This window comes from Helicobacter pametensis ATCC 51478 (assembly GCF_000518225.1).
GTDB classification, from domain to species: domain Bacteria; phylum Campylobacterota; class Campylobacteria; order Campylobacterales; family Helicobacteraceae; genus Helicobacter_G; species Helicobacter_G pametensis.
The window spans coordinates 1-115,343 of record NZ_JADE01000009.1 but is presented as its reverse complement, the minus strand read 5'-3'; the positions used below and the strand labels follow the sequence as shown (position 1 = coordinate 115,343).

The following is a 115,343-nucleotide window of genomic DNA, read 5'->3' as shown; positions in this document are numbered from 1 at the left end:
CATCATTGCTTTACTCATCACTCATATCTATATGTCTGTGTTTGCAATTGAGGGAGCATTGGGAGCGATGATTGATGGAAATATGGGGGAGGAAGAGCTAGCGATCTTGCATTCTTACTATTACAAAGAATTACAAGAGAAGGGGAAATTGGAGGGGATGAGGGTTCAATGCACTCACTAATCAGCCACATCCCCATTCTCAAGCTCTATAGGCATCACTCTCCAAAAAGTGAGGAGGATGCCATCATCAAGGAGGAGAGAGTATCGTTTTTTCTCAATCGCAAAAAGATTCTCTCTTCCATGTGTATTCCTTCTCATCAGGATGCACATATCGTGGGATTTTTGCTTAGTGAAGGAGTTTTGGAACATATTGATGAAGTCCAAAATATCTCAATTTCTTCTGATGGATTAAGCGTCTATCTTGAAGCAAAAATCTCAGAAGAAAATCTTGCCAATCTCCACAAGGAAAAAACACTTACATCAGGATGCTGTGTGGGAGTAACAGCCAATTTTGAAGGCAAGATTGTTGAAAAATTTCTTGAATCTCAAAACAAACTTCGCACACAAATCCTCTGGGATACTCTTGATTATTTTGAAACAAACAATGTTTTATTTAAGCAGACAGGCTGTGTCCATCGTGCGATTTTATGCAGTCTTGAAGGGAAAATCATCTTTGATATTTTAGATATTGGAAGACATAATGCTGTTGATAAGGTCATGGGTTTGGCAGCAATCAATAGACTCAATCCACATGATCATTTTTTATTTGTCAGTGGAAGATTATCTCTTGAAATGATTATCAAAACCGTTATGCATGAGATTCCAATCGTGATTTCCAAAGCCTCCACAACCAAGACAGCTATCCAAGCTGCGCAAAAACTAGGTGTTACCCTCATTGGATTTGCACGAGATGAGAAATGCAATATCTACACTCACCCCTCAAGAATCCTGCTTTGATTTGATAAAATAACGCATTTTTTTGAAGGTTTCCCATGGATATTCTCACTCGTTTAGAAAATGGTGAAGAGCTTGATGCAAGCACACTTGCCAAGCTTTATCAATATGATCTTTTTACACTTGGCGAGATTGCAGATCAAAGACGCAAATCTCTCTATGGTGATAAAGTTTTTTTCAATATCAACCGCCATATCAATCCAAGCAATATTTGTGCAGATGTGTGCAAGTTTTGTGCATTTTCAGCAAGTCGCAAAAACCCCAACGCATATGAAATGAATCTTGATGAGATTCTTAAAATCGCACAAAATGCGCACAACAAAGGTGCAAAAGAAGTGCATATCGTAAGTGCTCATAGTCCCAACTATACTTATCAATGGTATATGGGAATGTTTAAGGAAATCAAAGCAGCATTCCCCTCTCTCCACATCAAAGCGATGACAGCTGCAGAGGTAGATTATTTTTCACGCCGTTTTGGCAAAAGCTATGAAGAAGTGCTAGCTGATATGGCAGAACATGGGGTAGATTCTATGCCAGGAGGTGGAGCGGAGATCTTTGATGAATCTGTGAGAAAAATCATCTGTCATGGCAAAGTCAAATCCAATGAGTGGCTAGAAATCCACTCACTTTGGCACAAAATGGGAAAATATAGCAATGCTACGATGCTCTTTGGACATATCGAAAACCATGAGCATAGAATCGATCATATATTGCGCCTCAAAAAAGCCCAAGAATCTAATCTCCAAGGGGGATTTAATGCTTTTATTCCCCTTCTTTACCAAAGAGAGAATAACTATCTCAATGTCAAATCTTTCCCAAGTGCCCAAGAGATTCTCAAAACCATTGCAATTGCCAGAATCTTGCTGACAAACATCTCCCATATCAAAGCCTATTGGGCGACCTTGGGACTAAATCTTGCCTTAGTAGCGCAAGAATTTGGGGCTGATGATATTGATGGAACCATTGAAGTGGAGAGCATCCAATCTCGTGCTGGAGCCAAGAGTGCCTCAGGAGTGGAGCTTGCTGAATTGGTTTATAAAATCAAAGATGCTGGATTTAGGGCGATTGAGAGAGATAGCCTTTATCATGAACTTAAGGAATACTAAGAAAGGAAAGACATGCAATACTACTCATATCAAGAATTTTTAAAAGATGCTCGGACACTATTTGATAAGGTCGATTCTCGTGTAGGCAAACCTGATGCGATCATTGCAATCGCACGAGGGGGATTGACACTTGCACATATGCTCTCATTAAGATGGGATCTGCGTGAAGTCTATTCTCTCAATGCAATCTCTTATGATGGCAATAAACAAAAAGAGCTCATCATCAAAAATATCCCCACAATCGATAAAAGTTTCAAAAAGATTCTGATTGTAGATGAGATTGTTGATAGTGGTAAAAGTCTTCATAAGATTGTAGAGATTTTAAAAGATCAAAATCCTTCAGTGCACTTCCATACAGCTGTGATTTTTCAAAAACAATCTGCTGAAATCAAGGCTGATTTTTCGATTCGTGAACCATTGGATTGGATTGATTTCTTCTGGGAAAGGGATATGTTTTGATTCCTAGCAAAAATCAAATGCCTCATTCTCAGAGCATGATCCCATTTCTCACCATCATTCTCCCCACATACAATCGTGCTAAGCTCATCAAAAGAAGCATTGACTCGATTCTGTCTCAAGATTTTAAAGATTTTGAGCTTTTGATCATTGATGATGGCAGTACTGATCATACACCTGAGCTTTTGCAAGAATATGAGGATGAGCGTATTAAAATTTTTACAAAGTCAAATGGCGGAGTGTCTTCTGCGAGGAATCTTGACTTAAAGCATGCCAAAGGAGAATATATCACTTTTATTGATAGTGATGATTATATTTTGCAAGGATTTTTTCAAGATGCATGGAAATTATTGAGGGGGGGGGGGGATAGATGTTTTGATTTATGGGGGGAAGATATTGCCACAAATCCAGATTGCAGAATTATTCTCAAATCCCAAACATAAAATAATCAATGATTTTGAGTTGATTTGTGATAAAAATTTCATTTATGAGTATTGCTCATTTCTGGGCAATCCTTGGGCTTGTGCCAAATTTATCAAAAAAGAATTGATTACCAAAAATCAGATTTGTTTTGATGAGAGCATCCACTATGATGAGGATTTATTATTTAATCTCAATTTTCTTTATCATGCTCAATCTGTTGGATTATGCAAAAAATTATTTTATATGTGCGATACCTCCACTCAAAGTCTATGCAGAGGAGTTTCAAAGAATACAAAAATACAGAATCTTTTGATGGGATATGAGAAAGTATGTCTTTCCATACAAAATCAACAAGTTTTAAAATATTGTGCTTTTATGTATTTTTCTCATCTGCTTATGTATTTTGGACCATTAGACTTTCTTAGAAAAACAAATCAGCAAAAATTTTTAAATCTTTTGAAGCAGATTCCAATCAATCTCTTAGAAACAAATAAAATTTATAGACTAATAAAAACTAAAAAATACAATGCTAATTTTTACACTAGACTCATCATCATGCTAGCCATCAATAGCAGCTTGAGAAAAATAAGTCGGCTTTTTGATCTCCCACTTCTAAAGGCTCTCAAACCAAAACTTAAACTATTTTTACAAACTTAACTCTTTCTATTTTTTGCTTTAAATTTCATCACGATCAAAATCAAACCAACAATACAAGCGAAACCTAGCGGCATCACATAAGGGTAGTCTTTGATTCTTTCAAATATACGAATTGCTAAATTTGAAGCAAAAAATCCACCAAACCCCATCGCAACCCCCCATATCACACTAGCCAATGTATTCCAAATAGAAAACTTTACAAAAGGATATTTACTCACTCCTACAACCAAAGGTAATAATGTCTTGAATCCATAAATGTATTTATTGACAAAAATGAGCAAGATTCCATAACGCTTAAGCCAAATATGGACAAGCGCGACTTTACGCCGATGCTTTTGGAGATATTTTTGAAAATCTTTCTTCTGATAGCGTCCAAGATAAACTAGCAATGTGCTTCCAGCGATATTCCCAAGTGAAGCGATCACTATACTCAAGGTCAGATCCATTTTTCCCAATGCCGAGATCACTCCAGCAGCGACGATCCCTACAAATCCCCCACCAAAAGAATAAAAAAATAAAAAAATATAGCCATAAGTTTCAAGATTGCTAATCATTTCTTGCATTTTGTTCTCCCACAATGACTCTTGAGGATGTATTCTACCTTTTCAAATTGTCCATTGAGAAAATGTTATTTTTTGTTACATCTATTCAAATTACTCCCTCAAATCCCGCTTGCTTCTGTGCCCTGCGATCAAAAATCCAATTATGATTCCAATCTGAATCACCAAGGAGAGAAACATGGAAGAAATCATCGCCCAACGCCTACAAGCCCTCAAACACACCTATGCAAACCCAAGAGAGTTTAGCGATCAGGAGAAAGAATGGATCAAAAATGCTATCAATCTTTTGGGTTTACCCAAAGAGCTTTTGGAGAGCTATTATGAGATCCTAAGCTATTCTCATCTCAAAGTCATTTGGCTTCATATGGAAGAATGCTCTGGATGTAGCGAGAGTGTTCTTATGAGCTCTGATTTTAGTTTCGAGCGCTTTGTGGTGGATTTTATGCAGATTCAATACCATGATATGCTTATGGCCAATAGTGGGCATCAAACCAAACAAACACTTAAAGAGTGCATCGGACACGATCCTTATGTGTTGATCGTGGAGGGCAGCATCTCAGAGGAAGGCGATCTGTTTTTGACCCTTGGAGCAGAAGCTCATAGTGGGGCTCATGAGTGTAGAGAGTTGGCTAAAAATGCCAAATTTATCGTAGCTGTAGGATCTTGCTCTTCTTTTGGAGGGATCCAAGTCGCCCACCCCAATCCAACCAAAGCCAAACCTCTCTCAGAAATCATCCATAAACCCACGATCAATATCGCTGGATGCCCTCCAAGCGATACCAACATCTGCGCTACTTTACTCTATCTAGCCATCACTGGGCAAACTCCTCCATTAGATGAATTCAATCGTCCATTATGGTCTTATGGCAAAAGTGTCCATGATTTGTGTGAGAGGAAAGGGGCATTTGGAGCGGGGGAATTTGTCCAAGAGTTTGGAGATGAGGGATCAAAACTAGGATATTGCCTCTACAAAGTCGGGTGTCGTGGTCCTTATGTCTATAATAATTGTGCAAAAGTGAAATTCAACTCCAAAATGAGCTGGCCTATCCAAGCAGGACATGGATGCATCGGCTGTAGTGAGCCAAATTTCTGGGACAATATGGGAAAATTTGAAGATCCGATGGGAAATGATATCCCCAAACTCAAAGAGGGCAAAGAATATCTTCCCAAGCTTGCAAGCTATACTCATATCCCCAAAATAAAAGACTTGAAAGAGTTTGAAGATTATTGCAAAGAAGAAAATCTCAACCATACTCTCATGATCGGACTAAATTATGAGCAAGATTCGTTGCTATATTCTTACATAGAGGGAGAATGCAAGGATATCAGTGGCTTTAGCTTTGAATCAAGTCCTAGAGTGCTTTTTGACACACTAGCGACCAAAACCAAAATCGGTGGAAAACTCGCACAAAACTATTTCAAAGCTTTTCCTAGCAAAGAAAGCTTCATTCAAACTCTAAGCCAAGAGGGCAAAATGAGTGGAAATCTGTGTGATATGTTTGGCGTGGTTTGCACACTTTTGGGAGAAGATAGACTCTATTCAAATGCCGAACTTACACCAATCGCTGAGGCATTCATCCACAACTATGCAAGCAAATATGCGATGAAATTTAAGGCAGATTCTGAAGGAAAATACAATGTGGATTTCTCCAAATTCTTAAATCCTGTGTTTTCCTATGCTGTGGGTGGATTGGATCTCTATGGAGTCTGTTATGGAGTGCTTGATAGTTATGCTGAGAGCTTTGGGGAAATCGCGGGTGGATATGAGCACATTATTTTGTGTGGGGATGTGTTTGCAAAAGAGATCAATCTCTTCACACAAAAATTCCTCCAATATGGAAGAAATAAGCGATTTTATTTGGCCTTGGGGGAATAACAATCTAAAAACTCATAGATTTGATACTTAGCCTTTTGGCTAAGTGTGCAAAATGTTTAATTGCAAAGCATCAAGATTGAATCAAACTAGACACTTGATCCAAAAAATTTCTAGAGAGGATTTGTGAAGGAGGGGATACAAAAATCAAAACCTATCAAAAAAGCTATAAGCATCAGCAATTTCAAAAATCCCATTTTCATCACAAGCAATAGGGATAAGATGCAGCTTATCACCTTTATTGTTTTTTGGTGTTATGCTATTTTTCTGCGAAATTGCTGAATAATAAAACATCACCTTTTTTACCTCGCAATTATCCAAATCAAAAATTTTAGATTCCTTGCAATGATTATAATTTTTGAAAACAAAATCAAGAAAATATGTTGAGCTTTGGATCTGTCTCATTGCTTTTGAACGATTAAGCTCAGTATTAGAGCTTTTAATCTCACAAAAGTACACATAAAGATTAGTTTTTTTACAAATCAAAACAATAAAATCACAAGATTCTAGTCTCTTGCCCTCAAAGAGATCATCAATAACTTTACAAGTTTCAATATCTTGTTGGATTACCAAAACATCATCTCTATTTTGAAAACAAAGATTGATCTCTTTGATAATGCTCCGGCTATCATTTTCTTTGATGATGAAATTTTTGCCTTTTAGTTTTGGTTTTAGATGAGCAATGGCTGCATCTCTAAGTTTTCTTAGATCGCTGTTTGTCATGAAAGATTCCTCAAAACCTCTTCAAAGATTTCTCCTTGATTTTCATTTTGTATATCAATAGGATCATCAAATGTATCTATGTAGATTCCCTGCTTGGGATTGATGCTCATTCTTTGCAAAACATTTTCTTTGCTTTTTTTATCTTTTATGGCTAAATAAGCTCTTATGCTATCAGGATTAAGCTTGTGATGCAAGCTATAATTTTTACTAGAAAGGCCTTGAATCTGTTCATCACTCAAATTATTTAACATAATACAGTTATTAATTTCTCGCACAATGTAATCACTGTGAGTTGTAATAAAAATCTTGATCCCTGCATTTGCTAAAAGTGCAAAAAGTCTAGCTAAAAGAATCTGATTTTTGGGATGAAGGTTGAGCTCTGGCTCATCAATCATGAGGATATCTCCTCTTTGGGCTTGATGTAAAAGATAAAAATTAAGCATAAGCAATGATCTAACTGAACTTGAAGCACTTTGAACTAGAATTTTTCCTTTTGTCGCTCTATGTCTAGCCTCTGGTGCAAAATAAATCCCCTCTTGAGTAACAATATACTTTCCACCTACAACACAATGAAGCAAATCCAAAATCTCTTTATACAAAGCGACTTTCTTTTCTTCTTTTTTAATAAAACTTGTTTTTTTGACAACCTCATCTAATTCACGAATAAAGTAAATATTATCCTTTACTGGTTCAGGATATCTTGATGCACGATTTAGTAAAATGTCATAAACATCTATGTTTCTACCATTGCTTTTTTGAATCTTCTCAACAATTTCGTTTTTATTAACATCAAGCTCTTTTTGAAACATCGAAGCTCCAGTTCTCTCAGCACTAAGAATAAAAATGTTTGGAAATTTTTTAAAATAAATTGCTTGAAGAATACGAATAAAAGTTCTCTCAATAATCTCTACTTCAAAGTTTTCAACTAGCGTAATTACCACTTTTTTCTCAGAAACCTCTTCAATAATTTCCACTCTGAAATTAAAAAAACTACTTTGGTTTATTATTGTAAAAATTTTTTCTAATTCTTTATTGTTTGCCTGTAAATCAGTTTTAAATTCACTCGTTTGAAAATCTTCTTCTTTTCCCGCAAAAACATCAGATAAATTTTTTAGATAATCTTCTGATAACATCTGGATCGTTTTATTGACAATTACTAAAAATTTTTCTAAATCAAAAACAATTTTTGGCTCATCAATCTTAATAATTTTTTCAAATTCATTAAATACTTTCCTAAAATGAAAAAAACCTGCTTTTCTCATAAAATCCAAATAGCCATACAAACTATAAGTCGCATAAGTTTTTCCCGTGTTGTTTTCCCCACAAATAAGCGTAATATTTCCCACTTCAAACTCGGCTTTATCAAGCATTCCGATTTTTTTAAGTTCAATTTTCATTATAAATTTCCAAGATCTGATTTTTAATCAAAACTCTAGCATTTTTTATTCCCTCAAGAACCCATACTCATAAATCTTTGGTTCTAGCTTTTTGGCTAGAGCATTGAGGGATTCTGTGAGAGTGGCGATGAGGATTTTGTAGTGGGGATCTTCTGCCTTGCTTGGAGGATTCATTTTGCCTTGCGAGTTTCTGCCTTGGAAAAACTCTTTGATGTCATAGAGTGAGGCATTGACATTATATGGTTAGATACAATATCAAATAATCTATAAAAAATACATAAAAACTAGACTCTAGGACACTCTAAGAGGATTCTCTCTTACTTATATTTTGAAGCAAAACAATTTTATATGCTTTGAATTTTTTCTTTCAATCTCTTAATAAACATAAAAAATTCTTCTTTCATATGCTCTTTTTTAGCCTTGTGAGCAAGTTTTTGCTTTACTTCTTTTTCTAATTCTTCTTTTTTTTCTTGTATATTTTTTTTCTGATTTTCTTTAACTTCATCAATTATTCTTTTTGCTAATTCCTGATTGTCTTTATATTGTTTAATATATTCCAATATCTTTTCTATTTCTTCTTGAGCAAAACCACACTCATCTTTGGTATTGAGAGAAATACATGTCCTAATATTGGTAATTGCTGATTTTCTAGGATTATATTTATCCACACTAAACCCCATCTCTTCTAGCGTTTTTTTAATATATTCATTTTTAAAAAAATCTTCAAGACTCTCACATTGCTTGTCTACCTCTGAATAATCCAACCAACAATTAGCAAAACTTACAAAATCTTTTTTAAATTTTTCTCTCTCTTGCCTTGAAACTTGATCAGAATCTGCTACAACCAAAAATTTTTGACCTGTTAGTTGAATATCGTTCACGCATCTATCTACCTTTTTTATACCTCCAAGGTAAATCATGCCGTATTTGTTGCAAAACTCTTTTTCCAAGAATTTTTCAAAGAGCATTTTGTCTAGATAACCTTCAAATAAAATATTAATTGGCTTAACTCTCTCAAAAATATTTGAACCTATTGCTCTCATAATCAATTCATCTTCCATAAAATCTACGCCTTCAATTGCCATAGAATCTTTTTTATTGATTTGAGTAATGCCATCTTCCCTTTCTACAATCAGATGCCTTGAATTCTCTCCAACGGCATTTATATCAATCATATATGGAGAATGTGTTGAATAAAAAATAATGTTATTCTCTCCCATTTTAATCAGAACATCCCTTAACTGCTTGGCACTTGAAGGATATAAAAAAGCATCAGGTTCATCAAGTAAAATAATTTTTAGAGAATCACTATTGCCAACACTTAAGGTCAAAAGAATTGTAACGAAACGTTTAAACCCTTCACTTCTCTCCTCCATAGCATATTCAATTTCAGAATTCGAATCTCTTATAGAGATCTCAAGGTTATTTCCGTCCTTGTTAAGAACAAAATCTATTTTTTCAAAATCCTTCCAAATTTCTCTAAATTTTTCTGTTGCTTTGTTTTGAACTCTTTTTAAAAGAGTTCTTACCTGTTTTGAATCCCCATTAGTTTGATTATATGTTTCTACAATATTCTTTACACCTCCAAGATGAAATAAGTTTTTTAAGGGAATACAAGTATTTGGATCACTAAAAAAACGATCAAGCTCAACATTGGGAGGAAGCAGATATTCTTTTTTATAACTCCACATTTGACAATCAATTTTTGGAAAATCTGGAATATAGCTCCGCAAGATTTGATCAACTAGTTTTTGAACTTCCAATAAATTTTCTCTATCGCCTTGAGTTGAAAAAACCTTATCAACTAAAAAGACATCTTGCTCCAATTCATATTGTTTAATTTTCTCATCACAATTCCACCATCGTTTGGTCGAATCCTGATCTCCTATTATGTAATCCAACAATACTTCTTTGTAAGCAACATTCAACAAGTCAAGAAGAGTTAATCCGTTTTTAAACTTGACAAGATTAATATTTATATATTCTTCATCAATTTTTTTTAAAATTGTTTCTTTTTCTACATCGGTTAGGGTGTATTCAGCACAAACAAAATATTCCTCTTGCTTAATGTCATACTCCGTTGTTCTTCTTCTGTCTTTCAAGCCTTCTTCCTTGCTTGGTTTTTGTTCCTGAAAAAGTGTGTTGATAGCCTTTAAAATATTGCTTTTTCCCGCCTCATTTTTTCCAACCAAAACTGTACAATAGCTGCCATTGATTGCTTTAATAGGTAATTCTATATCCTCTATTGAACGAAAGTTTGAAATCAATATTCTTTTTAATTTCATTTTTTGCTCCTTTGTTTTAATTTATTCTTTCAAAAACCCATACTCATAAATCTTTGGTTCTAGCTTTTTGGCTAGAGCATTGAGGGATTCTGTGAGAGTGGCGATGAGGATTTTGTAGTGGGGATCTTCTGCCTTGCTTGGAGGATTCATTTTGCCTTGCGAGTTTCTGCCTTGGAAAAACTCTTTGATGTCATAGAGTGAGGCATTGACATTATAAGGCTTGGCTCTAAAGTCTTGGGCGTGATAGTAGGCATAGATCTCTCTCCCTGCTTCAAACACTGCTTTGGCTTCATGGCTAAACTCTAGCTTCTTGCTCATTTGTTTGCCCCCAAGAAGAGAATTAATCTCAATCTTACCGTGCATAAAACGAGTCATAAAATTGCTTGTAAATGCACTCTTTGCCCCTACTTCGGATTCTGTAAAAGGGATAAAGTGGTTTGTCCCCTCTGTGCTTGTAATGCGATTTTGCCCATGAAAAAGGGTAAAAGCCAAACAATCGCTTTGGAACTCTTTATCCTCCTCCCATAGTGAATTTGGAGCGTAAAACTGATCTCTATCATTGATCCAAGTTGCTTGTATTGCGTGGCGAATCGCAAGATAAACACAAGATTCAATCAAGTTTTTTGGTGTTATGATATTTGTGTGATTGAAATTATTCTCACTACTAATGCGAATATAGTTTTGATTTAGAAAATCATTCCCTCGTGTATTCATAACCCCTATTTCTTCTCCCTCTTTATCGTAACAAAGGCGATACCAATCATTGATATAGTTTTTTTCTTTACCATTTTCTGTATAAAAACTCTTTTGCCCCAAATAACAATTTTTTGAATCAAAAATATCTAGCTTAATTTCATCAAATTTTTCCTTATGGCATGTATTCCAAATTAAAAATCCTATGGGAAATTGCCCCTTAACATTGTCAAAAGTGTTTGCTGGACTTATAAAACCATTAAGAAATCTAGCCCTAAAGTTGGAGCGAAATACAACAAAATTTTTTGCATTTATATATTTTAACTTTGAAAAACATGCCAAAATACTCCCATTTATCTCGCAAATGACACGCATAAAGAATTGTGTAAAAAGCTCATTTTTTGCTCCACCCAATTCATTAGAATATTCTCTTCCAATAGAGCTTTCTGCAACTAGGGCTTTGTTTGAACCTGTTTCTGTAATCTGTGTTGCACTCGCCGCCTCGGCATAAGGAGGATTGATATAGATCACGAGTTTTTGACGCTTTTTTTCATCTTTTAAAATCTCTTGAAGTTTTTTGGGGACTTTTGATTCTGCTAGCACATTGCCCTTTTCATCGACTTTGTCAAAAAACTCATCATTGAGAAAATCAAACTGAAAGATATGGTTTTCAAAGAGATTTGCTCCATTTTTGATTCTCTCTTTGATGATATCCACATCAGGCTTATCGAGCGTGGAGCAAAAGATATTTCTAGGGTTGCTTAGCCCTGAGAGCAGATTTCCCGTCCCTCCTGCACAATCCCATACATAATACTCCTCTTGCCAATCCTCTCCCAAAGCTTTAGCAAGATATTCTTGGGATTTTTGCACCCAAATTTTGGGAGTGAAAAACGCTCCTTTTCGCTCTCTCACATCTTGGGCGACTAGCAGATCACGGCGAGCGATGATGTATTCCCAAAACTCCTCTCTTGGAGGGCGTTTATACACACTCCAAAAAATTTGATGAGCCTTTTGATGATCTTTGAAATTTGCGATTTCATTGCTTTGAGTGCCTAGAAGTGTGAGCTTTTTGTTGAACTCATAGTGCGAGCCTTTGAGGATGGCATAGAGTTTGTCGGTGATTGTTGTATTTTCAATAGAGAGCAAATCAGCTAGATAAAAATCAGCATCCAAGATTCCCACTTCCTTGGCTCTCTCCCAATCGATGCTAATGCTATCTTTGACCACTTCTACCCACTTGAAATACACGCTGACAAAGTTGTTTTTGTCTATTTCATATTTGTTGATTTCATCTGTAGTGAGGTTTTGAGAGATGAAGTTTGAGAGTTCCTTGCTTTGGTTTTCATAGGAGAAGAGAATCATCTCTTTTTCTAAGATAGGTTTGAGCTGAGAGAGAAGGGAGAGGAATTGAGGGGTTTTGTGATTGCTTGGCGTAACACTCCAATCAATATCATTTTGATAAAACACCTCTTGGATACTTGCAAAGGAGAGAAAAGCAAACTTTTGAGCATCAAATGCTCCTAGGAATTTTGGAGTTTGCTGTGTGTTGTAGCGGTATTTTCCGATTGTGAGGATAAGCTGGATAAAAGATTCGTAGATACAAGAATCTTTGCCATTTTTAGCTTCTGCCCACAAAAGATTGATTTCTCCTAAGATTCCAAGATTTTGTGTGATAGAGAAGTCGATTTTGTCTCCAAAATAATTGAATTTTTTGAAGTAGAGATCTTTTATCTTGCTTTTGAGCTTTTCTTCTGTGAGGTTTAAGAGCTGATTCATCTATTCTCCCTATTAGATCAAATATTTTTTACTAATTCCTTTGCTAAATCTTCTAGTTCTTTTTCTACTCTAAGCTCTGCGGATTCTAAGAAAACATTGACTAAGCGATTAAGGCTATCAAGTTCATCAAAATAATCCGTGCGTCCATTGGGATTTTTCAATCTTTCTGTATCGACTAAAAACCCTTTTTGGAGATAGGTTTGGAGATTTTCATTTGCCCATTTGCGAAATTGCAAACCTCTTTTGCTTCTGACACGAAATCCAATCGCTAGAATCATTTCCAAAGAATAAAATTTGACTTTATATTGTTTTCCATCTTTGGCAGTATGTAAATTTTCCTTACATACTTCTTCTTCCCTTAATTCCGCATCTTCAAAGATATTTTTGATGTGGATAGTGATGTTTTCTCTTGAGGTGTCAAAAAGTTTGGTAATCAGTTCTTGTGTGAGCCAAACACTCTGCCCAAACTCATAAAGTTCGACTTTGACCTTACCATCTTGAGTGTGATAAATAAGAATATTATCCATTCTTATTTCTCTTCACTTTTCACTACTCATCACCCCTTCAAACAAAAACTTATGCTCCTCTGGTAATGCCTCAAAAAGAGCAAAAGCTAGTTTTCTAATCTCCCATAATGCTGCTTTTGAACTCCTAAGAGAGAGAAAATTTTGTAACGCTCTTGCATTCACACTCCAGGCTAGAGCAGTTTTATAAGATTCTGGCATTGCATATTTGGCTAGATCATTAGAAATCCCATCAAGCAAAAGCATTTGGAGATTTTTAAGAGCTTGGATAGAGGAGCGATCCACTCTCTCATCTCCACTCATCACAAGATATTTTTCTGCCACAGATTCGATGTTTTCTTCACTTTTGAGTTCTTTGAGAGTATAGCGAGAAGATTTGACAGAAAGTGAAGCGTGACGATGGCGTGCGAGCTCTTGAAGACAAGCTCTACTGATCCCATCAATTGCAAAATTATAAGTGAGGTGTTCAGCCACAGAGCCATGTTTGTGTTTATTCAAAATCCGATCCAAAAACTCTCGATCAGCTTGGATGATCTCATCAGTAGGAAGAGGATAACATCCTCCTCTCTCTTGAGATTGCCAACAAGTGCGTCCTGCACTTACACAAAGTGAAAGTGGGGTGTGAAAAAGTAGCTTGACTTCCATTTTATCTCCTTATTTTGATTCGTTGGATATGTGTGATCCCCACAGCGATCGCATCTGTGATATCTAGTGGTTTGATCTCTTGTGTGATTCCCAAAAGCTTTTTGACCATAAAAGCTACTTGAGTTTTATCTGCTTTGGCTTTACCTGTGAGAGCTTTTTTGATTTGCAATGGAGTGTATTCATAAAAATATCCAATCTCTTGCAAAATTTTTAGACTGAGTGCTCCACGAAATTGAGCAAGTTTGATCACGGTCTGAGGATTATAAGCATAAAACATACTTTCAATCGCCACTTCATCAATCTTTTGATGTTTCAACACCAAATCAATCCCTTCAACAAATTCTAAAATCTGAGTTTGTAATTCTCTTTCTTTGATTTTGATAAAACCTGCTTCAACCAAACGCATCTTTTGATTCTCAAAACTCAAAATCGCATATCCACAGTTTCGACTTCCAGGATCAATCCCTAAGATATTCATCCTATTTTTATCCCTATTTTTGTGCTTTTTGCTAATATTTTTGCCAAAGAATTCACAATTTTTTTCACATTGTGAAAACTTCAAAATGGAGCAAATATGATTGGAAATGATATATTAAAAATCCTCAGAGAACGCATAAGTATTGAGGAATATGATCACTATATTTCCAAGCTTAGATTCGATGAAAATGCCTCAAAATCGGATCTTAAAGTCTTCACAGTTCCAAACATTTTCTTAGCAAATTGGATTCAAAATAAGTTTTCACAAGAGATTTCCTCACTCTTTGAAGAACTCACTCAAATCAAGCCAGAGATAAAAATCATTGTCGAATCTAAAAAACAAAATGTGAAAAACTCACAACCTCAACAAATCCAAAAAAAAATAATCACCAAAACCTTCCTCAATCCTTCTTACACATTCTCTTCATTTGTCGTAGGAGATAGCAACAAACTTGCCTTTGAAGTCTCAAAAATCATTGCTCAAACTCAAGCCAAGAAATATAATCCTGTGCTTTTATATGGTGGGACTGGTCTTGGCAAAACACATCTTCTCAATGCAATTGGCAATGAAGTGGCCAACAATGGAAAAAATGTGATTTATGTCACAGCTGAGCAGTTTCTCAATGACTACATGGTCAGAATCAACAACAATACAATGGATCGATTCCGAGAAAAATATCGAAATTGTGATTATCTTTTGATCGATGATGTGCAGTTTTTTGGGGGCAAAGAAAAGATCCAAGAAGAATTTTTTCACACCTTCAATGAGCTCCACAATAATTTCAAACAAATCGTGATGACAAGTGATAAAGCACCCAAAAAAATTCTAGGACTTGAAGAAAGACTCAAAAGTCGCTTTGAATGGGGATTTTGTGCAGATATTATCCCTCCTGAATTTGAGACAAAAATCGCCATCATTCATCAAAAATGTCAAATCAATGGAATCCACTTAGATGAAGAAACGATTCACTTTCTAGCCTCTCACATCAATGACAATATCCGCCAAATTGAAGGGATCTTAATCAAACTCAATGCACAAGCTTCAATCCTAGGACAAGATATCACCCTAAAAATGGCAAAAAATGCGATCAAAGAATCTTTGGAAGAAAACAACGAAAACATCACTCTTGAAAATATCATCAAAATGGTTTCAAAAGCCCTCAATATCAAACCCTCAGAGATCAAAAGCAAAAGTCGCACAAAAAATGTCGCAAACGCAAGACGCTATGTGATCTATCTAGCAAGAAGTCTCACACCAAATTCTATGCCAGTCCTAGCCAAAGAACTCAATATGAAAGATCACAGCGCAATCTCAAAGGCATATAAAAAAATGCAAGAAGAGATCGATGAAAATCTCCACACAAAAGCAATCATTGATGAAATCAAAACAAAAATCCAAGAAGAGCAGACTAAGAAAGATTTGTGATTTAAGATACAATTATGGGTTTATAGTGAAGTAAATCAGTGAAACAATGTGAAAACATTACAGAAACTTTTCACAATCAAAAGCGTGAGAACTAGCAAGATCAAAAGAGTTTTTCAACTTTTCACTGATCACTACTATTTACTACTACAATTCTTAAAATTACAAAGGAGAGTTTATGAGAATCACAATATTTAAAAATGCTCTTGAGATTGTTCTGAATAATTTTCAACCTTTTTTAGACAAAAGAGATTTTTCTCAAATCACATCACACATCTTTTTCAAAACAATTGATAATCAACTCCTTTTAAGAGCAACAGATTATGAGATCAGCATCCAAGCTCAAATTGATGTTTCTGGCATAGAAGAAGAGGGACAAGGCACAGTCAGTGGGAAACAAATCCTAGAAATCATCAAACGCTTAAGAGATGACAAAGAAATCTCTCTAATCTCAGATGATGAATCTTTGATCATCAAACAAGGAAGAAGTCAATTCAAACTTCCTATGTTTAATGCTGAAGAATTTCCAAAATTTCCTAACTACACCACAGAAACAAAAATTCAAATCCCCTCTAGCCAATTTATCAATGCCATCAAAAAAATCAATCCTGCCGTTGGAACAAACAACCCCAAGATAGAGTTAAATGGAGCCTTACTCAATATCAAAGAATATATGATTGATTTTGTTGCAACAGATACAAGACGCTTGGCACTGATGAAATATGACACCCAATCCATAGCCACTCTCTCAATCATCATCCCCAAAAAAGCTCTTAATGAAATCCAAAAACTTTGCATTGATGAACTTGATCTCTATCATAATGAGAATCAACTCATCATCAAAACAGGGATTTATACATTCTCAACAAAACTCACAAATGGAAGATTCCCAGATTATGAGAGAATCATCCCCAAGGCTTTCACTCATACTCTAGAGTTACCCAAAAATGATTTCATCAGTGCTATTAGAATCATCAATTCTGTTTCACAAGAGATCAAAATGACTTTTAGACAAAATGAGATTCTTTTTGAGAGTATGAGCAGTGAAAATTCTCAAGGAAGCACACAATGTGAAATCCAAACAAATTTTGAGAATGAGTTTAGTATCGGAATCAATTCCAAAAGTTTGCTTGATTTTCTCGCTCAAGTGGGAGAAGATCGCTTCACACTTTGCCTCAATGAAGCAAACAATCCTTTTATGGTCAAAAGTGAAAATTTTTCAACAATTATCATGCCAATCATTCTATAAAAGATAAAAATCGGAGCAATAATGAGCGAAGAAATCAAAGATTATGGTGCGGGGAATATCAAGGTTCTCAAAGGATTAGAAGCTGTTAGAAAACGCCCTGGAATGTATATCGGGGATACAAATGTCAATGGTCTTCATCATATGGTTTATGAGGTGGTGGATAATAGCATTGATGAGGCTATGGCTGGGTATTGCAATAAGATCTCTATCCGTTTGACAAGTGAGGGGAGCGCTATTATTGAAGATAATGGGCGTGGGATCCCTGTAGATATGCACCCAACTGAGAATCTTCCCGCAGCCACGGTGGTTTTGACAGTGCTTCATGCTGGTGGAAAGTTTGATAAAGATACTTATAAGGTCAGTGGGGGATTGCATGGAGTAGGGGTGAGTGTGGTCAATGCCCTATCACGCCATTTGATTATGACAATCAAACGAGATGGGAATATTTATCGCCAAGAATTCAAACAAGGGATTCCTACAAGCAATCTAGAAATCATTGGTCAAACTAAAGAGCATGGGACAACCATCGAATTTTTCCCTGATGGGGAAGTGATGGAGGTTTTGGAATTTGATGCAGAGATTCTCATCAAGCGTTTCAAGGAGATGGCTTATCTCAACCATAACATCACAATTTCTTTCACAGATGAAAAAACAGGAAAAAGAGAAAAATATCATTTTGAAGGAGGTCTTAAACAATTTGTTGAAGATATCAACAAAAAACCTCTGATCTCTGAAATCATTAGTTTTGATATCAATGATGAAGAACTTGAGGCAGAAATTGCTCTAGCTTATAATGAAGGCTATGATGAGAAACTTTTAAGCTTTGTCAATAATATCCGCACACCAGAGGGTGGGACACATGAGGCTGGATTTAGAGCAGGACTTAGTCGAGCAATTTTGAATTATATTGAGGCCAATGCCAATGCGCGTGAGAAAGATGCTAAAGTCACTGGAGATGATGTGCGTGAGGGACTTGTAGCGATTATTTCTACAAAAGTCATGGAACCTCAATTTGAAGGTCAAACCAAAGGCAAACTTGGAAGTTCTTTTGTCAAACCTATTGTGCAAAAACTCACTTATGAAAAACTCACAAAGTTTTTTGAAGAGAATCCTATCCAAGCCAAAGCCATTATGCAAAAAGCACTTTTAGCAGCACGCGGAAGAGAAGCAGCTAAAAAAGCAAGAGAGCTTACACGCAAAAAAGAAACACTCTCAGTAGGGACTTTGCCTGGAAAATTAGCAGATTGTCAAAGCAAGGATCCAAGCGAATCAGAAATCTATCTAGTTGAGGGAGATAGTGCAGGTGGAAGTGCAAAGCAGGGGAGAGATCGTGCGTATCAAGCGATTTTGCCTTTGAGAGGAAAAATCCTAAATGTCGAAAAATCACGCCTTGATAAGATTCTTAAAAGTGAAGAAATCAAAAATATGATCACAGCCTTTGGGTGTGGGATTGGAGAAGAATTTAGCCTAGAAAAGCTTCGCTATCACAAAATTATCATTATGACGGATGCTGATGTGGATGGCTCACATATTCAAACACTTTTGATGACTTTCTTTTATCGTTATCTTAGACCTTTAATTGAAAATGGACATATTTATATTGCTCAGCCTCCACTTTATCGATTTAAAAAAGGCAAAAAAGAGATTTATCTCAAAGATGAGAAAGCTTTGAGTGAGTATTTGATCGAAAATGGGATTGAAAATTTTAGCTTTGAGGGGATTGGGACAAGGGAATTGCTTGAGATTCTCAAATACATCTCAGCTTATCGCAGTGTTTTAAAAGAGCTTGAAAAACGCTATGCGATGATTGAAGTGGTAAGATTTCTGATCGAAAATCGTGATTATATTGGACTTGACTTTGTCCAGATGAGTGAAAAGATCGAAGAATTTTTAGGAAAAATTGAGTGTAATATCCTCAATAAAATCATCAGTCAAGATGAGATTTTGTTCTATGTCCAGACCAAAAGTGGGCTTGTCGAGCTTGTGTTAAATGAAGAACTTTTCACAGACAAATATTTTGAAGAGGCTTATTATATCTACAACAAGATTCAAGAGAGAGATTTAGGCTTTTTAAATGGCAAGGATCTTTTGGAAGTTTTGGAAGAAATTGAAGAGAGTGCGAAAAAAGGAGCATATATCCAACGCTATAAAGGATTGGGTGAGATGAATCCTGAGCAACTTTGGGAGACGACGATGACACCCCAAAACCGCACACTTTTGCGTGTCAAACTTGAAGATATTGAATCAGCTGATGAAATCTTTACACTCTTTATGGGAGATGAGGTTGAGCCAAGAAGGGCTTATATCCAAGAGAATGCTAAGAATGTCAAGCATTTGGATGTGTGAATGGAATATTTTTATGCCTTTTATTCTCCGACATTGGCTTGGATTTTTGGGATTTTTTATTTTATCCCCTGTGTGATTGCTTTTGTTCGAGGTCATAGTAGTCGCTATGGAATCTTAGTGCTCAATTTTTTCTTGGGTTGGACTTTTATTTTTTGGGTTGTATCTCTAGCTTGGGCATTGAGCAAAAAGGATTAGAGGAGAGAGGAAATGTTTGAGATTTTAAGTAATATCAATGTGATTTTTTATCTTTTGGCTTATGCATTGGGGGGGATTCCCTTTGGATTATTGCTATGTAAAAGTGTCTATGGAATCAATTTGAGAGAAGTTGGATCAGGAAGTATTGGAGCGACAAATGTCTATCGCGCGATCAAAGAAATCGATCCAAGTAAGGCTAAATTTTACTCAATTCTCACTATTTTCTTGGATGCGACAAAGGGACTTTTTGTCGTAGCTTTGGCAAAGATTTTTGGGCTAAGTTATGAGACACAGTGGATGATTGCTCTTTTATCTGTGATTGGACATTGTTATAGTCCATATTTGAATTTCACAGGGGGTAAAGGGGTGGCGACTGCGATTGGCTCTGTGTTTTTACTTATCCCAATTGAAGGGAGTTTGGGGCTTTTGGTGTGGTTTATTGTAGGAAAGATGTTCAAAATCTCATCTCTCTCTTCTCTTGCTGGAGTTATAAGCGGACTTGTTTTGACCTTTATTGTTCCTTATGTTTTACCATTGTCTCAAAGCATCAATATTCTTTCACAGATCAACTCTCATGCACCTGTGATTTTGATTGGTGTGTTGATTCTCTATACTCATATCCCCAATATCATTCGACTTTTTAAAAAACAAGAACAAAAGATCTTTTGATGATTCTTCTCATCGAAAGATTAGAACTAGAAGTGATTATCGGAATCTTATCTTTTGAGCGAGAAAAGCGACAAAAAATTATTATCGATGCAGAATTAGAATATGACTATTGTGGAGAGTATTTAAATTATGTAGAGATTGTAGATTTTCTCTCTTTGGAGTTTGAGAAAAATCGATATGGACTTTTGGAGGAGGCATTGCAAGATTTGAACTCTAAGCTTAGACAAAATTTCCCCACTCTTACAAAAATTTCTCTCTCAATCAAAAAGCCAGACATTCTTCCAAATTGTGTTGTAGGGGTGAAAGTTGAAATGACTAAATAGCCACTTTGTTATTTGTAAATTCTTCAAGAGGATTGGTTTTGTTTTAAGAGATCAACCAAATAAATACCAGATAAATATTTGGAACAATCAATGAAAATTTTAAAATTTTTGAGTTTAAGTTTAGGATTTTTAATTTTGACAATTTTATTTTTTTGGGAATCGTTGTTTGAAGGTTATGCCAGAAATTTTGAAAAAGAGATGCTTAAAGATAATGGGGCACCATATGAAGCAGTGTTTATTCTTGGGGGAAATCCTATTGCTCGTTTGAATGAGGCAATTAAGCTTTATAAGGAAGGAAAGGTTAAGAAGATTCTATTTACTCAAATCAAAGACTACAATCGCAGTTTTCATACAATTTTGCAAGATGAAAGCACAAAACTTTCACGCGTTTTGTCAAAATTTCAAATCCCATTTGAGATGATTAAAACTTTGAGTCAAAATGGTGCAAGCAGTACACTTGAGGAAGCCATAGATTTTGCTTATTATGTCCAGAATCATCAGATTAAGGAAGTCTTACTTCTTACAGATTCTTTTCATACCAAACGCACTTATGGAACTTTTTCTAAGGTCTTGGCTAAGCAAAATATCAAGCTTTATGTTTTGGGTATTTCAAATCCTTATTATAATGAGAAAAATTGGTGGAAAAGTGAGCTTGGACTTCGCACCTATATCACAGAAAGCGGAATCTATTTGGCTCAATTTTTAGGGATCACTCAATCTATTAAAGCTCATTAGAGTTTGGGAGAGTATTTGTATCTAAATATTTTCTTTTGCAACAGATTGTTTGAGTTTTTGGATCTGGCGGTTTGCACTCTCTTGAGCAACCTGATCAAGAGAAATCAGAAACTTATCCAAGCAACAAATCGCAATGTTATAAAATACCTGATTACCTATTTTTTCATCAGAGATGATTCCGATGTTTTTGAGAGTAGAGAGAGCTTTAGAGACGCTTGATTGGCTTTCTTGACAAGATTGCATAATCTCACTGACATTTTTTCGACCTTCACAAAGGCATTCTAAAACTTTCAATCTCAAAGGATTGCTCATGGCTTTTAAGATGTCAATTTTGATATTCATATTTTTCCTTATACAAAAAGCCAATTCTATCTATTTTTGATTCTATTGATTCTAAAGAGAGTTTATAATAATATTCCAATATTAGAATATATATCTAAAGGAATACTTATGAATCTTACATTTTCCTCTTATTTTGTAGAGTTTTTCAAGCTCTTTTTTGAAATCTCATTTTTGTTTTTTGCTGTGGGGATGCTGATGAAATTCTTACAACATCGCTATGCGAACACTTTCCAGAAATATCTTGCAAGAGATTCTCTTTTTTCTTATTGGAGGGGGATTTTACTGGGAGTCATGACACCATTTTGCTCTTGTTCGACGATCCCTGTTTTTCGCTCTCTTTTGCAGACTAAATGTAGCTTTGGAGCAAGTATGGCTTATCTTTTGACTTCTCCATTACTCAATCCGATCACTTTTGTTTTGCTTTTGAAGATTTTGGATTGGAAAATTGCTGTGTTTTATACATTATTTATTATGTTTTCTATTTTTATGATTTCTGTTTTTGTGGCAAAGATAGATTCCAAATCGCTTTTAAGTGATGAGTTTGCCAGATCACTGTCTCCAAGATTTTCACTTACCCCAACTCAAGGCAAATGCTGTGCGACTTCTTGTTGTTCTGCTTCTAACAAATTGACATTGAAAGGCTTATTTATCTCAGAATTTCAGGACTATAAAAAGATTTTTCCCTATCTTTTGATTGGGATGGCATTGGGAGCGGGGATTCATAATTTTTTGCCCACAGATTTTTTGAGCTCTTATGTGAGAGGGAATATATGGGAGCTTATACTTTTGGCATTTGTAGCTGTATTTTTATATATTCGGATTGATTTGGCACTTCCGCTAGGATTAGCACTTGTCCAAGCAGGGATGCCTGTAGGCTCGATGATGTGTTTTCTTATCGCTGGAGGAGGGGCGAGTTTGCCTGAGTTTATCTTGCTTAGATCGATGTTTAAATGGCGATTTTTGATGTTATTTATTGGAATCGTGATGGGGATAGCCATCTCTTTTGGATGGATTCTTAATCATTTCTTTTCTTTGTGATCCACAAAATCCTCTTCTCTATCAATGTCTAGTGAATCTTCTTTACTCATCACATAGCCGATTGCATTGTCATTAAAGCTTGTTTGAGGAGTAAGAGTGGAGATGAGATTGAGATAGATCGCTCCATTGAGGCGGTAATAAGGAGGCAAATCTTGGCGACGCACAGAACTTTGAGTTTTGAGCAAAGGAGAGAGAAGATTGTCTTCAAGTGTTCGCATAAAAAGTGGATGTTCATCCACTTCACACACGCTTGCTAGACTTTGGCAATGACAAGAGAGAAAAAGCTCATAAGCCTCTTTGATATGAGTAGCATTTCTTAGAGGGGAGGTGGGTTGAAGTAAGAGAAGCACATCAAACTCTTTTCCCAAGATTTTGTATTTTTCTAGAGATTCTATGATGCACTCAATACTTTTGCTCTCATCTCTTGCGCTTTCTTTGCTTCTCAAAAATGGCACACTTGCTCCATATTCTCTAGCAATAGAGGCATAATCCTCACTATCTGTACAGACAAACACTTCATCACAGATTCCACTCTCAATCGTGCTTTGGATACTATGAGCTAAGAGGGGTAATCCTCTAAAGGGGCGGATATTTTTGTCTCTCACACCTTTGCTTCCACTGCGAGCAGGAATGAGTGCTAAAACTTTCATAACACATCCACAAAGTTTTTTTGCAAAGGAAGATCCCAGACTTGACTATCTCGCAGGATTTGGATAAATCTCTCAGCACTTTTTCCATCCCCAAACTCTTCTTTTCTTACACTTTTAAGTGTAGGAATGGTATTGATGGCTTTGAGAATCTCATTTTTGTTTTCAGTGCAGGAGAGGATGGAAGGATTTTCTTCATAGCGTCCATTTTGACGGGAGCCAAGGTTGATGCAAGGGATTCCAAAAAATGGAGCTTCCCTCACCCCAGCAGAGCTATTGCCAAGGATGAATTGTGCATTTTTGAGGAGGGTGAGAAAGGATTCAAATTTGATTGATTTAAAGATCGCAAAGCGTGCATTATTTTCAAGAGTTTGAATTTGTTTGATGATGAGATCAGAACCAAGATCGTTGTTGGGGTAGATGATGATGAAATTTTGATTGGATTCTTTAAGTGCTTGAAAGATTTGTGTAAGTTTTGAGGGCAAATCTTTGTGTTCTGTGGTGGTTGGATGGTAGGCAAAAATCGCATACTCTCCATCAAATGCCTTGATTTGATGATAATGCTCACATACTTCTGTAAGACTTGGCAGAGCACTTGAGTTCATCACATCAAGATCTGGTGAGCCAATCACAAAGATATGATCTTGTTTTTCTCCGAGTTGGACTAGGCGAGATGAGGCTTTTTGGTTGGCTACGAAGTGAAGATGAGCAAGTTTGGAGATGCTATGGCGGATTGATTCATCAATCGTTCCACTGACTTCTCCCCCCTCAATATGAGCCACTAAAATATTATTAAATGCTCCAACAATCGCTCCTGCGAGGGCTTCTAGTCGATCTCCATGCACTACAATCATATCAGGGCGTTCATCTTGGATAAATGCCGAAAATTGAGCGATGCACTCACTTAGAGCCAAATCCATTCTCTCTTGTGCCTGATAAGGCTTGGCTAAAAAAACTTGATCAAAACCATCTTTGTAGATTTCCATGTAGGTTGAGCCATAAAGTTCAAGAAGATGCATCCCACAAGCAAAAATTTTATATTGCAAATTTTTAGATTCTTTGATCTTTTGAATGAGGGGTTTGATCTTGCCCCAATCCGCCCTCGTCCCACTTAAAAAGATGATTTTTTTCATTTTTCGATCATATCCCATGTGATATGTGTATCAGGAGTGATGTCACACATGGCTTTTTTGCCCAAGATTTCTTCATAAAATTCTGCTTTGATCTCTCCAATCCCTGGGCGCTTGACCCATAGGTTTTGAGCACTAAATCTTTCCCCCTTTTGGATAGAGGCAATGCTTACGCAAGTAGAAAATGCAAAATCCATCGTGACTTGCTCTTCTTTTGTTGGTTTTTTCTCTCCCCCACGCATAGCAAAAATTTCATGAGAGCTTTGGATGAGCTCTTGGCACTCCTGCTCATCCATCGAGCAGATAATGTCAGGGCCGATTCTGTTTTTGTGATCTGTGAAATGTCTCTCAATGATGCTTGCACCTAGAGCCATAGCACTTTTGCAAGCATTGTTGTTGAGTGTGTGATCACTTAATCCAATAGGAATATCAGGAAATTCACGCATCAGCTCTTGCATCGCTCCAAGTCTCACAAGGTGAGGAGGTGTGGGATAGAGATTGGTTGTATGAAGGAGTGCAAAGGGGACTTGATACTCTTTGAGAATCTTGACAGTCTTTCGCACACTCTCTAAGTCATTCATTCCTGTGGAGATGATCATGGGTTTTCCAAAACTTGCGATATGTTTGATGAGAGGGAGGTTGTTCATCTCCCCAGAGCCGATCTTATAGGCACTCACTCCCATTCTCTCAAGTCGATTAGCTCCAGCTCTTGAAAATGGTGTGGAGAGAAAAATCATTCCCTTATTCTCTACATAATCTTTGAGCTCGATCTCTTCTTCCTCGCTTAAAGCACATTCGCTCATAATCTCATAAATGCTTTTTTTGCTATTTCCGGGGATTGTTTTTTGAGCTAGTGTGCTCATCTCATCTTCTATGATGTGGGTTTGGTGCTTGAGGATTTCAACTCCTGCACGGTTAGCACTATCCACCATTTCTTTGGCGATCTTAAGACTTCCATTGTGATTGATTCCAAGCTCAGCAATCACCAATGGTTCAAAATCAGGGCCGATTTTGCGATGTTGGATTTGGATATAATTTCCCATTACACTCTCTCTCAATAATTTTTATGGAAATGAAATTTTACAAAGAAATATAAGGATCATCAATGAAACCCATCATCATCGCAGGAAATGGCCCAAGCTTAGCTCAAATTGATTATTCTCGTTTACCCAAAGATTTTGATGTATTTCGCTGTAATCAATTTTATTTTGAAGATCGATATTTCTTGGGCAAGAAGATCAAGGGAGTGTTTTTCAATCCAGAAATTTTTAAGGAACAGTGCTTTACTTTGCGTCATCTTAAGGAGAGGGGGGAGTATGAGGTTGAGGATGTGTATTGTGCAAGAGCATTTGATGATCGATATTATGAAATGGATTTTTTCTTTCCCTTTGTCAAAAATACTTTTGAAGCTTTGCAGTCTTTGCCAGATTTTCTAGAGCTTGATCGTTTTTATCGTTGTTATTATCGTAAGTGGCCAACAGCTGGGATTGTGATGCTTTATACTGCATTGGCTCAAGGTTACAAAGAAATCTATCTAGTAGGGATTGATTTTTATGAAAGTGGACAAACGGACTATGCTTTTGAGATAAAAAATAAAAATATAGGAAAAATTATTCCTAATTTTAATAAGGAAGAAATTTCTCAACCCCATACAAAAGAAGTTGATCTAAGCTTCATCCAACTCGCTCAAAAAATGGATGGAATCACCCTCTATTCTCTCTCTCCCTCTAGTCCGATGAGCAAATTTATCCCTCTAGCCCCCCCCCCTATAGAGAAAACTTCATTTGATGTCTTGGAAAAACCTCAGGGTTACATCTGCGATTTGGTCGAATTGCCACAACTAGAAACTGATTCTAAGTCGATCCGCGTGCGTATCAAAAATATTTTGCATCAAAATCATATTGAAAGTATAAGAGAAAATATTTTCTACATCTTTGCTAGGGATTTTTGGTTTTGTTGTAGGGCAAGCTTCGTTCTCCTAAAAAATATTTTCAAGATTCTAAAATAAGCACAAAATCCAGCTTGATTTATTTTATTTGTAAAGAATTTTTTTACTTATTTTGCAATAGAGCTTTGTATTTTCCTATGAGATTGGCTAAACTAAAAGGGCTAATGAAGCGAAACTATATTTGACATTAAAAAAGGAGAAAAGATGGAGCAAATGGTTGAACTATTGGGATCTGTGAATAGTTTTGCTTATGGTTATTTTCTTGTGGGATTATTGATCCTTGCAAGTGTGTTTTATAGCTTTAAGCTCAAATTCGTGCAGCTCACAATGCTTAAGGAAGGATTCCGTGTCATTACAGAGAAGCCTGATGGCAAGAATGATGCGTTGAGCTCTTTTCAGGCTTTGGCTATTTCTGTGGCTTCTCGTGTGGGGATTGGGAATATTGCAGGGATTGCTGTAGCTGTTGCTTTGGGTGGATCTGGTGCTGTATTTTGGATGTGGGTGATGGCATTTTTTGGAGGAGCAAGTGCATTTGCTGAGAGCACTTTGGCTCAGATCTATAAAAGTCATGATGGAGATGGATTTAAGGGTGGCCCTGCATACTATATGCAAAAAGCACTCAATCAGCGATGGCTTGGGATTCTCTTCGCGATTGCTTTGATCTTGACATACGCATTTGGATTTAATGGATTGCAATCCTATACGATGACTTCAGCTTTTGCGATGTATTATCATAGTCCTCTTGAATTTGAGCAAAGTCATTGGACTGTTGTGATTGGAATCTCATCTTCTTTGGTTGCAGCTCTTTTATTTTTTGGTAAGAGTTCATGGATTGGAAAGGTCAATGCCTATGTTGTGCCAGCGATGGCTTTGTTTTATATTGCATTGACTTTGATTGTGACTTTGATGAATATTCATATGCTTCCTGCAGTTTTGTCTGATATTTTTGCCAAAGCCTTTGATTTTGAGGCGATTTTTGGTGGATTTGCAGGGAGTGCAGTGGTGATTGGAATCAAGCGAGGTCTTTTTGCGACAGAGGCAGGGATGGGATCTGCTCCAAATGCCGCAGCATCTGCTCATACAAGCCATCCTGTCAAGCAAGGATTGGTTCAAGCGATCAGTGTTTTGATCGGTGTATTGATCTGTTCAAGTACAGCATTTTTGGTTCTTTTTTCTCAAGCTTATGTTGAGGGTGGAAGCACAGCCTTACCATTAGTCCAAAAGGCGATGGGAGAATATTTTGGTCCTTTGGGATTGCATTTTGTTAGTATCGCTGTTGTGTGCTTTGCTGTGACTTCTCTTTTGGGGAATTATTACTACGCTCAAGCCAATATCAAGTATCTCACAGATTCTAAGCTTGTGATGTGGATATTTAATGCATGTGCTGTAGCTATGGTTTTCATCGGATCACAGATGAATCTCAAGCTTGCTTGGGAATTGGCTGATGTGTTGATGGCTGTTATGGCGACATTGAATATCATTGCTATTTTATTCCTCACACGCATTGTAAAAATCACACTTGATGATTATCTGATGCAGAGAAAGAGTGGAATTGAGCCTAAATTTGATCCAAAAAAGTTAGGGATCAAAAATGCAGAGTGCTGGGAATGATAGATTGATTTCCAATCAGCCTCCTTACCTTTACTAGATCGCGTGGCTTTTGCCACGCATCCCTCTTCTCCTTTTGACATTTATTGATTTTTAGCAATCGTATCAATATAATTTTGATTTGATTCAAAGGAGATCAATGAAACCCATCATCATCGCAGGAAATGGCCCAAGCTTAGCTCAAATCGATTATTCTCGTTTACCCAAAGATTTTGATGTATTTCGCTGTAATCAATTTTATTTTGAAGATCGATATTTCTTGGGCAAGAAGATCAAGGGAGTGTTTTTCAATCATCGTTTGATTTGGGAATTTTTTTTCACTATGAATCAGATTAGACAAAGGTATGAATATGAAATCCAGGATTTGTATTCTTGTCTATCTCCTTTTGATTGTGAAAAAGAGAGTTTTGAGTATTTTAAAACATTGAAACATTATTTCCCTACGGTTATTGATTTCTACCCCTATTTAAGGGAATATAAAATGATTTATGAGCAAATTTTGCATTGGTATCTATATGAAAAAAAATTTTTAAATATGGGAACCTATATGCTTATCACTGCATTGGCTCAAGGTTACAAAGAAATCTATCTAGTAGGGATTGATTTTTATGAGGGGAGGGATTATGCATTCAATATGAGTGGAAAGAAAAATTTATATCTCAAAATCCCTGCTTTTGAAGAGGGATATACAAAGATTAGTGCTCATAATCAGAGCTTTGATCGTGCGATAATTCAAATGATTCAAAATCTAAATCTTTGCACCCTCTATTCCCTCTCTCCCTCTAGTCCGATGAGCCAATTTATCCCTCTAGCCCCCATTCAATCTAGTGTCTTTAGTGTTTTGCAAAAACCAAAAAATTATATTGATGATTTGCTTATCCCTGATTTGTATCCACTGTATAAAAAGGATAAAGTCAAAAATCAATCGATTCTGTCTAAAATCAAGTCTTTATTTTCTAAGGATCATCAATGAAACCCATCATTATCGCAGGAAATGGCCCAAGCTTAGCTCAAATTGATTATTCTCGTTTACCCAAAGATTTTGATGTATTTCGCTGTAATCAATTTTATTTTGAAGATCGATATTTCTTGGGCAAGAAGATCAAGGGAGTGTTTTTCAATCCACTTGTACTCAAAGACCAATACTTCACATTGCATCATCTTAAGAAGAGGGGGGAGTATGAGGTAGAAGATGTGTATTGCAATATTATGATGGGAAAATGGGATCGAGAGTGGGGCAATGGTAGTTCTAAAAATTTAGAATCTGAGCTCAAATATGATTATCCTAGTGTAAAGAGCACATATCCATATTTAGAAAAAATGAAAGAATTTGATGCATTATTGAAGTTTTATGCGCTTTATTATAATTTGCGCTTTACAAGCGGGATCATGATGCTTATCACTGCACTAGCTCAAGGATATAAACAAATTTATCTGACTGGACTTGATTTTTATGAGGGAGAGAGATATGCCTTTGAAATCAAGGGAGACAAAAGGATCAACCAAAGGATCCCAGCCTTTAATCAAGAGGGATTCAAAGATAGTGTTCATACCAAAAATGTCGATGTGGAGGCTTTGAAACTTGCGTTGAGTTTGGAGGGAGTAGAGATGCTAGCACTCTCACCAGATTCTCCTTTGTGTGAGATTGTTCCCTTGGCTCCAAAGGTGGGAGGAGAGTTTGAGGTTTTGAGTAAGCCGGAGGGTTATATTTGTGATTTTGTAGAGCTACCTGTTTTAAAAATTGATGATTCTTCATCTGCTGTTTCTACCCCTACTCCTATCCCCCCCCCCCATAGTCATGATGAATTATCTGATCAAACAATCCAAGAAGAGGGAGATTGCTCCAAGCAACTTGATTGTCAGGCTGATCATCGATTCTGTTGTTTTTATCAAAGGTTGTTTCAAAAGTTTGTTTCGATTATAAAATCTTCAAATAAAAGCTAAAACAAGACATCAAAATCGCTCCCAGTTTGGCTGATGCTTTGAGGGCGAGTTTATTTCAATACTTTTTCATTTGGCAAGATAAGATTAAGTATGATGGCACAAACTCCTCCAGCAGCGATTCCTGAAGAAAATAGGGTTTTGATCCAAGTGGGCATAAATTGCAAAATCTCTGGATGATTGCTGATCCCAAGTCCTACTCCAAGTGAGAGAGCGATGATGAGAATTGATCGTCGTGATAGATTGTCTTTGGAGATGATTCTCACACCTGTCGCAGCGATTGTTCCAAACATCACAAGAGTCGCTCCTCCTAGGATTGGTTCAGGGATTTGGAGAGTGAGGTTGGCAATCAGAGGAAAACTCCCCAAGATCATCAATAAAAAAGCGACAAAATAGCCCACATATCGACTTGCAACACCAGTTAAGGCAATCACTCCATTATTTTGCCCAAAGCATGAATTGGGAAAAGTATTGAAAAAAGCTGAAAGACAAGAGTTGATCCCATTGGCAAGCACTCCTCCCTTTAGGCGCTTGAGGTATTTCTCTCCTTTGATGGGTTGGTTGCTTACCTCAGAAGTGGCTGTGATATCTCCAATTGTCTCAAGTGAGGTGACTGCATACACAAGGATGAAAGGCAGGATCAATGTATATTCGATGCTGAATCCATAATGAAGGGGAGAGGGCACAAAAAAGGTCGTTTCACCCAAAGAGAGATCAAAGCTAAAATTTTCAAAACTATAAGCCAAAAGTACTCCAATTAGGATGGCGATAAAGATTGATGAGATGCGAATATAGGGATTTTTGAAGAGATTGAGAAGAATGATGAGGATGATTACACTGCAAGCGAGGAAAAGATTCTCAAAGTTGCCAAAATTTCCTTGCTCTATTGCTCCATATCCTCCCCCAGCACTGATCAATCCGACATTGATCAAGCTCAATCCAATGATCAAAACAACGATACCAGAAACTAGAGGAGAGATGATTTTTTTGACAAAGGGAAGGATTTGAGAGATGAGCATCTCTGTGATGGAGCAGAGCATAAGTGTCCCAAAGATCGCTCCAAGCATCGCTTCATTGCTCATTCCTTCATTTTTCAACACCAAACCACCTAGGATGATGGGAGAGACGAAATTGAAGCTTGTTCCTTGGATGGAGAGAAGCCCTGATCCAATGGGGCCTATTGTGTGGATTTGCAAAAGTGAGGCAATCCCTGAGGCAAAAAGTGACATAGAAATAATGCGCGCTGTTTCTTGCTCACTGATCCCAAGTCCTTTGCAAATCAAAAGGGCTGGGGTGATGACGGCCACAAACATTGCTGCTAGATGCACGAGGGCACAAAAGAGGGATTTGAGAAATGGAGGCTTGTCCTCTAGATTATAGATCAGTTCATGTTGCATGGATTTCCTTTAGTAGCGATAGGCGAATTTTATCCCAATATTGATCGGGTTGCCAGCACTATAGGCTTTCCCATTGCCATCCCAAAGCACGCTTGTGGCATAACGAGAGTTTGTAAGATTTTGTGCAAAAAGTGTGAGTTCATAGTGTTTGAAAAACTCATAGATAAGGCTGAGATTCCAGATAGCAAAGGCTTTTTGGATGAGATCAGTTTCTCTATTGAAATCATCAAGAAAATAAGAAGTGGAAAATGTGAGCAAATTTGCCAAGGTCAATCTATGATCCTGCTTTTTGAGCAAATAAAGATCAAGCCCAGCACTAAAGCTAAATAATGGGGAGAATCGTGTACGAAGTCCCCTCACATCATAATGGCTTGCATTCCCGCCAATGATCAGCTCTCCTTTATTTTTAGCATCATTAGCAAAGCCTGAATATCCGAGATTTGCATTGATAAATGAAGACAAAAATACATTGCTATAGCCAATCTCTGCATCCAACCCAAAGGCATAGGATTTTCCGATATTTGTGATGCTTTTGTTGTATCCCTCACCCACATAGGCTTGCGTATTGGTGCGTAAAATTCCATAAAAAGAGGTATGAAAACTGAGCGTATTAAAAAACATCGATCGATTCCCAAGCTCTAGAGAGTAGATTTGCTCCTGTTTATAGGGAATCGTATCTGTATCAGCAAAGGGGAATTTTGAGAATCCTCCTGGCTTGGAAGAATTGGAGAGTTGCAAAAAAATCTGATGATTTTGAGTGAAATGATAGGCGATATTGATCCTAGGGTTGATTGCATGGAAAAATGCAGAATCTTTATAGGGTTGCATCAATGGCATCATGGGAGGAAGTGGGGTATCAATAGAGGAGTGAAAGAATTGATAGCGTAAGCCTAGATTGAAGCTCCAGTTTTGATAGGGGATGAAAACATCTGCATAGAGTGCTGCCGTATTGACTGTCTCAATCGCCCTCCAAGTGCCATTGTAATAAAGAGGAGGTTCTCCTGTTCCATCAGCGCCTCCAGAGGCACTTCCTGTGGGAACATTGTCCATCCCATTATCAAGAGAGAAAAATTTGTAATAAGCTCCAAAGATACTTTCAATCCCATGAGAATATGTGGTGTGGAGCTTGAGTTCTTGGATGAATTGCAAAGTGTTGTAGTAGTTTCCATCTTTGCTTTCATTTTGGACAAAGATTCCAGGATAGCTATTGCCTAGAGTGTCTGTTTTTTGAAAGGCGCTGATTGAGGTGAGTGTGGAATCAGGGAGGAAGTATTCCATCTTGAGATGAGCATTGTGAGCCTCTAAACGATTGAAGGGATTTTTGTTGAAGATTTTGTTTTGAATACCACTTTGATACTCTTCATAGCCACTGATTTGCTCACCGGTTTCAAATTTGAGAGAATCAAATTGTGATTTTGAGAGGAAAAAGTCCTTATGAGTGAGGGTAAAGTAATAGCCATAGTGTGCAGAGATAAGGAAGGATTCTGTGGGGAGATAGTAGAGGGTCGCACCTGCTAAGACACTATCTCCATCATTGAGCATTTTTTGAGTTTGAGGATCTTTGAGATATCCATTGTCGTGGATGTAGCGCACATTGGCCTTTCCCCATAAGCGATTTGGGATTAGATTCCATCCGATATGGCCTTCCAAATCTTCTTGCAAAAATGAGACCATCGTAGAGACATATACATAGTTTCCAGAGAGCGGGCTTTTGGTCTCAATCTCAATCAATCCTAGAGGCGCGTTTTCGCCATAGAAGAGTCCTTCTGCTCCATTGACTAGGCGGATAGATTCTACATCTCCTAGGGTTTGAATCATAATATTTGGGCTTTGGGGAACACCATCGACATATAATCCCAAAACATAGGAATAATAATCTGGTCCTGTGACGCCCCTTAGAGTGATCATCGGAAATGTATCGCTCCCTTGGGGATAGATTTTGAGATTGGGGAAAAAGTTTCCTAGCGATGAGGTGGAATTCCATGAGTTTTTTTCGATCACAAAACTTTTAAGCGTTTGAGAACTTTGTGATGCTTGTGCTTTAGATTTGTATTGTGGAGCTTTGATTTCTATCATCTCCAATGTATCGCTAGCTATAAGCGAGCTAACTAATAATGAGAAATTGCATAGTTTTTTCATAACTTGTCCTTTTGTAAAAATGACAAGTGAGGGGGGTGAAAAAGAGGTTCTAGCGTTCCCGACGCTGGCATTACCCAGATCCGGTTCGGTCTAAGCTCACAGCTTACTCTCAGCCTATTTATAGGCTCCCGTCACTTGAGGGGAAGATTTTACAAAAATTTTAAGGTCAAAAAAATTTTATTTTTCTCATTTTTGTAATATAATTGAGAAAATATCAAAGGAGGAAACAATGCTGTCTAGAGAAGTTATTGAAAAATTGAACCAACAAATCAACAAGGAAATGTTTTCAGCACACTTGTATCTCAGTATGAGTTCTTGGTGCTATGCTCAAGGTTTTGATGGGGCTGGAGCATTTTTGTTTGCACATGCTGATGAAGAAAGTGCTCATGCCAAAAAACTCATCACCTATCTTAATGAGACAGATTCCAAAGTGGAGCTTGAGGCGATTGAAAAACCATCGGGGGAATTTGCTTCATTGATTGATGTGTTTGAAAAAACATATGCACATGAACTCACAATCACACAATCTATCAATGAGCTTGTGGATTTCACACTCTCTTGCAAAGATTATCCGACATTTAACTTTTTGCAATGGTATGTGAGCGAACAACATGAAGAGGAAGCTCTCTTTAGAGGAATTGTCGATAAGCTTAAGATGGTCAGTGATAGCGGAAATGGCTTATATCTAGCTGACCAATACATCAAAGGATTGATTAAATAGATCCTAAAAAGGGGGAGGGATTTTATCCATAAGGCAATCTTTGCCCCCCCCCCTTTTTACTCTCTTTGCTTTCTTGTTTATTTTCTTATTTTTTACTTGGATTTGATGTCCTATGGAATCCACACCACAAACATAAATGTCCTGTCTCATATCGCATCTCCCAGATTCCTTAATCAGCCAATGATTGACTGATTTTTTTGATCGATTTTGAAATCAAGACTAGATCTCAACCTTTCTGTGGCATTCAAACAATTGATCAAAAATTCACAGACACACCTAGGCAAGGTGTAGAGAGAGGGGTTATCCAAAATATCCTACTGCTCCCTCAAAGATTCTCATCTCAAAATTACCTGTGATATTTTTGTAGAGATTTTTTCCTACGCGTTCTGTGTGCCCCATTTTGCCAAACACTCTTCCATCCTTTGATGTGATACCCTCAATTGCATAGATTGATCCATTGGGATTGAAATCAATATGACCAGAGGGATTGCCCTCAAAATCAACATATTGGGTAGCGATTTGTCCGTTTTGGATGAGCTCTTCAAGTATTTCTTGTTGAGCATAAAATCTTCCCTCACCATGAGAGATAGGCACAGAATAGATCTCTCCAATTTGGGTTTGAGAAAGCCAAGGAGAGGAGTTAGAGCAAACTTTGATATTCACAATTTTGGATTGATGTCTCAAAATCGCATTGTGCAAGAGAGTGGGGTGTGAAGGGAGAGAGGGAGTGACTTGCCCAAAGGGAAGGAGTCCGAGTTTGATCAAAGCTTGGAATCCATTGCAAATCCCACCTATCAAGCCATCTTGATGATGCAAAAATGTGCTCAGTGTATCTTGTATCAAGGGATTGGAGAAAAAGGTCTTGATCATTTTGGCTGATCCATCAGGCTCATCACCTCCAGAAAATCCTCCAGCAAGAAAAAGGATTTGAGCATTTTTGAGAGCTTGTTGCATATTGTGAAGAGATTCTTTAAATCCACTATCAGTAGCAATCACCAGAGTCTCTACTTCAGCCCCCGCTTTTTCAAAGGCTCTTTGTGTGTCATATTCGCAATTCGTCCCAAAAAACACAGGGATCACAACGCGTGGCTTGGCATATTTCAAATTTGCCTGCAAGATTGGGTGTGAGTGTGGTGGGATGGGAGGGCATTGGATGGGTTGTGAGATTTGAGTTTTATACACAGATTCCAAAGGTTGCTCATAAAGTCTCAATAATTCCATTAAGGAGAGTTTTTGAGATCCCAAAGCAATCTGTGAGATCATAGTCGTGCATCCAAGTTTGATCCCTATATCTAGCTCTTGAGTTGCCTCAACGATAAAGGATCCATAACATTGAGTAAAGATCTCTTCATTCTTGATGTGATCTGCAAACTCAAAGCCGATGCGATTGCCTAGGCACATTTTCATCACTGCCTCTGCCACTCCCCCATAAGTGGGCGTGTAGGCTGAGATAATCTTTTTTTGCTCGATAAGTTTGGAGAGAGGATGAAAAATCTCCTCTAAATCACAAGGGAGTCCAAACTCATCAAGTCTAGGTTTGATCCAATATACAAAGTGATTAGGAGCTTTGAATTCTGGTGAGATAAGAAGAGAGCTATCAGAGGAGCTAAAAGCAAAAGACACAAAAGTGGGTGGAACACTTAGTTCTTCAAAACTTCCACTCATCGAATCTTTTCCTCCAATGGCGCAAATACCCAAGCGTTTTTGAGCCAAAAATGCACCAAGCAAGGCTGCTAGAGGTTTCCCCCATTTGCCCTCATCTTGCTTTAGGCTTTCAAAATATTCTTGAAAACTTAGATAAATCTCTTCAAACTTTGCCCCACTTGCGATGAGCTTGCATACGGATTCGACCACTGCAAGATAGCCTCCCCTGCATGGATCTTGCTCGCACAAAAAGGGATTCATTCCATAAGAGGCGATAGAGCAAGTTGTCGTCTCTTCAAAAGGAATTTTATGAGCCATAGCCTGAATAGGTGTAGCCTGATATTTCCCACCTAGAGGCATAAAAATCGTATTTCCTCCAATGGTCGAATCAAATTTTTCTACAAGCCCTTTTTGAGAGCAAACATTGAGATCTTGAGCTAGGTTTTGATAGTCTTGGATGAAATCAAAAGATCTAGATTTGGGAGTTTTGGGCTTAGCAATATGAGCCTTGGCAAATTTTGTGGCTCCATTACTTGCAAGAAGCTCTCTAGAAATACAGACAACCACTTCATCAAAATATTTCATCCTCACATATCCATCATCACTCACTCTTGCAATGGGGGTGCTTTGAAGTTTCTCTGCATCAGCAAGAGTTTGAAATCGCTCTAAATGCTCAGGAGCAATCAAAACCGCCATTCTCTCTTGAGATTCACTGAGTGCAAGATCAAAGACACTCAATCCTTCATATTTGCATGGGATCTTATCTAGGTCAATCTCCACACTTTCTGCAAGTTCTGGGATGGCGATACTCACTCCGCCTGCACCAAAATCATTGCAACGCTTGATTAGGCGTGTGACTTCTTTGTTTCTAAAAAAGCGTTGGATTTTTCTCTCTTGTGGAGCATTGCCCTTTTGCACTTCTGCTCCACAAAGCTTTAGAGAATCAATATGATGAGATTGGGATGAGCCCGTCGCCCCTCCACAGCCATCTCTCCCTGTCTCTCCTCCAATGAGTAAGATGATATCCCCCTTTTTTGGAGTTTGTGTGATGATATTTTCTTGAGGAGCTGCTCCCAAAACTGCTCCAAGCTCTAGGTGCTTGGCTTTGTAACCTTCATGATAAAACTCTTCTACCATTCCTGTGGCTACACCGATTTGATTGCCATAGGAGCTAAATCCATCAGAAGAAGAGAGGGCAATTTTTCTTTGAGCAAGCTTGCCCTCTCGTGTCTGCTCAATTGGCTCAAGGGGATTTGCACTTCCTGAGATTCTCATCCCTGCATAGACATAGCCTCTTGCTGAGAGTGGATCTCTGATGGCTCCACCAATGCAAGTAGAAGCCCCACCAAAGGGTTCAATTTCTGTGGGGTGATTATGGGTTTCATTTTTGAAAAACAAATAATAGGGCTTATCTCCTTGGGGTGTTTTGACTTGGATGGAGAGGGTGCAGGCATTATTTTCCTCTCCTTGGACCAGAGAGGAGAGTTTGGGCTTGAGATAAGAGCTCATAATGGTGGAGAGATCCATCAGGGTGATGGGTTTTTTCCACTGAAGCTCTTCTCTGATTTGAAGATAATCTCCATAAATCTTTTGAGCTAGAGAATCTTCAAAGCTCACTTCTGTAATATGTGTGAAAAATGTCGTGTGTCGGCAGTGATCTGACCAATAGGTGTCGATGATTTTAAGTTCTAAGAGATTGGGAGTCTTTTTTTGATTTTTGTAATGCTTTTGAATGAGCAATAAATCATCTACATCAAGACTTAAGCGATGTGCTTGAATGAGAGGTTTAAAATCCTCAAGTTCCAAAAAATCATCCAAATTGGGAGGAGATGTGAGAGTAGATGGGGTTTGCAAAGGCGTCTTTTGATGGCTAGAATCTAGCTGGACTTCCTGTGTTTCAAGGGGATTGATGAGATAGGAGAGGATTTTTTCTCTCTCTTGTGCTGTGATGTGTCCATAAAGCTTAAAAATCTTGGTGTGCTTGATGTTCAAATCTTTGCCCAAAAGCATTTGAAGACATTGTTTAGCCGAATCGCTGCGTGGATCGAACTGCCCCTCTTGGATTTGGATTGCAAAATATGCATCACAATCATCAAATGCAAGTTCATTGAGCACCTCATCCACCTGTGGCTCTGATAAAACAATCTCTTGAGCTTTGATAAGATCTTGAGGAGATATATCATCGATCCTATATTGATTAATAATGGCAATTTGTCTGAGATGAGGGAGAGATAGAATCTCTCTTAACTCTTCCAAAAGATGCTGTGCCTCAAAATCAAAGCCCTTTCTTTTTTGCACATAAAACTTATGCATCATTCCACTTCTCCTCCAATATCTGTGCGACAATAACTCCCCTCAAAACTGATTTGAGAGATTTTTTGATAAGTTTGTTCTCTTGCATCTTGAAGTGTTTGAGCTATCGAAGTTACGCTCAAAACTCGCCCTCCAGCATTAAGGAGCTGTCCTCCCTCTTCTTTCACTCCAGCAAAGCAAATCTCAAATGTCAAAGGATAGGTGATGGGGTAGCCTGTTTGAAATGCTTTAGGATAGCCATTTGAAGCCAAAACGACGCAACAAGAAGCCTGTGAGGCAAAGATCACTTGCTCTTTTTGGAGTGTTTGGTTGGCACAACTTTGCATAATCTCCAAGAGATCGCTTTCAAGCAGAGGGAGAATGGTTTGGGTTTCAGGATCGCCAAAACGGCAATTGTATTCAATCACCTTGACTCCATCTTTGGTGAGCATCAGTCCAAAATACAAGCATCCCCTAAAATCCATATTTTCCTCTTGCAATCCTCTAAGTGTGGGGAGAAAGATTTTTTCCATACATTCTTGCTCGATCTCTTTTGTGTAGTATGGATTGGGGGCGATACAGCCCATCCCTCCAGTATTGAGCCCCTCATTCCCATCAAGAGCTTTTTTGTAATCCATTGAAGACATCATGGGCACGATGGTTTTACCATCACAAAAAGCAAGGATGGAAGCTTCCTTACCCTCCAAAAATTCCTCAATCACAACTTGCTTCCCACTCTCTCCAAAAATTTCTTCTTCCATCATCTCTTTTAGGCATTGGACTGCTTGATCTAATGTATGAGCGATCACCACCCCTTTGCCAAAGGCCAAACCATCGGCTTTGATCACGATTGGAAAAGAGGCAGTCTGCACAAACTCCATCGCCCTAGAGACAGAATCAAAAGTCCAAAAATTGGCTGTAGGGATAGAGTGGCGTTTCATAAAATTCTTAGCAAAAATTTTACTTCCCTCTAGGATTGCTCCACTTTTTCTTGGACCAAAGCAAGCAATCCCCGCATCTTCCAAAACATCCACCATCCCAGCGACCAAAGGATTATCAGGTGAGACAATCACAAAATCAAGTTTTTGCTCTTGAGCAAATTTCAAGACCTCTTCATTGCGTGTGATGTCAAGATTCACACACTTTGCTTCTTCTCTCATCCCTGCATTCCCAGGAATGACAAAGAGTTGAGAAATCTTTGGATGATTCTTGATTTTTTTGAGAATCATATGCTCTCTTCCCCCACTTCCAATGATTGCAACTTTCATATTTTCTCCTTTCTCTTTAATGATGAAATAATCGTGTGTGAGTAAAAATCATAGTGAGATTGTGCTGATTGCAAGTCTCAATCACTGCTTCATCTTGCTTGGATCCCCCACTTTGAGCGATATAAGACACCCCACTTTTGAGTGCACGCAAAATATTGTCAGAAAAAGGGAAAAACGCATCGCTTCCTAAACTCACTCCTTTGATTTTGGAGAGATATTCTTTTTGTTCTTCTTTTGAAAATTCAGGGAGTGGAGAGCTGAAAAAGTCTTGATAAGAAGGGGGAAGTTCATGATGGATGTATTGATAGATGAGATTGTCTTTTGTCGGGCGTTTTAGAGAATCTACAAAGGGGAGAGAGATAACTTTGGGATGTGATCGAAGATGCCAAAAATCAGCCTTATCCCCTGCAATCTTTGTGCAATGGATGCGTGATTGCTGTCCTGCTCCTACTCCGATTGCTTGTCCTTCATAAGTAAAGCAAATGGAGTTAGATTGAGTGTATTTGAGGGTGATAAGCGAGAGCAAAAGATCTCTTTTGGCTTGAGGGGGGAGAGTTTTGTTTGTTGTGACGATGTTTTGAAGCATTGAGTCATCAATCTTGATTTCATTGTGATCTTGCTCAAAAGTAATGCCAAAAATCTCTCTCTTTTCAATCAAAGATTGAGGAGAGTAGTTTTCATCGATTTGGAAGATATTGTAGGAACCTTGGCGTTTTTGCTTGAGGATTTCAAGAGCTTTGGGTGAGTAGTTGGGGGCAATGATCCCATCTGAAACTTCTTGAGCAATGAGCAAAGCTGTGATTTCATCACACTCATCACTTAAAGCAATAAAATCTCCAAATGAGCTCATACGATCTGCTCCTCTTGCTCTTGCATAGGCTGTGGCAATGGGAGAGGAGTTGAGGGTTTTGAAATCTTGTAAGAAATAAGCTTGCACTAGCTCATCAGAGAGAGGATGAGCAAGAGCTGATGAGGTGGGACTGACATGTTTGAATGAAGTCGCACAAGGGAGATTTGTGGCTTCTTTGAGCTCTCTAACAAGTTGCCAAGCATTCAGTGCATCCAAAAAATTGATATAGCTTGGGGAACCATTGAGCACTTTGATGGGAAGATCATCTTTGTTTTCCAAAAAGATTCTGGCATGTGTTTGGTTGGGGTTACATCCGTATTTGAGTTTGATTTCTTGCATTATTTTTCCTTGGAGTTAAAGATGAGGGTTTGAATCTCTTGGGTGTGGAGGTGGATACATTGAGTGCATAGAGCGACTTTATATTCTGCATCCAAGCTATCCCAAATAGAGGAGGAAAATTCATCAAAATCAGAGGGAAGATCAAGCACTTTGGGCTCTCCCTCAAAAGAGGGAAGAGGATCTTTATCATCAATATAGGTGTGAATCAAATGCCCAATCCCTGCCAAACTCTCATATTCATAAAAAAATCTAGCACAGCTTCCATGGAGAGATTTGAGGAGGCTAAGCTTGTATGTGGGATGAGGGGAGAGAGTGAGAATGGCACTAATTCTTGGCGTGAAGTGTGGGGCATCGGGCTCAAATTCTCTTCCTCTTAAGGCTTCCTCAAAGCTTTGATTATCTTCAAGGGCTTGGAGGATACTCTGAGTTTGATCGCCATTAGTGATAATGACTTGATGACCAAAATGCACAAGTGGAGGATAAAAAATCAGTGAAGCATCCTCAACTTTTGAAGGATCAAAAAAATCAATCTTGACATCATTGCCTTGGCTATAAAACACTCGATTTTGACTATTTGGACTGCGTCCCATCAAAAAATAAGCCAAAAACATCTGATCTCTTTGAGGGTTTAATCCTATGATGATTCCGCGTCCCAAATAGCGGTGAGTCATCAGAGCTGATTTAATGGAGAGTTTCATGTTGTTCCTTTGTGAGAATTGAATCGATAAGAAATTGCACTGCTTGAGGGAGGATACGATGCTCCACTTGCGCGACTTTTGTTTGCAGAGATTGAGGGGTTTCATCTTCTGAGAGATTGATGGCTTCTTGGGCGATGATTTTGCCACCATCAACGATTTCATTGACGAAATGCACGCTTGCTCCACTGACTTTGGCTCCATACTCTAAAACTGCTTCATGCACTCTCATTCCATAGAATCCATCACCACAAAATGCAGGAATCAAAGAGGGGTGGATATTGATGATTTTATTGGGGAAATGCGAGATGAAATCAGCACTTAAGATCAGCATAAAACCAGCCAAGACGATGCAGTCAATATGATGCTTTTGCATGGCTTTGAGAATCTCAGATTCAAACTTTTCTCCGACTTCTTTTTTGTTGATGCAAATGTGTGCGATATTGTGATTTTTGGCTCGCTGAAGTGCGTATGCAGATGGATTATTGGAGAGGACAAGGGCGATTTTGCCTTGGTTGAATTGAGTGTTGAGTAAAACCTCAAGATTGCTTCCATTGCCTGAGGCAAATACGGCAATGTTTAGCATAAATAGATTCCCTCTTCCTTGATGACCTCACCTATCACATAAGCCTCTTCCCCATAACTTCTAAGAAGCTCCAAAGCTTGATTTGTCTCACTTGGATTGATCACAAGTGTCATTCCAATGCCCATATTAAAAATCCCAAACATCTCTTGCTTTGCAATCCCTCCCTTTTGGCTCAAAAAGTCAAAAATAGGCAAAATTGGGAAAGAGCTAAGAGTAATCTTTGCTCCAAATCCTTGTGGCAAACTTCTTGGGAGATTTTCATAAAACCCACCCCCAGTAATATGCGCTACAGATTTGATAGTAATCTCTTCAAAAAGCTTGAGCACAGATTGGACATAGATTTTTGTAGGAGTGAGGAGGATTTCCCCGATTGTTTTGTTTTGAAATGTATAGCTAGAGGGATCAATGGCTTGATCTTTTAGGATCTTTCTCACCAAAGAAAAGCCATTGGAATGCACTCCACTTGATGCGATTCCAATGATTTTATCTCCTTCTTGAATCTTTGATTTATCAGGTATTTTGCTTTTATCCACAATGCCTACACAAAACCCTGCGACATCATATTCATCTTTGGCATAAAATCCTGGCATCTCAGCAGTTTCTCCACCTAAAAGTTGGCAGCCTGCCTGCACGCAACCCTCTGCAATGCCCTTCACGATGTCAGAGACTTTTTGGGGATAGTTTTTATCTAGCGCGATGTAATCTAGAAAAAAGAGGGGTTTGGCTGCAGAGCACAAAATATCATTCACGCACATTGCCACACAATCAATCCCAATACTTGAGTGAGAATCAAGCAAAAAAGCAAGTTTGAGTTTCGTCCCCACTCCATCTGTTCCACTCACTAAAATGGGCTCTTTGATGGAGCCAAGCTGCAAGGGGAAAAGCCCTCCAAAATCTCCAATTGTGTTGATTGAGTTGTTTTGCTGTGTTTTGGTGATGTGTTCTTTGATCAAAGCAACGGATTGATACCCTGCATGGACATCCACCCCAGCTTTTTTGTAAGAATTTTGATTCATAGTTATCCTTGTTCAAATTTATTTTTTTGTGCAATCGATGGAGTGGAAGTGGGATAATCTCCACTAAAGCAAGCATGACAAAAGCCCGCACAACCTTCAAGCATATACTTCAATCCCTCCATACTCAAATATCCCAAGCTATCAAGCCCAAGATAATCTTTGATCTGAGAGAGGGAGTATTTGCAGGCAATGAGGTTTTCTTGAGAATCAATATCTGTCCCATAGAAGCAAGGGTGCATAAAAGGAGGAGCTGACACTCTCATATGAATCTCTCTAACCCCGCTTTCTCTTAGAAGTTTGACAAGTCTTAGCGTTGTATTGCCCCTGACAATGGAATCATCAATCAGCACGATTCTCTTATCTTGGATGTTGGATAAGATGGGATTGAGTTTGAGCTTGAGTTTTTCGATCCGTTCTTCTTGGGTGGGAGAAATGAAGGTTCTAGCGATGTAGCGGTTTTTGACAAATCCTACACCATAGGGGATTTTTGATTCTCTTGCATAGCCAATGGCAGCATCAATCCCAGAATCAGGCACACCAATCACAAGATCAGCCTCGATGGGATGAGATTTGGCAAGGAATTCTCCAGCCCTTATCCTTGCTTGATGAATACTTTTGCCATCAAAGATAGAATCTGCTCTTGCAAAATAAATATACTCAAAGCTACAGATTTTGGGTGGGACTTGATTGCAATATGTTTCAATGCTTTTCACTCCCTCATGACTAAACACCACAATCTCTCCAGCTCTAATCTCTCGGATAAATGTCGCACCAATTGCATCTAAAGCTGTGCTTTCTGAGGCGATGATATAAGTTCCATCTTGCATCTGCCCATAGCAGAGTGGACGGAATCCATGAGGATCACGCAAAGCAATGATCTTGCTTGGGCTCATCAAAAGCAGAGAATAAGCTCCCTTGAGAAGTGGGATGGATTTCTCTATAGCTTCTTCTATAGATTGAGTTTGAAGTCTTTGTTTGGTGATGATATGAGCGATGACTTCTGTATCGCTTGTTGTGTGAAAGATGGAGCCCTGAAGTTCTAACTCTTCGCGTAATTCATAAGAATTCACAAGATTGCCATTATGTGCTACGGCTAGAGAGCCTTTGATGTGATTGACAAGGATGGGTTGTGCATTTTGACGATTGTTCCCCCCAGTGGTGCAATACCTCACATGAGCAACACATAGATTCCCCTGTCCTAATTGACTTAAGATTTGAGGAGTGAAAACTTCATGAACTAGCCCAACATCTTTGTAGTGTTTGAAATTCCTATTTTGACTGATGGCGATGCCACAACTTTCTTGCCCTCTGTGCTGAAGTGCTGATAAGCCATAGTAGGCAAGCGAACCGATCTCAAGATCGTTTTTGGAAAAGATTCCAAAAACTCCGCATTCTTCTTTGATCTTTTGCATTAGTTTGAGGCTTTGGAGAGGATTTTGTGCAAAATAATTTCATAGGCTTCTACAACATCACCCAAATCTTCTCTGAATCGATCTTTGTCAAGTTTTTGTTTGGTTTGAGCATCCCAGAAGCGACAGGTGTCAGGAGAGATCTCATCTCCTAGACAAATCTTTCCATCTCCATCTTTGCCAAACTCAAGCTTGAAATCCACAAGCAAGATTCCCATAGAGGCGAAATAATCTGAGAGGATTGAGTTGATTTGAAGTGTGAGGGATGAGATGGCTTGGATTTGCTCTTGGCTTGCAAGCCCAAGGGCTAGGATATGATCTTGATTGATCATAGGATCACCTAGTGCATCATTTTTATAACAAAACTCTAAAATTGGGGTTTGAAATTGTTCTCCTTCTTTGATTCCAAGGCGTTTGGTGATAGATCCTGCGGCAAAGTTGCGCACAATCACTTCAAGGGCAAACATCTCAAGTTTTTTGACCAATGTTTCATTGGAGGAAAGCTCTTTGATGAGGTGAGTGGGGATTGCAGATTTGTGGAGTTCTTGCATCAAAAGATTACTGATGCGATTATTGAGTGCTCCTTTGCCCTCCAATGTGTCTTTTTTGACTCCATTGAAGGCGGTGGCATCATCTTTGTAAGAAACGATAAATAGATTTGGATCTTGAGTGGAGAAAACCTTTTTGGCTTTTCCTTCATAGAGAAGATTTTCTTTTGCTGGTGTCATCATTGCTCCTTTTTATATTTAAGATTGATCTCCTTGTTGTCTTTGAGTATTTTTTCTGCATTACTTTGGCGCTTCTCTTTGAGCTTCAAAGAGAGGGTTTTGTCATGGATGGCAAGCATTTCAATGGCTAGTAATCCTGCATTTTCAGCTCCATTGATTGCCACGCAAGCCACAGGGATGCCACTGGGCATCTGCACGCTTGAAAGCAGAGAATCCATGCCTCCAAGATCACTTGTCTTGATAGGTAGGGCAATCACAGGAAGAGTTGTCAAAGACGCAATCACACCAGCCAAGTGAGCTGATTTTCCCGCTGCTGCAATGATGACACCAAAATCATTTTGTTCTGCTTGAGTTGCTAGGGTTTTGACTTCTTCTGGAGTTCTGTGAGCTGAAAGAATATGAACTTCAAAATCAATTTGAAATTCTTGGAGTATATTGATGCATTTCTCAACGATCTCAAGATCGCTTTTGCTTCCCATAACCACAGCAATTTTTTTCATTCTAAGTCCTTTGCGTTGATGATTTTTACTTATTTAGAATCGCTCTGGTTTTCGGGCGAAATTGTATCAAAAGGGCGCTTATTTGGAGGATAAAAATTCTTTGATTTGCCCATAAATTTTCTCAAATCCTGCTTCTTCTTTTTCAAAAAATTTAGTTTGAGGGTTTAGTCTTCTTGGGCTTTGGGGATCAAAATCTCTTAGTGTCTTTTGAGCGAGTTTTAGCACCTCTTGAGCATTTGTAGCATGCTCCATCAAGCCATTTTCCAAAAGATAAATATCATGAAACAAAAAGAGTGATCGCGTAGAGATAGTGGGGATCCCAAGATAACAGCTCTCTAAATTCATCGTCCCTCCTCCCCCAATGAGCAAATCAATGTAGGGATAGAATTCACTTGGCTGAAGCTTTTCTTCTAAAATATAGATATTTTTAAGAGATCCAAAATCTTCTCTAAGCTCTTCGCTCTCATATCTTGGCATCACGACAATATTGGCATCCAAATGCTCTGAAAGCAGAGCCAAGCTTTCATAAATCACAGGAAGTTTTTGCTTGACATAATGAGCCTTGTATTCTTCCTCACGCACCAAAATCGTGGGCAATGCAAGATCCAATCCAAACTTTTGCCTAAAATCTTCCCCATTTTTTAGATCTTTGAGCCATAGTGCCACATCGATGAAATCATAGGAGATGCAATGTTTTTCATCCACTCCCATGGAGGTGTAGCAAATCTTTGGAACAACAAAGGGGTAAAACACAAGAGATGAAAGCGGAAGCGTGAGGCGAGAGAGAATCGTCACAGAATCCAAAGAAAAAATATGTCCAGCAATGGGTGTATCAGCAAAATTCACCACAGGGATTCCTAGCCCATAAGCAGTCTGAACCCCCTCCACGCTTGCTCCTGTGATAAAAAGTCTAGGAATCTCTTTAAAAGTGTGAAAAAGCTCTAAAAATCCCCTTTGCCTCTCAAGCCTTGCTTGAAATTTGCCAAGCTTACTGCTTCCGCCATAACCCCCGATTTTATAAGCTTTGATTCCAAAAAGCTCAAGTAATCTTAAGCATTCACTATAGCCCTCACTCTCCCTTGTAGTCACAAGCACGCAATCAAGCTCTTCAAGCCTAGGAATCAACCCTTTGAAAAAAAGCACATATTTGGGATCAGTGATGTCTAGCCAAATCATTTACTCTCCTAAAAGTGAGGAAATCAGAGAGAGGATTTTAGCTTGATTGCTTGAGAGATTGAGAGAGTGGGAGGCTTTGTGAGCGTGATTTTTGAGTGTTTTGATGGTTTGCACATCAAGGGAGTTGAGAAGAGAAATCAAACTTTGGGTCTCAAAATCTTTAGAGCAGATTCCAAGATGATGGGATTCTATGATGGGTTTGAGTGAGGGTAGAGGTGTGGCAATCACTCCAAGACGAGCTTGAATGTATTCAAAAAATTTATTGGGCAAAGCATGAGTGTTGTTAAATCCATTGGGTTTGAGTGTGATTAGCCCTAAATCAAAGCGATGCGTGAAAGGGATGATCTCTTCTAGGCTCACAGGAGGCAAGATAGAGATAGAGGGGATTTGCTGGGCTTTACTTACAAAAGATTCTAAGAATCTAGGATGATTGCTTAGAGCAATGATGTTGAGATGCAAATGAGAAGCAAGAGAAGAGCCGATCTCTAAGAGGTTTTCGCTCTCTCTATCTGCACTAATAAATCCATGATAGACAAGCTCAATGCGTGGATTTTGCGTTGGCTTGAGATCAAAAAAGGGAGGAAGGGAGAGAAAAAGCTCACATTCTAGATCATAAGATTCTCTATAGCGCTGCTTTAGCCCTTCACTCACGGTGAGTGCCATATCCACTTGGTGCAAATAAGAATCGCACAAATAAGAGAAAAATCTCCCAAAACTCTCAAGCCAAGAAGGATCATTTTCATACTCGAGCGGATAAAACTCACGCAGATCAATCATAAGTTTGACATCTGGATAGCTCTCTTTGTAAGAGAGTGCGATGGGGAGCAAAACAAGATCTTCGATGATTAAAAGATCAAGATGTGGGGTGGAGAGGAGTTGGTGTTGCAAAATTAGACGATTGGGCGTAAAGATGAGAGGGTGAAATTCTTGGTTTTTGAGTGCAGATTCTAGTTCTTCTTGTTCTTTGGGGGTGCGATCTTTGGCACTTTTGAGCGGAGGGAAGGCAAAGCTTTGCATTCCTTTAATATCTGGACAATTCACTCCAAAGACAAAGAGAGAATGATGATTTTTGAGCATCTGAATCAGACGATGAGGACGAGGACGCGTGAGTGGATTGCTGTCACATAAAATGGCTACGTTTTTCATTTTGTTCTAATTGCTCCAATGATTCTAAATCAGCAAGATTTTAAGATAATGGTTTTCATTTTTTTGAGTTTTTGGAAAGTTTTGGGAGCAAATCGTATGAGGATAATTTTTAAACTCCAATATTTAAATCGTTTTAAATCTTTCCTAAAATGATTTTGCTCATCAAGTTCAAAAAGACAATGATAAGCCATTGGAAGATAGAATTTGCGGATTTGTTTTTGTAAAAGTTTTGTATGCAATGGAAATTTTTCTAATTCTTCTATGGTTTTAATCCAGCTTTTGAGATTTAAAATTTTGCGTTCTTGTGTGATGTGTTTTGGGCGTGTAATGCTATTTGTGCTATTGACTTGAGAATAAAGATATTGATCCAAAATGACAATTCTCTGTGATCTCAAAAACAAAAAAGTTCCAAAACAATGATCTTCATAAATAATGCCTTCAATGAATTTAAGTTTCAGAGATTGAAAAAAATGATAATCAATGATAGATCCCCAAACAGAGTGAAAATAATTCTTTCTCGTTTGTTTCAAAACCTCAGCTCCATCTAGCACTTGATTTTTGCTCACTTGTTCAAAGATTCCAAAGTCGCTTCTGATTTTTGCTCCATTTTCTTCGCATCGATTTATTCCAAAGCATACAATTTGAGCCTGATGTCTTTGAAGTTCAAGAAGTGACTTTTCAATACAGTCACACTCCAAATAATCATCACTATCAACAAAACTTAGAAAGTCAATCTCTATTGGGGGGGGGGGATAAGAAGAGGATAATTTTCCTTCCAAAAAGCTCAATCCCTTGTTTCTAGCATGACTTAATCCCCCATTTTGCTGATCGATTAGCATAAAGCGTGAATCGGTCTGAACATATCTTTGTGCGATTTCTTTGCTTTGATCTGTGCTTCCATCATTGATCAATACAATGAGTAGATTTTGATGCGTCTGCTTTTGTAGGCTCTGCAAGCATCGTTCAAGATAATTTTCTACATTATAGATTGGGACGATGATTGCGACTTTTGGGAATTTAGAGATCATTGTTTTCCTTTGAGCAAAATTGATGATGATATGGTAGGACAATCTTGATTTTGGGAGTCAAAAATAGCATTGTAATGTGTGAAATTTTGGATAGATAATGAATGATTAAATGAGTTTTAAGGAAAGGTGATGCATTTTTTCTGGTTGTGTGTACATTTGGTGTGTGCGATTATTTTTGTAGGGTATGTGTTTTTTGATGTTTGTGTATATCCATTGGCTTTAAAAAAACTTGACAAAGAGCGGTGTGAGAGCGTGAAAAAAGCTTATATGAGGGGAAGTGTTTTTATTTTTGCGGGGATCTTTTTGGGATTATTGCTTAGTGGGGTGATGCTGGCAAGATTTTATGAGTTGAGTTTGGATACTTTGTTTGGATGGTTTTTGCTTCTCAAATTGGGGGTTTTGGCTTTGATGTTTTTGCTTGGGGCATATTCTGTCTTTTTTGTCGCTGTGCTTAAAAAACCCGATCCATTTAAAGGGAAGTCGCATATTATTGCTTTGGTGCTGTGTTTGATCATCGTGGTTTTGGCAAAGGCGATGACTTATTTTTGATCACATGAGGTCACATATCCACTTAAGGGTGTGATGCAAATGCTTAGAGATTCTCTTCCTTTGTGAAGTGTGATTTTGTAGGGTTTGCTAATAGGGCGAGGGGATTTCCCACAATAAGGCACTCCAAGATCATCAAAATAGATCCTCCCCCCATCTCTCTCTTTGCAAAACTCATCGCGATCAAATGTGATTTTTTCTACCCCAAATTGCTCTTTTAGGCGAACTGATGGAGAGGTATTGTTCTTGCAATAGTCTGAGACATTGGTGTTGTTGTATCCGCTGAGGCATTGATTGTTTGTAGGCTCAAGGGCGATGAAATCTCCACTCATTGGGCGCCCATCTAGATCTGTTGTTTGTGCATATCTTGGTGTGTCGATGTAGATGCTATAGCTATTTTGAGTGTAGATCCCACTTGTGTGAAATTGGATTTGCCACATTGTGGGGTGCGTGATGAGTTTGTTTGGGTTGATGGAGGGGGAGAGTGAATGGGTGATGGTAGTGGAGGTGAGATTGGAGAAAAATCTTGAATCTCTTAGAGCGAGTGTTTGTGCAAGGATGATGTCGGCTTTGAGGGATTGGATGGCTAAGATGAGTGGAGGTTGGGGTTGGAATCCCAATCCAAGGATCAGGGCAACCCCAATAATCAAAAGGGCAAAAATAGATTCCAAAAGACTAAAAGCTTCTCTCATGAAGAGAGTATAGCTTTATTTGTGAGGGAGCTTGTGGGGATTGCCACTTCCTTCTGCTGCAAATTTGAGATTACCTTTCTCGTCGATATCATAAGCTGCTCCAAAGCCCTTGACAAATCTCCCTTTTTGAAAAATCAGTTCCACCAAATGAAAATCATCCCATTTTCTGATGCTTTTAAGTCCTCCAGCATTGGCATTATTTTGTTCAAAATGATCAAAGATCTCATCAAACTCGGCATCTTTTTCTCTAAAAACTGCTTTTGTCTTGTAGCGCAAACGCTTACGCAAAATCACTGATTTCGCACTTGCTTCATCTTCTAAGAATAAAATTTCTATAGAGTTTGGATTGGCTTTGATTGAGGCGTAATGTTCAGCCACTTCACTGATATAGATGAAGAATCGATCCTTGTATGTCAAAAGTGGGGCATAAGAGGCGATGGCTTGATGATTTTCATCGATACTAGCAATCATCACAGAGCCAAATTTTGCTCTAAATTCCAGCATTTCTTGTTTGATCTTGTCATATTCCATTGTTTTTGGAACAGACATACAAAGCTCGATGATTGCATTTTTGAGTTCAGATTCTTCAACCTGAGTTGCAAAATCTGCTCGGATCATTTTGCCATCACAAGAGATATCCAATCCCTTGTTATCTACTCCTACCAAAGCAATCTCGTGGCATTCTTTGAGATTGCCAAACTTCTTGGCCAAAGCGACTAAGTCTTCTTTGTGGTGATCGTTCATATGTGAAATGATTTTTTGAATCATTGTTTCTCCTTTTTGTGATAAGTAAGTTTTGATGGATTATATCATTATTATGATAATTATTATCATTTTTAGATAGAATCCGACTACTACTAAATTCTACTTATGAAAATTTATGGAGAAAAAATGAAAAAGTATCTAGCATTTTTTGCTTTGGGGGTTTGTGCGTCTGTTGCCAAGGAGGTTGAGCTTGATGAGGTGAGGGTGAATTCCACACACTATAGACTTGATGATCTAAATCGCAATGTTTATTTTATCGATTCTCAATCCATTGCCCAAAAGGGATTTTCATCTATGGAACAAGTTTTTGCCTCTCTTCCTTTTGTGGGGATGAGCAATTTTGGTTTGGGACAAAATATCGATTTGAGAGGGCAGGGAAGGAGTGCAAATGTCAATACACAGATTTTGTTTAATGGAATCGGATTGAATGTTTTGGACTCATCACATGGAGTGACTCCTATCCAAAGTATTGGAATTGGAGAGGTTGAGAGCATTGAGATATTGCCTGGTGGGGGTGCGGTGATGTATGGAAATGGGACTAGGGGAGGAGTAGTCAATATCACAAGTAAGAAACGCTATGAAGTGTTGAGTGCAAATATGGGAGGGGGCTATAGCTATTCTAATGGCTCAGGAGCGAAGGTGGATGCCAAGATTGGGGGTAAAGTGGGAGATGGATTGTATTTGAGTTTTGGGGGGAATTATGTGTTTTCTCAAGGATATCGCCAAAAAGATCTATCTCACTTGGGTGGGGTGAATGGAAATGTCACTTGGGATATCAATAATCAGCATTCGCTAAGTTTGGATTTGGGATATTTCTTGGGTGAAGATCAGACCTCACCTATGATTAGATTTGGCGAGGATTCTCATCCTAGCAAAAGTGATCGCACAAGGGCTGGAAGGGGAGAGATCATCACTTTGCAAGAGAGAATAAGCACTGCTTTGAATTATGATTATCAAATCAATTCTGATCATAAAATCACTTTCAAAACCTATTTTCAACGCTATCAATCCAAATACAAAACAAATCTTCAAGTGATGGATTATCCAATAGAGATGATGAATTTGTTGCTCAAAGACACACAGGTCGATCAAAAAGGAAGCTTGTTTTTGGATTCCAAAATTGGATTTCAAGCCAGATATGATTGGAAGCATACAAATGGCTTGCTAGTGATAGGCTTTGATAGCCTTTATCAGCAGGGGGAGAGGGAATTAAAACTTGATATTGATTGGAAGGGGAATCTGAATTTTCCCTTTCCACCTATGAATGTCACAAGTTATGAGCATCTGATCAATACCTATGTCAATGCCAAAAAATGGAGCAATTCTTTGTATGTCCTTGAGAGATATGACTTTAGCTCATCTTTCTCTCTCACTGCTGGGGGGAGATATGAGTTTGCATGGTATGGGGGATATCGCACCTATGATAATGATATGAAGATTGGAGCGACTCCTGTTTCTCCGCGTCCAATTCCTCCAATCCAATACTCTCTCTACAAAGATATTTCAAACACAACTCATAATTTTGCACTTGAGCTCACACCAAGATATGTTTTTGAGATTGGGGATGTGTATGGGAAATATGAGAGAGGATTTCGCTCGCCCAATCCTGATAATCTCACTGCAAGAAATGGCTCTGGAAGTAGTAATAACTATGTAGATACCCACATCAAGTCTGAGACTTATGATACTTTTGAGTTAGGAAGCAAGCTCTTTGTGGGAGAGCATGCGATGTTTTTGCTCACTGGATTCTATACTCTTACCCATGATGAGATCTATACCTTAGGAAGTGCTCATACTATCGGGGGATTTAAGGTTGGGAACTACAAGCTTACTCAAAGAGCTGGTGTGGAATTGGCAAGTGAGCAAAATTTCTTGGATGGAATCATTGGGCTAAGTGAGAGTTTCTCATATGTGGATGCAAGGATTTTAAATGCTGGATCAAGTGGGGTCAAAAATGGATCTCTGATCCCCTATGTGAGCAACTACAAGGCAACTTTGGGCGTAAATTATCGATTTTATAAGGGATGGAATCTATGGGTGATGAGCTCATTTGTGGGTAGCCAAAGAGATACAGCACAAAACTATATCCCCGCCTACAATCTCACAGATATTGGGATGGATTTCACTCACAAAAATTTTTCACTTAGCTTTGGTGTGAGAAATGTCGCAGACACTTTCTATTATAGTTATTACAACAAAGACTCAAGCGATCCTGTGACAGGATATGCCTTTTTGATTGGTGAGGGTCGTAGCTACTTCATTGAAGGTCGATATAAATTCTAGGAGATCAATGATGGAAAAGATGATGGCAAATATTGAAATTTATGGATATATCTTGCTCTTTTTTGCTTCTTTCGGTGGGACGCTTTTGGGAATCGTCTCTGCTGGAGTTTTGTCATCTTTGGAAAAGCTTGATTTGGTTTTAAGTATTGTGATCGCCTCAAGTGGAAATATGTGTGGAAATTTGATTTTGGTGTATCTTGCAAAGTATCAAAAAAGATTTTTTAGATCCAAAAAATACACGCGCAAAATCGCCCTTGTGTCCCTCTGGCTCAAAAAATATGGAATCATCCTAATCTTTGCAAACAAATACATCTATGGATTCAAAAGCATCGTTCCTCTTGCTGTGGGGATGAGCGGATATAGTGTGAGGAAATTTGTGTTTTGGAATCTATGGGCTTCATTGATCTGGGCTAGTCTGATGGGAGTGGGTGGATTTTTTGCTTCTCATTTTGTGATTGAGTTTTTTGGAGAATGGAAGCAGTATTCCTATATTCCTCCACTGCTCTTTGGTATCGCGCTCATTGCGCTATTTTGGATCCTCAGATCCAAGAGCGCATCTAATAGAGACTTTGCCAATCCTATTTAAAAATGTGCAAAAACTGCTTTGATGTCTTCTTGTGCCTGTTTGTGTTGTAGGCATAAGGCAAGCAAGATTCTGGCTTTGGGCAGGCTTAGTGCATAGGCTGGGATAAACTCACTTTCACAAACAAATCCTTGATTTCCACGCGAGCAAGCGACGATTTGAATCCCTTGAGCTTGCAATTCTCTGAGCTGGATTCTGATTTTTGTAGGGATATTGCCCGCACCACATCCTGCGACAATGAGTCCACGGACTTCGTGAGAGAATTTGGGTAGATCTGAAATCCCCGCATAAATATAGAGAATCTCTACTTTTGGTAGGGAGATTAGATCATCGGTTACAAAGGGAAGAGTGTGTTTGTATGGAGGATAAAAAAACCTCACAGATCCATCAAGGACATACCCCATATCTCCTCCATTGCGCGATGCGAATGCATCAAGATTGTAAGTATGGGCTTTGTAGATAGTTTTTGGATCATAGATCTTGTCATTCATGAGCACCATCACCCCTTTGGCTTTTGAATTTGATGCTAGAGAGATTGCATTGCAAAGATTTTTGATTCCATCACTTCCGATCGCATCACTAGGACGCATCGCACCGACTAAGATAACAGGCTTGCTCTCTTGATAAAGAAGCTCTAGCACAAAGGCACTTTCTTCCATCGTATCTGTGCCATGCGTGATGACAAATCCATCATAGAGTGTGATGTTTTGATGTAGAAGTGTGAGAAGTTTGTGCCAAATTTTTGCATCCATCTCGATGCTATCAATTTGTGCGACTTCATAAACTTCAAGAGATGCAGGTATGGGTGGGAGGGAGGAGAGGAGAGTCTCTCCGCTGATAGATCCTGCTTTGTAGTTTGCACCCTGTAAATGATCCTCGCCACTTCCAGCGATTGTCCCCCCAGTTGTGAGGATTAGAATCTTTTTATTTTGCATGGTTTTGATTCTGTGCATTTGGGGTGAAAAGCTCTTGGCCATCGAGTTTGAAATCTTTGATCGCTTGCTGCCCCTGTGTCCCTGTGATCCATTCGATAAAGCGTGTTGCACCTTGATAATCTACATTTTTGCATCGTTTGGGATTGACAGCGATCACTGAGTAGAAATTCTTAAGTGCATCATCCCCTTGTGAGAGCAAAACAAGTCCTTGTTTGCCTTTGAGGTTTGCAGTATATTTGATAAATGTTCCGCGATCTGTCAGTGTGATGGCTTTTTGCTCACTTGCGATCTGGATTGTGGCAAGCATGCCCTGTCCGCTTTCTTTATACCATGTGTCTTGCTTGCTAGGAGTTTTGCCCCCAAGTGATTTCCAAATGCTTAGCTCTTTGTTGTGTGTCCCACTTTTGTCCCCCCTAGAGATGAATGGAATCTTGTTTTTTTGGATTGTTTGAAAGACTTCTTTGAGTGTTTTATCTTGGAAAGTTTTAAGATATGAGGGATCTCCGATGATGACAAAGTCGTTATACATCACAGCCTTTCTATCGACACCAAAGCCTTGTTTGACATAGTTTTCCTCAACCTTTGGAGAATGCACAAGCAAAACGCTAACATCGCAATTCTCTCCAAGCTTTAGTGCATTGCCTGTGCCTACACTGACCCATTGAAGCTGGATGCCTGTGTCTTGCTGAAATTTTGGTGCAAGATCATCAAGCAATCCCGTATTGTCTGTGCTTGTTGTGGTAGCCATTTTGAGGGGTTGAGCCATAAGGATAGAGGAAAAGATTCCAAGAGCTAGTAGGGTTTTTTTCAACATTATTTTTCTCCTTGATTGATAAAATGAAATGATTATTTTACTTTAGAGTATGGGGAGATGACTTGGATTTTATTTTGGGAGGATTTTGGGAAGCGCTTGCTTTGCTGAGGAGTGGAGATGCAGAGACTTATAATGCGATTTACAATACGATTTTGACCTCCTCTGTTTCTATTATGATTGCAACTTGTATCGCTCTTCCATTAGGTTTTCTTCTTGGTTATTTTGATTTTTGGGGGAAGAGGGTGATTAGTCTTGTGTGCAATACCTTGCTGGCATTTCCAACTGTTGTGGTGGGATTGATTGTTTATGCTTTTATTAGTTCAAAGGGACCATTGGGGGATTATGGATTGCTTTTTAGCAACACAGGCGTAATCATCGGGCAGACCTTACTGGCTTTGCCAATCATTGTCGCACTATCATCTTCTGTAGTTGAGCATATGGATAAGCGCCTTGTGCTGACCTTGCGCTCTTTTGCTCTATCTCAAAAACAAATGATTACAACCACTCTTTGGGAATTGCGTCATGCGCTTTTGAGTGTGGTGATCACGGCTTATGCAAGGATTGTGAGTGAGATTGGGATTGCGATGATGATTGGGGGGAATATCAAATGGCATACGCGCACGATTACCACAGCTATCTCACTTGAGACCAATAAAGGAGAATTTGCATTGGCGATCGCGCTTGGGATTGTGCTTGTAGGAATCGCTCTTTTGATCAATCTAGCACTTTCTTTTCTTCAAACACAGAGGGATAAATGATGCTCTATAAGCTCAAAAATATCACCCACTCATACCAAGATAAGGTTGTTTTAGATTTTTCTTCTCTTGTGCTGAATGCTGGAGAAATGGTGGGAATCAGTGGAAAAAATGGAAGTGGGAAAAGCACACTTTTAAGATTGCTTGCTTTTTTGGAATCCCCCAATACTGGAGAGATTATCTATGGTGGAGAGGGGGTTGAGGAGATTGCGATTTTACTTCCTGAGGTTTGCTTGCTTTCAAGGAGTGTGAGGGCAAATCTAGAGTATATGTTCAAGATTCGCAAAAGAAAAGTATCGGAATCTCAAATCAATGAGGCTTTGTATCTTGTCGGGCTTGAGCCAAGTATATTTCTCAAGAGGGCATTTTGGGAGCTAAGCAGTGGAGAGAAGCAGCGAGTGGGGCTTGCGCAGCGATTGCTTTTGCGTCCTAGAGTATTGCTTCTTGATGAGCCGACTAATAGTCTTGATTCTGAAGGATTGCAAGCATTTTCCAATGCAATTTGGTGGGCCAATAGGGAGCTTGGGGCATTGATTGTGACAATTAGTCATGACAAAAAATGGCTAGATGCAAATTCTCAGAGGCGTCTTAAGCTTCATTTTGGTTCTTTGATTGCCCAAAATCATACAAATTTATTGTCTCATAATTGGAGTGAGGCACAAAATGGGGATAAGTTTTATGATTTTGGAGAGGGAGAGGTGCTTGTGTTGCCAAACTCTGCCCATCTTGATCGGCGTGAGGGGATCATCATCGCTCAAGAGCATATTTGGCTACATCCCAATGATGGTTTGAGCTTTCAGGCTCAAATCATTGGAATCCGTCTTGAGCCAAAGGATGGTAGAGGAGTGATTTTGGAGATCCGCCTAGGGAGAGAGATCCTCAAAAAGATTATCTCCATTGATGAGGTGTCTCATTATCGGGTATTTGAAAAGATTGAGATTGGCTTTGATGTGGAGGGGATTTTAAGGATGCATCAAGGGGGGTGATCTTGCCCCTTGGTTATTTAGCGTTTGAGCTGATTGACTGTTTGGAGCATTGCATCGGCTGTTTGGATGCTTTTGGAGTTGGCTTCATAGGCTCTTTGTCCTGTGATTAGATCAGTCATTTCTTCTACGAGTTTGACATTGCTAAGCTCGATAAAGCCTTGCTTGAGCTGTCCAAGCCCACCTTGTCCTGCCACTCCAGCGATAGGATCACCTGAGGCATTGGTGTTGAGATAGAGATTATCTCCTAGGGAGTGAAGTCCTGCGGGATTGACAAAATTGACAATCTCAATCTGTCCTAAGATCTCTACATCAGTTTGATTCCCTTGCACAGCACTCACTGTCCCATCTCCTCCGATGCTAAGCTGAGTCGTCCCCTCTGGCACTGTGATCTCTGGGATTAGGCGATATCCATTGCTATCAACTACTGCTCCTGTGCCATCGACTTTGAAGTTTCCGCTGCGTGTGTAGCCTACATTGCCATCAGGGAGCTGGATTTGAAAGAATCCTTTGCCAGCAATGGCGATATCTAGATTATTTCCTGTTTCTTTGAGACTTCCTTGAGAGAACATTTTGGACACCGCGATGGGTCGCACCCCAAGTCCTACCTCTATCCCTGTGGGAGAAATGGTGTTATCACTTGTGTTTGTTCCTGCATATTGCATGGTTTGATAGAGTAGATCGCTAAACTCCGCTCTTTGTTTTTTGTATCCCACGGTATTGACATTGGCGATATTGTTTGATGTGGTGTCAATCTGCATTTGTTGCCCTAACATTCCTGTAGTGGCTGTGTTTAGTGCTCGAATCATTCTTTGCTCCTTATGCCCTCACGGCTAGTTTTTGAATCGCTTCGCTATTGAGATCATCCATATGAGTTTTCATCACTTTTTGATACATATCTACAAGTCGATTGGTTTCGATAAGGCTGGTCATCTCAAGCACAGCATTGACATTACTTTTTTCGATAAATCCTTGAGCTAGGACATCATCATTGTTTTGATAGAGAGATCGATCTCTGCCTAGATCTTTCCCGACATATTCATAGAGACCGCTACCTGTTTTTCTGAGATATTTGGGATTGCTAAATGAGACGATCCCTACAGCCCCCGCTTCGATTATTTCACCCTCTGGAGTTCTCATCGTGATATTCCCACTTGGACTAAAGATGGGCTGCATGGATTCATTGAGAGTGATACCTCCCTCATGATCGATCCAATTTCTGCTTAGAACCTTAAACCCTTCTTTGGTGACAAGATTTCCTTCAGAATCGATATTGAAACTCCCATCGCGTGTGTATCGCACTCCATCTGGAGTTTGAATAGCAAAAAAAGCATTTTCGCTTTTGAGGGCAAAATCTAGCTCATTTCCTGTCTGCATCAGTGTCCCAATGCTTCTATCTGTGTATTGCTCTGTGATAAGAGGGACTTTGTCCATCGCTCGATTCCAAAAATTTGCCGCCTCTCTTGTGTGATCTTCTATAGGGAGTTCATCATGTGTGCCTTTGAGAATCCTTGCAAAATCACCAATGGCTACATCATCCCTTTTGTATGCATTGGTATTGAGATTGGCAAGATTGTTGGCAATGACATCAAGGCGATTGAATTGGGTTACCATTCCACCCGTGGCACTGTAATATCCGCTTTGCATTCCTTTGCTCCAAGTTGAATTTTAGGAGCATAAAGCAAGAAGCATTCCACTAATCATTGATAATTTTCAATTTGTTGGCAAAATAGGGCAGAGTACTTCCTTGAATAAAGACAGAAATAAACACCATAAAAAACACAATATTAAAGATTTGATGAGAGTTTTCTAGACCCTCAAGATAGGGATAGGTGGCAAGAACAATCGGGACGGCTCCCCTAAGACCCACCCAAGAGATAAAGCTTTTTTCTCTAAAATCAAATTTACTCTTATACAGAGAAAGAAAAACACCAATTGGACGAGCAACAAAAATCAAAAGACAAGTTAGGATCAATGCAGGGAGCGCAGTTTGAATCAATTCTGATGGAAACACAAGAAGTCCCAAAGTGAGAAACACTGTGATTTGCATCACCCATGCTAGAGAGTCATGAAAATCTAAAATATTTCTTTTGAAAGGAAAATGACTTTTGTTGATGAGGATTCCTGCAATATAGATACACAAAAAACCATTTCCTCCAATGTGTGTTGTGATCCCATAGATCAAAAGAAGCCAAGAAACGCTTAAAAGTGCATATAGGTTGGCATATTTGATTCTTGCTAGAGCACAAATCTTTGGAAACAAAAAGCCAGCAATTATTCCCAAAATTCCTCCAAGAGAGAATTGGAGAATAAAATGTCCAATCAGTCCAAATAATGAGAATTCTGACCAATCATCTGTGGTGATGAGATTGAGGATTGTTAGAGTGAGAAAGATTGCCATGGGGTCATTGCTTCCAGATTCGAGTTCCAAAACATGATCAATATTATTTTTTAGTGCAAGTTTTTTTGCTCTCAAAATCGAGAAAACGGCAGCAGCATCTGTGGAGGAAATAATCGCTCCTAAAAGAAGAGATTCTAAAAATGTAAAATCTAGAAGAAAGTATGCAAAGATCCCCATCATAAAAGCTGTCAGCAAAACGCCTAGGGTTGCAAGGATCGATCCCTCACGCAATATAGGCTTAACATCCTCATAATTTGTCGATAATCCACCATCATACAAAATAAATAAAAGAGCGATTGTTCCCACCATTTGAGCAATCTGAGGGTTATCAAATTCGATTCCCAAAATCCCCTCACTTCCCATAAGCATCCCCAAAATAAGGAAAATTAGCAGTAGGGGGATACCAAATTTGCTTGAGAGCTTGCTTGAAAAAATACTGATAAACAAGATAGTGCCAATGCCCACTAGATAGCTTTCTAAAGTCATGCTAAGCCTTTGAGATTTGAGTTGTCGCATTGTATCTTGACCTTGCACTTAAGAGAGGGGCAATTATGGCTTAATTTGTAACGATTGGATTAAAAATTGTTCAAAGTTCTTGACTTTTGATTTTTTTGTGATTATAATCTCGCTTCCTGTTTCGGTATTTGACTGTGTATGACCCGTTAGCTCAGCTGGTAGAGCAACTCCCTTTTAAGGAGTGGGCCGTTGGTTCGAATCCAACACGGGTCACCAGTTTGATGGTTAAATACAGTGGCCCCTTCATCTAGTGGTTAGGATACCACCCTTTCACGGTGGCTACAGGGGTTCGAGTCCCCTAGGGGTCACCACTTTGACTTTCAATTTTTTATCAAAGTTGGTCGCTTAGCTCAGTTGGTAGAGCGCTACCCTTACAAGGTAGATGTCACAAGTTCGAGTCTTGTAGCGACCACCACTTTGGTTCTTGTCTTGGAGCGGTAGTTCAGCTGGTTAGAATACCTGCCTGTCACGCAGGGGGTCGCGGGTTCGAGCCCCGTCCGCTCCGCCACTTCTTTGATTTCCCCTTTATGCTATTTTGTTAGAGACCCCTTCATCTAGTGGCCAAGGATACTACCCTTTCTAGGTAGGAGCAGAAGTTCAAATCTTCTAGGGGTCGCCATTTTGATTTCATATTTAATTCATTTTTCTCTTTTAGAATTTTTTCTTAAGTTCATCTTGGATGCTTTAAGTTTGAGTGTATTTTTTGTTTGTTGAGAAAGATGGAGGATTGATCAAGGAGCTAGAGGTCAATGATGAAATTTATGAGGGGTTAGAATAGATTTTGGGAGGGATGGATGATTTTACTTTTGGAAGATGATGCTTTTTTGGCTGAGCTTATGGAAGAATTTTTGATCTCTAAAGGATTTGAAGTGGAATGTGTAGAAAATGCTGATGATGCTTTAGAGCGAGCAATGAGTGCAAGATATGAATTATTGATTTTAGATGTCAAGGTGCCACTAGGGGATGGGTTTTCGCTTTTGAGAGATCTACGAGAGCATAAGATCCTTACACCAGCGATTTTTACAACCTCACTCAATACAATTGCTGATCTGAAAACAGGCTATGAGAGTGGATGTGAAGACTATCTCAAAAAACCCTTTGAGCTTGAAGAGTTATTTTTGCGAATCCAAAAGATTCTTAAGCAAAACACTCAAAAAGTGGAGCATTTTGAAGGGGGAATGTATTTTGATCTCAATCAGCGCTTGCTCTATCAAAATGGTTCGCTAATGCCTGTGACAAACAAAGAAAATGAACTTTTGGCGATTTTGATTGAAAATAAGGGCAAATATCTCACGCTTGAAGATATTTCTTATCGTTTGTGGGGGTATGAAGAGCCAAGTTTTGCATCCTTGCGTGTCTATATCAAAAATCTCAGAATCCACATCGGCAAAGATAGGATCAAAACCAAACGAGGGCTTGGATATTGCTATGAATGAAAGCAAAAAAACCACTTTTCAGATTCTTGCTCTCTATATCATCAGCACAACGATTTTTTTGGGAATTATTTTTGGCACATGGTATTTTGGAGAGATCAATGCGCTCAAAATCCGATCATTTCGTGAGGCAGATAAACTCTCCAAGCAAATTATTCAAGTTGTTGCCAAAAGGGGAAAATATGCCCGCTATATCAATACTTTGGAGGGACAACGCGCTGTTTTGCAAGCAATTTCTTTGGATTCTGAGCATCGAATCATGGCTTTTGATAAAGAAGGCAAGCTCATCTATAGCAGTATGAAGATTGATCCTCGCAAGATTCCTCAAGAGAGGGGTATTTTTATTGTTGATGATCATATTGTGCTCAACTCTTATGGCCGTCCAGATTTTCTCACTCATCCTGAGGAGGCAAACTCCAAGCATCGACATAAGCGCCCAGATGAAGCATTTAGAATCGTGATTGATGGGGGAGATATCCGAGACTTATTGTGGGATTTGCGCTTGAAAGTGTGGGGATTGTTTGGGTGTATGTCATTGATGATGGCAATCGTTGGAGTGTTTTTGGTCCGTCTCTCCTTGCGCCCTATGAATCAAAAGATCGAAGAGCTTGATTGTTTTATCAAGGACACAACTCATGAGATCAATACCCCTTTGAGCATTCTACAAATGAGTGTTGAGCGTATAAAACTAGATCAAATCCCTCAAGAAGAAGCCAAAAAATTGAGACATATCCAGATTGCCTCGCGAACAATCGAAAACATTTATCACAGTCTTGTTTATACATCATTTGGAAGACTTGAGAAGAGGATTGAGGAGCTTGATATGCAAGAGGTCGTGCAGGAGCGATTAGAATTTCTCTCATGTCTATTTGAGCAAAAGCAAATTTCTATTATCACAAATCTCTCAAGTGCTTGGATTATGGCAGATCGCAAAGCACTTGTGCTAGTGATTGATAATCTATTGAGCAATGCATACAAATATACACCTAAGGGAGGAGAGGTACAAATCATTTTGGGTGAAGAAGAGGATGGGATGTTTTGCATGATCAAGGATAATGGCTATGGAATCAAGGATTCGGATTTGGAGAAAATCTTTGATCGTTATAGGCGTTTTGATCGAAGTGGGGGAGGATTTGGGCTTGGACTCAATATTGTCCAAAAAATTTGCAAAGAATGCGGAATCAGGCTTGAGGTGAAAAGTTGGCACAAAAAAGGGAGTGAGTTTAGTTTGCACTGGCAAAAGGAGCAAAACACTGCCTCAAAGAGCCAAAAATTGCTTTAAAATTATCTATTTTGTTTCTGAATTTGGATTGAAAGGAATGTGATATGGGAAAGAGAGTATTGGTGAAGTTTTCTGGAGAAGCATTGGCTGGAGAGGGGGGATTTGGAATTGATAGCAATATTGTGAGTTTTATTGCCAAAGAAATTGAGCTTTTGATCAAAAATGGTGTGGAAGTGGGGATTGTGATTGGGGGAGGCAATATTATTCGTGGAGTGAGCGCAAGTGAGGGGGGGATCATCAAGCGCACAAGTGGAGATTATATGGGGATGCTTGCCACTGTGATCAATGCGATTGCGATGCAAGAGGCACTTGAGCATATTGGTATCACAACAAGAGTGCAAAGTGCTGTAGAGATTAAGGAGGTTTGTGAGACTTATATCTATAGACGGGCGATTCGTCATCTTCAAAAAAGACGCGTGGTGATTTTTAGTGCAGGGACTGGGAATCCTTACTTTACGACAGATACAGCAGCGATTTTGAGGGCTGTTGAGATTGAGGCAGATATGATCATTAAGGCGACTAAGGTTGATGGTGTATATGACAAAGATCCCAAGAAATATGCTGATGCTGTGATGCTCAATGAGCTAAGTTATGATGATGCGCTCAAAGATCATATCAAGGTGATGGATGATACGGCAATTGCATTGGCCAAAGATAATAAACTGCCCATTGTCGTGTGCAATATGTTTAAAGCAGGGAATCTCCTCAAGATTATCAATGGTGAAAATGGGCATTGCTCCATTGTGAAATAAACTTTGTTAAAATTCAAATAAAAAGGAAAAAAATGAGAACAGAAGAAATCGCAGCAAAAGCTTTGGAAAAGGTGGGAAATGATCGTTATGTTTTATCTAATCTTGTCTTTGCTAGGACAAAAGAGCTGAGTAATGGTGCTAAGCCTCTTGTCGATGGAGTGGATCTCAAAACACACAAGCTTGCTGATATTGCGATGATGGAAATCGCTCAGGATAAGATTGTTTTCACAGGCATTGATTCTGGTTTGAGAAGATAAGTTGGATCTTTTTGATTTTGTTTCCTCTTGCAAAGATATTTCTTCATCTTTGCAAAAACTTCATTCTCTTGTTTATGTTACACCACGCATTAAAAAGGCTTTAGAATTTTCAATAGGTGCTCACAAGGAGCAATACCGTAAGAGTGGAGAGCCTTATGCGGTGCACCCTATTTGTGTTTCATGTATCGTGGCTTATTATGGGGGAGATGAGGCGATGATATGTTCAGCACTTTTGCATGATGTGGTTGAAGATACACATTTCTCACTTGAAGAGGTGAGGATAGAATTTGGTGATGAGGTTGCTGAAATTGTTGATGCGCTGACTAAGATTGTCGAGCTTCGTGAAGAGAATATCCCTCATGGAATCCAAAATGTCAAGATTTTGGCACAGGCTTCTTCATTTCGTAAGGTTTTGCTGGCTTCGATCAAGGATGTGCGGGCGATCTTTGTCAAGATTTGTGATCGCTTGCACAATATGCTGACCCTTGATGCCCTCAGTGAGCAAAAACAACGCAAAATTTCTGAAGAGACTCTTGTAGTTTATGCACCCATCGCTTATCGCCTTGGAATCTCCTCGATCAAAAACACTCTAGAAGATCAGAGTTTTTATTATCTCTTTCGTGAGGAATATGAGAAGATTTCTGAGTTTTTGGGTGCTAATCGTTTGGTGCTAGAGGGAAAGCTTGAGGAATTTGTCCAAAAAGTCAATCAGCTCCTATTGCAAGAAGGATTTGATCCTGAAAGCTTTGAGATTCAAAGTCGTTTAAAGCGTCCTTATTCAATCTATCTCAAAATGCAGCGCAAAGGTGTGGGGATCGAGGAGATTTTGGATCTCTTGGCAGTGAGGGTGATCCTTAAAAATCCGATTGATTGTTATCGTGTGCTTGGAATCATGCATCTTCACTTCAAGCCAATTACATCGCGATTCAAAGACTATATTGCTATCCCCAAGGAAAATGGCTATCAGACTATCCATACGACAGTTTTTGATGAGCGATCGATTTTTGAGGTGCAGATTCGAACCTTTGAGATGCAAAAGAGCGCTGAGTTTGGTCTTGCTGCACATTGGAAATACAAAATGGGCAATCAAACCTCTCTTGATTGGTTGAGCAATATCGAATACAAAGATCAAGATATTGATGAATTTTTTGAGCTAGTCAAAAGTGACTTGTATCGTGAGGATATTGCTGTGTTTTCTCCTCGAGGTGATGTGTTTTCACTTCCTGCTGGATCTGTTGTGCTTGATTATGCTTATGCGGTGCATACAGAGCTTGGAGAAAGCGCGGTTGGTGCTTATGTCAATCACCAAAAGGCAAATCTCTTGGAGCGTCTTAAAAATGGAGATATCGTGAGAATCATCACAGGGAAGGCAAGTGGGATGCGATGCTCTTGGATCAATCTTGTCAAAACTTCAAAAGCCAAGAATAAGATTCGAATCAATTGCCAAAACAAATTGAGGGAAGTCAATTTGTTGATTGTGATGCAAATTTTTAAGACTTTTTTTGGCAAAACTTATGCACAGATCGAGGATGCCCTCAAGGAAAGCGAGATCAATCCCATTGCGATCGTAGGAGATCAGGAGCTCAAAGATACAAGCAAAAAGCTTGTAGAGTATTTTTACAAAAGTGGATCTTTGCTCTCGCGTTTGCGCTATTTGAATTGGGGACTGCAAGAGTTTGAGTTTGAGAATCTCAAGATCTTGAGCCATAAGCCTGTGGATGGGGTCTTGTATGATTATTGTTGTTATCCAAAGCAGGGGGATGAGGTGATGGGGATCTTGGAAAATCAAAAGGTGCTCATTCATCACAAATTGTGTGAAAAAGTCAAGATTCAAGATCATACTAAGATGGTTTTTGTTGATTGGGTGGGCAAGGTGGGTGCCAAATATAAAATCATTGTGATCTTGGAAGATACCAAGGGAGCTCTAGCTCGATTTTTGCTTGATTTGGCAAAATATGGCTGCAATCTAACAGGGATTTTTTATAAGGGATATCAAGATCAGTTTTTGACGCATTTTGAGGTGGATATCGAGGTAGATTCCAAAAGTATCAAAGATCTCAAAAACGCAATTTCTGGCAAGTATAAAATTGTAGAATTCCAAAATTTAAAAGATGCATATCAATAAGTTGGAGAGAAGATGTCTGTCAAAGAGGCTCTAAGAGAGATCTGTCGGGGAAGCAATGAAGTTATTGCACTAGATTATATAGAGGGGTTGGTTGAGCGATTTTATAAAACGGGTGAGCGCTTTGTCATCAAGGCAGGATTTGATCCCACTGCACCTGATTTGCACTTGGGACACACAGTTTTGCTCCAAAAGCTCGCAACTTTTCAAAAATATGGTGGGTTTATTAAGTTTTTGATCGGAGATTTTACTGCGCGCATCGGAGATCCTACAGGAAAGAGTGAGACACGAAAGCCTTTGACTCAAGAAGAAGTAGAGCGCAATGCCCAGACTTATTGTGATCAAGTGTTTAAAATCTTGGATCCAGAGCTGATGGAGGTTTGTTTCAACTCTGCTTGGCTCAATACTCTTGGAAGTGCTGGGATGATAGAGCTAACATCAAAGTTTTCTGTAGCAAGGATGCTTGAGCGTGATGATTTTACAAAGCGCTATCAATCAGGGCAGCCCATCTCTTTGGTCGAGTTTATCTATCCACTTTTGCAAGGGTATGATTCTGTGGTGCTAGAGAGTGATGTTGAGCTAGGGGGAAATGATCAGAAATTTAATCTTCTTATGGGAAGGACGCTACAGAGGGCTTATGAGGTAGGTAAGGAGCAGTCTGTGATGCTTATGCCTTTGCTTGAAGGGCTTGATGGGGTGCAAAAGATGAGCAAGAGTTTGGGGAATTATGTCGGAATCACGGAGAATCCACGCGAGATGTATGCTAAATTGCTGAGCATCTCTGATGAGCTGATGTGGAAATATTATGAGTTTTTGAGTACAAAAAGTTTGGATGAGATTAAAGAAGCCAAAAAAGGTGTTGCAGAAGGTCTATTGCATCCCAAGCGAGCTAAGGAATTACTTGCTTTGGAGATCGTGGAGCGCTATCATGGAGAGGATGAGGCAAGAAGAGCCAAAGAAAATTTTGACTTAGTCTTTGCTCAAAATGAGATTCCAAGTGATATTGTTGAGATGACTTTTGAAGAAGGGGCGTGGGTTTGTGCTATTCTCAAAGAGAGCGGGTTGTGTCAATCGACCTCACAAGCTCGAAGAGATATTCAATCAGGGGCTTTTAGAATCGATCAGAAAAAAATGACTAACGAAGATCTAAAACTTCAAAAGGGAGAGTACATTTTCCAAATTGGAAAACGCAGATTTATTAAAATCATCATTAAGGATACAAAGAATGCAACTTAAGCCATTAAAGATTGGAAAACATACGATTAAATATCCCATTTTTCAAGGGGGTATGGGGGTTGGGATCAGCTGGGATAATTTAGCCGGAAATGTTTCCAAAGAGGGCGGTTTGGGGATTATTAGCTGTGTGGGGACGGGATATTATAAACAAATGCAATTTGTTGAAAAACTGGTTGCTTCCAAACCTTTTGAGACGATCAATTTTTATTCCAAAATTGCTCTCAATGAGATCTTTAAAAATGCAAGAAAGATTTGTGGAGATCGCCCATTGGGTGCGAATATCCTCTATGCGATCAATGATTATGGTCGTGTTGTGAGAGATGCGTGTGAGGCTGGGGCTAATCTCATCGTGACTGGAGCTGGTCTTCCATTATCGATGCCAGAATTTACAAAAAACTTCCCAGATGTAGCCCTTGTCCCCATCATTTCATCTGCCAAGGCTTTGAGAATCCTGTGTAAAAGATGGGAGGCTAAGCATAAGAGGATCCCTGATGCTGTTGTTGTGGAAGGGCCATTGAGTGGGGGGCATCAGGGCTTTTCTTATGAGGATTGTTTCAAAGAAGAAAATAAGCTTGAAAATGTCGTCCCTCGTGTCGCAGAAGAGGCTAAAAAGTGGGGAAATATTCCATTGATTGCTGCTGGAGGAGTTTGGGATCGTAGTGATATTGATAGATTTCTTTCTTTGGGAGCAAGCGGTGTGCAGATGGCGACAAGATTTTTGGGGACTTTTGAGTGTGATGCCAAAGCTTATAATGAAATTATGCTCAAAGTCAAAAAAGAAGATATCGAGCTTGTCAAATCGCCAGTGGGATATCCTGCAAGAGCGATTAAGACGGGAGTGTTGCAGCGCATCAAGGAGGGGAATGCTCCAAAGATTCGCTGTGTGAGCAATTGTGTGAGTCCTTGCAATCGTGGGGTCGAGGCCAAAGCTGTGGGATATTGCATCGCAGATTCTTTGGGTGCTGGATACAATGGAGATTTGCAAAATGGATTGTTTTTCACTGGCGCAAATGGCTATCGCATCAATAAGATTATTTCTGTCAAAGATTTGTTTAGTGAGTTAGTCAAATAAGTGCGTTATTTAGCGGTTCTGTTTCTGGCTTTTTTCTGTGGATTGTATGCCAAAACCCAGCCGCTTAGGATTCTTCATATCGTTCCATTTGGAGAACAAAATCTCAAAATCACCTTCAATAGAGATGTCTCACCTAGTGATGCCAAGCAAAGCAAACTCTCAAATTCTCGCAGTATATTAGATATCAATGCGATTTTGACACTTGAGAGAAAAAACTACATATTCTCAGATAATACGCGCGTGCAAATCGGTCAGCAAAATAAGAGAGTTGTGCGAATCGTGATGCAGGCTCCAAAGATTCTCAATTATGATTTGAGGTTTTCTGGCACTTCTCTCTACATCGGATTTAACCCCAAAAAGACGATCAAAAAATCAAGCAAATCTCCCACAAGAGTAGTGCAGCAAACCCCAAGTAAAAAGAAGCGAGTGATGATTGATGCAGGTCATGGTGGGAAGGATTGTGGTGCTATTGGCGTGCTCAAGGTGTGCGAAAAAGTGATCACGCTAAGTGTTGCTAAACTTCTTGAGGCAGAGCTTAAGAGGCGCGGATATCTTGTCTTGATGACAAGGACTGCAGATCGTTATCTTGGATTGAGAGAGAGAACCAATCTGGCCAACGATAAGCATGCTGATCTCTTTGTCTCTATCCATGCCAATTCTGTGCCTAAACAATCGATGAAAACTGCCAATGGTGTCGAGACTTATTTTCTCTCAACGGCAAGAAGCGAGCGCGCAAGACGCGTAGCAGAGAAAGAGAATAAGGATAATATCGAGGTGATGAATTATTTCTCAAAGCAGACTTTTCTCAACTCAATCAATACGCATCGCTTGATCGCATCCAATAAGCTTGCAATCGATATCCAAGGGGGGATTTTAAATGCTTTGCGTCCCAATTATTCTGGGATTATGGATGGGGGCGTGCGTGAGGGGCCATTTTGGGTTTTGGCAGGTGCATTGATGCCCTCTGTGTTGATTGAGATTGGTTATCTCTCGCATCCTCAAGAGGGAAGAAGAATCAATCACAAGGACTATCAGCGATTGCTTGCCAAAGGGATTGCTGATGGGATTGTTGCGTATTTCAAAAAGAATCCATAGGGGGATTGGATGATTCAAAGAAACAATGTGACTTCATTTTTTGCTTATCTCTTCTTTTGTTTGTTTGTATTGGTGTTGCTTTCTTTGCTTGTTTCATGTTTTTCTTCTACATTTTCACAACTTTTTGTGCTTTTAAATCAAGAGGGAAGAATCTTTGATTTATGTCTGCGCTTTTTGTATTTTCTTGGGTTTTTGATTTGTCTCTATGCTTTGATCATATCAAGCTGGTATCGCAATGGAGGATATTTGATGCACTTTTTGATGCTGATTTTGTGCATTATGTTTGTCTTCTTGTTTGTTTTTGGAGTGTTTGGATCACAGAATCAAGATTCTCTTCTTGATTCTGTGCTAGCAGGTCCTCAATCACATTATCTCATCGAGGTTTTTTGGAGAGATTTAAATGAAGTGCTGATCCTTGGTTTTTTTTATGTTTTTTTTATCTTCTTTCCTTTGGCGTGTTATTGGCTCAATCTTTGTCCCAATCCCAATCACCCCCTTGGCTTGATTCTGTCGCGTTTGCGCCCTTCGTTGAATGTGATCATTTATACCTTGATGGGCTGTGCTCTGCAAAGTTATTTTCATAAGGAACATTGGTTTTTTTATCTGGATTTGATTGCTCTTGGTTGTGCTCTGACTATGCTTCTTTATCTTTTGAAGCATCAAAGATTAGAGAGGCTAGGATTTTTTGAGATTTGTAATTTGGGATTTTTGGGTGTGGGGATTTGTGTGTTTGCACTCTCATCACAACTGATCCATGAAGCAGGCTTTTTGGCTCGTTATGATTTTTTGATGCTTGCATGGGTGGCGTGGTGTGCTGAGTGGATGCTTGGAGTGATGAAGAAATAACACCCCCTTTTTTTTCTAATATTTGAGCATAAGTTCTTGAATCTTTGCATTATCAGTGATCTTGCTTTGCAATGCAAGCATAAGGATGATGCGTGCAGCTTGTGGGGTATGCCACCAAGAGGTGATGAAGCCTAATTGCTCATCATTGACTTCTCCCCATTGGGTGATTGGACCACTGATCATGCGTCCAGCACGAACGACCTTGATCCCTTTTGCACTTGCTTGACTTAAAGCCTTTTCTACACTTGAGCTTATATTTCCATTGCCAACACCGGCAAATACGATTCCCTTAGTTCCCGAGGCGATGCTTGCCTCAATCGCCCTTTCATCCATTCCAGCATATCCATAGAGGATATCAACGCGTGGGAGAGATGAGATTTTGGAGATGTCAAATTGGCTTTTTGTCGTATGGAGTTGGGAAGAGATTCTAAGGAAATAGGGCTTGTTATTCCACATATAGCCAAGGATTCCAATATTTGCAGGCTTAAATGTATCTACATGCACAGGGTTTGTTTTGGTAATGTCAGATGCGCTCAAAATATTGCTATTGGCCACCACCATGACACCTTGTCCTCTAGCTTCTTTGGAGCTTGCCAAAACAATCCCATCAAATAGATTTTTGGGTCCATCGGCACTGATAGCGGTTGAGGGTCTCATGGCACCTACCAAAACCACAGGCTTGTCGCTTTTGATCACAAGTTGCAAAAACATTGAGGTTTCCTCAATCGTATCTGTCCCATGTGTGATGACGATTCCATCTACATCGCGTTGTTTCAAAAGATCATTGACGCGTTTGGCGATGATGATCCAATCTTGCGGTGTTAGATCTTGACTGCCCTTTTGAAGCACTTGTTCGCTTTTGAGTTTGGCATATTTTGCAATTTCTTGTTTGGGAAGAGCCTGCAAAATCGTTTGGATAAGCACCTTGCCAGCCTCATAGCTTGAAGCAGTTTTTTCTGTGCTTGATCCAGCTCCAGCGATGGTGCCACCAGTGGCAAGAATATAAACCGTTGGTTTGGCAAACAAGATTCCAAAGCCAAAGAGTAGGGGTAAGAGGAATTTTCTCACTTTCATTGTTGTTCCTTTGTGTTGATTTTTCAGTTTGATTTTAGGTTGATTTGAAAAAGTGGTGCTGTAGATGGATGATTTTGGATAAAAGTTTCTAGATTTTGGTGATTTGGTGACTCTTGGTTTCAAAATAGATCAAAACTGAGAAGTAATATCTCCAAAAATCTTTCAAAACCCCTAGAAGACAAACTAAAATTACATTTATTTTTCGCCAAAGGTTAGTGAATGCAGATTGAGATTTTAGTCCTAGATTTTGGAAGCCAATATACACAATTGATCGCTAGGAGATTGAGAGAATTTGGAATCTACTCAGAGATCGTTCCTTATTTTGAAAAACTTGAAGAGATTAAAGCAAAAAACCCCAAGGGAATCATCCTAAGCGGTGGGCCAGCAAGCGTGTATGAAGAGGGTGCATATAAGCCAGATAGTGGGATATTTGAGCTAGGGATCCCTGTACTTGGGATTTGCTATGGGATGCAATATATTGCGGATTTTTTCGGGGGAAGTGTTGTGAGGGCAGAGCATCAAGAGTTTGGAAAGGCACAACTTGAGCTTATGAGTGAGGGTGGAATCTTTGAAAGAGTGAAGCAAGAGAGTATCGTGTGGATGAGTCATGCTGATAAGGTGGAGAAAATCCCTGAGGGTTTTGTCGAGCTTGCTAAGAGTGGAAATACCCATTATTGTGCGATTGCTCACAAGGAGCGAAGAATCTATGCATTGCAATTTCACCCTGAAGTCGTCCATAGCGAGTGTGGGGGAGAGATGCTCAAAAACTTTGCTGTCAGGATTTGTGGGGCTGATACAAGCTGGAATATGCATAACTTTGCAGAATGTGAGATCGCTAAACTGAGAGGCATGGTCAAAGAGGGTAAAGTGCTCTGTGCGGTCAGTGGTGGGGTGGATTCTAGTGTGGTGGCGACATTGCTTTATCGTGCGATTGGGGAGAGATTGATCCCTGTCTTTGCCGATCATGGGCTTTTGAGGGCAGGAGAGAGAGAAGCAGTGGAAGCGATGTTTAGAGAAAATCTTGGTGTGCCACTCATTACTGTGGATGCAAGTGAGATTTTCTTAAGCAAGCTCAAAAGCGTGCGAGACCCTGAAGTCAAACGCAAAATCATCGGAGAGACTTTCATCGAAGTGTTTGAAGCAGAGGCCAAAAAGCACAATGCCAATGGCGAGATCAGATTCCTTGCTCAGGGCACACTCTATCCTGATGTGATCGAATCAGTGAGCGTGAAGGGACCAAGCAAGACGATCAAATCCCATCATAATGTGGGAGGATTGCCTGAGTGGATGAAGTTTGAGCTAATCGAGCCTTTAAGAGAGTTATTCAAAGATGAGGTGAGGGCATTAGGAAGAGAGCTAGGGATGCCAGAATCTATGCTGATGCGTCATCCTTTCCCTGGACCTGGGCTTGCGATCCGAATCATGGGGGAGGTCAATAGAGAGGATTTGGAGCTTTTGAGAAGAGCAGATACGATCTTCTTGGAGGAATTGCATAGAAGTGGGCATTACGATAAAGTATGGCAGGCATTTTGTGTACTGCTCAATGTCAAGAGTGTGGGGGTGATGGGAGATAATCGCACTTATGATAATACAATCTGTGTGAGAGCTGTTGAGGCGCTTGATGGGATGACAGCGACTTTTGCTCATCTTCCACACGAGCTTTTGGAATCTATCTCTAATCGCATCATCAATGAAGTGGAGGGGATCAATCGCGTAGTGTATGACATCACGAGTAAACCCCCAGGCACGATTGAGTGGGAGTGAGGAAAGAGATTGTAATGTATTATGAGCGAAAGATAAAGACTACAAGGGTTTTTCAAAATGAAGAGCAAAAAAAGAATGATCGCATTGAAATATCTACAGAGAGTGATCGTGGAAGAATTTTAAATTGTTCTGCAATTCGAAGACTTCAACAGAGAACTCAGGTCTTTCCACTTGAGGAAGATGCCACCATTAGGAGTCGCTTAACGCATTCTTTGGAAGTTCAGCAAACAGGACGATATATTGCACGTGAAATCCTGAAACAGGCTACACAAAACAATGTTGTTTTATTTGAAACCGATGATCCCAATGAGTCACAAAACTATCGTGACGCTTTTATTAGTCTTGTGGAAATGGCTTGCTTGTTGCATGATATAGGTAATCCCCCGTTTGGACATTTTGGAGAAAAAGCAATTCAAGATTGGGCAAACGAGAATCTGGACAAAATTTTTGAGGAAAGCATTCCCAATAAAAGTAGTGTGTTGCCTGTTGACAGGAATATGTTGTTGCTAGATTTGAAAAATTTTGATGGTAATGCACAAGGAATTCGTTTGGTTACTTCGTTACAACAACTTAATCTTACATATAGTCAAATCGCAAGTTTTTTAAAATACACAAGGGGAGCTTTTGAAGAAGGAAAAAGGGAGAAAATTGACAAAAAACCAGGGTTTTTCTTTTCTGAAAAAGAAATTGTTGAAAAAATCTATGAGGAATTAAATATGGATTTATATCATCGTTTTCCTCTTGTTTATATTATGGAGGCCGCTGATGATATATGCTATAGCATTGCTGATCTTGATGATGCTCTAGATAAGGGGATTATAAAAATTGTTGACTTTCTTGATTATCTACGTAGGCAAGAACAGTTTCCTAAAACCATTCTTGAGGAAATTGAAAAAGATTATCAAAGATCAAAAGAACAACGACACAATAATCCAAATGCGTATTTTATGATTCTGTTGCGTGTTAAATTACAAAAAAACCTTGTTCCGGAAATTGCAAAACATTATCTAATCAATCGTAATGAGATCTTTATGGGGAAACTTGATTGTGCTTTGATCGATACAAGCAAAAAGCATTCAGCAGAAAAAAGGGAATGGTTTGACTTGCTTGAATTGATGCAGAATTTTGCAAGAGAACAGATCTTTACCAATAAAAAAATTTGTGAAATGGAACTCAAAGGATATAAAATTATCCATAGTTTGCTAGAAATATTCAAGCCAGTATTAAAGGTGCCTTTAGATGTTTTTAAGGATGATGAAAAATTTAGAAAACAATATCCCCTTCAATATAGGCTTTATAATAGATTGCCCAAAAAATATCAAATTGCCTATAAAAATGCACAAAATGATTGCAAGAATCATGAGGATATATTTGGTGAATATTTGGAGCTATATTATCGAACAAGATTGATTTTTGATTATATTAGTGGGATGACAGATAATTTTGCACTCAAAGAACACCAATTGTTGACAGGAATTCAATAAATCTTGAAATTAAGTGCTGGAAATAATTGCAAAACCAAGAGTGATCAAGGAGTATAAATGCAATCTCTCCTCAATCGCCCCCTAAATATCTGTGGTCTAGAGCTCCTATCCAAACTCACAGATTCAAGTATTCATCTAGCCTTTTTTGATCCCCAATATCGCGGAGTACTGGATAAGATGAAGTATGGCAATGAGGGGGAGCGACAGAGGGGGAGAAGTGCCTTGCATCAGATGAGTGAAGAGATGATCATCGATTTTATCACTCAGATCCATCGAGTGTTGAAGCCAAGCAGTTATCTTATGCTTTGGATTGATAAGTTTCATCTTTGTGAGGGTGTGCGAGATTGGCTAGAGAACACTACTTTTCAAAGCGTGGATCTCATCACTTGGGATAAGTGTAAAATGGGTATGGGCTATCGCACACGGCGTCAAAGCGAATATCTTCTCATCTTGCAAAAAAAGCCCATCAAGGCTAAAACTACTTGGAATCTCCACAATATCCGCGATGTCTGGAGCGAGAAACTTTCCCAAGAAGAAATCAAACTCCACCCCCACAGCAAACCCAAAGGTTTGCAAAAAGCCCTCATAGAATCTTGCACAAAAGAAGGGGATATCGTGCTAGATCCAGCAGCAGGGGGGTTTAGTGTGCTTGAGTGCTGCAGGGAGCTTGGAAGAAATTTCGTGGGGACAAACTTAGCCCCAAACCATGGTAAAGAAAACTGAATAGTTTATATAATTCTTAGATATTTCCAAAAAAGCTATTTTAAAAACATCCAAACAATCATTGCTCTTTCACTATCTTTTTTAAAATCTCAAAAAGCCCCTCTTTGCTAATCTTATTTTCTGCAACATCCACAACAACATCTTCCATTTTTTGTGCAAAATCTTGAACATCAATCCCATTGAAATCCAAAAAAATCATCGCCAGATAAATGCTTGTTCTTTTGTTTCCATCCAAAAAAGGATGAAATTTGATACAGGAAAACATAAGGTGAGCAACCTTTTCGATAATTGATGGATAGAAAATATCATTTTTGATTTGTTCCAATGCTGAAGTTAGGTATCCCAGACTTACATCGTTATATCCCCTTTTTCCTCCAGATATTTCAAGAATCTCATCATGAAGTTCAACAGCCTCTTTGATGCTCAAATAATTCATTTATTTTTAAGTCTGAGAAAAACCGCTTTAACCTCTGGCTTTTCTAGCTCTTTTCTTATTTTTTTCCTTGTTTTTTTCAAGGCTTCTTCTCTGGAAATGTTTAACCTTTGCAACGCATCATTTTTTATCATTCTCACTCCTTTTTTAAATTATATCTTTGCATTATTTCTTCAAACATTATCAAATCCTCCAAGAATTTCGCCACTATCTCGAGCATTACTTCAATAATTGCTCCATTTTTCTTTAATCTTGCATCTGGATAAAAGCCTATGAGATCCAAGTGTAGTGCTAAGATACGCTCCTAGATTCCCCCTTCTCTTTTGGGAAACCAATCATCGTAGATTTACTAAGGATCAATAAATGAATTTTGAGTGGAGATTCGTGTTTTTGGCACTTTTGGCTGAGGCGTTCATCATTTATGCAAGTGTTCTTGTCAAGGTGATCGATCTTTCTCCGATTATGACAGGATTCTATCGCGTTGCCTTGGCAGCTCCGATCTTTGGTTTGCTTGCATTGAGGAAGGCAAATATTTTCAAAACCCCTACTAGAGATATGCTTCTGATGATATTGGCTGGGGTATTGTTTGGGCTTGATCTGGTGTTTTTCAACCTTGCACTTCATCGCACAAGTGTAGCCAATGTCAATCTTTTCGCTTCTCTTGTGTGCTTTATCCTCGTGCCTATTGGAGCGATCTTTTTTGGAGAGAGGGTCCGATCAGGCTTCATCATAGGAGCTTGCGTGTCTTTTATAGGGGTGGTGATGCTTGTGAAGGGCAAGGGAGGGGGGAGTGTAGCCACGCCGATAGGGGATCTGTATGCCTTTGTGAGTATGGTGTGCTATAGCATCTTTTTGGCTCTTGTGTTTGGATTGCGCAAGAAATATGACACGATGCATTTGTTTTTTTTCGCCTCGCTTGGATCAAGCCTTATGCTGCTTGGACTTGGAGGTTATTTCGAGGGATTTTCAACGCCTAAGGATTTGAAAAATTGGGGGATTTTGGCGTTGATTGTATTATGTGGGCAGGTCTTGGGTCAAGGATTTTTTGGCTATATCATGGGCAAGATTCCTGCACAAATCTCTTCATTGCTTTTACTATTCTCACCGATCATCGCTGCGGTGATGGGATATGTGTTTTTGGGTGAAATGCTAGGATGGGTGGAGATCGCTGGAATCTTTGTGATCATCTTTGGTGTGTATCTTGCACAAAAGAAGAAAAAATGATATAAATTATTTGTTGACTCCTTTTACCTCAATTTACATTTATTTTTGATTAATTTTCTGATATCCTACATCGTCATAGAATTTTATCAATGAGGAGTTGAATATGAAAGACAAAAGATTCGTTTCTGCTGGAAGAATGGGTGAGTGCTTCAAGATCCCCTCCCCTCTTTTTAGACCCATTGTCGCAAGTTCTCTTGTTTTGGCTTTGAGTGCAAGTGCAGCAAATGCACAAACTTGCACAGATACAGATCCTGCAGATAAACCTATCTTTTGTTATGCTGATGGCGGATCTGCTTCGCCCCACACAATGACTGCGGACAAAGACTCTAGAAACATTGGAGACAGGGAGAGAACAGGAGGAATTAAAAGAACGATCTATGAAGGAGATGTGACACTTAAGAGTGGTATTTGGATACACCAAGGTGAAAAACAGACTATCTTTAAGGGCAATGCAACGATCCAGTCAGGTGATGAAGTGATCTATGCTGGATATTTTAAAGAGACCAACCACTGACAGAATATCTTAATCTTCTCAGGGGATGTCAACAAAATCGAAAACACAGGTAGTGGTGGTAGTGATGTTGCTATCCAGGCAAATGGAAATAATGGAAGTACTTATGAGAATACTCATAATTATCTTACATTCGAGAGGGGAAACAACACGATCAAAGGAAGAATTCTTGCTGCCACGAATGGTAATTACGACGAAAGACGCGCGGCAAATTACTTGGTTTTCAAATCTGGGACAGCTACTATCGATGGAAAGATAGAAGCCTCTGTTGGAGGAAAAAATGAAATCTATCTTGGGGATTCTACTATTGCCTACCTTTTGAAAGATATCACCGCTTCTGGTGGAAGTGGTCAAAACATCATCAAATCCACCGGAGAGCTTATCATCCAAAATACTTCAACCCCGCAAACCATTTCTGCAACTTATGGGCAAAATACTATCACTGCTCAGACGATCACTCTAGGATCAAGTGGTCAAAAAATCAATCTCACAGTCAATGGAAAGAATGCTACAAGTGAAGCCAAAAACTCAATCACTTCTACAGGAAGGATGACAGCTCATTTTGGAGAAGTGAAAGCACATGAAAATGGCACTGGTAATGGCAAACGCACCAATGAGATCATCGGAGGGTCAGGCAGTGAGATCTATATCGAAAAACTAAGCGCAACAGATAGTGCGAACAACTCAAATCATGTCACTGTGTCAAAAGATGGAAGCCTCACGATCAAAACGATCACATCAAGTAATGGTGGACAGAACAACATCACCATAGGAGAGAATAGTCGAGCGACTATCATTGACAGTATCCCAAATGGCAGTTCAAGTGATGGCTCTAATCACTTCACACTCAAAGGTGATGGGGCTTATCTGACTTTTCAAGGAGGAAACACCAAGATCTCTTCTCTCACTTCTTCTGGTAAGACGCTTATCGATCTTGCGGGCATTGAAGATGGACGCCCAAAAGAAAATATAACTGCTGCTAATGCTGGCGCTAATAACAACATCAGAAAAACACTAGAAATCGGGACAAGTAATGGTAGGAGTGGGAGTGGAAATTCTAACGGCTTCAAGGGAGAAGCTGCATTTGAAGTCTATGTCGGAGGAGGCAAAAACGATACTGTGACCTTCAAATCCGCATCAAAACAAGATGGAAACTCCAATTCAGTCGCCACCATTGTGGCCTCTGGAGATATCCACACGATCCTCAATGGAGATGGACAAACGCACAAACTTGCGACAGTTGAAAATGGAGCAAAAGTCAATATGGAAGTCAAGGGAGGAGAGAGACTGATCGGTGGGGTGATCGTAGAAACCGTCCTTACTCCAAAAAATGGCGGTAACAATGGAGAATATTATCTAGGTAAAGGAATCGATAAGGGAACCCCAGTCCAATACCAAGAAGTCGCACGCTCTGCTTTGACGACAGGCTATGATCTTTATCTAGCCAACTTCAACTCGATCAATAAGCGTATGGGAGAATTGCGTGATAATCCTTATAGCCAAGGAGTATGGGCTAGAGTCTTTGGTGGAAGCACAAGCAGTGACTTTGGAAGTGGAAGCACGACCAACTATGTCACGCTTCAGGCTGGATATGATTATTCGCTTAGTTTCAATAATGCGAAGAACTATATGGGTATCGCTCTAGCTTATGCCAAATCTTGGACAAAGGGTAATGCTCTAAGTATGAATGGATTGATCGGAGCTTCTGAAACTATCTCACTGAGCAATGTGGATTCTGATATGGTTGAGGTGGGGATCTACAACTCTTATGTGGCAGATAATGGATGGTATAACGATACGATCTTGAAGTTTGACTATATTATGAGTAAGTTTGCCTTGAGCAATAGATCAGATTTCTATACAGATACAGATAATTTTGCAATAGTGCTTAGCGATGAATTTGGATATAGATATAAGTTTGGAGATGATGAGAGTTGGTATATCGATCCTCAGGCAGAAGTAGCACTTGGATACTTCAATCAAACCGATTTCAATCGCGCGATGCAAGATGCCTCTGGATTGTCCTCGACTACGCTGAATGCTAAGCAAGAGAATATTTTGACTCTAAGAGGAAGAGCTGGGATGAGCTTGGGGAAAAGATTTACTACAGATCAAGGCTTTGTAAGTCTTTATGTGGGGACATTCTATGAGTATGACTATATTTATGGAGGAAATGCAAGCCTTGTAGGAAGAGAAGGGGGGAAATCAATCTCTTTGAATGGTCTTGAAAGCAATGGAAGAATCATTGTCAATACAGGTAGCAATATCGCCCTCACTGAGAGCACAAGACTCTATATTGATGTAGAAAAGAGTTTTGGAGACAAGCAAAGAACCCATATGCAATTTAACTTCGGGGCAAGATATAGTTTCTAGCCATAAATTCTTCAAGTTTTTCTATCAAGGATATCAAGCCTAGGGTGAGATATCCTTCGATGGATGACTTTTTCTTCGATGATATCTTTAAGAACTAAAATCGCTATTTTTTGATTTCTGAATACATGAGCTTTATAAAGTAGTTTTGGGAGAAATGATAGATAGTGGCGGACAGGGAGGGATTCGAACCCTCGGTAACCTTGCGGCTACGCATCCTTAGCAGGGATGTGGTTTCAGCCAACTCACCCACCTGCCCAGCGATCTCTGAAGCATGATGCATAAGAGAGGTGGAATTTTAGCGTTTTTTCCTTCAAAAAATCCAAAAATTCTTCAAAAAGGCTTTTAAAAAGAGTTTATGTTAGACTTCTGCCTCAAACTTTATTGAAGGTGGATGTTACGGATGAAAAGATATGCCTTTATTTTCCCTGGACAAGGGAGTCAAGCAAAGGGGATGGGTGAGGATTTTTATCATTCTTTTTCTATGGCAAAAGAATGCTTTGAGCAAGCAAGCGATGTGCTCAAGATGGATATGTGCAAACTTCTTTTTGAAGAAAATCAAGAGCTCAATCAAACCCAATGGACACAGCCTGCAATTTTTTTGGTGAGCTATATTGCGCATAAGGTTTTTCAAAGTGAATTTTCGCTCGATCCTGTACTTGGACTTGGACATTCTCTTGGAGAGATCAGTGCTATTGGTGCAGCTTGTGGGCTTGGATTTGAGCAGGGGATTAGGCTGACGCATCTAAGAGGTAAATTGATGGCTCAGGTTTGTGAGGGGAAGGATGCTGGGATGATGGTCGTTGTAGGTGTAGAAGATGAAGCCTTGGAATCTTGTGCAAAACGCTTGCAAGATGAGGGGCGTGAGATTTGGTGTGCTAATTACAATGGTGATGGTCAGATCGTCTTGGCGGGCAAAAAGGATGATCTAAGTGCGAGTGAGGGGGTGATCAAATCTCTTGGCGCCAAAAGAACTCTTCTGCTTCCAATGTCTGTAGCAAGCCACTGCCCGATGCTTAGTGGTATGTGTGATGAGTTTGAGGGATTGCTAGAGGAATTATTAGAAAATGAATTTGTGACCCCCATTATTTCCAATGCCACGATGCAAGCCTATCGCTCCAAAGAAGAAGCAAAGAAGCTCCTAGTCTCACAGCTCATCTCTCCTGTGTTTTATAAGCAAAGCATTCGCAAGGTTGATGATGGGGTTGATGGCTATATTGAGTTTGGTTGTGGAAATGTGCTTAAGGGACTCAATAAGCGCCTGAGTATCAAGCCGACATTGAGTGTGAGTGATACTTCTACGCTCAAAGAGACGATTAAGATTCTAGGCTAGGGGGAAGAGAATGAAGGTCGCAATCTTGAGCGCAATGCGCGAGGAAATCACGCCATTTTTGCAGAAGTATCCCCATCACACCCAAAAAGAAATAGGGGGCAATACTTATTTTCTAGTCAATGCTGGGGGCTATGAGCTTATTTTGGCTTATAGCAAGATTGGCAAAGTGCATGCAGCCTTGAGTGCTAGCACGATGATTTTGCACTTTGGGGCAGAAAAACTGATCTTTAGTGGAGTGGCGGGAGGATTAAATCCATCATTAAAAGTTGGAGATCTCATCATTGCAAATAAGCTTTGTCAATATGATGTAGATATTACAGCGTTTGGACATCCGCTAGGATTTATTCCAGAAAGTAGTGTGTATATTGAAGCTAATCTCACGCTTAATGCATTGGCTCACGAAGTCGCAAGAGAAAAAGGGATCACGCTACAAGAGGGGATCATTGCAAGTGGTGATAGTTTCATCGCAAATAGAGAGAAAAAGCAATGGCTGATCGATACCTTTGGGGCTGATGCTGTGGAGATGGAGGGGGCAAGTGTTGCCAATGTTTGTCATTTGCTTAGGGTGCCTTTTTGTATCCTGCGCTCAATCAGTGATAGTGCCGATGGTGAGGCAGATGTGAGCTTTGATGAGTTTTTGGAATCTAGTGCGAAAGTGAGCGCTGATTTTGTGGAGGCGATGCTACAGAAGGGATTGTAATCTTTGGAGGAGGGAGATGATGCGAAGTGGTTTTAGTATGCTTGAGCTTGTTTTTGTGATTGTGATTTTGGGGATTTTGGCTTCTATTGCGATTCCTAAGTTTTCTTTGACGCGCGGAGATGCACAAAGTGTGAGCATACAGAGTGATATCAGCCAAGCAATTAGCGCACTACAGCGTGAAGTATTTATGAAGAATCCTCTTCCCTCACGCATCGATGGCGCTTATATGATGGAGGTTGCTGGCTTGAGTAAGACGCGCTGGATCGCTGTAGGGAATGGAATCAAGCTTGCCAAAGATGGAGCAGTGGATCAGCAAAATGATTGTGTGATTTTTGAGTTTAGGGATTCAAAAAATTTGCATATCCAAATTCGAGATCTTGATACGCCACTTTGTAAAAAATTACACAAAACCTATGAGGACAAAACAATCCCACTTTTCGCACAGTAGTGCTTTTAGTTTGTTTGAACTAATCCTTGTGATTTTCATTTTGGCAATGCTTGGATATCAGGCGTTGCCTAGATTTTGGGTGAGCGAGAGTGTGTGCCTTTATAAGCTTAGAAGCAAGCTTTTAGAAAGCAATGATGCATTGACCTTGCTTTATGCCAAGCATATGGTGAGCTCACAGAGAGTTGATGTGTCTTTGATTTTGGAGGATCTGACAAATCGCCAAGATCCACACTGCTTTTTTGAATACAGACAGGATAGATTGCTTGCTCATATTGGTCAGCAAACATTGGGTTTTGTGATTGATCCAAAAGATTTTTCATCAAAGCCTAAGATTTATTGTTCGCTCTCAAATGAGCTATGTCGAAGTTTCTGGGGCAAGAAACTCAAAAAATAATAGAATGCCATCTTTAATCAAAGAGGAGATTTTATGAAAAGAATTGCTTTATTGTGTGTGTTGTTGGCTGTTGGTTGTTTTGCACAATTGCAGGTCGTAGAAAATAAACCCGAATCTCGATCTGGATTGTTTTTTGGAGCTGGATTGGGAGCGGGGGCTAATGCGATGAAATTTGTCGGTAGCAAGCATCCCATCAATAATGCACTATATAGTGAAGATAAAAGTTATGCTTCTTTTGTCGTCTCAGCCAAAGTGGGGGGATATCATTATTTTACAAATATGATTGGTTTGCGCTATTACTACAATCTAGATGTCAATTTCAATCCTGGAGAATCTGAGGGCAATGCTTCTTCTCCTATTGAGGCTTTTTATGTCTTATCAGGCTCTCACACGCTCAATACAGATGCTGTGGTCAATGTCTTTGCAAGTAAAAATATTGAGTTTGCTGTGATCGGAGGGGTAGGCATGGGAGTGGTTGCTGGAGAATATGGATCTCGCTATAAGACAGTTTATGGTCCATCAAGCAATGATTATGTAGATTTTGAGTTTCGATTCAATCTTGGTGCAAGAGTGATGTTTGATCAAAAATATGGGCTTGAGTTTATGGCCAAACTTCCAGTCACACCAGCCACTCAGGTAAGTGGCAATGCTCTTGATTACAGCAAATCTTCTCCCTATTACTTTACGCTTGATTTTGTGATGGAGCGTTTCTAGACTTTTGCACCTCTCTAGACTTTTTGGTTAGAATTTTAAAAACCCAAAAGAGAGAGCAAGGTGAAAAAAATCCTAGATTGTTTTGAGTATCTCAAGCGCTATCAGATTGATTTGTTTGAATCGATCTGTATTTTGCTTGAGTGCTTCTTGCTCAAACAAAATGATCAGATTTCTCCTCTCTTGCAAAAAGCACAAAGACGGCATAAAATCTATGAGAGTTATCTCTCCTTGCTCTCTCAATGGACAAAGCCCACTCCTCCAAACCCCCATCTCAATCTCTCCAAAGTGCTCAAAGCAGTCTTAGATACACCTCTTTGGGATTTGGGATTGTTTTTTGATCTCATCACACAAAAGAAGACCAATAATAAGCTGTTTTTCTATACAACGCCCTTGGAAGTGAGTGTCTTGCTCAATGCTCTTGCAGATCTCAAAAAGGGTGAGAGTTTGTATAACCCATGCTTTGGTCTTGGAAGCTTATTTTTGCAGATTCCACAGGGTGTGAGTGTGTATGGTGAAGAGCTTGATGAGCGTTTTGTCAAGATCGCATCTTTGATCTGTAAGCTTGGACATCATGAGGCTTTTTTGGTGTGCAATGATGTGCTTAAGCAGCCAAGTTTTAAGGATGCAAGTGGATTTTTGCAATTTGATAAGATTATCTGCAATCCACCTCTTCACTCCCATCTTGGGACAAATTACATCAAAGAAGATGAGCGCTTCAGTGGTCTTGTCTCCAAAAATTATCCTGAGCTGATTTTTTTCTTCCATGCACTAGTCCATCTCAAAACACGCGGAGTTTTTATCTTGCGTCGTGGGATTTTTAAAAATCTTGAATCCAAGCTCAAGGAAGCATTGCTAGGGAGGCTTGAGTGTATTATCGATTTGCCCAAAAATATTTTTCCTTATCAAAATCATGATTTTTGCATCGTGATTGTGGGCAAAAAGGCAGAGAGGATTCTCTATATCGATGCAAGTGGAGAGCATTTCTCACGCAAAGATGGTCGCTATCATCGTCTTCAAAATATGGAAGAGATTCTAGAGATCTATCATCATCCCAAAAAACAAACTCCATATTCTAAGACGATTTTGGAGATTGATGAATTGTTTGAGCAGAAATCTCAAGATGGTGATGGATTGAAGCTTTCAGAAATTGCGCATATTTTTAAAGGGAGGCGTGTGTATGGTGGGATCAAAGATGAGAAGATAGAGTTTTATGAGGTGGGAGTGAGTGATTTTGAGGCCCTTGGATTTAGTGAGAGATTTGATCATTTGCGACTTGAGGGGCAGAAAAAAAAGGTGCTTGAATGCTTGCTTAAGCCTTATGATATCTTGATCTCATGGAGGGGGAATTCTCCTAAGATCACCATTCTTTCTCCTCATTTATCATCTTTGTGTGTCCCAAATATGGGTGTGATTGTTGTGCGAGCAAATGATGCAAATTTGGCTTTGGGAATCTATGCTTATCTCTTTGGTTCTGTGGGGTATCAGAAGCTTTGCGAATTGTGTGAGGATTGTCTTGAGATCAAAAAGCTCAAAAATTATCTTTTTCCTTCAAATTTGATTTCTTATGCTTCATATTTTGGAGAGATAGAGGCTTTGGCATCGCAGTTTCACGCACTGCAAAATAAAATCATAGAGCTAAAGGATAGAGTGTGAAGCATTATCAATCTCAGATTCGTGATGTGTGCTGTGGGCAAAATGTCACGGTGGTTGAGCCATGTAATTTGTATGAGTGTGTGCTAGATGATGATGTGTTTGTAGGACCATTTGTTGAGATACAAAGTCAGGTCAAGATTGGAGCGCGAAGTCGGATTCAGAGTCATAGTTTTATTTGCTCCCTTGTTGAGATTGGGAATGATTGCTTCGTGGGGCATGGTGTGATGTTTGTCAATGACTTGTTTTTGGAAGGTCATCCTTCTTTGAGTGCAGATCAGTGGAAGCCCACGCGGATTGGTCATCATGTCAGCATAGGATCCAATGCGACTATCTTACCTGTGAGTATTTGTGATCATGTTGTGATTGGTGCGGGAAGTGTCGTGACCAAAGATATCCTCTCAAGCGGTGTGTATGCGGGGAATCCAGCCAGAAAAATCAGAGATTTGTAGGAAGTAAAAAAGATGGCAAAGATACGGGCAGCTGTGATTGGGTATGGTTATTGGGGGGTGAATATCGCAAAAAGTATTATCAAGAATGATCAATTTGAGTTGGTGAGTATTTTTGATGAAGATGAAGCAAGGGTGAATGAGGCTAGAAAACTCTATAGCTTTCAGACTTATTCTTCTTATGAGGAGATTTTGTCTGATGAAATGATTGAGGCTGTTTTTATCATCACACCCCCTCACACACATTATATGCTTGCCAAGCAAGCTCTTTTGGCAGGGAAGCATATTTTTGTAGAAAAGCCATTGACCACCAATCTTGGCGAGGCCTATGAACTTTATGATCTAGCAAGCAAACATAATCTCAAGATTCATTGCGATCATGTATTTTTGTATTCTCCTGCTGTGCGCTATCTCAAGGATCATATCAGTGATTTTGGTGAGATTGTTTATATCAATGCAAGGCGTATCAATCTTGGATTGTTTCAGAGTAATGTGGATGTGATTTGGGATCTGGCAATCCATGATTTGAGCATCATTGATCATCTTGTGGGGTTGGAGATTGTGAAAGTCAGCACCTTTAGCAAGAAGTATCAGAATTATCCCAATGATGCTCTAGCCAATATCAATATGGAGCTTCAAAATGGTGTGATCGCAACGATCAATGTCTCATGGCTAAGCCCTATTAAGGTGCGTGAGATGATGATTGGAGGGACGAAGAAAAGCGCGATTTATGATGATGTTTTGCGCGATAAGATCAAAATGTTTGACACGGGCGTTGTGATCAAGGATGAGTTTGATAAAAATACGCTATTTGCTAAGATGGTGGAATATCACTTAGGACAGGAGGAGATCCCTGCATTGCCTAGTTATATGTCTTTGGATTCTTCAATTGATGTTTTTTATCAGCTGATTGTGCAAAATGCAGATAATCACCATGAGCATGTATTGAGAGTGATTAAGGCTTTAGAAATCATCTCTAAAGCCTCTTAGATCCCCACTCCCTTTCCCCCATTTTATTTTTCTTTTTGGATTCCTTAGAGCATCAAGGGAGCGAGCAAAAATCCTAGTGCCACACTTAAGCCAATGGCTAGTATGCCAGGAATCATAAAGGAGTGATTGAAGACAAATTTCCCAATCCTTGTAGATCCTGTGTCATCCATTTGGACAGCGCCTAGGAGTGTGGGATATGTTGGCAGGATGAACAATGCGCTCACTGCGGCAAAAGAAGCAACGATGATATACACATGTTCTGTATGCTCTGGACTGATTCCAAGTGCCAAGATCACTGCTGGCATAAGAGCCTTGGCAGTTGCTGCTTGGGAATAAAGAAGCATCGAGCCAAAAGCAAGCCCAACAGCCAAAAGATAGGGATAATCTGTCACGATACTAGATGCATAAGTTTTGATTCCCTCAATATGGGCTTTGACAAATGTGTCTCCAAGCCATGCCACTCCAAGCACACAGATACAAGCTACCATCCCACTTTTGAAAACACTAGAATCGGGAATCTTAGATGGATTGACCTTGCAAAAAAAGACGATCAATGATGCAACCACAAGCATAAAGCTCATAATCGCTCCATCTCTTGGAAGAATGACAGGTGAGATGAGCTTGAGATTGTCTGAGATCGCACAAGCATATAAAACTACGCACAACACCCCAAGTCCAAAAAATAAAACTGAGCGTTTTGCGCTTGAAGAGATCTCGCGTCTAGAGTGATCTTGAGGTTTGGCGACTAGGCCTTGTGCAAGCCTCTCTTGATAAATCTTGTCTTTGCTTAGTTCAAGCGAGCTAAAAGTACTCATCAAGAATGCTGTGAGCATACATCCCAAAAATGTTGTCACAATCCAGATTCCAAGAAGACTCATATAATGCATTCCCAAAGGCTCCAAAACTCCTGTGAGATACACAACAGCAGCAGAGATGGGGGAGGCAGTGATCGCAATTTGTGAGGCGACCACGGCGATGCTTAGGGGAACTGATGGTTTGATATTGGCACTTTTAGCCACATCTACAATCACAGGGATCATAGAAAAAGCAGTGTGTCCTGTCCCAGCAAAGACGGTGAGAGTGTAGGTGATGAGGGGGGCAAGATAATTGATGTATTTTGGATTCTTGCGCAAGATTCGCTCTGCGATATCAACAAGATAATCCATCCCTCCAGCAACTTGCATCGCAGAGATTGCAGCAATCACAGATGCGATGATCAAAATCACATCCGTTGGTATGCTTCCAGGCTTCAAGCCAAGTCCAAGCGTCAAAATGACAACACCAATCCCACCAGCATATCCGATTCCAATCCCACCCATTTTGACGCCAATAAAGATGGCGCCAAGTAAAATGACGATTTCCAAAGCCAACATATTCTCTCCTTATGATTGCTTTGAGTTATTTTTGCATTTTCTGTTTGTCTTCACTAGTCATATGAGGTTTCAACATATTTTCGGGTTTAAAAATCTCATCTAGCTGAGCTTGGGTGAGCAAGCCTCTCTCTAGCGCGATCTCTCTCACTCCTTTTCCAGTTTGAAGAGCTTCTTTGGCAATTGAGGCAGAATTCTCATAGCCAATATAGGGATTGAGTGCTGTGACAATTCCAATAGATCCAAACACATAGTTTCGACATACTTCCTCATTGGCAGTGATTCCATCAATACATTTATCCGCCAAAGTTTTCATAGCCTTATCGAGCATTTCCATTGAATTAAAGAGTGCATAAGCCAAAACAGGCTCCATCACATTGAGTTGGAGTTGTCCAGCTTCTGCGGCAAAAGAAACAGTGACATCATTTCCAATCACCATAAAACACACTTGATTGACGACTTCTGGAATCACGGGATTGACTTTTCCAGGCATGATAGAGCTTCCAGGTTGCATTTTGGGGAGTGAAATCTCACCAATCCCTGCTCTTGGACCAGAACTGAGGAGTCTTAGATCATTGCACACTTTGGAGAGTTTGACTGCGACACGCTTAAGCACACCACTGACTTGGACATAAGCACCATTATCTTGTGTTGCTTCAATGAGGTTTCCTGCTGTAATAAATGGCTTGCCTGTGACTTCTTGGAGTTTTTGCTCAACGACCTTTGCATATTCTGGGTGAGAATTCATCCCTGTTCCAATCGCTGTCCCTCCTAGATTCATCTCCCGAATCAGGTTTCTTGCCTCAAGAACTCGATCAATATCCTCACCCATCATGATCGAAAATGTCTTAAACTCCGCTCCAAGAGTCATCGGAACAGCATCTTGAAGCTGTGTTCGTCCCATCTTAAGGATGTCTTTGAATTCTTCAGCCTTGCGATCATATGAAGCTTGTAAGAATTTCATAGTTTCTGCAAGTTGCGTAAGTTTGTCATAGATTGCGATTCTCATTGCTGTGGGATAAGCATCATTGGTTGATTGACTTAGATTGACATGATCATTGGGGTGACAGTATTGATATTCTCCTTTTTTGTGCCCCATGAGTTCAAGCGCGATATTGGCGATGACTTCATTTGCATTCATATTGGTGCTTGTGCCAGCACCTCCTTGAATCATATCAACGACAAATTGATCATTATATTTGCCACTCATCACAAGATCGCAAGCTCGGCAGATATGATCTTTGAGCTCACTGCTTAGAAGACCAAGTTCATTGTTGGCAAGGGCTGCGGCTTTTTTGACTTGGGCTAGGGCAACGATAAAGTTTGGAAAATTTTTCAACTTATCATGAGAGATATTGAAGTTTTCTAGTGCCCGATAGGTTTGCACACCATAATACACATCTTCAGAAATCTCCAAATCCCCTAGGAAATCGTGTTCGACTCTTTTCATTTTTTGCTCCTTGTTTTGATTTGCACTCGAATACTAGAGCGTTCTTTTTTGAAATCCAAAAGAAGTGGTGTGTTTTGTTCTTGAGATTCTGAACAACTGCACAAAAGGTTACAGTTTTAAGAAGAGAGAATGGGGGAATAACTTTTTAGTGTCAGAATCGCTGTTTTTATTCTTTGAAATTGAGTCTGAAAAGTTGTTTATCAAAAAGAGAGATATGAAAGAGCGCTTCAAAAATTTTGATATCTAGCAAGGTTCCTTTGACAAAAATTTCATATTTTCTATTATTGGATTGTTTGATTGTGGCAAGGAAGATGATTTCTTGCTCAAACTCGATGGGTGCAAGGAATTGGACTTCTGATTTGATGGTGAGGGCATTGGGTTGATTGACCAAGCACATGGCTGCGTAATTGGCAGCACTAAAGATGAAGCCAGAGTGGATAAGATTGCTTTCATCGCTGATCATTTGCTTTGTTGGATTGAAAATAATGATCGCTTCTTCCTCTGTGAGTTTGGCAATCCTTCCACAAAGATCAGGTTTGAGTGCATTGCATACTGAGAGTTCAAGATTGTGTTGCTCCAAAATATCTTCCATTTTATCTCCTCTTTAGTTTGAAATATCCTCTGATGGGGGCTGGATAACCCTCAATAGTTTTGCAAGAATCTAGAGGATCTAGAAAATCTTCCAAGCTTAGGCTATCAATCCAATCCGTTTTTCTTTGTTCTTGTGTGTCTGTGGGGATTGTAGCAAGGCATTCAAAACTATCAAATCCAGCACGCTCACACCATCCACGCAAGGCATGAATACTTGGGATGAAATAGGCATTGCTCATTTTGGCATAACTTTTTGGAGGACATAGAACGATCTCTTCTTGAGAGTCTAAGATCAGTGTATCAAGTATGACTTCACCCTCTTTGTTGAGAGATTTTGAGAGGTGTTTGAGTGTTGTGATGGGATCTGTCCTGTGATATAAAACACCCATACACAAAATCACATCAAAAGTAGCTCCATAATTTGCTAGATCCTCGACCCCAAGGAGTTCGTATCGGATTTTGCTTTGTATGAAATGATTGATGAAATCAAACTGGCATTTAAAAAGTGCAGAGGGATCAAAGCCTGTGATGCTTTTGGGTGAGAGTGGAAGCATTTTGAACATATAGTATCCATTGTTGCATCCAATGTCTGCGACATCTTTGTCTTGGATATTGAGATGAGGGGCGATGAGGTCAAATTTTTTGAAACTTTGCCATTCACTATCAATGTGTAAATTCCCAATGTGAAAAGGCCCCTTGCGCCAAGGCTTGAGATCTTTGGCAAGAGTGTAGATTTCATCTTCTATTTGAGAAGTGGGATGAGAATAAAGGATCTTGATGCTATCCTCAAAGAAAATCTTGGCATCTATTTTGGGAAGTGAAGAGATGCGCTTAAGGAGGGGAGCGATATTTTTGGCTTGAAGTTTTTGAAGCTGTTGTTTAGTCATCAAAAAGGCTCGACTCTATTGCAGAGTTTTGCAAATGATCTAGCAAAAATGCACTATTGACGCCCAAAATCAATGCGAAGTTGAATTTTGTGTTTTTGATTGCTTCAAAGAGCGAATCAGAATCGGTATAGCTTAGGGCATCAGGGAAGAGGAAGATTTTGGATTGTGGGACGAAGAAGGCGATCTTGGCCCATTTGGCATTTTCCTGAAGATAGCTTGCATAAAATCTAAAGTGTTCTTGTTGTTCTTCTGCGAGCAAAACACGGCCACTTTGGCCATGGGGGCAGAGAAGATTATTGGCTGCGATGAAGATGGGTTTGAGATAGGGGATGCTTTTGAAATATTCGAGCGAGAAGTAGATTCCTTCATTGAGAAAAAGTGTGATGACTGAGGAGAGATAGCCTAGGAATATGCTAGGGAGTGAGAGGGTATAGCGCTTGGAATCAAAATAGATTTTGCTATCAAATAATGTGCATGAAATAATCTTGAAGGGTTCATTGTCTGGAAGAATGCTTCTAGTGAATTCTAGAGGAACTTCCAAAAGAGCTGTGTTGTTGGTGATGATTTTTTGAATCCCTTGTTTTTGAGTGGATTCCAAAAAATCGCTATAGCCACCCTGCAAGAAGTCTAGTGTCGGATCTGTGGTGATTTCTTTGGCGATTTCATACTCAATGTTTTTGAGATAAATTACTGAAATATTGCGCGAGAGAAGCTTGTATCGAATGAGGCGCGTGATCGCATCTTGCAGAGAATCTACCTTAATCCATGCACATTCCTCATCAATGACTTGTAGATCTCCATCTTCAAAGAGGATTCCATAAGCTCCAAGCATGATGGCTTCTCTCGCATCGCTCTCTTTGGTGCAGATAAAGAGAGTGCCACGCATGACATGAGTGATTTGTGTTGTGATATTCTCAAAGTGAGAGATTGGGGGCTGATTGAGGAGATTGCCATTGACAATCTCTGCGACTGCATTGACTCTCAAATCTTGCGCTCCTTAGCCAATTTTGCTTCCATTTTTTTTCTTGCTTTGTGGAACGATGAGTTTCAATCCTTCATCATCTTTGACAGATAGGATCATTCCCTCACTGATCATACCCATAAGTTTTGCAGGCTTGAGATTGGCAACGACACAAACCTGTGTCCCAATCAAATCTTGTGGATCATAATATTTGGCGATCCCAGAAATGATCTGACGCAATCGCCCCTCTCCCAAATCAATCTGAAAACATAGAAGCTTATCACTCCCCTCCACCCTTTTGGCTTCTATGACCTCTCCTACCCTTAAATCTGAGAGAAAAAAGTCATCGATTTTGATTAGAGATGTTTCTTCTTGTTTGACTTGGCTTGAAGATGGTGGCATCTTGGGTTCAGGCTTTTGGATTTTGGGGAATAGGGGATCTGTTTTAGTAAGTTGGAATCCATTGAAATAATGCGTTTTAATACTGCTTAGATCTCCCAAATCTTTGCCTAGTGCTTGGACAATTTTTTGAGCACTTTGAGGGATGGCTGGATAGATGAGTGTTGCTCCTTTATAGAGGATATTGCAAAGAAGCACGAGTAGAGCTTGTGTTTTGTTCTCCTCACCATTTTTTTGGAGATTCCAAGGTTCATATTTGCTGATGAGTTCATTGCCTAAGGCAAAGAGTCTCCATACCTCCTCAAGATAGCGATGGAATCGTGCTTGAGGGATTTCTTGGAGGGCAGAGTGGATGATTTGATTGATATTTTCTAGTTCTTGAGCAAAAAATTCTTGCAATGATTCTGTGTAGAGCTGGAGTGCAAAATACTTCTCACTCATTCCAACAACACGATTGAGAAGATTTCCTAGATCATTGCTAAGCTCTGAGTTGGAGCGATCGATCAAAGAAGTATGGCTAAAATCTCCATCTTGTCCAAAAGGAACTTCTCTAAGCAAGAAATATCTAAAAAGATCATTGCCAAATTCAGCAATCATCGCCTGTGGATCGATGACATTGCCGATGCTTTTGCTCATTTTTTGTCCTTCATTGAGCCACCATCCGTGGGCATAGATTTTTTGAGGGAGTGGGAGCTCAAGACTGAGCAAAAATGCTGGCCAATAAATGGCATGGAATCGCAAAATATCTTTTCCAACTAAGTGGATTGCCTCTTCCCAGAAGCTCATTTGTGCTCCATCTTGCCCATATCCCAAAGCACTGACATAATTCATCAATGCATCAAGCCAAACATAAATAATATGCTTTTGATCATCTTTTTGAGATGGGATGGGGATCCCCCACTCAAATGTGGTGCGAGTGATGGAGAGATCGTTGAGACCTTGTGATACAAATGCGATCACTTCATTTTGGCGATATGAGGGGAGGATGGGATTGCTTTCATACCATTTGAGAAGCTGATCTTGATATTTGGAGAGTGCAAAGAAGTAGCTTTCTTCCTTGATGATTTGAGTTGGTTTCCCACAATCTGGACATCCTCCATTTTCTTTGAGTTGTGTTGGAGTAAAGAAGCTTTCACAGCTAATGCAGTAATGCCCTTCGTATTCGCCAAGATAGATATCTCCTTTTTCTTGCATTTTGACAAAGGCTTTTTGCACAGCTTGGATATGGTGAGGATCAGTTGTGCGCAAAAAATGATCATAAGAGATTTCCATCTTATCCCATAGGGATTTGAAGCTTTGACTGATCTCTGTGGCATATTGCATAGGTGTTTTGCCTTTGGCTTTGGCAGATTGTTCAATCTTTTGTCCATGCTCATCTGTGCCTGTGAGCAAAAAGGTTTCATTACCCTCTAGGGTGTAAAATTTTTTTAAAAAATCTGCAATGATCGTAGTATAGGCATGTCCGATATGGGGGACATCATTGACATAATAGATTGGGGTTGTGATGTATTTTTTCATTTTCTATCCTTAATCAAGCTTTTGAAATTTTAGCAGGCTCGATGGGTTTTGTAAAATCTAAACTAAGGGGATTTAAGAAGATTCCCCCACCAAAGAGAGGTGTGGAGAATCTTTGGGTGTTATGTATTTTGAAAATTTCTGATCATGGTGTAGATTTCATCTTTGAGGCGTAGTTTTTCCCTTTTGAGTTCATCAATGGTTGTATTGGATCCTACTTCAATTCCTGATTCCATATTTTGAATCTTCTGATCTAGAGCGTTGTGTTCGGCAAAAATTTTGGCGAAGTGGGCGTTGGACTGCTTGAGCTGAGAGATTTCCTCGCGGTATTCATGTAGCATTTTTTCTCCTTTGTTTGAAGTGTTCTAGAATAGTGCCACGATTTTCGAATACTTCAGAAATAATTCTTTGCAAACAAATTAAATCTAACTGCGATAGTCTGAGTTGATTTCTACATATTTGTATCCCAAGTCACAAGCATAAGAGGTGAATGCTCCATCTCCAACGCCTAGATCACAAGTGATAGAAAAACTATCAGTTTGCATCAATTTGGAAGCTTTTTGCTCAATCTCTTGGGTGAAGAGAATCTGACCACAATCAAAAATACAGAGATTTTCAATGAAAATTTTAAGCCTATTTTCATGGGCCTCTACACCACATGAACCGATTGTTGAGGCGATCCTGCCCCAGTTTGGATCACAACCAAAGAGAGCTGTTTTGACCAAGAGTGAGTTGGCAAGCGCCTTACTTGCTCTGATCGCTTCTTCTTGGTTTTTGGCTCCTTTGATTTTGAAAGCTACAAGTTTGCTTGCTCCCTCGCCATCTCGAACGATATCAAGTGCAAGTTTTTTCATCACCATGCCTAGGGCTTGATCAAAAGCACTTTTATCATAAGCTTGACTTTTGCCATTAGCAAATATGAAGACAGAATCATTGGTGCTTGTATCTCCATCCACACTGATTGCGTTGAATGTGGTATGGAGATGTTTGTTGAGAAGCTCTTCAAGGTCGTGTTGGGGGATGAGTGCATCTGTTGTGATAAAACAAAGCATCGTTGCCATTGCAGGTTCGATCATCCCTGCTCCTTTTGCCATCGCTCCAATATGAAAAGTCTGACCATCCTCCAAAACAATCTTTAAGGCAATCTCTTTTTCAAATGAGTCTGTTGTGCGGATCGCTTGACTGGCGCGATGTGCTGATTGGATACTTCTTTGAGAGAGATCAAAAGAATCAAAGGCTTGGATGAGTTTTTGGGTGTCAAGTCTTACTCCGATCACTCCTGTGCTTGAGGGGATGGGATTTTGAATAGTTGGAAAGCGTTGCTTGAGTGCTTCCATGACTTGAGTGATATCTTGGATTCCAGCTTCACCTGTGAGTGCATTGGCATTTTTGGTGTTGATGAGGACAAAGTTACTTTTTTTCCCTTCTAGATTGCGTTTGAAGTATTGAATCGGAGCGGCTTGGAAGCGATTGGTGGTAAAAACGGCATAGGGCAAAGTTGGAGGATCCATGTATAAAAAGGCAACATCAAGGGCTTGATTGGGTTTGAATCCAGCACTGATTCCATCAGCAAAAAATCCTTCTGGCGCACAAATTCCTCCATGAATTGGATAGATTGAGTAAGTTTTCATCATTTGTCCTTTGTGAGTTTGGTGAGTTTTGCTGGTTTGTTTCTTGACATGATGAGCTTTTTGGTTTCTCTAATGCCCTCACTTGTCCCAATCATTAGAAGTTTAGATTCGCTTGGGATGATCATCTCGCCTGTGGGCATGGTGATGTATTTGCCATCTTTTTGGGTGATCCCAACGATTGAGACGCGCGTGAGAGATCTAAAATTGGCATCTTTGAGTTTTTTGAGTACAACCCAGCTGTATTTGGGCACTACCACTTCTTCAAGATCTAGCAATGTGTCTTTTTTGTATGCAAATTGTTCAAGAAGATTTTCCATATCAGGGCGCACAGCCATCGCACTGACGCGTTGAGCCATCAAATCTGTAGGTGAAACCACAGCATTAGCACCGAGCTTTTTTAGCCTCTCTACATCCTCTTGAGTATATGCACTTGCGATGATGTAGTAGGCGCGTCTTCCAATTTCTTTTTCAAAAAGTCGGGCTGAGGCGATCAGTGCGATATTGTCTGCTGAAGTTTTAGAAAATGCCACGATACCCCTAGCGCTTGCTAGATGAGTTTTGGCGATGACGCTATCTGTGTGGGGATCACCGATGATGTAGTAGGGATATTTGTGTTTTTTGGCCTCTTCTTCAAAGTTGGGGCTATTATCTACAACTACAAAGGGGATTTGAGCTTCACGAAATTTTTTGGATAGTTCGATGGTGTATTCATTGTGATAGCAGACGACATAGTGCTTTTTGAGTCTGACAATTTTTTGAACCATTTTTCTCTCCTTGATGAGTTGAATCAGTGTTCCATTATTGAGAATGCTAACCACTGTCGCAACGCTAAAAGCAATCACCCCAGCTCCAGCAAACATAATAAAAGATGTGAATAAAATCGCAAGTGGGCCGAAATCTTTCTCTTTGAGTGCGCCAAAACCTGTATTTGTGAAAGTATAGGCAGTTTGGAAAAAGGCATCCATCAAGGAATAATCCTCTAGCCAAAGATAGCCAAGAGTTCCGATAAGTAGAAAGATTTGAATCAGTAGGAGGGGAAGCCTAAAGTATTTGAGCTGACCATAAAGTTCAGCATCTAGGCTATCTGTCGCTTTGGGCTTAGACTCCCTCCAGTGAAGAAGTTTTTTGATCCCCTTAAACAAAGGCTTCTCGCCTTGATCTCAGATTATGAGCGTTTTTTCATTGTTCTAAGGGTTGAAGCAGCAACCTTGATTTTCATCGTTGTTCCATCAGCGAGTGCAACGCGAACACTCCTAAGGTTTGGGAGCGATCGTTTTTTGTTCTTGTTGTTGGCGTGACTGACATTGTTTCCAACCATGGGACCTTTGCCTGTAAAAAAACATTTTCTTGCCATTTTGAAACCTTTATTGAAGTATTAAACCCGTGATTATATAGATTTTTGCCTCAATTTTTGAGTCTTTTGGCGATTTCTTGCGCAATTTCATAGCCATGATTGAGGCCAATTGCAATGGATCCTCCACTTTGTAGAGCGATGTCTCCAGCGATAAACAAATCCTGAATCGATGTTTCATGGATTTCTGAGCTTTTGGGTGTTTGCTTCTCATCAAGTTCTAGTTTGCATTTCTGTAAAAAATCAAGAGGTGTGGATCCTCCAATTGCATAAATAATGCGATCATAAGTTTCTTTTGTGCTATCAGCAAATTCGACACATACGCGTCCAGAATCCTCACTCAATGCCACAATATCCACTCCAAGTTTGGTCTGAAGTTCTCCGCTTGAGATGACTTTTTGGAGTTCTTGAGCATTGGCATCATTGATGCGTGCAAATTCTGAGCGACGATAGTTGAGGGTAGTTGGATTGGTTTTGCATAAATCATAGGCATATTCAACCGCTGAATTTCCTCCTCCTACAATCAGTAGTTTTTCATCTTTTTGGATACTGTTGGCATTGAAATTCACAAGAGATCGGATGGGTAGAGGGATTGCATAGCTTGGTTTATTGGGTTGACCCATTTTGCCAATAGCAATGACGACAAAGCGAGCTTTGAAGCTCTCCCCTCCGCTTGAGAGAAGTTCAAATCCATCTTCTGTTTTGCTAATGCGCTCAATATCAGTTTGTGGTTTGAGATCGATTTGATTGGAGGAGAGAAGAGATCCAAAGAGATCCAAAGTGCTCTCTTTGTTGCCATCACAAAAATCAATCGAGCCCTTGAGGGTGACTTCCTGCCCCTTATAATCTCTATCTACACGCTTTCCATCTTTATAAAATTTGCGGATGGTGGTCAAATATGACTCTCCCTTTTCAAATATGGCGACATTCTCAACCCCTAGCTTTTTGCTTTCAATTGCTGTTGAAATTCCTGTTGTTCCTGCACCAACTATTGCTACATCAATCATTTTTTCTCCTTTTTTCTTCTTTTTGTCGTGCTAAGTTGAGCTCTTCTTCATCATCAAAAAGCGCACCTTGCATCATTTTTTGAGCATCATCAAACTGGTGATTTTTGATTCCCCAGATGAATGCAACCAGTCCAATAAATCCCAAAAAAAGTGAAACATAGAGCATCACTCCCAAGATTCCTACGCTCATTTTATGCCTTTAGAGCCTTTAGGGCATAGTCTCTAGCTTGTTGCAAAGCTTGAGGAATCTTACTTGCATCCTTTCCTCCAGCTGTTGCAAAATCATCGCGCCCTCCCCCATTTCCACCAAGAATTTGAGCAATTTCCTTGATCCATGCTCCAGATTTAATGGGTGTATTTTTGACTCCAGCGACAAGAGAAATTTTCTCCTCTTGGTTTAGAATCAAAAGAACTGCGACTTTGGGATATTTGTTTTTGAGATGATCAACGATCTCTTTCCCATCCCCTTGAGCTTGAGAGATGATGAGATATGTATCCCCAACTTTTTCTTCAGAAAAGTCAGTTTGTATTTTACCTTTAGTTTCTTTTTTGAGCTGTTTATTTTCCTCTTGGAGTTTCAAAATAGCTTGGGATAGATTCTGGGTTTTGAGCATGGATTTGAGTTCTTGCTCAAGCCTGAGAGTATCGCAAGCAAACTCAAATCCAGCCTGTCCGCACACTGCCTCAATGCGTCTCACCCCGCTACTAACCCCATTTTCTTTGAGGATATAAAAGTTGCCAATCATTCCTGTATTGGAGACATGAAGTCCTCCACATAGCTCAAGTCCAGCATCCTCAAATCCAACGACACGGACTACTTCACCATATTTTTCACCAAAGAGAGCCATTGCGCCTTTTTGTTTGGCTTGATCGATCCCCATTTGCTCAATGCAAGCATTTTTGCAAGATATGATGATGGCATTGACTTTGTTTTGAATCTCTTTGAGCTCATCTTCACTCAAAGCTCTGTGAAAGCTAAAGTCAAAGCGCAAGCGATTGGATTGCACAAGACTGCCAGCTTGTGAGACACTTGAGCCAAGGAGGTCGCGCAAGACAAAGTGCAAAAGATGGGTGGCTGAGTGATGCTTGCGCACTTCAAGCTGGTGTTTGACATCAACTTCTGCCTCAAGTACATCGCCTATGCAAATGGGTGAGGTTGAGTGAATTTGGCAGAGTGTTTTGCCAAAGAAACTGCGTGTATCAATGACTTCAGCGATTTGTATATCACTGTTGCTAAGCCATCCTCGATCCCCGATGGCTCCTCCGCCTTGAGCATAAAATGGTGTGATTTCAAGCATCGCCCATCCTTGTCCTTGTGTGAGGCTTTGGATACTCTTGCCATTTTCATCAAAAAGAGCGCTAATCTTGCTAGTGCATTGATGGACATTGTCTTGGGCTAGGGAAGTTTGAGGTAGTGAGGCGATGATTCCAAACTCTCCATCACTGACTTCATCACCACTTCCTTTCCATGAAGCTTTGGCAAGTTCTCTTTGGTGTTGCATACAAGATTCAAATGTGGCAATGTCTAGATCAATACTATGCTCTTTGAGCATATCTAGTGTCAGATCAAGAGGGAAGCCATAGGTGTCATAAAGCTTGAAAGCAACTTCCCCGCTAAAGCAATCTTTGGAATCTTGAAGTTCTTTTTGGAAGAGACTCATTCCTAGCTCAAGTGTTTCATAGAAGCGCTTTTCTTCATATTTGCATTGCTCTAGGATATAGGCTTGCTTTTCAAGAAGATAGGGATAGATCGATCCCATTTGTGTGCAAACCTCTTGCACTATTTCAAATAAAAATGGCTTTTTGATTCCCAAAAGATATCCATGTCTTACAGCCCTCCTTAGAATCCTGCGCAAAACATATCCTCTTCCTTCTTTGTCAAAATGCACGCCTTGGGCAAGCAAAAATGCTACAGAGCGAGCATGATCTGCAATCACACGATAACTTGCTCCATTTTCATACACATAGGGTTTGCCACAAAGTGAAGCGACTTTGTCAATAAGTGGCATAAAGATTGAGCTATCAAAATTACTTCTTTTTCCCTCAAGTAATGCCGCTACACGCTCTAATCCCATGCCTGTGTCAATGCTTGGTTTGGGAAGTGGAGTTAGGGATCCATCGCTTTGGCGCTCATATTGCATAAAGACAAGATTCCAAATCTCCAAAAATCGATCCCCATCCCCCCCAAAATAATCCTCTTCCCCATTGAAATTCTCCTCTCCTTGATCGACAAAAATCTCACTACATGGCCCACAGGGTCCTGTATCTCCCATTTGCCAGAAATTATCTTTATCTCCCATTCTTTTAATTCTTGCAGGATCGATATGCTTGCTCCAAATCTCAAAAGCCTCATCATCACTCTCATGCACTGTGACATAAAGTATACTTTTGTCAAATCCCAAAACCTCTGTGACAAACTCCCAGGCATAGGCGATGGCTTGCTCTTTGAAATAATCTCCAAAGCTAAAATTCCCAAGCATTTCAAATAGCGTATGATGGCGTGCGGTATAGCCGACATTTTCTAGATCATTGTGTTTGCCTCCAGCACGGATACAGAGTTGAGAGCTTGTGCCTCTTGGAATGCTTGGAGCAGAGATTTTGCCTGTGAAAATATCTTTGAATTGCACCATCCCAGCATTGGTAAATAAAAGAGTGGGATCTTGTGGGATGAGAGGCATACTCTCATAGACTTGATGCCCTTTGGAGGCGAAGAATCCTAGAAATTTAGATCTGATATCGAGTTTCATGCTAAGACTTCCTTGGAAATAGATGACTTTATCAAAAAGCAGATTCTATCAAACAAGCTCTCTAAAGAAAGAATTGATTTGAAGCAATGAGTGATCTGTCTCAAATTGTATCAGTCCAGTTTGATGCAAAAGTTAATTTTCAATACAAAAAGTAATGAGATGATAGTTTGATTACTTTGTTTTAAGTGACACAAGAGCAATAGGCTTGGTTTTTTCTAAACTCAAGAAGAGTTTGCCAAGGAGGAGATCATGCAATCAAAATCGATTCGATGGTTTGCTTTTGTTGTTTTGGTTCTTGGTGGGGGGACTGTGTTTAAGCTCTCATCTCTCAAAGATGCATTCTATGTGCCGATGCAAACTTTTATGGGACTAAGCAATACACAGATTGGGGTTGCACTTTCTGTGTATGGAATCATTCAAACGGTGGGAAATTTTGCCTCAATTTATATTGCTGATCGTTTTTCTAAAAAGACTTTGATCCCCTTTTCGCTGATTGGTGTGGGATGTGTGGGGTTTTATATTGCTAGTTTTCCTTCATATTATGGGATTTTGCTTGCTTGGGGGCTTTTGGCATTGTTTGGAGAGGTGATTTATTGGCCTGTGCTTTTAAAGGCTATTAGACTCTTAGGGGATTCTACTCAGCAGGGAAGATTATTTGGATTTTTGGAGGCTGGAAGAGGAGTGGTGGATACGATTGTTGCTTTTAGTGCTTTGGGGATTTTTTGGATGATGGGTGAGGGGGAAATGGGGTTTAAAAGTGCGATTTGGTTTTATAGTGTGTGTGTCATCGTTGCAGGAATCTTGGCTTATTTTCTCTTAGAAGATGATGAGATTGGGAATGTCAAACTAGAAGGGCAATCTATCAGCAAAAACAAACTCGCATGGCAGGGTGTGCTTAGAGCGATCAAAACTCCAGAAATCTGGGTTGTATCACTGATGATTTTTACAATTTATGCAGTGTATTGTGGATTGACCTATTTCATCCCTTTTCTCAAAGATATTTATGGGATGCCTGTAGCGCTTGTAGGAGCGTATGGAATCATCAATCAATATACGCTCAAGCTTATTGGTGGGCCAATTGGTGGGTATTTGGTAGATAAGAAGTTTCACTCCTCAACGCGTTATTTACGCTTTGCTTTGATTTTGGCAAGTCTAATGATTTTGATCTTTGTGCTGATGCCTCATGAAAAGCTCAATATTTATTTTGGTATGGCTCTCACTCTAGGATTTGCAGCTATTGTTTTTACGATGAGGGCGACATTTTTTGCCCCTGTGGATGAAATACAGATGCCAAGAGAAATCAGCGGAGCGGCGATGAGCATCGCATGTATTTTTGGATATTCACCTCAGCTTTTTTGTTTTGCTTTATATGGGTTTATCATCGATCATTTTGAGGGGATTGTGGGATATCAGATCGTGTTTGCCATTATGGGGATCTTTGCATTGTGTGGTGTGGGTGTCACAACCTATTTGCTCAAAATGATTGAGATCAAAAAAGGAGGGAAAAATGAAAATAGGACTTGAGACAGAAAGCTTGCATCTGTGGTTTCAAAATCATCGTATGGATATTCTAGGCTTTATTGATTTTGCCAAAGAGCATGGATGTGATGGGGTGATGATCAATATCATCAAGGACTATGGATTGGATGAAGAGTGGGGGTGTCTAGGAACTGATCATCCATTGCATCTTGAACACATCGCAAAAAAACTTCAAGCTTATGGAATGTATTGTGAGATTGATGCAAAGGGATTTGAGTATGCAAAATTTGAAAAAATCGCAAAAGTGGCTCAGACTTTAAATGCCAAGGTGATTAGATCCTATGTCCCACTGACTGATGCAAGCAAGAAAGTCAAAAAGGCAAGTGATGGGGCGTATGATGATTCTAAGATTGATGCAAGCTTTGATAAGCAAGAATTTCTTAAATCTTCAGAGCAAATTAAAAAACTTATCCCACTCCTAGAAAAATACAATCTCAAGCTCGCAATTGAGAATCATGAGTATCAAACAAGCCAAGATTTATTGGATCTTCTTGCTTTGGTCAAACATCCAAATATTGGTCTTTTGTATGATTTTGGGAATTCTATGATGGCTTATGAAGATCCTATCGTGGCATGTCACAAAATGGCTCCCTATACCCTCAGCACCCATGTCAAAGATCATATTGTATTTGTAGAAAATGGGGTGGAGTATGTGTGTGGAGTGCCATTGGGAGAGGGGAATCTAGAGATCAAAAAAAGTATTGAGATCTTAGCCTCTTATGGATTGGAGCATTTTAATATTGAGCAGTGTTTTCCTTATTGTGCGACTTTTAAGCGATCTAGGGGAACTGGGGGAGTGTATGAGCTTGGTTTGGGGGCTTTTGGGATCAAATCCCCATTGTTTGATGAGTTGAGAGCAATGCAATATTATTATCCACATGAAGTTTCAAATGAGATTTTAGAAAAACTCCTTGTAGCTCAAATGGATGGGTGCATACGAAGTATTCAATATCTCTCCAAGATTCTTGCATATTAGGCACAAACACTGAAATCACACCCTTTGGGGTTATAATCTCTGTTTGTATTTTTGCAAAGGGGCGTATTAGTGTTGAAAATCTCATATCATTGGCATATTTGTTTTGTTGCAGCTTTGCTGACTTGTTTTGCAAATTCGTATTTCTTTGCTTTGATTTCTCCTAGTCTAAGTTGGGGTGAGTTGGTTTTGGTGGGTGTATTACTATTCTCTCTCCTTGCCTTAGCACTTGAAATCCTATGTATGCGCTGGACTTATAAGCTTGTTTTGCCATTGATTTTATTGCTTGCTGCGGGATTTTCTTATAGCATCAATTCACTGCGCACAGGGGTTACGCCAGATCTGATCTATAGTATTTTGACAGCCAATCCAAGGGAGATGCAAGAGACTATAAATCTCTCAATGATTCTCAATCTTCTCCTGTTGTGTCTTGTGCCATCTATTTTTGTTTGGCGTATTAAGAGCGGGCAAGCTTCATGGCTTAGGGGTTGTTTATTGAAGTTTGGAATCCTTATGGGCTATACCGCTCTTGTCTTGGTGCTTTGGTTTGGTGCGATTGGCAAGGATTTGACTTTTTTGTTCAAAAAAGATCGCACACTTTATTATGTGGTCAATCCCATCTCTCCTATACGCTCTTTTGTCCAGTTTTTGGGAGATCAAGGTAGAAAGCATTTGAGCTATACGCAAGTTGGACTTGATGCTAGGCTTGAGTCCTCATCTAGACCAAAATTTATTGTTTTTGTCATTGGTGAGAGCGCTAGGGGGATGAATTTCTCACTCAATGGATATAAGCAAAACACCAATCCTCTTTTGGCAAAAGAGGCTAGCCTTGTGAGCTTTAGGCATTTTTCATCCTGTGGGGTGATCACAGCGATCTCTGTGCCTTGTATGCTTACAGACTATACTCACAAGACTTACACCAAGCGCTATCTTTCAGATTTTAGAGATAATATTTTGGATATCACTCAGAGGGTGGGGATACAGACTTATTACATCGGGAATAATGGAGGGGGGTGTATAGGCAATATCTGTGTGCGCTTACCCAAAGAACATGTGAAGTTTTATAATGATGGGAATTTAGATGGAGTGATGCTTGAAGATCTCTCAGCAATTGCCAAGACTGCCAAGGGAGATACTTTTGTGATCTTGCATCAGATGGGAAGTCATGGGCAGAGTTATTATAAGCGCTATCCCAAAGAGTTTGCACGATTTACTCCAACTTGCAATAGTGCTCAGATCCAAGATTGCTCACATGAGAGCTTGATCAATACTTATGACAATACGATCTTATACACAGATTTTTTTCTCAAAGAGAGTATTCAGAGGCTCAAACAGCTTCAAAATCGTTTTGATGTGATGCTTTGGTATGTGAGTGATCATGGGGAAAGTTTGGGCGAGAGTGGGATGTATATGCATGGCGGATTGCCTTATTTTTTGGCACCCAAAACACAGACACAGGTCCCCTCGATTGTATGGTTTGGACGAGGGTTTGAGTGGGCTTATAAAATGATGAAACCCAGAGAGGATGAAGAGCTAAGTCAAGATTATGTCTTTCACACTCTTCTTGGACTTTTTGGAATCAAAACAAAAGCGAGAGACTCATCCCTTGATCTAACTCATTGATGATCATAGATCTCTGGATATTTGCTTTTGAAGCGCTTATGAAACCAAAAGTAGCTCTCTGGATGTGAATGGATGATTTGTTGCGTGAGTGAGGCTTGTTGTTGTGTGGCTTGCAAGATGTCTTGTTGCATATTGTCTGTATTAGCACAAGCAAAGGGCTTGCAAAAGATCACTTTAAAACGCGTATAGTCTTCATTGAAATCGATGAAAACAGGGAGGATTTCAATCCCAAAACGACGCGAAAGGATAGATGCGACGGGGGTATGCGTCACCTCTTTGTCAAAAAATTTCACCCACACTCCCTCATTTGGTGAGACATTTTGATCGATAATGATTCCAGCGATTTGCTTGGGCTTTGTGTAGAGTTTGAGGAGAGTTTTGAGTGCTTTGTGTTTGTCAATGAGTTGCACACCATAGGCTTGACGGCTTTGGATGATGAGCTGATTGATTGCCTCAAATTGAGTGAGTCGTCCCAAAGAATATCGCCCATAGCCCTCAGCAAAACGAGGGAGAGCGCTTCCGATTGCTTCCCAATATCCAAAGTGAGCAGAGATCATGACCGCACTTCTTCCCTCTTTCACACAATCTGTGAGATAGTGCAGATTCTCAAAGTCAAAATCTTTGAAATGCTTTTCTTTTTTGAGATAAATTGCCCTTAGGGCTTGGAGCAATACAAAGGCAAAATTACGATATGAGCGCAAAATGATGCGATGCTTCTCTTCTTGTGTTTTGCTTGAAGCAAAGACAAAATCAAGATTACTTTTGGCATCTTTGTAGCGTCGAGAATCAAAAATTCTAAATATAAAGGCTAGAAAATCCACACATAAAATAAATGCTCGATGTGGAAGAATGGCCAAAAAACGAGCCAAAAGGCGTATGACTATCACCACAAGATATCCAAGTAGGGTTTTCATAAAATCTCCAATAGATGTTTTTTGATCTCAAGAGGAGAGATATTGCTGATTGAGAAGTCTTTTTTGTCGTAATTAGCATAGCGATTCCCACTCAGAGAGATATGGCGTGATCCATGAAGTTTGAAGCGCTCAAGGGGTGTGTTTCCATAGAGTGTGATAGATGGAGTTCCCATCGCCCAAGCTAGATGCGTGATCCCCGTATCTCCTCCGATAAGGGCATCTACACTAGAGACCAAAGCCTTGATTTCATCAAGATTGAGTTTGGGTAGAAGGGTGGCTTGGGAATATTGGCAGAGTGTTTGGGCATCTGTAAGCTTGGAGTGATAGAGGACAAAAAAGGTGATTTTCTCATCTTTGAGACTTTGGCACAATGTATGAAAGTGAGAGATGGGATACATTTTGGTGGGCTTAGAGGCCTCAAGGAGAAGAAGGACTTTTTTGTGTGGGGTTTGTAATAGTGAGGAGATTTTTCCTTTGGCTTGAGGAGTGAAACCAAAGGCGCTTGGAAATGGATGGGAGGGGATGGGAAGATCAAGAAGTGTGGCATTGCGTTTGAGGATGTTTTCTTGATAGTCGATGTGGATTTTCTGAGAATAGAATAGGGAAGCAAGAGATTCTTTGCATGAGCCAAATCCAAACCCCTTAAACACTGCCTTGGGGATGAGGGAACCAATCAATGCAGATTTGAGAAGTCCTTGCATATCGATGAGAAGATCATATCTGTGGAGTTGCTTGAGTTGTTGAGAAATGGCAAAAAGAGAGCGATAATTTTTGGCTTTGATGCTTGATCTAAGTGGAAGAGAGATGAGGTTGTCAATATAGGGGGAATTTTGCGCAATTTCTTCAAATGCAGAATCAATGATCCAATCGACTTGATGCTCTAAGGCTTTGAGAGCAGGCAGGAAACTCATTGCGACTACAATATCTCCAAGACTTGAGAGCTTGATGATCCCTATACGCATCAGAGATATACCTTGCGATAGTGATTTTCAAGCTTGGCTTCTTGAAAGCAGATTTCAAAATCGATGATCTTGGTGTGTTTGAGAATCTGTTCTTGTGCTAGGTATGGAGCACCACTGATGCAGAGTCTGTCTTGGAGCATTTTGTAGGTGAGTGTGGATGGGTTGATGGTGAGAAATTTGGCAAGGGTGAGGATGGAAGAGAGGAGCTTGAGGTTGGAGAGGGAGATGAGATCACTATTGGTTTCTTTGGGGAGCTTTTTGCCCATAGATTCCAAAAGTGTTTTGATCAAAAGGCGCTCATCTAGAGAGTAGCCATATTCAAGTCCATAAAATGCAAGATATCCGCTGTGAAATGATTGCATATGCGATCCCAAAGATTCTCCGATGCAGGAGAGTTTGGAGGCTGTGTGCAGGATTTTTTTCAGATAGGGATCATGGTGATGCAAGGGAGATAATTCATCAAAAAGTCTGAGTGCTTCTTTTGTGATCAAGCGACTTTTAGAATCCTTTCGATCAAAGCGATCAAGAGTGCAGCGCAATGAGGGATTGAAGTTGTGAGGGAATTTTCCATTGTGATTTTTGAGAAGATTTTCCAAAAACACTCCCTCTCTCACTCCAGCACCGCTTGCAATCACGCTTTGTGCCTCAAAATGCTCCAAAAGTGCAGCAAAAATCAAAGCACCTCCCTTGATACTGTCAATCCGATCTTCTCCAAACCCCATCTCTCGCAAAATATCTGATGAGGAAGAGATGATTTTTTGACAGAATGAAATATAGGTCTGTGCTTTGAGCTCCATACCATGGACAAATGAGGTTTTGGAATCTTTGAGGATGATTTTTGTGATCGCTCGAATACTCCCACCAATCCCAAAGATTTGAGGGCTTTTGATATGCTTGGGGAGAGAAGAGAGGGCTTGAGCGATGAATGCCTGTGCGCCTTTTAGATCGTTTTTTCCATCAAAAAAGAGTTCTTTGAGACGAATGGCTCCAATATCAAGCGAAAAAAGCTCTTGCACTTTTCCATTTTGCAAGATGGCACATTCACTTGATCCTCCCCCGACATCAATACTGATTCCTTGGTTTTGATGCAAGAGATTAAGACATGCTAAAGCACCATAATATGCTTCTTTCTCTCCATCAATGACGCGCACTTGAAGGTCGCATTGATCTTTGACTTGTTTGATGAAATCTTTGTAGTTAGGAGCATCTCTGACTGCACTTGTCGCAACACAGAGGATTTTGCGACTTCCTCTGGATTTTGCAACTTGGACAAATCCACTTAGAGCATTGAGAGTGCGCTTGATGGGTTGGCTTTGGAGATAGCCATCATTTTCATAACTCCCCTCTGAGATTCTGACGCGTGATTTTTTTTCTTCAAGCAAATAGAATCCAAATCTGCTTGTTCTGGCAAATATAGCCATTCTCGCAGAATTGGAACCAATATCAATAACGCTTACTATTTTTGCCATTGACTTTGAGGATTATTCACTTTTTTGAATCTGTTCAAACTTGAGTTTGAGCTCCTCCATACTTTCTGCATTATCAGGATCTGGACCGATGGCATCGACAGGACAAGCACTGATACATGTGGGTTCATCATAATATCCAATGCATTCAGTGCACAAATCAGGATCTACACAATAAATAGGATCTCCCTCTTCGATTGCTTCATTGGGGCACTCTTCTCTACAAGCATCACAAGCGATGCAATCATCACTAATCAAAACTGACATTTTTCCTCCTTTTTGTGAGATTTTTATAGTTTTAGCTAAAAATTGACGGCGTATTCTACTCTGAATTACAGGAAGAAAGCAGCTCTTTGTGTTTTTTGAGCTCAAGATTTGATTGGATTTTGTCATTGGGAATCTTTTGGAATTCTTCCTTGGCTTCTTTGCATTTTCCTAGTTTGTAATAACCCCAAGCTAATGAATCAATAAACTCAATGCTCTCTGGATTGTGCTTGAGTGCTTGTCGGACATAATCCATTCCACTCTTGACATCCAAATCATAATCGATCAAGAGATAACCCAAGAAATTGAGATAATTGGCATAAGATTGGGTGTTTTGATTTTTTTCTTTTTTGAGTTCTGAGAGGCCCTTTTTGAGGTTTTTGACAATTTTTGTAATGATTGTTTTATCAGTCTTGTCTTGGAGAAGTTCAAATTCATACACTTGAGCCAAGATCAAAAATTCTGGATTCTTTTCCTCTTGATAGATTAGCATCGCAAGATCTCTAGCGCGTGTAAAGTCTCCTTTGCCCACATAAAGTTCAAGTATGATGTTGCGATTGAGGGGGTATTTTTTGGCGATTTCAAGAGCTTGATCAAATTTTTTTTGATAGGCATAGACTGTGATGAGGTTTGTGGCATTTTGGATCGTGGGAGAGCGCCCTTCAATTTGTTCTAAGAGTTTTTCAACGCGGCTAATTTGCTTGGTCTTGATGTAAAACTCAATACTACGCTTACATAGATCTTGGGAGCAGCCATATTTTTCTAGATGAGTATTGAGTAGATCCCCAGCCAATCCAGTTTTTTGTGTGTTGAGATAGATGGCGATAATCTTCTCAAGACTACCTTCACTGTGGGTCGAATCATAGGCTTTGTTAAGCTCTTTGAGTGCATCATCAAAGCGTTGTGTTTGCATATAAAGCCCGCCCAAAATCTCATGGACGATTGGCGTGCTTTCTTTTCTTTTGATTTTTTCAATCGTAGAGATTGAGTTTGATACATCACCAAGTCTGAGATAAGAATCTGCCAAAACCTTTTCGACTTCCAAATCATAGTCTTTAGTCTTGGTGTGATAGGATCGCACTAAATTGATTGTCCCTTGAGGATCATTGAGATAGGCTGAGACAAGGATACTTTCTCTGAGATATTCGATTTTTCCACTTTCATCATAAAGCACAAGATAGAGATCTCTAGCTTGATCGTATTTTTGCATATCTACAGCATTGAGAGCTTCATTGACCATATCATCTTCATTGAAAGCTCCAAGACTTAGGATGCACAGTAGGAATGTGATCATAATTTTATTCAAGGTCATCTCTCCTTTTTACCCCCTTACATTCTTTGAAGAGTTGAGGGAGGTTTTGTGGATCTAGATATGCTTTCCAAAAAGGAAAATCTCGACATTGTTTGGGTCGCACATCATAGATAGAGCAATTTTTGTTTTGAGTGTCAAAAAAGATGCAAGCATATTCTGTCCCCATTTTTTGCTCAATAAGTGAAAATCTGTATCCTACCTTCTTGACATAACGCAAAAGAAAATCTTCAAAAGGAATTTTTAAAAAATCCGCAATCTCTTCTAATTCTTTGATAGATGCAAAGATGTAGCCACTCTCTCCAGTGCAGCATTTACCCCCGCAATCAGCGCAAGCCTTAGAATCAAAATCAAATGCAAAATCTTTCATGCTTTTAAGTCTTTTTGAAAAAATATAAGAAAAAGGATGCAAACCATTCCAATCCCAACGACTTCCCCAAAGGAATTGAGGGCTTTGGTATGACTAAAAATAAAAAGTCCAAATGAAAGAAATGTGGTGAGGGTTGAGAAGAGGACAGCATGCTTGGCTTTGAGATCTTCTTTTTCTTTGATGTGATAGATTCCATAATCAATGCTCACTACGACGACAAGTAGCATCGCAAAGAGATGCATGATGTTGATGGGGGTTTGTGTGAGGGATAGATAGAGCAAAATACATGAGAGTGGAATGAGAAGAAAACTAATCGAATCTAGAGTTTTGCGTCCAGAAATAATAGCAAGAAGACCGATCATTGCAAGGAGAGAGAGAATCAGGATGCTTGTCATTGGTGCATAGATACTGCTTGTGATTTTTTGCATCAAATCTTGGGGTTGTTGTGTGATGACACCCGTGATGTGAGGGAGTTTGGAGCCATCATCGACAAAAACCTGTGTGTAGTATTCTCCATTGATATTTTGGATTTCAACTCCCAAATTCTTAAGCTGCTTTGGAGTAAAGGAAGAGGGGGCTTTGGGCATCACTCGATAGGCATTTCTAAGAAGTTTTGCAAGTTCGGGGTTTTTACGCTGAATATGATAGATGGCTTGTTTGAGTTTTTGGCGTTGATTGGAAAAAGCAAATGATTTGAAATAACGCTCGCGTGCTTTGATGTCGCGTTTGCTAGGCAAAATATCAAAAACACCAAGAGAAGTTTGTGTGAGCTTGGAGACTTGCTGGGCGCGCATAATGAGAGTATTGATCGATGGGGCATGGATGAGCATTGTTTGCTGAGAGTGCAAGGGAGCAAAAAATTCTTTTTGTGTCTCAAATGCTTTGTTTTGATAATCAAGCTTTGAGAGATCAAGATCTGAGCTGACATGCATCATAGAATAAGCTCCTGCTATGAGAGAAAACAAAACAAGAAGCCAAGATGGCATAAAAGGGAGATGAATCTTGGAGAGAAGAGAGTAGAACTTAGGCTGAGAGAAGCCAATGTTTTGATACAAAAAGGCAAAGCATAGATAGGCGACACCAAGATTGATGATGGCGTAGAGAGCAAGCTGATTGAGGAGTGGGAAGGGCACAAAGAGACAGATGAAAAATCCAATCATTGTGGTGATGAAACCATAAAAGACAGAGGAGTTGAAGCGAATCTTTCTAGAAGTGTAATATCCCAAGAAATGATGATGCATCATATAATCAATGCAAATATTACTGATCCCGATCCCAAAACTTAGGGACATGATGCTCACCTTGGGATATGCAACCAGTAGAGCCATAATTGCCAAGAGATTTGAAAAACAGATTGTAAGAATGCTATTGAGTGTCAAAAATGGGATTCTAAGAATCAAAAAATACAAAAACACAAAAAATAAAATCGCGATCCCACCAAGCATATTGACCTCTTTGAGGACAAGTTGAGGATTGATAGAGGATACAAAGGCTTGAGAAAAATAATTTTGGATTCCAAAGCGTTGGGCTAGGGGTGCAAACTGATCATAAAGTTCGCTCACCTCACCAGCATCAGCACTTTTGAGACGAATGAGTGCCAAAGGCAGGCCATGAATGGTGAGGGATTTTTGGATTTGTGGGATGTGAATAAGTCCCAATGGATCACTTGGATTGAGTGTGTTTTGGGAGAAATCTTGCAAGATTTTTTGTTCTATTTCGGTGGATGAGAGCTTGGAGGGTGTAAAGTCACCAAGATAGAAATAGTTTTGAGCAATGAAATCTTCAAGGAAAGGATTGGTAGCATCTTGAATGATGACTTCTTGGATATTGGGAAGAGCTTCTACTTCGCTCAAAAAAGCCTTAAATTCTGTATCTGTGACTCCTTCACTTTGTGCGACAAAAATCATATTAGAGTCCCCTATTTCTCGATAGAGGTCAAGTAGCTGGCGATCACTATTTTGAGGGAAAAGATCTAAGACTTCTAGACTAATTTTGGATTTAAGATCAATTTTTTCTGTCAAGATAAGTCCGCCAGCAATCAAGCAAGTCAGCAAAAAAAGTAATATATTTTTCATAATTTCACTCGAAAACAGATTTTCTTAAGGTTTTGGAATTGATGAATTTGAAATTATAATATAGGAACAAAAAAGAGAATGGGCAATCAAATGAATGAGAAAAGTTTTGAAGATTTGATCAAGGCATCCAAAGAAGCGCTCAATCGCCTCAATCAAGGTGAGTTGAGTCTCAAGGAGAGCTTAGAGATTTATCGAGAGGGGTTACAAAATTTGCAGGAGGCTCAAGATCTGCTAGAGAAGGCTAAGTTGGAATACTCCAACCTCGAAGTCTCTAAAGATTTGGTATAATCCACCCCTTTTATCTACACACCCTAAACTAGATAGCATAATTTTCTTTTATCGAAAGGGCATCAAAGATGGCAGAAACAAGCAAGAAAAGCAATATTTTGAGCGATCTTGAGAGCTTGTTTAGAGATGAGGAGATTCCTTATATCTCTTATGAGAAAATTGCACAGGTTTTGCAGAAAATCCCCACCAGTGCTCAAGCAAGCAAGATTAAAGATTTGGCCAAGAAATATGACAAGCAATTGATGAGTTCTTCAGAGGTTGCCAAGCTTCTCAATATCCAAGACAAAACAAAACTTCAAGAAGAAAAGCGCAAGATCTTAGATGGCGAACTAGAGGATGAATTTGACTTCATGAAAGAGCGTGAATTGCTTGAGTGGAGTAGAAGTGATAGTCCAGTGAGGATGTATTTGCGTGAGATGGGGCAGATTCCTCTTTTGACAAAAGAAGAAGAGATCATGCTAAGCAAGCAGATTGAGTTTGGAGAAAACATCATCTTGGATGCAATTTGTTCTGTCCCATACTTGATTGATTTTATCCATGATTATCGCGATGCACTCATCAATCGAGAAAGACGCGTCAAGGAGCTTTTTAAGAATTTTGATGATGATGGGGATGATGAGGGTGGAGAAAGTGAAGAGGAGAGCACAGAAGAAGGTGGGACACAAAAACCTATTTCCAAAAAAGATCAAAAACGCATTGAAAATGTTGTAGAGAATTTCAAAAATCTCCAAGAAGCCAAAAATAATTGGCTCAAAGTCTTAGAATCTGATCCCAATCCCAAAGAAGATGAACTTGTCTATATTTTGACCCTCGCGCACAAAAAATGTCTTCTAAAAGATAGGCTTTTGGAGCTTGGTCCCACAAGTAAGTTGATCAATGAGCTTGTCAAAGCGATGGAGAATACGCTTAAAAATGGTGATGGATTTGAAAAAGAGCTTAAGCGCTTGGAGTATAAACTCCCTCTTTTTAATGAAACTCTGATTGAGAATCATCAAAGGATTTTGGAGAAGATCACAACTATGAGCAGAGAAGAAATCGCTGCTGCTGTGCCTGAGAGCACGATGGTGAGTGTGTATATCGAGCTCAAAAAACTTTTTCAAACCAAAGAGGCAAGTGAGGGTGGGTTTGATTTGGAGCCTGAGAAACTCAAAGAGATTTTGGAGCAGATCAAAAGAGGTAAAAGCATCTCAGATAAAGCCAAGGCTAAAATGGCACGATCCAATCTGCGTCTTGTCGTAAGTATCGCTAAGCGCTACACCAATCGAGGGCTGCCCTTTTTGGATTTGATTCAAGAAGGAAATATCGGGCTTATGAAGGCTGTAGATAAGTTTGAATATCAAAAGGGATTCAAATTTTCTACCTATGCGACTTGGTGGATCAGACAGGCAATCTCTAGGGCGATTGCTGATCAGGCTAGGACGATTAGGATCCCTATCCATATGATTGAGACGATCAATCGGATCCATAAAATTATGCGTAAGCATATCCAAGAGCATGGCAAAGAACCAGATGTCGAGGTGATTGCTCAAGAAGTTGGCTTGAGTGTTGAAAAAGTCAAAAATGTCATCAAGATCACCAAAGAGCCTGTGAGCTTGGAAGCACCAATTGGGAATGATGATGATGGGAAATTTGGAGATTTTGTCGAGGATAAAAATGCCACAAGCCCCATGGAACATATTCTCAAAGAAGATTTAAAAGGACAGATTGATCTGATTTTGGATCAGCTCAATGAGCGAGAGAGGGCTGTGATCAGGATGCGCTATGGGCTACTTGATGATGAGAGTGATCGCACACTGGAAGAGATCGGCAAAGAACTCAATGTCACAAGAGAGCGCGTCAGACAGATCGAATCAAGTGCGATCAAAAAGCTCAAACATCCCAAGGTGGGACGCCAACTCAAAAACTATATGGAAGAATAAGGGACTTAAGCCATCAAGGCTTGGATCCCATCCAAGATCAAACTTAATCCAAAAAGACAAAAAATACTCAACACAATGAGATCAATCCATTTGGAATATCGCATAAACGCTTGAAAGAAGCGTTTGATGGTAAAGATTCTGACGACAAATGGAAACCAGATAGAGGGGATGAGAACCATAATGCAAAGCAGAAGGAGTGAAATCTCAAAAGTGAGGGTTTGGGGGATCTTGCTTAGAATGATGCTTACAAAGATGGGGGGTTTGGGATTGGAGAGGTTTGTAAAGATTCCTTGCATAAGCCCCTTCCATGGACTGCTTTGCAAAAGTGCTTGATCAGATGTGTGAGGATTGCTTCTTTTTAGGGATTTGAAAATTTGCCAAGACATATAGAGAAGATAGCATCCACCAGCAATTTGCACAATTTCAAAAAAAGAAGTTTTTGAGAGAGCCTTGATGAAGAAAAATCCAACAATAAGCCACACAATCGTCCCTACAATAATCCCAGCAGAGGCGAAATAAGCATATTTTTTTCCTCTAGAAATCGCACTTTGAATCACAAGAAACATATCAGCTCCGGGCATGATCACAGCCCAAAACCAGATTGATACAACGCTCCAAAATGCACTTGAGATGAAAAATTCCAAACTATCACTCCAAAAGAAAGATGCAAAAACCCGTGATTCTATCAAAAGCTTGAAGGGTGAGTGTTATTTTGTTTGTAGTATCCTCCTCCCTTGGGAGGAGAAGCTTTGAAATAAATTATGAAATCATCCCTTCTTTCTTGAATAAATAGATCTAGAAGGTAGAAGACTTTTTGGAGCCTCCTCCTAATCCAAGAGGCTCCATCAAATCTTCTCTTAACTCTTTGTGAGATTCTCTCCATTTTTGCTTTTGCGTCTTTGCTCTTTTATCTCTTTTATCCCTTTTTTACTTTCTCATTGTTTTCTCCCCTTATTTTCATCTCCCACCTTTTTCTTTAGATCTTTTTTATTTATGTCTCTTTTTCTTTATGCTCCACCTTTTTCT

Annotated in this window: 110 protein-coding genes, 6 tRNA genes, 1 pseudogene and 1 riboswitch (1 of these 118 running past the window's edge); of the genes and pseudogenes, 58 read left to right on the top strand and 59 right to left on the bottom strand. The window is 39.6% G+C overall.

What is annotated here, in order from left to right; translation table 11 throughout:
- The 6 genes in view from T391_RS0103265 to T391_RS0103240 are tightly spaced (at most 35 nt apart) and all read left to right on the top strand, a layout consistent with a single transcriptional unit that may run on beyond the window.
- Positions 1-181, top strand: partial view of a formate dehydrogenase subunit gamma gene (locus tag T391_RS0103265; RefSeq protein WP_027327135.1) — the final stretch only. Its footprint begins 833 nt before the window's first position; only the last 181 of its 1,014 coding nucleotides appear in the window; the start codon falls outside the window, past its left edge; it ends in the stop codon at positions 179-181.
- Positions 169-957, top strand: a complete 789-nt coding sequence (gene fdhD, locus T391_RS0103260; RefSeq protein WP_034583659.1) for a formate dehydrogenase accessory sulfurtransferase FdhD — start codon at positions 169-171, stop codon at positions 955-957. Before T391_RS0103265 ends, fdhD begins: the two co-directional genes overlap by 13 nt.
- 35 nt (positions 958-992) lie before the next feature.
- A complete protein-coding gene (gene mqnE, locus T391_RS0103255; RefSeq protein WP_027327133.1) occupies positions 993-2,060 on the top strand; it encodes an aminofutalosine synthase MqnE in 1,068 nt (355 codons plus the stop codon).
- A gap of 12 nt (positions 2,061-2,072) precedes the next feature.
- Positions 2,073-2,519 carry a phosphoribosyltransferase gene (locus T391_RS0103250; RefSeq protein WP_027327132.1) on the top strand — a complete coding sequence of 149 codons (447 nt, stop codon included), beginning with the start codon at positions 2,073-2,075 and terminating at the stop codon, positions 2,517-2,519.
- Entirely contained in the window at positions 2,516-2,959 is a 444-nt protein-coding gene (locus tag T391_RS0103245) for a glycosyltransferase family 2 protein (protein WP_027327131.1), read from the top strand. The genes T391_RS0103250 and T391_RS0103245 overlap by 4 nt, the downstream gene beginning before the upstream one ends.
- Positions 2,913-3,596 carry a hypothetical protein gene (locus T391_RS0103240; RefSeq protein ID WP_027327130.1) on the top strand — a complete coding sequence of 228 codons (684 nt, stop codon included), beginning with the start codon at positions 2,913-2,915 and terminating at the stop codon, positions 3,594-3,596. The genes T391_RS0103245 and T391_RS0103240 overlap by 47 nt, the downstream gene beginning before the upstream one ends.
- Here the strand turns inward: T391_RS0103240 and T391_RS0103235 are convergent.
- Complete coding sequence (locus tag T391_RS0103235) at positions 3,593-4,159, bottom strand: DedA family protein (RefSeq protein ID WP_027327129.1); 567 nt, start codon at positions 4,157-4,159, stop codon at positions 3,593-3,595. The genes T391_RS0103240 and T391_RS0103235 overlap by 4 nt on opposite strands.
- 175 nt (positions 4,160-4,334) lie before the next feature.
- On the opposite strand from T391_RS0103235, the gene T391_RS08385 reads away from it, so the two are divergent.
- Entirely contained in the window at positions 4,335-6,032 is a 1,698-nt protein-coding gene (locus T391_RS08385; protein ID WP_051420569.1) for a hydrogenase small subunit, read from the top strand.
- A gap of 144 nt (positions 6,033-6,176) precedes the next feature.
- Here the strand turns inward: T391_RS08385 and T391_RS0103220 are convergent, their stop codons facing one another.
- The 8 genes and pseudogenes from T391_RS0103220 to ruvC all read right to left on the bottom strand — a co-directional run bounded on the left by T391_RS0103220 (position 6,177) and on the right by ruvC (position 14,550).
- The gene (locus T391_RS0103220) at positions 6,177-6,752 is read right to left on the bottom strand and encodes a hypothetical protein (protein WP_027327128.1); all 576 of its coding nucleotides are present in this window, start codon (positions 6,750-6,752) and stop codon (positions 6,177-6,179) included.
- A complete protein-coding gene (locus tag T391_RS07810) occupies positions 6,749-8,149 on the bottom strand; it encodes an AAA family ATPase (protein WP_051420568.1) in 1,401 nt (466 codons plus the stop codon). The genes T391_RS0103220 and T391_RS07810 overlap by 4 nt, the downstream gene beginning before the upstream one ends.
- 45 nt (positions 8,150-8,194) lie before the next feature.
- Positions 8,195-8,392: pseudogene (locus tag T391_RS08505) on the bottom strand (hypothetical protein); the annotation flags it as partial.
- A gap of 101 nt (positions 8,393-8,493) precedes the next feature.
- On the bottom strand, positions 8,494-10,434 hold the full coding sequence (locus T391_RS0103205) for an ATP-dependent nuclease (protein WP_027327127.1): 1,941 nt from the start codon (positions 10,432-10,434) through the stop codon (positions 8,494-8,496).
- Between the two features lie 21 nt (positions 10,435-10,455).
- Positions 10,456-12,903: a hypothetical protein gene (locus tag T391_RS0103200; RefSeq protein ID WP_027327126.1), complete on the bottom strand. Its 2,448-nt coding sequence runs from the start codon at positions 12,901-12,903 to the stop codon at positions 10,456-10,458.
- A gap of 17 nt (positions 12,904-12,920) precedes the next feature.
- Positions 12,921-13,430 (bottom strand): virulence RhuM family protein, encoded by a 510-nt coding sequence (locus tag T391_RS07805; protein WP_051420567.1) that lies wholly within the window; start codon positions 13,428-13,430, stop codon positions 12,921-12,923.
- A 12-nt stretch (positions 13,431-13,442) separates the two neighbouring features.
- Positions 13,443-14,072: an FAD-dependent thymidylate synthase gene (thyX, locus tag T391_RS0103190; protein WP_027327125.1), complete on the bottom strand. Its 630-nt coding sequence runs from the start codon at positions 14,070-14,072 to the stop codon at positions 13,443-13,445.
- 1 nt (position 14,073) lies between these two features.
- Positions 14,074-14,550 (bottom strand): crossover junction endodeoxyribonuclease RuvC, encoded by a 477-nt coding sequence (gene ruvC / locus T391_RS0103185; RefSeq protein WP_027327124.1) that lies wholly within the window; start codon positions 14,548-14,550, stop codon positions 14,074-14,076.
- A gap of 96 nt (positions 14,551-14,646) precedes the next feature.
- Here ruvC and dnaA point away from each other — a divergent pair, with 96 nt between their 5' ends.
- From dnaA to T391_RS0103150, 7 genes are all read left to right on the top strand, one after another.
- Complete coding sequence (gene dnaA / locus T391_RS0103180) at positions 14,647-15,975, top strand: chromosomal replication initiator protein DnaA (RefSeq protein WP_027327123.1); 1,329 nt, start codon at positions 14,647-14,649, stop codon at positions 15,973-15,975.
- Positions 15,976-16,150: 175 nt separating this feature from the next.
- Positions 16,151-17,221 (top strand): DNA polymerase III subunit beta, encoded by a 1,071-nt coding sequence (dnaN, locus tag T391_RS0103175; RefSeq protein WP_027327122.1) that lies wholly within the window; start codon positions 16,151-16,153, stop codon positions 17,219-17,221.
- 21 nt (positions 17,222-17,242) lie between these two features.
- Positions 17,243-19,567 (top strand): DNA topoisomerase (ATP-hydrolyzing) subunit B, encoded by a 2,325-nt coding sequence (gene gyrB, locus T391_RS0103170; RefSeq protein ID WP_027327121.1) that lies wholly within the window; start codon positions 17,243-17,245, stop codon positions 19,565-19,567.
- Positions 19,568-19,762, top strand: coding sequence for a superinfection immunity protein (locus T391_RS07800; protein WP_034583654.1), 195 nt, complete (start codon positions 19,568-19,570; stop codon positions 19,760-19,762).
- Between the two features lie 12 nt (positions 19,763-19,774).
- Positions 19,775-20,431 (top strand): glycerol-3-phosphate 1-O-acyltransferase PlsY, encoded by a 657-nt coding sequence (plsY, locus tag T391_RS0103160; protein WP_034583652.1) that lies wholly within the window; start codon positions 19,775-19,777, stop codon positions 20,429-20,431.
- Entirely contained in the window at positions 20,431-20,754 is a 324-nt protein-coding gene (locus T391_RS0103155) for a dihydroneopterin aldolase (RefSeq protein WP_027327119.1), read from the top strand. The genes plsY and T391_RS0103155 overlap by 1 nt, the downstream gene beginning before the upstream one ends.
- 90 nt (positions 20,755-20,844) lie before the next feature.
- Entirely contained in the window at positions 20,845-21,489 is a 645-nt protein-coding gene (locus T391_RS0103150) for a YdcF family protein (protein WP_027327118.1), read from the top strand.
- Between the two features lie 21 nt (positions 21,490-21,510).
- Here the strand turns inward: T391_RS0103150 and T391_RS07795 are convergent, their stop codons facing one another.
- Positions 21,511-21,831 (bottom strand): ArsR/SmtB family transcription factor, encoded by a 321-nt coding sequence (locus tag T391_RS07795; protein ID WP_051420566.1) that lies wholly within the window; start codon positions 21,829-21,831, stop codon positions 21,511-21,513.
- Between the two features lie 108 nt (positions 21,832-21,939).
- On the opposite strand from T391_RS07795, the gene T391_RS0103140 reads away from it, so the two are divergent.
- Positions 21,940-22,869, top strand: a complete 930-nt coding sequence (locus T391_RS0103140; protein ID WP_027327117.1) for a permease — start codon at positions 21,940-21,942, stop codon at positions 22,867-22,869.
- On the opposite strand, the gene T391_RS0103135 is transcribed toward T391_RS0103140, so the two are convergent.
- The 3 genes from T391_RS0103135 to T391_RS0103125 are packed head-to-tail and all read right to left on the bottom strand — an operon-like array spanning position 22,851 to position 25,689.
- Positions 22,851-23,519, bottom strand: a complete 669-nt coding sequence (locus T391_RS0103135; protein WP_027327116.1) for an acylneuraminate cytidylyltransferase family protein — start codon at positions 23,517-23,519, stop codon at positions 22,851-22,853. The two genes, T391_RS0103140 and T391_RS0103135, sit on opposite strands and share 19 nt — an antisense overlap.
- A complete protein-coding gene (gene neuC / locus T391_RS0103130) occupies positions 23,516-24,649 on the bottom strand; it encodes a UDP-N-acetylglucosamine 2-epimerase (RefSeq protein ID WP_027327115.1) in 1,134 nt (377 codons plus the stop codon). Before neuC ends, T391_RS0103135 begins: the two co-directional genes overlap by 4 nt.
- On the bottom strand, positions 24,646-25,689 hold the full coding sequence (locus T391_RS0103125; protein WP_027327114.1) for an N-acetylneuraminate synthase family protein: 1,044 nt from the start codon (positions 25,687-25,689) through the stop codon (positions 24,646-24,648). The genes neuC and T391_RS0103125 overlap by 4 nt, the downstream gene beginning before the upstream one ends.
- A 62-nt stretch (positions 25,690-25,751) precedes the next feature.
- Between T391_RS0103125 and T391_RS07790 the strand changes: the two genes are divergently transcribed.
- The 4 genes from T391_RS07790 to T391_RS07780 all read left to right on the top strand — a co-directional run bounded on the left by T391_RS07790 (position 25,752) and on the right by T391_RS07780 (position 30,146).
- Positions 25,752-26,654, top strand: a complete 903-nt coding sequence (locus tag T391_RS07790) for an alpha-2,3-sialyltransferase (RefSeq protein ID WP_051420565.1) — start codon at positions 25,752-25,754, stop codon at positions 26,652-26,654.
- A gap of 144 nt (positions 26,655-26,798) precedes the next feature.
- The gene (locus T391_RS0103115) at positions 26,799-28,205 is read left to right on the top strand and encodes an alanine/glycine:cation symporter family protein (protein ID WP_034583649.1); all 1,407 of its coding nucleotides are present in this window, start codon (positions 26,799-26,801) and stop codon (positions 28,203-28,205) included.
- Positions 28,206-28,341: 136 nt separating this feature from the next.
- Positions 28,342-29,175 (top strand): alpha-2,3-sialyltransferase, encoded by an 834-nt coding sequence (locus tag T391_RS07785; protein ID WP_051420564.1) that lies wholly within the window; start codon positions 28,342-28,344, stop codon positions 29,173-29,175.
- The gene (locus T391_RS07780; protein WP_051420563.1) at positions 29,172-30,146 is read left to right on the top strand and encodes an alpha-2,3-sialyltransferase; all 975 of its coding nucleotides are present in this window, start codon (positions 29,172-29,174) and stop codon (positions 30,144-30,146) included. The genes T391_RS07785 and T391_RS07780 overlap by 4 nt, the downstream gene beginning before the upstream one ends.
- 50 nt (positions 30,147-30,196) lie before the next feature.
- Here T391_RS07780 and T391_RS07775 read toward each other — a convergent pair whose 3' ends face one another.
- Both T391_RS07775 and T391_RS0103095 read right to left on the bottom strand, forming a co-directional pair.
- A complete protein-coding gene (locus tag T391_RS07775) occupies positions 30,197-31,540 on the bottom strand; it encodes a nucleobase:cation symporter-2 family protein (protein ID WP_051420562.1) in 1,344 nt (447 codons plus the stop codon).
- 9 nt (positions 31,541-31,549) lie between these two features.
- Positions 31,550-33,679 carry a TonB-dependent receptor gene (locus T391_RS0103095; protein ID WP_027327112.1) on the bottom strand — a complete coding sequence of 710 codons (2,130 nt, stop codon included), beginning with the start codon at positions 33,677-33,679 and terminating at the stop codon, positions 31,550-31,552.
- Between the two features lie 38 nt (positions 33,680-33,717).
- A riboswitch (TPP riboswitch) is annotated at positions 33,718-33,821 on the bottom strand.
- Between the two features lie 87 nt (positions 33,822-33,908).
- On the opposite strand from T391_RS0103095, the gene ftnA reads away from it, so the two are divergent.
- Positions 33,909-34,400 (top strand): non-heme ferritin, encoded by a 492-nt coding sequence (gene ftnA / locus T391_RS0103090; RefSeq protein ID WP_027327111.1) that lies wholly within the window; start codon positions 33,909-33,911, stop codon positions 34,398-34,400.
- A 300-nt stretch (positions 34,401-34,700) separates the two neighbouring features.
- Here ftnA and T391_RS0103075 read toward each other — a convergent pair whose 3' ends face one another.
- From T391_RS0103075 to T391_RS0103020, 12 genes are all read right to left on the bottom strand, one after another.
- Positions 34,701-38,357, bottom strand: a complete 3,657-nt coding sequence (locus T391_RS0103075) for a phosphoribosylformylglycinamidine synthase (RefSeq protein WP_199769584.1) — start codon at positions 38,355-38,357, stop codon at positions 34,701-34,703.
- Positions 38,357-39,604: a phosphoribosylamine--glycine ligase gene (gene purD, locus T391_RS0103070; protein WP_027327109.1), complete on the bottom strand. Its 1,248-nt coding sequence runs from the start codon at positions 39,602-39,604 to the stop codon at positions 38,357-38,359. Before purD ends, T391_RS0103075 begins: the two co-directional genes overlap by 1 nt.
- Before the next feature lie 16 nt (positions 39,605-39,620).
- The gene (locus T391_RS0103065; RefSeq protein ID WP_027327108.1) at positions 39,621-40,793 is read right to left on the bottom strand and encodes a phosphoribosylaminoimidazolecarboxamide formyltransferase; all 1,173 of its coding nucleotides are present in this window, start codon (positions 40,791-40,793) and stop codon (positions 39,621-39,623) included.
- Positions 40,793-41,491 (bottom strand): IMP cyclohydrolase, encoded by a 699-nt coding sequence (locus tag T391_RS0103060; protein ID WP_034583645.1) that lies wholly within the window; start codon positions 41,489-41,491, stop codon positions 40,793-40,795. The genes T391_RS0103065 and T391_RS0103060 overlap by 1 nt, the downstream gene beginning before the upstream one ends.
- Complete coding sequence (purN, locus tag T391_RS0103055; protein WP_027327106.1) at positions 41,475-42,074, bottom strand: phosphoribosylglycinamide formyltransferase; 600 nt, start codon at positions 42,072-42,074, stop codon at positions 41,475-41,477. Before purN ends, T391_RS0103060 begins: the two co-directional genes overlap by 17 nt.
- The gene (gene purM, locus T391_RS0103050) at positions 42,068-43,090 is read right to left on the bottom strand and encodes a phosphoribosylformylglycinamidine cyclo-ligase (protein ID WP_027327105.1); all 1,023 of its coding nucleotides are present in this window, start codon (positions 43,088-43,090) and stop codon (positions 42,068-42,070) included. Before purM ends, purN begins: the two co-directional genes overlap by 7 nt.
- A 2-nt stretch (positions 43,091-43,092) precedes the next feature.
- Complete coding sequence (gene purF, locus T391_RS0103045; protein WP_027327104.1) at positions 43,093-44,502, bottom strand: amidophosphoribosyltransferase; 1,410 nt, start codon at positions 44,500-44,502, stop codon at positions 43,093-43,095.
- Positions 44,502-45,227: a phosphoribosylaminoimidazolesuccinocarboxamide synthase gene (gene purC / locus T391_RS0103040; RefSeq protein ID WP_027327103.1), complete on the bottom strand. Its 726-nt coding sequence runs from the start codon at positions 45,225-45,227 to the stop codon at positions 44,502-44,504. The genes purF and purC overlap by 1 nt, the downstream gene beginning before the upstream one ends.
- On the bottom strand, positions 45,227-45,727 hold the full coding sequence (gene purE, locus T391_RS0103035; protein WP_027327102.1) for a 5-(carboxyamino)imidazole ribonucleotide mutase: 501 nt from the start codon (positions 45,725-45,727) through the stop codon (positions 45,227-45,229). The genes purC and purE overlap by 1 nt, the downstream gene beginning before the upstream one ends.
- A gap of 78 nt (positions 45,728-45,805) precedes the next feature.
- A complete protein-coding gene (locus T391_RS0103030) occupies positions 45,806-46,903 on the bottom strand; it encodes a DUF354 domain-containing protein (RefSeq protein ID WP_027327101.1) in 1,098 nt (365 codons plus the stop codon).
- Positions 46,904-48,049: a glycosyltransferase family protein gene (locus T391_RS0103025; RefSeq protein ID WP_027327100.1), complete on the bottom strand. Its 1,146-nt coding sequence runs from the start codon at positions 48,047-48,049 to the stop codon at positions 46,904-46,906. It abuts the gene before it with no gap.
- A gap of 29 nt (positions 48,050-48,078) precedes the next feature.
- A complete protein-coding gene (locus T391_RS0103020; RefSeq protein WP_027327099.1) occupies positions 48,079-49,077 on the bottom strand; it encodes a glycosyltransferase in 999 nt (332 codons plus the stop codon).
- A gap of 129 nt (positions 49,078-49,206) precedes the next feature.
- On the opposite strand from T391_RS0103020, the gene T391_RS0103015 reads away from it, so the two are divergent.
- Positions 49,207-49,626, top strand: coding sequence for a hypothetical protein (locus T391_RS0103015; protein WP_027327098.1), 420 nt, complete (start codon positions 49,207-49,209; stop codon positions 49,624-49,626).
- On the opposite strand, the gene T391_RS07770 is transcribed toward T391_RS0103015, so the two are convergent.
- Positions 49,617-50,315 carry a hypothetical protein gene (locus T391_RS07770; RefSeq protein WP_051420561.1) on the bottom strand — a complete coding sequence of 233 codons (699 nt, stop codon included), beginning with the start codon at positions 50,313-50,315 and terminating at the stop codon, positions 49,617-49,619. The two genes, T391_RS0103015 and T391_RS07770, sit on opposite strands and share 10 nt — an antisense overlap.
- Positions 50,316-50,330: 15 nt before the next feature.
- Entirely contained in the window at positions 50,331-51,083 is a 753-nt protein-coding gene (locus tag T391_RS0103005; protein ID WP_027327097.1) for a HugZ family heme oxygenase, read from the bottom strand.
- 123 nt (positions 51,084-51,206) lie between these two features.
- On the opposite strand from T391_RS0103005, the gene T391_RS0103000 reads away from it, so the two are divergent.
- Both T391_RS0103000 and T391_RS0102995 read left to right on the top strand, forming a co-directional pair.
- Entirely contained in the window at positions 51,207-53,363 is a 2,157-nt protein-coding gene (locus tag T391_RS0103000; protein WP_051420560.1) for a TonB-dependent receptor domain-containing protein, read from the top strand.
- Between the two features lie 7 nt (positions 53,364-53,370).
- Positions 53,371-53,949, top strand: coding sequence for a DedA family protein (locus tag T391_RS0102995; protein ID WP_051420559.1), 579 nt, complete (start codon positions 53,371-53,373; stop codon positions 53,947-53,949).
- Here the strand turns inward: T391_RS0102995 and T391_RS07765 are convergent.
- Both T391_RS07765 and tupA read right to left on the bottom strand, forming a co-directional pair.
- Entirely contained in the window at positions 53,946-54,899 is a 954-nt protein-coding gene (locus T391_RS07765; protein ID WP_084340106.1) for an asparaginase, read from the bottom strand. The genes T391_RS0102995 and T391_RS07765 overlap by 4 nt on opposite strands.
- On the bottom strand, positions 54,871-55,692 hold the full coding sequence (gene tupA / locus T391_RS0102985) for a tungstate ABC transporter substrate-binding protein TupA (protein ID WP_420806128.1): 822 nt from the start codon (positions 55,690-55,692) through the stop codon (positions 54,871-54,873). The genes T391_RS07765 and tupA overlap by 29 nt, the downstream gene beginning before the upstream one ends.
- Before the next feature lie 65 nt (positions 55,693-55,757).
- Here tupA and T391_RS0102980 point away from each other — a divergent pair, with 65 nt between their 5' ends.
- On the top strand, positions 55,758-56,453 hold the full coding sequence (locus T391_RS0102980; protein ID WP_027327093.1) for an ABC transporter permease: 696 nt from the start codon (positions 55,758-55,760) through the stop codon (positions 56,451-56,453).
- Positions 56,453-57,436, top strand: a complete 984-nt coding sequence (locus T391_RS08380) for an ATP-binding cassette domain-containing protein (RefSeq protein ID WP_051420557.1) — start codon at positions 56,453-56,455, stop codon at positions 57,434-57,436. Before T391_RS0102980 ends, T391_RS08380 begins: the two co-directional genes overlap by 1 nt.
- Before the next feature lie 17 nt (positions 57,437-57,453).
- On the opposite strand, the gene flgG is transcribed toward T391_RS08380, so the two are convergent.
- From flgG to T391_RS0102960, 3 genes are read right to left on the bottom strand one after another with little or no spacing between them, the layout of a single operon-like run.
- Complete coding sequence (flgG, locus tag T391_RS0102970) at positions 57,454-58,242, bottom strand: flagellar basal-body rod protein FlgG (protein WP_027327092.1); 789 nt, start codon at positions 58,240-58,242, stop codon at positions 57,454-57,456.
- Between the two features lie 10 nt (positions 58,243-58,252).
- A complete protein-coding gene (locus T391_RS0102965) occupies positions 58,253-59,080 on the bottom strand; it encodes a flagellar hook-basal body protein (RefSeq protein ID WP_027327091.1) in 828 nt (275 codons plus the stop codon).
- A 49-nt stretch (positions 59,081-59,129) separates the two neighbouring features.
- On the bottom strand, positions 59,130-60,350 hold the full coding sequence (locus tag T391_RS0102960) for a potassium/proton antiporter (protein WP_233709533.1): 1,221 nt from the start codon (positions 60,348-60,350) through the stop codon (positions 59,130-59,132).
- A gap of 140 nt (positions 60,351-60,490) precedes the next feature.
- On the opposite strand from T391_RS0102960, the gene T391_RS0102955 reads away from it, so the two are divergent.
- From T391_RS0102955 to T391_RS0102885, 14 genes are all read left to right on the top strand, one after another.
- Positions 60,491-60,566, top strand: a tRNA-Lys gene (locus T391_RS0102955).
- 20 nt (positions 60,567-60,586) lie between these two features.
- Positions 60,587-60,661: transfer RNA gene (locus T391_RS0102950), tRNA-Glu, on the top strand.
- Between the two features lie 28 nt (positions 60,662-60,689).
- A tRNA-Val gene (locus T391_RS0102945) sits at positions 60,690-60,765 on the top strand.
- 16 nt (positions 60,766-60,781) lie between these two features.
- Positions 60,782-60,858 (top strand) — tRNA-Asp (locus T391_RS0102940).
- 35 nt (positions 60,859-60,893) lie between these two features.
- Positions 60,894-60,969: transfer RNA gene (locus T391_RS0102935), tRNA-Glu, on the top strand.
- A 175-nt stretch (positions 60,970-61,144) separates the two neighbouring features.
- Positions 61,145-61,786 carry a response regulator transcription factor gene (locus tag T391_RS0102925; RefSeq protein ID WP_027327089.1) on the top strand — a complete coding sequence of 214 codons (642 nt, stop codon included), beginning with the start codon at positions 61,145-61,147 and terminating at the stop codon, positions 61,784-61,786.
- Positions 61,779-63,065 (top strand): sensor histidine kinase, encoded by a 1,287-nt coding sequence (locus T391_RS0102920; protein WP_027327088.1) that lies wholly within the window; start codon positions 61,779-61,781, stop codon positions 63,063-63,065. Before T391_RS0102925 ends, T391_RS0102920 begins: the two co-directional genes overlap by 8 nt.
- 44 nt (positions 63,066-63,109) lie before the next feature.
- On the top strand, positions 63,110-63,817 hold the full coding sequence (gene pyrH, locus T391_RS0102915) for a UMP kinase (RefSeq protein WP_027327087.1): 708 nt from the start codon (positions 63,110-63,112) through the stop codon (positions 63,815-63,817).
- Between the two features lie 32 nt (positions 63,818-63,849).
- Positions 63,850-64,074 (top strand): DNA-directed RNA polymerase subunit omega, encoded by a 225-nt coding sequence (locus tag T391_RS0102910; RefSeq protein ID WP_027327086.1) that lies wholly within the window; start codon positions 63,850-63,852, stop codon positions 64,072-64,074.
- Between the two features lies 1 nt (position 64,075).
- Positions 64,076-66,199: a RelA/SpoT family protein gene (locus T391_RS0102905; protein ID WP_027327085.1), complete on the top strand. Its 2,124-nt coding sequence runs from the start codon at positions 64,076-64,078 to the stop codon at positions 66,197-66,199.
- A gap of 12 nt (positions 66,200-66,211) precedes the next feature.
- Positions 66,212-67,432 (top strand): tyrosine--tRNA ligase, encoded by a 1,221-nt coding sequence (gene tyrS, locus T391_RS0102900; protein ID WP_027327084.1) that lies wholly within the window; start codon positions 66,212-66,214, stop codon positions 67,430-67,432.
- The gene (locus T391_RS0102895; protein WP_027327083.1) at positions 67,422-68,504 is read left to right on the top strand and encodes a nitronate monooxygenase; all 1,083 of its coding nucleotides are present in this window, start codon (positions 67,422-67,424) and stop codon (positions 68,502-68,504) included. The genes tyrS and T391_RS0102895 overlap by 11 nt, the downstream gene beginning before the upstream one ends.
- The gene (locus tag T391_RS0102890) at positions 68,505-69,599 is read left to right on the top strand and encodes an N-acetylmuramoyl-L-alanine amidase family protein (RefSeq protein WP_084340102.1); all 1,095 of its coding nucleotides are present in this window, start codon (positions 68,505-68,507) and stop codon (positions 69,597-69,599) included.
- A gap of 9 nt (positions 69,600-69,608) precedes the next feature.
- Positions 69,609-70,445 carry a hypothetical protein gene (locus tag T391_RS0102885; protein WP_027327081.1) on the top strand — a complete coding sequence of 279 codons (837 nt, stop codon included), beginning with the start codon at positions 69,609-69,611 and terminating at the stop codon, positions 70,443-70,445.
- 15 nt (positions 70,446-70,460) lie between these two features.
- On the opposite strand, the gene T391_RS0102880 is transcribed toward T391_RS0102885, so the two are convergent.
- On the bottom strand, positions 70,461-71,519 hold the full coding sequence (locus T391_RS0102880) for a type II asparaginase (protein ID WP_027327080.1): 1,059 nt from the start codon (positions 71,517-71,519) through the stop codon (positions 70,461-70,463).
- Between the two features lie 219 nt (positions 71,520-71,738).
- Between T391_RS0102880 and guaA the strand changes: the two genes are divergently transcribed.
- From guaA to T391_RS0102865, 3 genes are read left to right on the top strand one after another with little or no spacing between them, the layout of a single operon-like run.
- On the top strand, positions 71,739-73,283 hold the full coding sequence (gene guaA, locus T391_RS0102875; RefSeq protein WP_027327079.1) for a glutamine-hydrolyzing GMP synthase: 1,545 nt from the start codon (positions 71,739-71,741) through the stop codon (positions 73,281-73,283).
- Between the two features lie 14 nt (positions 73,284-73,297).
- Complete coding sequence (dgt, locus tag T391_RS0102870; RefSeq protein WP_051420556.1) at positions 73,298-74,767, top strand: dGTPase; 1,470 nt, start codon at positions 73,298-73,300, stop codon at positions 74,765-74,767.
- 57 nt (positions 74,768-74,824) lie between these two features.
- Positions 74,825-75,490 (top strand): DNA-methyltransferase, encoded by a 666-nt coding sequence (locus tag T391_RS0102865; RefSeq protein ID WP_027327077.1) that lies wholly within the window; start codon positions 74,825-74,827, stop codon positions 75,488-75,490.
- 58 nt (positions 75,491-75,548) lie between these two features.
- On the opposite strand, the gene T391_RS0102860 is transcribed toward T391_RS0102865, so the two are convergent.
- Entirely contained in the window at positions 75,549-75,926 is a 378-nt protein-coding gene (locus T391_RS0102860) for a type II toxin-antitoxin system death-on-curing family toxin (protein WP_027327076.1), read from the bottom strand.
- Entirely contained in the window at positions 75,923-76,057 is a 135-nt protein-coding gene (locus T391_RS08740) for a hypothetical protein (protein WP_267891534.1), read from the bottom strand. Before T391_RS08740 ends, T391_RS0102860 begins: the two co-directional genes overlap by 4 nt.
- A gap of 229 nt (positions 76,058-76,286) precedes the next feature.
- On the opposite strand from T391_RS08740, the gene T391_RS07755 reads away from it, so the two are divergent.
- The 3 genes from T391_RS07755 to T391_RS0102835 all read left to right on the top strand — a co-directional run bounded on the left by T391_RS07755 (position 76,287) and on the right by T391_RS0102835 (position 80,031).
- The gene (locus T391_RS07755) at positions 76,287-77,147 is read left to right on the top strand and encodes a DMT family transporter (protein WP_034583641.1); all 861 of its coding nucleotides are present in this window, start codon (positions 76,287-76,289) and stop codon (positions 77,145-77,147) included.
- A 103-nt stretch (positions 77,148-77,250) separates the two neighbouring features.
- Entirely contained in the window at positions 77,251-77,661 is a 411-nt protein-coding gene (locus T391_RS0102840) for a hypothetical protein (RefSeq protein ID WP_027327075.1), read from the top strand.
- 213 nt (positions 77,662-77,874) lie between these two features.
- Positions 77,875-80,031, top strand: a complete 2,157-nt coding sequence (locus T391_RS0102835; RefSeq protein WP_027327074.1) for an autotransporter outer membrane beta-barrel domain-containing protein — start codon at positions 77,875-77,877, stop codon at positions 80,029-80,031.
- Between the two features lie 165 nt (positions 80,032-80,196).
- On the opposite strand, the gene T391_RS0102830 is transcribed toward T391_RS0102835, so the two are convergent.
- Positions 80,197-80,287: transfer RNA gene (locus T391_RS0102830), tRNA-Ser, on the bottom strand.
- A 144-nt stretch (positions 80,288-80,431) separates the two neighbouring features.
- Here T391_RS0102830 and fabD point away from each other — a divergent pair.
- Genes fabD through T391_RS0102790 form a run of 8 tightly spaced genes read left to right on the top strand, consistent with a single transcriptional unit; the run spans position 80,432 to position 86,706 of the window.
- Positions 80,432-81,361 (top strand): ACP S-malonyltransferase, encoded by a 930-nt coding sequence (gene fabD, locus T391_RS0102825; RefSeq protein WP_027327073.1) that lies wholly within the window; start codon positions 80,432-80,434, stop codon positions 81,359-81,361.
- Between the two features lie 10 nt (positions 81,362-81,371).
- The gene (locus tag T391_RS0102820) at positions 81,372-82,061 is read left to right on the top strand and encodes a 5'-methylthioadenosine/adenosylhomocysteine nucleosidase (protein WP_027327072.1); all 690 of its coding nucleotides are present in this window, start codon (positions 81,372-81,374) and stop codon (positions 82,059-82,061) included.
- Between the two features lie 16 nt (positions 82,062-82,077).
- Positions 82,078-82,509 carry a type II secretion system protein gene (locus tag T391_RS0102815; protein ID WP_233709532.1) on the top strand — a complete coding sequence of 144 codons (432 nt, stop codon included), beginning with the start codon at positions 82,078-82,080 and terminating at the stop codon, positions 82,507-82,509.
- A 10-nt stretch (positions 82,510-82,519) separates the two neighbouring features.
- A complete protein-coding gene (locus T391_RS0102810; protein WP_027327070.1) occupies positions 82,520-82,903 on the top strand; it encodes a hypothetical protein in 384 nt (127 codons plus the stop codon).
- 33 nt (positions 82,904-82,936) lie between these two features.
- Positions 82,937-83,617, top strand: a complete 681-nt coding sequence (locus tag T391_RS0102805) for an outer membrane beta-barrel protein (protein ID WP_027327069.1) — start codon at positions 82,937-82,939, stop codon at positions 83,615-83,617.
- 60 nt (positions 83,618-83,677) lie between these two features.
- Entirely contained in the window at positions 83,678-85,270 is a 1,593-nt protein-coding gene (locus T391_RS0102800) for an N-6 DNA methylase (protein ID WP_027327068.1), read from the top strand.
- Positions 85,267-85,719 (top strand): acyltransferase, encoded by a 453-nt coding sequence (locus T391_RS0102795; protein WP_027327067.1) that lies wholly within the window; start codon positions 85,267-85,269, stop codon positions 85,717-85,719. Before T391_RS0102800 ends, T391_RS0102795 begins: the two co-directional genes overlap by 4 nt.
- Positions 85,720-85,731: 12 nt before the next feature.
- Positions 85,732-86,706, top strand: a complete 975-nt coding sequence (locus tag T391_RS0102790; RefSeq protein WP_027327066.1) for a Gfo/Idh/MocA family protein — start codon at positions 85,732-85,734, stop codon at positions 86,704-86,706.
- 44 nt (positions 86,707-86,750) lie between these two features.
- Here the strand turns inward: T391_RS0102790 and T391_RS0102785 are convergent, their stop codons facing one another.
- From T391_RS0102785 to alaS, 13 genes are all read right to left on the bottom strand, one after another.
- Positions 86,751-88,079 (bottom strand): anaerobic C4-dicarboxylate transporter, encoded by a 1,329-nt coding sequence (locus T391_RS0102785; protein ID WP_027327065.1) that lies wholly within the window; start codon positions 88,077-88,079, stop codon positions 86,751-86,753.
- Positions 88,080-88,104: 25 nt separating this feature from the next.
- Positions 88,105-89,526 (bottom strand): aspartate ammonia-lyase, encoded by a 1,422-nt coding sequence (aspA, locus tag T391_RS0102780; RefSeq protein ID WP_027327064.1) that lies wholly within the window; start codon positions 89,524-89,526, stop codon positions 88,105-88,107.
- 166 nt (positions 89,527-89,692) lie between these two features.
- A complete protein-coding gene (locus tag T391_RS0102775) occupies positions 89,693-90,118 on the bottom strand; it encodes a hypothetical protein (protein WP_027327063.1) in 426 nt (141 codons plus the stop codon).
- A 1-nt stretch (position 90,119) separates the two neighbouring features.
- Positions 90,120-91,004, bottom strand: a complete 885-nt coding sequence (gene cmoB / locus T391_RS0102770; RefSeq protein ID WP_027327062.1) for a tRNA 5-methoxyuridine(34)/uridine 5-oxyacetic acid(34) synthase CmoB — start codon at positions 91,002-91,004, stop codon at positions 90,120-90,122.
- Positions 90,997-91,989 carry a hypothetical protein gene (locus T391_RS07750; protein WP_051420555.1) on the bottom strand — a complete coding sequence of 331 codons (993 nt, stop codon included), beginning with the start codon at positions 91,987-91,989 and terminating at the stop codon, positions 90,997-90,999. Before T391_RS07750 ends, cmoB begins: the two co-directional genes overlap by 8 nt.
- A gap of 12 nt (positions 91,990-92,001) precedes the next feature.
- Positions 92,002-93,882 carry a methionine--tRNA ligase gene (gene metG, locus T391_RS0102760; RefSeq protein WP_027327061.1) on the bottom strand — a complete coding sequence of 627 codons (1,881 nt, stop codon included), beginning with the start codon at positions 93,880-93,882 and terminating at the stop codon, positions 92,002-92,004.
- A 119-nt stretch (positions 93,883-94,001) separates the two neighbouring features.
- Complete coding sequence (locus T391_RS0102755) at positions 94,002-94,220, bottom strand: HP1242/YdcH family protein (RefSeq protein WP_027327060.1); 219 nt, start codon at positions 94,218-94,220, stop codon at positions 94,002-94,004.
- Between the two features lie 84 nt (positions 94,221-94,304).
- A complete protein-coding gene (argJ, locus tag T391_RS0102750; RefSeq protein ID WP_027327059.1) occupies positions 94,305-95,510 on the bottom strand; it encodes a bifunctional glutamate N-acetyltransferase/amino-acid acetyltransferase ArgJ in 1,206 nt (401 codons plus the stop codon).
- Positions 95,510-96,652, bottom strand: a complete 1,143-nt coding sequence (locus T391_RS0102745; RefSeq protein WP_027327058.1) for a potassium channel family protein — start codon at positions 96,650-96,652, stop codon at positions 95,510-95,512. The genes argJ and T391_RS0102745 overlap by 1 nt, the downstream gene beginning before the upstream one ends.
- 23 nt (positions 96,653-96,675) lie before the next feature.
- Positions 96,676-96,864 (bottom strand): 50S ribosomal protein L28, encoded by a 189-nt coding sequence (gene rpmB, locus T391_RS0102740; RefSeq protein WP_027327057.1) that lies wholly within the window; start codon positions 96,862-96,864, stop codon positions 96,676-96,678.
- Between the two features lie 50 nt (positions 96,865-96,914).
- On the bottom strand, positions 96,915-97,868 hold the full coding sequence (locus tag T391_RS0102735) for an NAD(P)-binding domain-containing protein (protein ID WP_027327056.1): 954 nt from the start codon (positions 97,866-97,868) through the stop codon (positions 96,915-96,917).
- Entirely contained in the window at positions 97,861-98,058 is a 198-nt protein-coding gene (gene ccoS / locus T391_RS0102730; RefSeq protein WP_027327055.1) for a cbb3-type cytochrome oxidase assembly protein CcoS, read from the bottom strand. The genes T391_RS0102735 and ccoS overlap by 8 nt, the downstream gene beginning before the upstream one ends.
- 1 nt (position 98,059) lies before the next feature.
- Entirely contained in the window at positions 98,060-100,615 is a 2,556-nt protein-coding gene (alaS, locus tag T391_RS0102725; RefSeq protein ID WP_027327054.1) for an alanine--tRNA ligase, read from the bottom strand.
- Positions 100,616-100,864: 249 nt separating this feature from the next.
- Between alaS and T391_RS0102720 the strand changes: the two genes are divergently transcribed.
- From T391_RS0102720 to T391_RS0102710, 3 genes are all read left to right on the top strand, one after another.
- Entirely contained in the window at positions 100,865-102,139 is a 1,275-nt protein-coding gene (locus T391_RS0102720) for an MFS transporter (RefSeq protein ID WP_034583637.1), read from the top strand.
- Entirely contained in the window at positions 102,123-103,130 is a 1,008-nt protein-coding gene (locus tag T391_RS0102715; protein ID WP_027327052.1) for a sugar phosphate isomerase/epimerase family protein, read from the top strand. Before T391_RS0102720 ends, T391_RS0102715 begins: the two co-directional genes overlap by 17 nt.
- A gap of 69 nt (positions 103,131-103,199) precedes the next feature.
- Positions 103,200-104,750 (top strand): phosphoethanolamine transferase, encoded by a 1,551-nt coding sequence (locus T391_RS0102710; RefSeq protein ID WP_051420554.1) that lies wholly within the window; start codon positions 103,200-103,202, stop codon positions 104,748-104,750.
- On the opposite strand, the gene T391_RS0102705 is transcribed toward T391_RS0102710, so the two are convergent.
- The 7 genes from T391_RS0102705 to T391_RS0102675 are packed head-to-tail and all read right to left on the bottom strand — an operon-like array spanning position 104,744 to position 112,110.
- Positions 104,744-105,664: a lipid A biosynthesis lauroyl acyltransferase gene (locus T391_RS0102705; protein WP_051420553.1), complete on the bottom strand. Its 921-nt coding sequence runs from the start codon at positions 105,662-105,664 to the stop codon at positions 104,744-104,746. The two genes, T391_RS0102710 and T391_RS0102705, sit on opposite strands and share 7 nt — an antisense overlap.
- Positions 105,661-106,626, bottom strand: a complete 966-nt coding sequence (gene waaC / locus T391_RS0102700) for a lipopolysaccharide heptosyltransferase I (RefSeq protein WP_027327049.1) — start codon at positions 106,624-106,626, stop codon at positions 105,661-105,663. The genes T391_RS0102705 and waaC overlap by 4 nt, the downstream gene beginning before the upstream one ends.
- Positions 106,626-108,047, bottom strand: a complete 1,422-nt coding sequence (locus T391_RS07745) for a Ppx/GppA phosphatase family protein (RefSeq protein WP_267891533.1) — start codon at positions 108,045-108,047, stop codon at positions 106,626-106,628. Before T391_RS07745 ends, waaC begins: the two co-directional genes overlap by 1 nt.
- Positions 108,048-108,107: 60 nt before the next feature.
- Positions 108,108-108,359: a YfhL family 4Fe-4S dicluster ferredoxin gene (locus T391_RS0102690; RefSeq protein ID WP_027327048.1), complete on the bottom strand. Its 252-nt coding sequence runs from the start codon at positions 108,357-108,359 to the stop codon at positions 108,108-108,110.
- A gap of 55 nt (positions 108,360-108,414) precedes the next feature.
- The gene (locus tag T391_RS0102685) at positions 108,415-109,662 is read right to left on the bottom strand and encodes a tetratricopeptide repeat protein (RefSeq protein ID WP_051420551.1); all 1,248 of its coding nucleotides are present in this window, start codon (positions 109,660-109,662) and stop codon (positions 108,415-108,417) included.
- Entirely contained in the window at positions 109,655-110,035 is a 381-nt protein-coding gene (locus T391_RS0102680; protein ID WP_034583635.1) for a YkgJ family cysteine cluster protein, read from the bottom strand. The genes T391_RS0102685 and T391_RS0102680 overlap by 8 nt, the downstream gene beginning before the upstream one ends.
- Complete coding sequence (locus T391_RS0102675; RefSeq protein WP_027327046.1) at positions 110,032-112,110, bottom strand: MMPL family transporter; 2,079 nt, start codon at positions 112,108-112,110, stop codon at positions 110,032-110,034. Before T391_RS0102675 ends, T391_RS0102680 begins: the two co-directional genes overlap by 4 nt.
- A 90-nt stretch (positions 112,111-112,200) precedes the next feature.
- Here T391_RS0102675 and xseB point away from each other — a divergent pair, with 90 nt between their 5' ends.
- Positions 112,201-112,398 (top strand): exodeoxyribonuclease VII small subunit, encoded by a 198-nt coding sequence (gene xseB, locus T391_RS0102670; RefSeq protein WP_034583663.1) that lies wholly within the window; start codon positions 112,201-112,203, stop codon positions 112,396-112,398.
- Between the two features lie 68 nt (positions 112,399-112,466).
- Positions 112,467-114,317 carry an RNA polymerase sigma factor RpoD gene (gene rpoD, locus T391_RS0102665; RefSeq protein WP_027327044.1) on the top strand — a complete coding sequence of 617 codons (1,851 nt, stop codon included), beginning with the start codon at positions 112,467-112,469 and terminating at the stop codon, positions 114,315-114,317.
- Positions 114,318-114,322: 5 nt separating this feature from the next.
- On the opposite strand, the gene T391_RS0102660 is transcribed toward rpoD, so the two are convergent.
- Positions 114,323-114,961 (bottom strand): LysE family translocator, encoded by a 639-nt coding sequence (locus T391_RS0102660; protein WP_158654384.1) that lies wholly within the window; start codon positions 114,959-114,961, stop codon positions 114,323-114,325.
- Between the last annotated feature and the right edge of the window lie 382 nt (positions 114,962-115,343).

What these genes read in the sequence shown, in the direction of transcription:
- fdhD (WP_034583659.1), top strand. Translation starts at nt 169, where the DNA reads ATGCACTCACTAATCAGCCACATCCCCATTCTCAAGCTCTATAGGCAT.
- mqnE (WP_027327133.1), top strand. Translation starts at nt 993, where the DNA reads ATGGATATTCTCACTCGTTTAGAAAATGGTGAAGAGCTTGATGCAAGC.
- T391_RS0103250 (WP_027327132.1), top strand. Translation starts at nt 2,073, where the DNA reads ATGCAATACTACTCATATCAAGAATTTTTAAAAGATGCTCGGACACTA.
- T391_RS0103235 (WP_027327129.1), bottom strand. Translation starts at nt 4,159, where the DNA reads ATGCAAGAAATGATTAGCAATCTTGAAACTTATGGCTATATTTTTTTA.
- T391_RS08385 (WP_051420569.1), top strand. Translation starts at nt 4,335, where the DNA reads ATGGAAGAAATCATCGCCCAACGCCTACAAGCCCTCAAACACACCTAT.
- T391_RS0103220 (WP_027327128.1), bottom strand. Translation starts at nt 6,752, where the DNA reads ATGACAAACAGCGATCTAAGAAAACTTAGAGATGCAGCCATTGCTCAT.
- T391_RS07810 (WP_051420568.1), bottom strand. Translation starts at nt 8,149, where the DNA reads ATGAAAATTGAACTTAAAAAAATCGGAATGCTTGATAAAGCCGAGTTT.
- T391_RS0103205 (WP_027327127.1), bottom strand. Translation starts at nt 10,434, where the DNA reads ATGAAATTAAAAAGAATATTGATTTCAAACTTTCGTTCAATAGAGGAT.
- T391_RS0103200 (WP_027327126.1), bottom strand. Translation starts at nt 12,903, where the DNA reads ATGAATCAGCTCTTAAACCTCACAGAAGAAAAGCTCAAAAGCAAGATA.
- T391_RS07805 (WP_051420567.1), bottom strand. Translation starts at nt 13,430, where the DNA reads ATGGATAATATTCTTATTTATCACACTCAAGATGGTAAGGTCAAAGTC.
- thyX (WP_027327125.1), bottom strand. Translation starts at nt 14,072, where the DNA reads ATGGAAGTCAAGCTACTTTTTCACACCCCACTTTCACTTTGTGTAAGT.
- ruvC (WP_027327124.1), bottom strand. Translation starts at nt 14,550, where the DNA reads ATGAATATCTTAGGGATTGATCCTGGAAGTCGAAACTGTGGATATGCG.
- dnaA (WP_027327123.1), top strand. Translation starts at nt 14,647, where the DNA reads ATGATTGGAAATGATATATTAAAAATCCTCAGAGAACGCATAAGTATT.
- dnaN (WP_027327122.1), top strand. Translation starts at nt 16,151, where the DNA reads ATGAGAATCACAATATTTAAAAATGCTCTTGAGATTGTTCTGAATAAT.
- gyrB (WP_027327121.1), top strand. Translation starts at nt 17,243, where the DNA reads ATGAGCGAAGAAATCAAAGATTATGGTGCGGGGAATATCAAGGTTCTC.
- T391_RS07800 (WP_034583654.1), top strand. Translation starts at nt 19,568, where the DNA reads ATGGAATATTTTTATGCCTTTTATTCTCCGACATTGGCTTGGATTTTT.
- plsY (WP_034583652.1), top strand. Translation starts at nt 19,775, where the DNA reads ATGTTTGAGATTTTAAGTAATATCAATGTGATTTTTTATCTTTTGGCT.
- T391_RS0103155 (WP_027327119.1), top strand. Translation starts at nt 20,431, where the DNA reads ATGATTCTTCTCATCGAAAGATTAGAACTAGAAGTGATTATCGGAATC.
- T391_RS0103150 (WP_027327118.1), top strand. Translation starts at nt 20,845, where the DNA reads ATGAAAATTTTAAAATTTTTGAGTTTAAGTTTAGGATTTTTAATTTTG.
- T391_RS07795 (WP_051420566.1), bottom strand. Translation starts at nt 21,831, where the DNA reads ATGAATATCAAAATTGACATCTTAAAAGCCATGAGCAATCCTTTGAGA.
- T391_RS0103140 (WP_027327117.1), top strand. Translation starts at nt 21,940, where the DNA reads ATGAATCTTACATTTTCCTCTTATTTTGTAGAGTTTTTCAAGCTCTTT.
- T391_RS0103135 (WP_027327116.1), bottom strand. Translation starts at nt 23,519, where the DNA reads ATGAAAGTTTTAGCACTCATTCCTGCTCGCAGTGGAAGCAAAGGTGTG.
- neuC (WP_027327115.1), bottom strand. Translation starts at nt 24,649, where the DNA reads ATGAAAAAAATCATCTTTTTAAGTGGGACGAGGGCGGATTGGGGCAAG.
- T391_RS0103125 (WP_027327114.1), bottom strand. Translation starts at nt 25,689, where the DNA reads ATGGGAAATTATATCCAAATCCAACATCGCAAAATCGGCCCTGATTTT.
- T391_RS07790 (WP_051420565.1), top strand. Translation starts at nt 25,752, where the DNA reads ATGAAACCCATCATCATCGCAGGAAATGGCCCAAGCTTAGCTCAAATT.
- T391_RS0103115 (WP_034583649.1), top strand. Translation starts at nt 26,799, where the DNA reads ATGGAGCAAATGGTTGAACTATTGGGATCTGTGAATAGTTTTGCTTAT.
- T391_RS07785 (WP_051420564.1), top strand. Translation starts at nt 28,342, where the DNA reads ATGAAACCCATCATCATCGCAGGAAATGGCCCAAGCTTAGCTCAAATC.
- T391_RS07780 (WP_051420563.1), top strand. Translation starts at nt 29,172, where the DNA reads ATGAAACCCATCATTATCGCAGGAAATGGCCCAAGCTTAGCTCAAATT.
- T391_RS07775 (WP_051420562.1), bottom strand. Translation starts at nt 31,540, where the DNA reads ATGCAACATGAACTGATCTATAATCTAGAGGACAAGCCTCCATTTCTC.
- T391_RS0103095 (WP_027327112.1), bottom strand. Translation starts at nt 33,679, where the DNA reads ATGAAAAAACTATGCAATTTCTCATTATTAGTTAGCTCGCTTATAGCT.
- ftnA (WP_027327111.1), top strand. Translation starts at nt 33,909, where the DNA reads ATGCTGTCTAGAGAAGTTATTGAAAAATTGAACCAACAAATCAACAAG.
- T391_RS0103075 (WP_199769584.1), bottom strand. Translation starts at nt 38,357, where the DNA reads ATGCATAAGTTTTATGTGCAAAAAAGAAAGGGCTTTGATTTTGAGGCA.
- purD (WP_027327109.1), bottom strand. Translation starts at nt 39,604, where the DNA reads ATGAAAGTTGCAATCATTGGAAGTGGGGGAAGAGAGCATATGATTCTC.
- T391_RS0103065 (WP_027327108.1), bottom strand. Translation starts at nt 40,793, where the DNA reads ATGCAAGAAATCAAACTCAAATACGGATGTAACCCCAACCAAACACAT.
- T391_RS0103060 (WP_034583645.1), bottom strand. Translation starts at nt 41,491, where the DNA reads ATGAAACTCTCCATTAAATCAGCTCTGATGACTCACCGCTATTTGGGA.
- purN (WP_027327106.1), bottom strand. Translation starts at nt 42,074, where the DNA reads ATGCTAAACATTGCCGTATTTGCCTCAGGCAATGGAAGCAATCTTGAG.
- purM (WP_027327105.1), bottom strand. Translation starts at nt 43,090, where the DNA reads ATGAATCAAAATTCTTACAAAAAAGCTGGGGTGGATGTCCATGCAGGG.
- purF (WP_027327104.1), bottom strand. Translation starts at nt 44,502, where the DNA reads ATGCAAAAGATCAAAGAAGAATGCGGAGTTTTTGGAATCTTTTCCAAA.
- purC (WP_027327103.1), bottom strand. Translation starts at nt 45,227, where the DNA reads ATGACACCAGCAAAAGAAAATCTTCTCTATGAAGGAAAAGCCAAAAAG.
- purE (WP_027327102.1), bottom strand. Translation starts at nt 45,727, where the DNA reads ATGAAAAAAATTGCTGTGGTTATGGGAAGCAAAAGCGATCTTGAGATC.
- T391_RS0103030 (WP_027327101.1), bottom strand. Translation starts at nt 46,903, where the DNA reads ATGATTTGGCTAGACATCACTGATCCCAAATATGTGCTTTTTTTCAAA.
- T391_RS0103025 (WP_027327100.1), bottom strand. Translation starts at nt 48,049, where the DNA reads ATGAAAAACGTAGCCATTTTATGTGACAGCAATCCACTCACGCGTCCT.
- T391_RS0103020 (WP_027327099.1), bottom strand. Translation starts at nt 49,077, where the DNA reads ATGATCTCTAAATTCCCAAAAGTCGCAATCATCGTCCCAATCTATAAT.
- T391_RS0103015 (WP_027327098.1), top strand. Translation starts at nt 49,207, where the DNA reads ATGCATTTTTTCTGGTTGTGTGTACATTTGGTGTGTGCGATTATTTTT.
- T391_RS07770 (WP_051420561.1), bottom strand. Translation starts at nt 50,315, where the DNA reads ATGAGAGAAGCTTTTAGTCTTTTGGAATCTATTTTTGCCCTTTTGATT.
- T391_RS0103005 (WP_027327097.1), bottom strand. Translation starts at nt 51,083, where the DNA reads ATGATTCAAAAAATCATTTCACATATGAACGATCACCACAAAGAAGAC.
- T391_RS0103000 (WP_051420560.1), top strand. Translation starts at nt 51,207, where the DNA reads ATGAAAAAGTATCTAGCATTTTTTGCTTTGGGGGTTTGTGCGTCTGTT.
- T391_RS0102995 (WP_051420559.1), top strand. Translation starts at nt 53,371, where the DNA reads ATGATGGAAAAGATGATGGCAAATATTGAAATTTATGGATATATCTTG.
- T391_RS07765 (WP_084340106.1), bottom strand. Translation starts at nt 54,899, where the DNA reads ATGCACAGAATCAAAACCATGCAAAATAAAAAGATTCTAATCCTCACA.
- T391_RS08380 (WP_051420557.1), top strand. Translation starts at nt 56,453, where the DNA reads ATGCTCTATAAGCTCAAAAATATCACCCACTCATACCAAGATAAGGTT.
- flgG (WP_027327092.1), bottom strand. Translation starts at nt 58,242, where the DNA reads ATGATTCGAGCACTAAACACAGCCACTACAGGAATGTTAGGGCAACAA.
- T391_RS0102965 (WP_027327091.1), bottom strand. Translation starts at nt 59,080, where the DNA reads ATGCAAAGCGGATATTACAGTGCCACGGGTGGAATGGTAACCCAATTC.
- T391_RS0102960 (WP_233709533.1), bottom strand. Translation starts at nt 60,350, where the DNA reads ATGCGACAACTCAAATCTCAAAGGCTTAGCATGACTTTAGAAAGCTAT.
- T391_RS0102925 (WP_027327089.1), top strand. Translation starts at nt 61,145, where the DNA reads ATGATTTTACTTTTGGAAGATGATGCTTTTTTGGCTGAGCTTATGGAA.
- T391_RS0102920 (WP_027327088.1), top strand. Translation starts at nt 61,779, where the DNA reads ATGAATGAAAGCAAAAAAACCACTTTTCAGATTCTTGCTCTCTATATC.
- pyrH (WP_027327087.1), top strand. Translation starts at nt 63,110, where the DNA reads ATGGGAAAGAGAGTATTGGTGAAGTTTTCTGGAGAAGCATTGGCTGGA.
- T391_RS0102910 (WP_027327086.1), top strand. Translation starts at nt 63,850, where the DNA reads ATGAGAACAGAAGAAATCGCAGCAAAAGCTTTGGAAAAGGTGGGAAAT.
- tyrS (WP_027327084.1), top strand. Translation starts at nt 66,212, where the DNA reads ATGTCTGTCAAAGAGGCTCTAAGAGAGATCTGTCGGGGAAGCAATGAA.
- T391_RS0102895 (WP_027327083.1), top strand. Translation starts at nt 67,422, where the DNA reads ATGCAACTTAAGCCATTAAAGATTGGAAAACATACGATTAAATATCCC.
- T391_RS0102885 (WP_027327081.1), top strand. Translation starts at nt 69,609, where the DNA reads ATGATTCAAAGAAACAATGTGACTTCATTTTTTGCTTATCTCTTCTTT.
- T391_RS0102880 (WP_027327080.1), bottom strand. Translation starts at nt 71,519, where the DNA reads ATGAAAGTGAGAAAATTCCTCTTACCCCTACTCTTTGGCTTTGGAATC.
- guaA (WP_027327079.1), top strand. Translation starts at nt 71,739, where the DNA reads ATGCAGATTGAGATTTTAGTCCTAGATTTTGGAAGCCAATATACACAA.
- dgt (WP_051420556.1), top strand. Translation starts at nt 73,298, where the DNA reads ATGTATTATGAGCGAAAGATAAAGACTACAAGGGTTTTTCAAAATGAA.
- T391_RS0102865 (WP_027327077.1), top strand. Translation starts at nt 74,825, where the DNA reads ATGCAATCTCTCCTCAATCGCCCCCTAAATATCTGTGGTCTAGAGCTC.
- T391_RS0102860 (WP_027327076.1), bottom strand. Translation starts at nt 75,926, where the DNA reads ATGAATTATTTGAGCATCAAAGAGGCTGTTGAACTTCATGATGAGATT.
- T391_RS08740 (WP_267891534.1), bottom strand. Translation starts at nt 76,057, where the DNA reads ATGATAAAAAATGATGCGTTGCAAAGGTTAAACATTTCCAGAGAAGAA.
- T391_RS07755 (WP_034583641.1), top strand. Translation starts at nt 76,287, where the DNA reads ATGAATTTTGAGTGGAGATTCGTGTTTTTGGCACTTTTGGCTGAGGCG.
- T391_RS0102840 (WP_027327075.1), top strand. Translation starts at nt 77,251, where the DNA reads ATGAAAGACAAAAGATTCGTTTCTGCTGGAAGAATGGGTGAGTGCTTC.
- fabD (WP_027327073.1), top strand. Translation starts at nt 80,432, where the DNA reads ATGAAAAGATATGCCTTTATTTTCCCTGGACAAGGGAGTCAAGCAAAG.
- T391_RS0102820 (WP_027327072.1), top strand. Translation starts at nt 81,372, where the DNA reads ATGAAGGTCGCAATCTTGAGCGCAATGCGCGAGGAAATCACGCCATTT.
- T391_RS0102815 (WP_233709532.1), top strand. Translation starts at nt 82,078, where the DNA reads ATGATGCGAAGTGGTTTTAGTATGCTTGAGCTTGTTTTTGTGATTGTG.
- T391_RS0102805 (WP_027327069.1), top strand. Translation starts at nt 82,937, where the DNA reads ATGAAAAGAATTGCTTTATTGTGTGTGTTGTTGGCTGTTGGTTGTTTT.
- T391_RS0102790 (WP_027327066.1), top strand. Translation starts at nt 85,732, where the DNA reads ATGGCAAAGATACGGGCAGCTGTGATTGGGTATGGTTATTGGGGGGTG.
- T391_RS0102785 (WP_027327065.1), bottom strand. Translation starts at nt 88,079, where the DNA reads ATGTTGGCTTTGGAAATCGTCATTTTACTTGGCGCCATCTTTATTGGC.
- aspA (WP_027327064.1), bottom strand. Translation starts at nt 89,526, where the DNA reads ATGAAAAGAGTCGAACACGATTTCCTAGGGGATTTGGAGATTTCTGAA.
- T391_RS0102775 (WP_027327063.1), bottom strand. Translation starts at nt 90,118, where the DNA reads ATGGAAGATATTTTGGAGCAACACAATCTTGAACTCTCAGTATGCAAT.
- cmoB (WP_027327062.1), bottom strand. Translation starts at nt 91,004, where the DNA reads ATGACTAAACAACAGCTTCAAAAACTTCAAGCCAAAAATATCGCTCCC.
- metG (WP_027327061.1), bottom strand. Translation starts at nt 93,882, where the DNA reads ATGAAAAAATACATCACAACCCCAATCTATTATGTCAATGATGTCCCC.
- T391_RS0102755 (WP_027327060.1), bottom strand. Translation starts at nt 94,220, where the DNA reads ATGCTACATGAATACCGCGAGGAAATCTCTCAGCTCAAGCAGTCCAAC.
- argJ (WP_027327059.1), bottom strand. Translation starts at nt 95,510, where the DNA reads ATGAAAACTTACTCAATCTATCCAATTCATGGAGGAATTTGTGCGCCA.
- rpmB (WP_027327057.1), bottom strand. Translation starts at nt 96,864, where the DNA reads ATGGCAAGAAAATGTTTTTTTACAGGCAAAGGTCCCATGGTTGGAAAC.
- T391_RS0102735 (WP_027327056.1), bottom strand. Translation starts at nt 97,868, where the DNA reads ATGATTGATGTAGCAATAGTTGGTGCAGGAACAACAGGAATTTCAACA.
- ccoS (WP_027327055.1), bottom strand. Translation starts at nt 98,058, where the DNA reads ATGAGCGTAGGAATCTTGGGAGTGATGCTCTATGTTTCACTTTTTTTG.
- alaS (WP_027327054.1), bottom strand. Translation starts at nt 100,615, where the DNA reads ATGAAACTCGATATCAGATCTAAATTTCTAGGATTCTTCGCCTCCAAA.
- T391_RS0102720 (WP_034583637.1), top strand. Translation starts at nt 100,865, where the DNA reads ATGCAATCAAAATCGATTCGATGGTTTGCTTTTGTTGTTTTGGTTCTT.
- T391_RS0102715 (WP_027327052.1), top strand. Translation starts at nt 102,123, where the DNA reads ATGAAAATAGGACTTGAGACAGAAAGCTTGCATCTGTGGTTTCAAAAT.
- T391_RS0102705 (WP_051420553.1), bottom strand. Translation starts at nt 105,664, where the DNA reads ATGAAAACCCTACTTGGATATCTTGTGGTGATAGTCATACGCCTTTTG.
- waaC (WP_027327049.1), bottom strand. Translation starts at nt 106,626, where the DNA reads ATGCGTATAGGGATCATCAAGCTCTCAAGTCTTGGAGATATTGTAGTC.
- T391_RS07745 (WP_267891533.1), bottom strand. Translation starts at nt 108,047, where the DNA reads ATGGCTATATTTGCCAGAACAAGCAGATTTGGATTCTATTTGCTTGAA.
- T391_RS0102690 (WP_027327048.1), bottom strand. Translation starts at nt 108,359, where the DNA reads ATGTCAGTTTTGATTAGTGATGATTGCATCGCTTGTGATGCTTGTAGA.
- T391_RS0102680 (WP_034583635.1), bottom strand. Translation starts at nt 110,035, where the DNA reads ATGAAAGATTTTGCATTTGATTTTGATTCTAAGGCTTGCGCTGATTGC.
- T391_RS0102675 (WP_027327046.1), bottom strand. Translation starts at nt 112,110, where the DNA reads ATGAAAAATATATTACTTTTTTTGCTGACTTGCTTGATTGCTGGCGGA.
- xseB (WP_034583663.1), top strand. Translation starts at nt 112,201, where the DNA reads ATGAATGAGAAAAGTTTTGAAGATTTGATCAAGGCATCCAAAGAAGCG.
- rpoD (WP_027327044.1), top strand. Translation starts at nt 112,467, where the DNA reads ATGGCAGAAACAAGCAAGAAAAGCAATATTTTGAGCGATCTTGAGAGC.